The following is a 115,343-nucleotide window of genomic DNA, read 5'->3' as shown; positions in this document are numbered from 1 at the left end:
AAAGTATGGGTGATGCAGACAACGTGGTTAACAAAATTTGGGAAACCGTTGATGCTGCTGATGTCTCAACGATCGATAAAACCAACTACTCAGGTATTTACAAAGATCCGTGGTTTGGAAAGATCAAAATTTATGAGCAGGATGGTGATCTGTGGTTCAAGGCCATGCGCTCGCCTAAATTATCCGGGCAAATGTATTACTATGATGCAAATACCTTTGTTGTGAAATGGACCGCATCAGGTCTCACTGATGCAGATGCCTTCGTGATGTTCCAGTTGGATGAACACGGTAAGGCCAATGCCTTTAAAATGAAAGGAATTTCCCCTGTAATCGATTTTAGTTTTGATTTTCAGGATCTCAATCCGGTTAGGGTTCAGGAAGATTAATAATCGAACTTTCTGGTGTTGCAGCCATTTCTTAAAGGCATGCCTTTTTCTTATCTTCGTGGTTTACCCCATTATGGTGTTAAAAAAACATCATCAAAAAGAAACATATGATTGAGAATATAGAAAACATAGAACTTGAGTATCTAACCCTGGATGATTATAAAGAGTTAAAAGCTCTGATGATCGAAGCCTATCCCAATATGCCTGATGCTTATTGGGAACAGCGACAAATTGAGTCATTAATTGATAAATTCCCGGAAGGCCAGGTTGGTATTAAAATAAACAACGAACTAGCCGGGTGTGCCTTAGCCATAATTGTTGATTCCGGTTCCCTGGACGACAAACATACCTACTTAGAAATTACCGGGAAAGAAACGTTTAATACCCATGTAGATGATGGCGATCTCCTCTACGGGGTTGATATTTTTATTAAGAAGGAATATCGCGGCTTACGCCTGGGTAGACGACTCTATGATTACCGCAAAGAATTATGTGAAAAATTAAACCTGAGAGGTATCGCCTTTGGCGGAAGAATCCCCAATTACCACAGGTATGCCGATACACTGAGCCCGAAGGAATATATTGAAAAAGTAAAACGCAAGGAAATCAACGATCCCGTTTTGAATTTTCAAATATCCAATGATTTTCACCCTTCAAAAATCCTACATAATTATTTGGAAGGCGATGAGGCTTCCAACGAGTTTGCTGTGCTCATGGAATGGGATAATATCTACTATGAAAAGCAAACCAAAAAAGCGACTTCCAATAAAAAAGTGGTGCGTTTGGGATTGATACAGTGGCAAATGCGCCTTTATAAAGATCTGGAGGAACTGATGCAGCAAGCCGAGTTTTTCCTCGATACGGTTTCAGGATATCGTTCCGATTTCGCGCTTTTCCCGGAGTTTTTCAATGCCCCGCTAATGGCCGAAAACAACCATCTCCCGGTTTCTGAGGCGATTCGGGAACTCGCTAAACACACCCCTGAAATCGTGCAGAAATTTTCAGAATTATCAATTTCGTATAACATCAACATCATTACGGGTAGCATGCCTGAAATTAAAGATGAATTGCTTTACAATGTTGGCTATTTATGCAAAAGAGATGGTAGTGTGGAGCGTTACGAAAAACTACACGTAACTCCGGATGAGGCCAAGGTTTGGGGTATGCAAGGTGGTCATGAATTACGAACCTATGATACCGATTGTGGTAAGATTGGCATTCTTATTTGTTACGATTGCGAATTTCCTGAATTGAGCAGACTCCTGGCCGACGAAGGCATGGATATTCTATTTGTACCCTTCTTAACTGATACGCAAAATGGTTATTCCCGCGTACGACACTGTGCACAAGCCAGAGCGATAGAAAACGAATGTTACGTGGCTATTGCAGGAACCGTAGGGAATTTACCTAAGGTAGAAAATATGGATATTCAGTTTGCACAATCCATGGTTTTTACACCCTGTGATTTTGCCTTTCCAACCAATGGGGTTAAGGCGGAAGCCACAGCCAACACAGAAATGATATTGATTGCGGATTGCGATATCGATCTGTTACGCGAATTAAATAAATTTGGTAGTGTACGAAATCTTAAAGACCGAAGAAAAGATATTTTTGAGTTGAAGAAAACAGGTAAGAAAAGGAATTGATAATACTGATATTTTCTCTTGTTTAAAGGCATTTATTCAATTATTTGCAGTGGTAAATTTATGACTTCAAAACAAGAAAATTTTTGAAGTTTGTGGTATCTTTAATAGAAAAAATCCCATATCTGTTTTAAATCCTTTTGGGTTTTGCTAGACTTATAAGATCGTCCAAAAAATGAATTCACTTGTAGACATACAATCTCTTTTTCCGCAACCTTTTTATTTATTTATTATGGTTGCAGTATTCTCCTTTTTGATTGGTCTGGAGCAACGTACTAAATTTTCTACCGACCCTAAACCAGCTATCTTCGGTACCGATCGAACTTTTACCTTCATCGGGATATTAGGTTTTGTACTCTACATTATTCAGCCTAAAACATTAATTCCGTTTTTACTCGGGGCGGTACTTTTGGGCGCCTTACTCCTGGCCTTCTATATCAAAAAAATAGCGATTGAAAATGATTACGGTCTAACCACTGTGGCTCTGGCTCTAATCACCTATTGCCTGGCACCTTTGGTTGCTACACAACCCATTTGGTTGGTCATTATCGTAGTAGTTCTTTTACTTATCATGGAAGAAATCAAAAAACCTTTGTTGGAATTCTCAGAAAAAGTTCACAAAGATGAATTTATTACGCTGGCGAAGTTTTTACTTATGTCCGGCGTTATACTTCCGCTCGTTCCTAATAAACCGATCTCAGAGCATTTGGATTTTTCCCTGTATAATTTTTGGCTTGCCATAGTTGCGATCTCTGCAATCTCTTATGGTAGTTATCTTTTAAAAAAATATGTATTTCCAAAATCAGGAATTATATTAACCGGTATTCTTGGTGGCATGTACAGTAGCACGGCAACGACTTTCATTTTAGCTAAAAAAAGTAAGGAGATCAACGACGATTATAAACTTTCAGCAGCAATCGTTTTGTCCACCTCCATGATGTTCGTACGTATTTTTATACTGGCGCTTATATTTAATATGACCATTGCAAAAAGCATCGCTCCCGCTTTTGGAATTTTATTTCTATTATCACTTATTGCTTCCGCTATTTTACTTAGGCTTGCTAAAAACAATAAAACCTCGGAAGAGCAGCCCATACAAATGACAAATACCTTCGAGAATCCACTGGAACTAAAAACCGCTTTCATTTTTGGTTTTTTATTCGTTTTCTTTTCCATCCTCACGCAATACGTTACCGAACACTATAGTGTGCATGGAATAAAAATTCTATCTTACCTCGTAGGTGTTACCGATATTGATCCTTTCATAATTAATATTTTTCAAGGGCATTTTAATGTCACCCAAAATGTACTGGCAATTGCTATTATTAACGCAGTAACCAGTAATAACCTTCTTAAAATGATCTATGCCCTGACGCTTTCCAAAAGATCAATTCATAAATACATCATTTTCAGCTTCGCTATCCTTATAATTTTTGGAATTATTCTAGCCTACTGGATTTAAGCTCAACCCTATCATAAATTCGGTTAATTAATTCATCTTTAGTGAAGTTATAAACACTTTACCTCAAATATCTTACTCAAAGAATGCTCAAATTTTACTTTTCCATATCTTAGCACTAAGAAGTAGAATTTTTAAATTACACCTACTTTTAAACTCATAAATATGCCTTTAAAATTCACTAGCCTCTCCAAAAGAGGAAACAACCTGGCCGACAGTCCTGCCCGTATCGATTTTGAATTGTTCATGGAAGCCAGTGAAAATATTTATCATCCGGAAACTAATCCAAAGGGTGCTTTTCCTTTAAATGTTGCTGAAAACCAATTATCAGCTTTGGATATAAAAAATAAGCTCATCTCAATCTTTAGGGAAGAAACAATTCCTGATTGGGTTATGGGCTACACAAGTGCTTTAGGACACCCGGAAGTTCGTGCCTCTATTGCAAAATTCATGGAACAGCATCTCTGCTACTGTCCCATTGATCCGGAAAGTTTAGGACTATCCGCCGGTGCCTCAGCAGTAATTGAAACAAGCACATTTATGTTGGCTAATCCCGGTGATGTTGTGGTTATCCCGGCACCTGCCTACCCCATGTACACCAATGATACCGGTGTAAAAAGCCTTATGGAACGTTACAATCTACAAACGCACTTCGATATAGAAGCATTGGGAAACCAGGGTCCCGTAACTACAAGTCATTTGGATCAAGCCTTGAAAGATTTAGAATCTCAATCCAGGGTTTTTAAACTTTTATTGATCACCGCTCCGGATAATCCAACCGGTTGTTTGTATACCGAACCGCAACTAAAAACACTTGCGAATTGGTGTATGGAACGCAACATTCATATGGTTGTTAATGAAATTTATGGTTTATCAAGAATCGAATCTCATGGATCAGAAGAGCAAAACTATTGTTCTTTCGCTAAAATAATGCATGAAGCAAAAAGTGATTATCTTCATATGTGGTATGGATTTTCAAAAGATTTCGCCATGTCGGGTATCCGTATTGGGGTGGCCCACTCTTTAAATGAAGCCTTTATCAAAGGTTTGGATAATGTGAATGTGCCACATATGGTATCTAACCTGGCACAATGGGGTATCAGTGAACTTTTAAATGATGCTGATTTTGTGAGCCAATATATCATTCTAAATAAGAAACGTTTAAGTCAAAGCTATAGACTCATGACAAAAGCTCTGGACGAGCTGAATATTCCTTATGTTCCCGCCAAAGGAAGTTTTTTCATCTGGGCTGATTTTTCAAATTATTTATCCGAACAAAGTACCGAGGCCGAAGACCAGTTATGGTTGGATATTTATACGAATACTAAAGTGCTCCTAACGCCCGGCAAGGGCTTCGGACATGAGAAAAAAGGGCTTTTCAGGATCGTGTTTACGGCAGTACCTTTCGAACATTTGAAGGTTGCTGTGGAACGATTAAAAGGATATCTTTCGAGATCATATTAGTCCTTCATTCCACCTAATTTCTTGATAACTTTTAATTTTCAAATGAATAATGAAATACAACACTTACATTCCTCAAACTACTAAAATCTCAGAGATTGGCTTAGGAGCCTGGCAGTTAGGCGCTGATTCAGGTTGGAAAAGCCTAACTGAAAAAGAGGCCATAAACATGGTACATCTGGCTTTAGATCTGGGTATTAATTTTTTTGATACTGCTCCTAATTATGGATTCGGAACTAGTGAAGAACGCCTGGGAAAAGCATTGAAAGATTACGACAGGAGTAAATTTGTAATCAACACCAAATTTGGACATGGTGTTAAAGGTGAAACTAATTTTAATGCCACTGAAATTCGAAATTCTTTGGAAGGAAGTTTAAAGCGTCTGCAGCTAGATCATGTGGATTCTCTCATTATTCACAATCCGCCAATGGAATTACTTGATGGTCAACAGAACGATCACTATAACATTCTTGAAAAATTAAAAGACGAAGGAAAAATAAAGGCCTACGGTGCTTCTTTGGATACTTATGACGAAATGAAATTATTTATGGAAACGACACAGGCCAGTGTTATTGAAGCCTTTTTTAACATCTTGCATCAAGATGTAGCACGAGCCTTCGCGCTAGCCAAAGAGAAAGAGGTGGCTATTATTGCTAAAATTCCTTTAGATTCCGGTTGGCTTTCAGGTAAATACAATGAAAACTCAAAGTTTAATGATGTGCGCGATCGTTGGTCACGAAAAGATATTAAAACAAGAGCCCATCTGGTAGATCAAGTTATAGAGATCATTGGAAACGAGCGTTCCCTGCCTGAAACCGCTATTTCGTATTGCTTGGCCTACGATGCTGTTCGCACGGTGATACCCGGAAATACAAATGCTTCACAACTCATTTCAAATGTGAAAGCAGCTGAAAATAGAATGCCTACAGACCTGGTAAAATCATTAGAAGAATTTTTTATTGCCCAGGTGGCACCCCTCAATCTCCCATGGTAAATATGAAAAAATTTCAGGAAATTTTGTAAAATCCCTGAACCTACCAATGCTTTTGTTAATTTAGCAGCCTATTCAAGAGACCATCAAATTAAAAATAAATAATATTGCAGCTGCACTTCATCTAAATGACTGATTCTTTACTCATTATAATTCCTTGTTTTAACGAATACAATAAATTGGATGTTGATGCTTATTTGAACTTTTTAAGTGAAAATAAAACCTGTAACCTCCTGTTTTCTAATGACGGCTCAACAGATGCTACCCTAACTCTTTTAGAAAAGATACAGGAGCCGTTTCCTGAACGTGTTACCATTTTTTCCTCAGAGGTCAATCAAGGTAAGGCTGAGGCTGTTCGAGCTGCAGTTCATTTCAGTTTCGAAACGAAAATAACCTTTGAAAAGATCGCTTATTTAGACGCTGATCTTTCTGTTTCCCTAGAAGAGTGTATGGCAATTGCCGGATATGTTAAAGATCCGATCCTATTAGCATTTGGATCGCGAATTAAAAAGATCGATACCAATATTGAACGCAAAAAGTACCGCCATTACATTGGAAGGATCATTGCCACTGCGATTTCCTATATTATAAAAATTCCGATCTACGATACGCAATGTGGTTGTAAAGTATTTGAGGCAAATTTGGCTAAATCTATTTTTGAAGAAAAATTTATTTCGAAATGGCTATTTGATGTGGAATTGTTTTGCCGAATTATTGAAACGTATTCAAGAGAAAAAACCATAAAAATATCAAGAGAGATCCCGCTTCAGCGTTGGAAAGACACGAACGAATCTAAGGTAAAACTCACCTATTTCTTTAAGATTTGGATAGATTTACTGAAAATAAATAAACGCTATAATGAAAAGAATTGATGAAAAACTAATTTTCGTTGTTAGTATCGTCGTACTCCTGATTATTAGGCTGTTTCTAAACGCCTACATTCCGCTTATGGATAAAACCGAAGCGCGATATGGCGAGATTGCTCGTATTATGGCTGAAACCGGAAATTGGATTACCCCACAAATTGATTACGGTGTACCGTTTTGGGCAAAACCACCACTTTCCACATGGCTTTCTGCGCTTTCCATTAAACTTTTAGGAGTTAGTGAATTTGCCTTACGTTTACCCGCTTTTTTATTAAGCGTTGGATTAGTTGCCGTATTAAAAGGATTTGTAAAAAATAAATTCCATTTTTTACTGGTTGCCTTCATTATACTCACAATACCTGAATTTTTATTACACGCCGGGGTGGTTTCAACCGATACTGCACTGGCATTTTGTGTAACCATGATTTTCCTCAGTTTTTGGAAATTTATTCAGGAAGGTCAAAAGGCATATTGGAAATACCTCATTTTTGTGTTCGTTGGTATTGGAATATTAGCAAAGGGGCCAATTGTTATCATTTTAACCGCGCCTCCTATTTTTATTTGGGCTCTATATTATCGCAAATTAATTGAGGTTTTAAAAAAAATGCCCTGGGTTTTAGGCATTATTATTGTTCTCATAATTGCCGGTCCGTGGTTCTTATTAGCTGAAGAAAAAACACCAGGATTTCTTGAATATTTCTTCGTGGGAGAGCATTACAAACGTTTCTTTGATTCCAGTTGGAAAGGCGATAAATACGGCTTTCCAAAACAACAACCAATAGGTATTGTTTGGGCCTTTTTACTAGCGTTTGCATTCCCCTGGATTGAAATATTGATCGCTAAACTTTGGAAACGCAAAAGGCAACTATTCCCAGATAAATGGGTGATATTTTTGTTATTATGGTTGTTGTGGACCCCCTTCTTTTTTACCTTTTCAAAAAGTTTGATCCACACTTATATTTTACCTGTTATGGTACCCATAGCACTTTTAATTGTGCATTATTGGGATAGTTATTCTAATAAAAAAATATTGATTATCCTCGGACTTATTTTTCCCGTTTTGATTATTGGTGCAACCGGCTACGCTTTGATCGGATCAAATATTGAAACCATCAGCAAAACAGATAAATACATTTTGCAACAACGCGATAAATCAATAGCCGATCTGTATTTCTTAGACGGCAAAACCTATTCAAGTCAGTTTTATTCCGCAGGAAAAATAAAAGAAATTTCAGAGGAAAAAGCCTTAGATCAAATGGCGCTTAAACAGCCTTTTGAGATAATTATGGAGAAAAAATACTTGAAAGACCGAGACAAAAATCTACTTGATAATTTGAGACCTGTAGCTGAGAATAGAGATAATATTCTTTATCGCTTCAACCCCAATGAATCTCAAAACTAATTGTTTCCCTATTTTTTTTATTTTAGTTAGCAACAAATCAAGATTTTGAAAATATCTTTTAAGTTAATTGAAAAGCGTTTACCGTATTTATTCGGACTCGTTTCGGGCTTTTGTGTATTTTATTTTTTGTACGTATTCAGGGCCTATGGAATCCAGAAAGGCTATTCCTATTCCGGACATTCCCTCCTTTTCAGAAGTTTGAGCTTTGGACTTTTGACCTTCGGTTACATAACCATTTTGGAGCGTTGGTTAAAACCAAAATGGCACATTAATAACTTACCTCGTAAATTTTTTTGGAATGTATTCTTGATCCTTCTTGGGGCTCAATTGATATTTATTCTGTTCAATTATTTTTGGAATTGGCAGGAATGGAATCTGGTTGCTTACGGACTCATTTTAAATGAATTTCCCCTAATGATGGCCCTTTCTTTAATTCTCTATTCTGCTATTGCTTCACTTATAAAACAAAGTATACCTTCCCATAATTTAATGACTTTTTCATCAGAAAACGGCAAAGATGTTTTAAAAATTAAACCCGATGATTTTTTATTTGCCGAAGCGATGGAAAATTACGTTGCTATTTTTTTTGATTCTAAAGGAAAGACCAAGCGACATCTTATCAGAAAACCGCTCAAAATACTGGCTAAAGAATTAGAGAACTACTCCGGTATATTAAGAATCCACAGAAGCTATTTGGTGAATACTTATCAGATCCATTCGGTAAAGCAAACAAAAGGCAAAGTTTTAATAAATATTGGTGACAAAGAACTTAGTGTTTCAAAAAAGCATCAAAAGAATTTTTTAACGGGCACTGTCATTCATCCCTAATCCATATTTTTAATCCCAAACAAGAACCATTCTTGCCAGGATATATTCATAAAAACCATTTTTGCCAAAATTAAAAACGACTGAAATTAGTATGCATCAAAATTCTAAATTCTACGCAATAAAAAATCGATTCAGGTTACTTGTGCTTATTTTCATATTCCTCTTGGTCTCTATGTTTACTTTCGGACAAGAAGAGCGTCTTTGCGGATTCTGGGAAATTACCTCTGTTTCCATGGGAACGGAAAGTATGACCCCAATTGCCAGATGGATCAAATTAAAAGAAGACCATAGTTACACCTCCGGTAATGGTTGGCTACAAAATGCTGCTGGAAGTTGGAAATTGGATAAGGAAACTCATATTTTAACTTCAATAGATTCATTGGGTATCTCGGAAGATTTCGCGGGTTTCAAAGTGTCTTTCGAAGGAAAGAACATGCTCTGGGAACGAGAAGAGAATGGCATGACGGTTCAGGTTACCCTTAAACCAATTACCAAAAAACCCATGGCTCCTGCAGATTATTTGGTAGGACTTTGGAAATTGCATGAAGCAGATGCGGAAGATTACACCAGAATATTTATGCGCTGGGATCGCATTTATAATGAATATGTAAATAATGAAAAAAAATCCTCAGGATACTGGCACATCAATGCTCATAGACCTGAGGTTACATTCTTACCTCATCAGGAAGATAAAATGCCCGAATCCTGGCGTGTAAATGCAAACAAAACCGAACTCATTTTAACGGGTATTAGCGATTCTAATAGAGGAAAGCAATTACATTTCAGCAGACTCCATGCATTTTAAGTCTGGCTGACGTCATCCGGTTAGAATTTCCAATGAGTACAAAATTTTGGTAGGTTAAGTTTACAAGTTTATCACTATATTTAAACAACTTAAAACCAACCACCTATGAAATCAACAAACCTGGGCCAAAATAAAGATGTCTCCAAGTCCTACACGTATATCTACAATGCTCTGGTCGTTTTTACTTTACTTCTTATAATCTATTACGTTGTAACCAGAGCGTTTCCAAAATTGATACCTACGGAAGCAAATTACGGGGAATACTACTTTCCACGTGCTATATGGTTATTTCCTCATGTCGTGTTGGGAATTGTGGCGACGCTTATCGGACCATTTCAATTTGTTACTAAATTCAGGAATAAATATCTTAAACTCCATAGAAGAATGGGACGTTTTTATGTTGTTTCAGTTACGCTTGCCGGCTTTGCAGGAATGTATCTCGCAGCAACGTCTGATATTAGTTTACCTTATACTGTTGGATTATTTTTACTTGGAGTCGTTTGGGCTACTACAGCCATCATGGCTTTTATTTCAATAAAAAATAAAAAAATAGAACTACACAAAGAGTGGATGATCCGTAGTTATGTGGTTACTTTTTCTTTTGTGACCTTTCGTGTTGTTGAAGATATTTTAATGAGTTTTCAAGTCGGAACATACTTTGAAGTTCTCACATTAATGAGTTGGGCTTGCTGGGCTGTTCCACTATTTATTGCAGAAGTTTTTATTCAAGGTCGTAAGATCAAAAGTTAAGTTTAATTAGAATTATAAGTTCGATTTTTTTTTTGAACTTAACTATTTCTTTGAAGCTCCTATTTGTTAAAAATTCTTAAAATAATTATAAAGTACACATACAAAATATAGGAAATCCGTATTTTCAGGGCGACTAACTCTAAAAAATAATTGTTTTGAAAAAGATTTCCCTAAGATCTTTGATCTTGGCTTCTCTTTTTTTGGCCCTGTCGTGTGCGACAACCAAAAAAACGGATAGCTCAAAAGCGGCTAATGCCTCAAAGGCAACGCCAACAGCCGGAATGAAAAAACCCGGAAAAGACGGTATTAAACCTTACAATCAGGTAATCACCAAAAATGCGAAGACCGATTCCGGTCTCTTCACTATTCACAAAATTGATGACGACTATTTCTATGAAATACCCGATTCTCTTTTCGATCGCGAAATGCTCATGGTAACCCGAATTGCCAAAACGGCCAATGGTATTGGTTTTGGTGGTGGAAAGCAGGATGAAAAAGTATTACGCTGGCAAAAAAAGGACAAAATGGTATTACTCCGTGTAGTGTCGTACAACGTGGTAGCTTCAGATTCTTTACCGATTCACGAAGCCGTAGTGAATTCTAATTTTGAACCGGTGCTTTTCACTTTCCCGATAAAAGCTATTGGAAAAGATTCAACAAGCACTGTTATAGATGCTACACCTTTATTTACAAAGGATGTTAAACCTTTTGGATTCCCTGTAAGACAAAGAAAAAACTACAAAGTAACACGCTTAGACAACGACCTATCTTACATTGAAAGCATAAAAAGCTATCCTCTTAATATTGAATCCCGCCATGTAAAAACCTATGCGGCAGGAGACCCTCCATCGAATTCTGATACCGGAAATATTTCCTTAATGATGAGTAATTCGATGATCTTATTGCCAAAGACTCCTATGAAACGCCGTATGTTCGATCAACGTGTTGGCTGGTTTACAACCTCTCAAACCGATTATGGATTAGAGGCTCAGGAAAGTAAAACCATTCGATTTTTAGATCGTTGGCGCCTGGAAGTTAAGGACGAGGATATAGAAAAATTTAAGCGTGGTGAATTGGTTGAGCCTAAGAAACCAATAGTATATTACATTGACAGAGCAACGCCTAAGAAATGGCGTAAATACATTAAAGAAGGTATTGAGGACTGGCAAGTGGCTTTTGAGGCTGCCGGTTTTAAAAATGCAATAATTGCTAAAGATCCACCAAGTAAAGATGAAGATCCTGATTGGTCGCCTGAAGATATTCGATATTCTGTTGTTCGCTACCTGGCCTCTCCTATTCCAAATGCTAATGGGCCTCATGTAAGTGACCCCAGAAGTGGAGAAATCCTGGAAAGTGATATTAACTGGTATCACAACGTTATGTCACTTCTTCGGAATTGGTTCTTCGTGCAAACAGCGGCCATCAATCCGGAAGCCCAGCATGTTGCGTTTAAAGATGAAATAATGGGTAGATTGATACGCTTCGTTTCGTCACATGAGGTAGGCCATACTCTGGGATTACCGCATAATATGGGAAGTTCTGTTGCTTATCCCGTGGATAGTTTACGAAGTGCCTCCTTTACCAAAAAATTTGGTACGGCGCCTTCTATCATGGATTATGCACGATTTAATTACGTGGCGCAACCAGGCGATAAAGATGTGGCTCTTATGCCGAATATTGGTATTTATGATAAATATGCCATTGCCTGGGGTTATCGCCCAATCTTAGAGGCAAAGACCGCTGATGATGAAAAGGAAACACTGGATCAGTGGATCTTAAAACATGATGGCGATCCATTATATCGTTTTGGAAAACAGCAAAGCGGTGGTGTTATCGACCCGAGTTCTCAAACTGAAGATTTAGGTGATGATGCCATGAAAGCCAGCATGTATGGTATTGCAAACCTGAAGCGCATTGTACCAAACTTAATTTCCTGGACAGCCGAAGATGGTAAGAATTATGATGACCTAAAAACCATGTATGAGCAAGTACTTGGACAATTTAATCGCTACATGGGTCATGTAACGGCCAATATTGGTGGTGTTTACGAAAATTATAAAACCTATGATCAGGATGGCGCCGTTTATACGCATGTTGATAAAGCAAAACAGAAAGAAGCCATGGCGTTTTTGCAAAAGCAATTATTTGAAACTCCGAATTGGCTTATTGATGAAAACATATTCAACAAAATAGAGAGTGCCGGAAATGTAGAGCGTATTAGAGGATACCAGGTGAGAACCTTAAACAATTTACTCGATTTTGGAAGAATGGCCCGTATGAGTGAAAATGAAACCATCAACGGAAAAAATGCTTACAGCATGTTAAATATGATGGAAGACCTTCGCAAAGGTATTTGGAGTGAATTGAATTCCAGGAGAACAATTGATTTGTACCGCAGAAATTTACAACGAGCCTACCTCGATAGAATGGCTTATTTAATGACTGAAAAACAAAGAGAACTTCCGGCACGGTTCAGAAGATTCGTATCAAGAACCAACGTTGATGTTAATCAGTCGGATATCAGAGCGATCACCAGAGCCGAATTAAATACCCTGCAGCGCTCTATCAGATCAGGTATAACCAGAACTGCCGATACGATGACGCGGATTCATTTGCAAGATGCACTGGAGCGCATTGATGCGATATTAAACCCGGAATCTTAAAAAAAAGATCTCACACAAAAAAGCCTCTTTAAAGAGGCTTTTTTTATGCCATTTCGAGTGTTTTTAAGAGGGGAACTACAAGTTAATTCTCATATAATATTATGACTTTCAGGTTTTTAACTTAAATTAAAATTCAGGTTTTTCTGGTTTGATCTGTTTTTAATCGTTATCTTATAGGATATAAAACCAAGTAATTATGATATTTTCAACCAACCAACTAACGAGTAAAATCATAATATTTATGATTTTACTTGCACTTTCACCTTTGGGATTTGCCCAAAGCGATGATAATTCTACAACAGAAGACTCATTTACCACTTCTTATGACAATCCTGATTTAGAATGGTCAGCCGCACCGGATTTTTTTCCGAATTGTTCTTTTACCGTACTCCATGGTAGCCTTACGGAACCACGACTAGATTTCTTTTTTAAGATGGAACCTAATACTGTTGCCGTTAGACACACTCATAATTCCGCCGAACGTATGATTCTTATTTCAGGTGAATTAGAAGTTCAATACGATAATGAAGAACCGGTGGTATTAAAAGCCGGTCATTATGCTTACGGACCAGCCAAAAAACCGCACAAAGCAAAATGTTTGGAGAAAGAACCTTGTGTGCTTTTTGTTGCAATGAATGAACCTTTTAGCGCAGAACCATTAACCAAAATGGATTAATGACGCTTTTCAAATTCAATCTAAAACTAAATCAATAAAAAAATAATTCACAATCGAGATTTAGTTAATCGAAGTAACACACTGTTGTCTGCGCTAGATGATGGTGTTTTTTTTAAATTCAATAATAACAACACAACCATGAAAAAATCAATAATATTAGGCGTGGTGATTTCCCTTTTTTTGTGTTTTGAAACTTCCACAGCTCAAAATGAAGGAACAAATACCGGTAAAGAATCCCATACCAATAACTATAATTTAACTCTACAGCATACCACCGTGGTGGTTAGTAATTTTGAGGAAAGCAGAAAGTTTTACATTGATATCCTCGGTTTAAAACAAATAAAAGTAGATTGGTTACCGCAGAATCAAATGTTTGTAGCGCTTGGAAATAATTTGGAATTACATGTAGGCGAAGTTCCCGGGGTAACAATCAATCCCAGTAATTTTAACCATTTCGCTATATCCTCCAATGATCTGGATGGTTACCTCGAACACCTCAACAATAACGGTATTTTTCATTTTAATTTAGGAGGAGACGACAAAGGTTTTATTCAAACCAGACCGGATGGCGTACGGCAGACTTTTATTCAGGATCCCGACGGATATTGGATAGAGATCAATGATAAAAACTAGGGTAGCCAGCGATTTTTATTTAATATTCAACTGATGGATATCATTTAGTTCTATCTCATTAATAGATACTTTCAGAAGTATAACTCATACTTTAAAAATCAATACTTTTTAGAGCATGATTAAATCTGTTAGTGATGAAAAAAATAATATACCTCCTTCCCCTTATCCTGATCTCATTTACCTGTAGTAATAACGACTCTGTTGACATTCCTGAATCGGAAACATTTTTGGAACGTTATGACAGTACCGTGTGGGTTTCCAATACTGATGACAAAAATAACTATATCAGATTCCTAAACGATCTAGATCATCCCATTGAATACTGGTTAGATGGAGGTGCCTGCTTTTATTACATGCGTGAAGATTTCACAATGCAAGGTTCCATAATTGAAAATCTAAACAATAGGCTCGCATTTCAATATTTTGAAAACGATGGTGACACCACTTATCTGGATAAAGTAACAATTACAATTTCAGGATCCATCATGATAGCCTCTTATGAATTTTATGAAAATGAAACACTCTATGAATCCGGTTCTATTTACTTTACGAAGTCTAACAAAAGTGTGGATGATTTTGAATGCGTGGTAACCTCTCTTTTAACTCCGGGACTAAAGGATTTTATTGCTTTTGAGGACAAGTCACATTAAATTCAAGAATAACAGCACAACACGGTGGTGGTTGGTAATTTTGAAGAAACCAGAAAGTTTTACTTTGATACCCTCAATTTAAAACAAATAAATGTCGATGGGTTACCGGGTTTTTTTTAACACACGACTGATCGATATCATTTGGTGGTATATTATTAATAGATACATTCAGACATATAATCCATGCTTTAAAAGCAAATACTTTAAAGCATGATTAATCCTGTTACTGATGAAAAAATTAATTTACCTCCTCCCCATATTTCTAATCTTATTTACCTGTAACAACAAGGACAACGTTAACGATACGAACCCTGAAACTTTTCTGGAACAATTTGAAAATACGGTTTGGCTTTCGAACGTTGATGAAGTTAACACCTATATTCGTTTCATAAATGATCTAAATCATCCCATTGAATTTTGGGTTGATGAAGGTGATTGCTTTTATTATGATCAGGAAGATTTTTCTGAAGGCGGATCTGTATCTGAAAATCTTAATAATATTTTGGAATTCACCTATTCTGAAACCTATGGAGACATTGAGTATGTTGAAATAGTTACGGTTACCGTCTCAGGAAACACCATGGTTGTTAAATATGTTGACTATGAAAATGGTGAAATTATTGAATCCGGTTCTGTTTACTTCTCGAAGTCGACAGAAAACGTTGATGATTTTACCCTCTGCACCTTTTAAGAATGTCTGTGTATTTCAAAAAATAATTAGTTCTAATTTAATAAAAAACACTACCTTTTATTTCCATTTAAAACCCTGATAAGCAATTATCAGGGTTACTAACAATTCTAACCAACCAAAATATGACTTACAGTAGAATGCCTAAGTCCGTATCGCACGATTCTCTTATTTTTAAATTTCATTTTAATTGGCTTGTTATTTTTTTGATATTTATTTTAATTGAATCCTGTGCGAAAAACACATCGGAACAGATTAAGCCAGAAACACCTAATATTCTCTTGATTTTAGCAGATGATCTGGGTTACGCTGATCTGGGTTGCTTTGGGGGCATGGTAGAAACACCTCATATCGACAGCCTGGCTGCTCGAGGTATCAGATTTAGCAGGTTTCACACCTCTCCATTATGCGCTCCAACCCGCTCCATGTTACTTTCCGGAAACGACAATCATATTGCCGGTATGGGGTTAATGGGTTACCGAAGTGATATTGAAGGTTATGAAGGTTGCCTCACGAATCGAATAGCCACTATTCCTGAGGTTTTAAAAATGGCCGGGTATCACACCTATATGGCCGGAAAATGGCATTTGGGCACGGACTCGCTTTCCAACCCTTCCAAAAAAGGTTTTGAACACTCATTTGTAAACCTTTTGGGAGCCGGCAACCATTATGATGATAAAGGTTTGTTCTCCGATTTTCCTGTAACACCATATACCGAAGATGGTAAACCGGCGCCATGGAAAAACGGGAATTATTCTACCGACTTTTTCACGGATAAAATCATCGAGTATATCGATTTAAATAAGGCTAATAACAAACCATTTTTTGCTTTTGCTGCATATACCTCGCCGCACTGGCCTTTACAGGTAGACGAGAAATATTGGAAAAAATATAAAGGTAAATTCGACGCTGGATATGACGCTTTAAAAAAAGCAAATCTAGAAACCTTGAAGCAAGCCGGTATGATTCCGGAAAATGCTGTTTTGCCTCCAAACAGTAAGCGCGTTAAACCATGGAATACCTTATCCGAAGAACAAAAGAAAATAGAACGTCGGAAAATGGAGCTGTATGCCGGTATGGTGGATAATCTCGATTTTAATATCGGTCGTTTGATCGATCATTTAAGAACCATTGGAAAGTTAGAAAACACCTTAATCGTTGTTATGTCTGACAATGGCGCTGCCGCAGAAGATTTTTATTACAGCGATTATTTTGGCCCTTTTTTGAAACAACAGCAATTCAATGATGAATATGAGGATATGGGAAAACCAAATTCCTTTATTTCCTATGGCCCACAATGGGCCGAGGCCGGTTCCTCTCCATTTAAATTCTATAAGGGTTTGGTAACCGAGGGAGGAATTAATACGCCTATTATTATGGCCGGACCCGGGGTTCAACTTAAAAATAAAATTGAAGATGCCTTTGTTACCGTTATGGATCTCGCTCCTACATTTTACGATTTGGCAAAAACCAGTTATCCCGACAGTCTAAGGGGTAAAGCCATTTTTCCATTAAAAGGAAATTCTTTGGTACCGCTGATTTCAGGAAAATCTAAGGAAGTTCATAATGAGGATTATGTTTTTGGCCTTGAGCACGATAATATTGCGATGATCCGGAAGGGGTCCTGGAAAATCACAAACTTAAGCAGACCCTTTGTTCAGGATAGCTTTAAACTTTATAATCTACAGAATGATCTGGCTGAAATTCATGATCTAAAACAAATCAATCCGGAAAAATATCAGGAACTCATTGCGGAATGGTTAAATTTTAAAGAAGTAAATAAAGTGCGCATTCCCTTTGAAACAGATGAGCAATTTTGAAAGCATTATCTTCTAAAAACAGCAAACAAATATCTCTTAATAGCGGTCGTAAGTCATTGATTATTTTAAATAATTGAAATACATTGTTATACATTTATAATTTCTGGCCGTAATAAGCCACGATAGTTATGTAATTCATAGGGTTATGAAAACAATAATGTATTTATTATTACTGTGTCTTTTGAATTATAATTGTAAAAATAACAAGGATAATAACCCGGTAGACACTTCTTTTTTAAGCTCAAATGAAAGCTTAGTTTGGGCTAATGAGTTTGAAAATGCGGTTATCTATTATAGGTTTATAAATGATGTAAACCACCCGATAGAGTACTGGGTAAAAGACAAAGATTGTTATCAACATTTCTTGGATTCTTTGGAAAAAAATAATGCTATTACAATAAATTCCAAAGATACTTTAGAGGTAACCATCCATGACAAAGCAGGAGATATTGATTATGTTGAAAAGATAACACTTACCGGGATGGGCGATTATATCGAAGCCTTATTTCGATATTATGAAAACGGTAAGATGTATGACCATGGAAATTTTAGATTTTCAAAATCAGATTTAGAAGTCGATGGTCTCAAATTGTGCGAAAATTAAAAGTATTGGACAAAATTCATTTAACTAAAAAAGGGAAACCAAAATTTCATTTTGGTTTCCCTTTTTAACGCGCTTCTTAATACGAACTCTATATGAACGTCATATGAAAGCCAATTTTAAATGGGAACGAATAGTATTCAAAATTGGAGTAATGGCCTTGATCATAGGTGCTTTGGATCCCCTTGAAGGCTCCATTATAATTATGATAGGAAGTGCCCTGATTGCATTATCATTACATCTACGAAAGGACGATTATCGTAAATTTTTTCTTTTTGCTTTTTTAACGATTACCTTCGGAGTGTTCTTTTTATTTTACCTTTCTTCTTTAGGCGGCTTCGGTGGTACCTCAACCCTTTCCTGGTGGTGGGCTTTATTGATCGTTCCCTACCCAATGGGATGGATTACAAGTATTATTTTGTTAATTATTAGAACTATTAGAAACGCTAAAAATAAAAACACCTGAACAGGATTTTCCTAACATTCTGTTTTTGAATGTTATGTTGATATCACAAGAGCCACCAGAAACTGCTGTAATTTTACCAAGTATAATGAAATAAAAATTTCAGGAGCTGAATTTGATTTTGATCCTCCAACCGGAATTTATACCATTTATCTTCTCTAATCTTATATTTTAAAATTTACCTTATCTTTAACTTTTACCACAAAAACTAAAAAAGATAAGATGAGATCTATTTTAATTTACCTATTTGGGTTTCTGATTCTATCAGGTTGTCAAAATAATTCAAAAAAAGTAGCACAACCTGCTATAAAAGAGGCTACAGAAAAAATCTTTCCTGATAAATTGGTCGACGCTACGATATATGAGGTGAATATTCGGCAATACACGCCTGAGGGTACCTTCAAAGCTTTTGAAGAACATTTACCCAGACTTCAAAAATTAGGGGTAAAAGTACTATGGCTGATGCCTATAAATCCAATTAGTGAAAAAAACAGAAAAGGCGAATTAGGTAGTTATTATGCGCCATCTGATTACACTGCGGTAAATCCTGAATTTGGAACCTTAGATGATTTCAAACATCTGTTGAAAAAAGCCCATGAGATGGGTTTTTACCTGATTATTGACTGGGTTCCAAATCATACGGGAAGAGATCACAAATGGATCAAAGAGCATCCTGAATACTACATTCATGATAAAAACGGCGACATCACTTACGAAGCCATGAGCCCAACAGATATATGGTGGGACACGGCCTTATTGAACCATAAAAATCCGGCAACACGAAAAGCCATGATAAACGCTATGCGATTTTGGGTAGATCTTGGAATTGATGGTTTTAGACTCGACCATGGTTGTGGAGATAAAATACCTTTATACCTATGGGAAGAAGCTCGCGCTGCTTTAGACCCCATTAGAGATTTATTCTGGCTTGCCGAATGTGGTCACGAAACTTTTATTTTAGATGGTAGTTACGCCGATGAATATGAATCCGAAATGCGCCAGGTTGCAAGTGGTGAAGAACCCGCTGATGTTTTATCAAATTGGATCGATGAAGACATGTTCAAATACGGTCGTACCCATTTTCGAATGACCTACACCTCTAACCATGATTTAAACTCTTGGAATGGCACGGTATTCGAACGTTTTGGTTCTAAAAACAAGGCCTTTGCAGCATTGGTTTTCACAGCATACGGTTTCCCGCTTATTCTTGGCGGACAGGAAGTAGGTATGGATAAACGACTCGAGTTTTTCCAAAAAGACACAATTAACTGGACCGATCCTAAAGGCATGGAACCATTCTACCAATCCCTTGTGAAATTAAGAAAAGACAATCCTGCACTTTGGGCGGGCGATGCCGGAGGCTTTCCTATAAGCATTGAAAACAATGAAAATGTAATTGGCTTCATACGGGAAGTAGAAGGAAATAAAGTCATTGGACTTTTCAATTTTTCAGACGAGAATCAAACCATCGAAATTACCAAAAGGGACGCTTATGGAACCTACTCCGATTATTTCACAGGTGAATCTTACACCCTGAATGACGAAGGATTTGAATTGAAACCCGAACAGTATTTAGTGTTTAAGGAATAAGAATTTTATGTCAATTCCACCGAATGAATAAAAAGAAATCTATTTCAGCCTCACCTCCTAAAGGAAAAAGTTTTAAAAAGTACCTTCTCGAAGGGCTAATGATATTTATTGCCATTGTACTCGGTTTTATTTCAGAAAACATTCGCTCTGATTTGGCTGAAAAAAAAATGACACGAGAGTTTGCGCTGTCTATGATTAGTGATCTACAATCAGATACCACAAATTTAAAGTATACCATGAGCTATTTCCGCCAGGCAAATAAAAATATTGATTCATTGAATACCCTGCTTTTAAAAAACAATTTTAATAACATTCCTAGTGGTAAATTGTATTTTTATGGGCTTTGGGGTGGTGCAAATGAGCACTATGTATCAAACGATGCCACTTTTCAACAAATGCGGAATTCGGGATTGCTCCGGGATGTCAAAAATAAATCACTCCTCAAAAAAATACTCAATTACGATCGATTAAATCGGGAGTACCAACAAGAAATGGCACTGGATAATTTGTTTCAAATTGAAGTTCGGAAATTGCGCGGACAAATTTTTGATTATAAATATAACAGGGTTTCGAATACTATATTACAACACAGCAAGCGGAGCAATAATCAACAGGAAATTGATGCATTCCTGCAGTCTGACCCACCTTTACTAACTTACGACCCTGTGGTATTCAACCAATATATGGAAATGGTACGTTCACGAAAATTCGAGATTACTGTAATTGATCTTGAAAGATTACTAAAAAATGCCGAGGAGCTTATTTCAGCATTAAAAAAAGAATATGAATAAATGATTCCAGAAAATCAAATCCATATGAAAATATTTAAATAAGTTCTAAGAATAATTTCACTATATTACGATTCCTAAGAATTTCATTAATAGTTAAGTAAATCACAAAATTTCCATTTAATTAACACTTACATTTAATGAAAAAACCAACCAACCAACGCCTTTCTCAAATCCTTGTTATTGCATTATTTCTTTTATCGTTCAGCTTACAAAGCTGCAAGGAAAAAGAACAAACCCAGGAAACCACCGAGATGCAGGAAACCGTTATGCCTGCTGAAACACCGGAATATTTTTTGTTACGTCCGGATGTGGAAAAAGCTTATGGCTACTCGCATGCCGTTAAGATCGGGAACGACATTAAAGTGTCCGGTGCTGTAAGTATGGATGATGAAGGAAACCCAACAGCTATAGGCGATTTGGAACAGCAAATGAAAAATTGTTACGCCGATCTCGAAAAGGTCTTAACTCATTTTGGCTGTACTTTTGATGATGTTGTTGTTGAAAATGTTTTCACCACCAATATGCCATTATTCCTTGAAAAGTCTGTTTACCGAAATGAAATTTACAAAAATCATTTTCCTACAGGTTCCTGGTTGGGCGTTAAAGAATTAGCACTTCCGGAATTTATGATAGAGATTGAATTGGAGGTTCACAAAGCGGATTAATTATAAAGCGGCTTTTAATCCTCCTATTAATTGATTGATATCAGCCATACTGGTATAATGTAAAAAAGATATTCTCAGCACTCCGGGTTGAGTGGCTACTTCCATATCGTTCAGTGGGCGCACCGCATAAAAATGCCCTTTTCCTAGCATTAATTTATGTTCGGTCAAGGCGCCATAAAAGTCATCCAACGATTTATTTTTTGGAATGATGGAAATAATCGGTGAGCGTCCTTTAGCCTGATCCGGACCAATAATTTTAAGGTCATCCCGAGACCTTAGGAATGCCATTAAATGTTCCAGAAGCTCCTGCTCATGGGCATGGAAAAGTGCATTTACTTTTCTATTGCGTTCGGCAGGTTCTGCGTCCTCATCAAAATGATGCTCATAAACAGCATCCAAATAATCGATAACTCCACTAGCGGCTGCGATCTGAGCGTGATCCGGGCCTGCAGGCGTCAACATACTTCGGGTTATCCCTGCTTTAAAGAAGTGCGATTGGTTTTCCATCTTACCAATCAAATCCTTGTCCACATACATTAAACCTAAATGCGGACCGAAGGTTTTATATAATGAAAATAGATAAATATCCACACCAAGTTCCTTTATATCCGGAAAACCATGAGGCGCAAAACCTACGCCGTCAACTACAGAAAGTGCTCCGAACTCATGGGCAAGTTCCGTAATTTCCTTTACCGGATTATTATGACCAATGACATTCGAACAATGAGGAAATGCCACCATTTTGGTGCCTTTAGAGATCAAGGATCTTAGAACATCAACCTCTAAAATTCCCGTATCATGATTCACGTGCCATTCAGTCACTTTTATACCGCGATCAGCTAATCGGCGCCAGGCTCCTGCGTTGGCTTCGTGGTCCTGACAAGAAACAATAATTTCATCGCCCTCTTTCCACATGGGACGCATGGCATTAGCCAGAACATAAATATTCTGCGTTGTTGAGGGACCAAAATGAATTTCAGAGGCATCTACATTTAGATAATCTGCAAATCGTTTATAAGAATCTTCCATAAGCTTTCCCGCTTTCATCGATGCCGGATACGGATAATTCACCTGCACCTTATTCTTCATATAAAAATCTGTGAGCCGTTTTATGGTTTGCTTGCAAGGATACGAACCGCCGGCATTTTCAAAAAAGGCCCAACCCTCAAGAGAAGGTTCAGTAAATGCGGGAAATTGAGAGCGAACAAAGGGAATATCTAAGGTCATAGTGTTTTCGTGTTTGTGAGTTTTACAGCAAGATACCAATTCATTTAGTGAATTCAAAAGTGGTTTTTTATTCTTAATTAATGAAAATTGCAATACCTTGCAGTAACTAAAATAACATGAATTATTTCCAAAAACGGTATCGTATTGTTAGTCAGCTTCTTCTGCTGATTTTAATAGGTTGTCAATCTCCAGATTCTATTTCAGGCCGTATTGAAAATGCCCCAAAAGATTCCAAAATATATCTCATAAAACCTGGAAATTTAAGATCGGTTGCTGCGCCTTATTTCGGAACTGTAGTTGATTCAGCAAGCATTTTCTCAAATGGCGATTTTAATTTTTCAGATATGCCGGAGATCAAAACCTCTGAACTCTTTGAGCTCGCTGTTCAACCTCAGGGAAAAGCTCCAAATTATTTAAAAACAGAAAATCCGCTGGAAGCTAATTTTATGCCGATTGTTTTGGAACCTGGAAGCCATGTAAGCATTTACTCTGATTGGTTTCAATTTCAAAAGCGTTATTCAATAAAAATGCCTTCTAAAAATAATAAGGCGCTGCTAAAACTTCGAGACATTAATGTTCAAGCTTTCAAAACCTATTTAAACAATAAAAACTGGCATGTAGAGGATGGTTCTGAACTTTTGGCTAAAGAAAAAGCCCTTTTGAACTATCAAAAGGCCTTGATGAATTTCGCTAATGAAACTAAAGAACTTTTACCCGCTCTCGTTGCCTTAAGATGGGTGAGTCCTGAAAACGATTATGAACGTGTCCCCGAATTTTTAGTGGAGCAGTGTAAATCCAGGAAAAAAAATTATCCGGAACATCCCTGGGTAAAGGAATTATGCGAAATGGCCAGTCCTGAAAATTTACCGGTTTTAGTAGGTAGTACCTTTCCTAACCTTAAACTGCCATTAATATCAGGGGATACTCTGGATATTAAAACCATGATGGGTAAAAAACTGACTATTGTCGACCTCTGGGCTTCCTGGTGTGCGCCCTGCCGAAAAGAGAATCGGGAAATTCTGGTTCCGCTCTGGGACAAGTATCATGATCAGGGACTAAACATTATCGCCTACGGTTTGGAAAGTGATCTTTCATACTGGAAAACAGCAGCCGAGCGCGATGGTGCCGATCGTTGGTTTCAAGCTTCAGATCTTCAAGGTGATGATGCTGATTTCTTAAAAAAGATTCGGGTACAAACCATTCCAGCTAATTTTATTTTGGATGCTGAAGGCATGGTTATCGCAAAAAATTTGCATGGCAAAGCACTTGAACACTTAGTGAATACTTATTTTGAATAGTATTTACTATATTGTTTTCAAATAGTTTCCCAGGAAAAATTGATTTTTTAAAAACATTAAGTTGTTCCTTCTTTATGTCCTCAAAAGAATACGATTATATTATTATTGGTAGTGGTTTTGGCGGTTCGGTAAGCGCTTTACGACTTTCTGAAAAAGGTTATAATGTTTTGGTCGTTGAAAAAGGCAAATGGTATCACGGAGAAGATTTCCCTAAAACAAACTGGAATTTTAAAAAATGGTTGTGGATGCCATGGTTGCGGTGGTTTGGCATTATGAAGATCACAATTTTTAAGCATGCTGCGGTTCTATCGGGAACTGGCGTTGGCGGCGGTTCATTGGTTTACGGAAACACCCTTCCTATTCCAAAATCTTCTTTTTACAAAACTGGTAGCTGGAAGGGCCTCAACGACTGGGAAACGGAACTTAAACCCTATTATAAAAAAGCCTTGACGGTGCTTGGCGCCAATAAGAACCCCTATTTGGCCGCAGGAGATCTCGCCTTAAAAGCATTGAGTAAAGAATTAAACATCGAAGATCAATTTGAGCCCACGAACGTCGCTGTTTATTTTGGTGAACCGCGTGTTACTAAACCCGATCCCTATTTTAACGGTGAAGGTCCCGAGCGTACGGGATGTCACTTTTGTGGCGCTTGCATGACGGGCTGCAGGCATAATGCCAAAAATACGCTGGACAAAAATTATTTATATCTGGCACAGAAACAAGGCGCCGAAATTCTTGCTGAACATGAGGTTTTTGATGTTATTCCGAAGCAAAAAGAAGATGGTGACTCCTTTTATGAAGTTTCCGTAAAATCGAGCACCGGATGGTTCAAAAGAACAAAAAAAATACAGACTAAAGGAGTGATATTTTCTGGAGGTGTTCTGGGGACTGTAAAATTACTTCTCAAATTAAAACAAAAAAGTTTACCCAAAATATCTGCCACTTTGGGAGATTTTATTCGAACCAATAATGAAACCCTGATCAGTGTTTCGAGTTTAGATAATAAAAAGAATTATTCAAAAGGTGTTGCCATTGGTAGTATTTTGCATTCCGATGAAAATAGCCATTTGGAAATTTGCAGGTATGGTGAAGGCTCCAATGCCTGGAAACTTTTGCATTATCCCTATGTTACCGGAAATAACCTGTTTGTTCGCCTAACCCGAATGTTTAGATCTCTTTTCTCCTCCCCTCAGGAATTTTTCAGGATCTATGTTAAAAACAGCTGGGCAAAATCTACAGTAGTTCTGCTATTCATGCAAACTCTGGATAGTACTTTAAAATTAAAGCGCAATTGGTTTGGTGGACTGAGCTCTACTATAAGTTCCGGTAAAAAACCAACACCCTTTATCCCGGAATCCATAAAACTAACGAAGGCCTATAGTAAGATCGTTAAAGGTAAAAGTACATCCTTTGCTTTGGAAACTATAGCAGGTATTCCTTCCACAGCACATATTTTAGGTGGCGCTGTAATGGGAATTGATGAGACCAAAGGCGTTATTGATAAGGACAATAAAATTTTTAACTATGACAATATGTATGTGATCGACGGTTCCATGATTTCTGCAAATCCGGGCGTAAATCCATCTTTATCTATCACCGCGATCGCAGAACGCGCCATGGATCAAATGCCTTCAAAAATGAAAAATTAAGGTGTCATTCCGATTTATTCCCTAAATTAGAAAGCGGTATGCCAGATCGGGTATCCAATTTATTCAGATTTCAACCAAACATGTCAGATCAAAAAAAATTCAAAAAAGTACTATTTGCTGTAACCTTAGCATTATTATCCTTAGCCTGTAATCAGGCAGAAAAACCCAAAAAGAAACCCAACATCCTATTTATTTCTATTGACGATCTACGTCCGAATATTGGCGCTTATGGGGATACCATTGCAATAACACCAAATATGGACCAGTTGGCCGGTGAAGGTATTTTGTTCAAGCAAGCCTTTTGCCAGGTTGCTGTTTGTGCGCCTTCCAGAGCGAGTTTAATGCTTGGGGTTAGACCGGATTCTACAAGGGTTTGGCATTTGGGTGATAAGTTTCGGGAAATAAATCCTCAAGCGGTAACCATGCCTCAATATTTTGAAAAATTTGGTTATTACACCGTTAATATTGGAAAAATATTTCACAACTATATGCCTGATTCCATCTCCTGGGATGAACCTGATCTGCGTCCTGAGCGCTATAAGCGAAAAGACTGGTTGAAACGTGATGGTGAAACTTTTTATATCAGTGAAGAGATCAATAAAATGCAAGTACGCAAACGCGATTCCTTGTTAAAAATTCGTCCGGTGCGCTACGCGGATGGATGGAACACCGGTCCGGCCTATGAAGCTGCCGATGTTGCGGACTCCATGTATTATGATGGTGCACAAACCGAATTAGCCAAGAAAACCCTGACGCGTCTTTCAAAAATGGATAAGCCTTTTTACTTCGGATTAGGGTATTTCAGACCACATTTACCTTTCGCCGCTCCCAAGAAATACTGGGATCTGTATGATCCTGAAAAAATTCCCTTATCACCAAACCCAAATATTCCGGGGGGCGCACCTATTTACAGCATGAACTCCATGTATGAATTACGGAGTTATGATGGCTTCCATGATATTGGTCACCCAACTTCATCCTTTCGAATGGATGAAGATCGTACCAGAAAATTACGGCACGGGTATTACGCCAGTGTGAGTTATGTTGATGCGCTTTTAGGTGATCTTATGGCGCATCTCAAAAAATTAGGAATCTACGATAACACCATCATCATCCTTTGGGGTGATCATGGGTGGAAACTAGGGGATCTGAATAGTTGGGGAAAAATGACGAATTATGATATTGACCTTAAAGTTCCAATTATTCTGCGTTACCCGGAACAGGAAAAACGCGGGGTAAAAACAGATGCTATGGTTGAATTGGTAGATCTTTTTCCATCCTTATGTGAATTGGCCGGTATTAAAGTTCCGGACTACATGCAAGGCACTAGTTTTGTACCCTTAACTAAAAATCCCGAAAAGCCCTGGAAAAAGGCCGTTTTTAGTCAGTTTCACAGACGACCCAAAGTGTCTGCAGACGGCCATCGCTACATGGGGTATTCGATGAACACTGAAAAGTATCATTACGTTGAATGGTACGGTTGGGATCCTGAAACAGGAACTCGAGGGGATTTCAAGGGTCGGGAGTTATACGATAGAATCTCCGATCCTTATGAAACTGTAAACATAGCTGAGGATCCTGAGGAACAAGGCATCATACAAAACTTATCAAAAGAACTTGCCGCTGGTTGGCAGGAAGCAAAACCAAAGCTTTAAAATCCATTTAAAAACCGAAAAAACATGAAACGGATTATTAGTATGAGTATTTTATTTTGTCTAAGTATCGGACTGAACGCTCAGGAAAGTACGCAAAATAAAACTGCCATAGCCTCAACATTAATTGGTGAATGGATCATTGACCTACGACCTACTCCTGATGCTGAAGCCTACCTAAAATCGTTTGTGATCGATAGTTTAGTTGGCAAATCATTTTCAGGAACGTTTTATGGAAGTCCTATTGAAAATGGTCTGCTCAACTCTGACTGGGAATCCATTTTTTTCGCCTTTACAACCCAAGATAATACCTACCCCTATTATCACTCCGGCTATGTTAAAGATGGGCGGATTTATGGTATCTCCTATTGTCCCGGTCGAGGTTTTACGATTCCCTGGAATGGTGATAAAAATGATAATACCAAGGAACCGTGACAAAGACCATAACTATTGAATTGGGAGGATTGACATTTGATTGCCTCGCAGCCGGCAATGAAAAAGATCCATTGATCCTTTTTTTACACGGATTTCCGGAAACGGCTTTCATGTGGAAAAATTTAATAGAAGACTTTTCGAAAAAAGGATTTTATGGTGTAGCTCCAAACCAAAGAGGATACAGTAAAGGGGCTTGCCCAAATGGCAAAAAAAATTATCGTTTAAATCTTTTAGTTGAAGATATTATAGGAATTTCCAAAGCCTTGAACAAACATAAATTCCATTTGGTTGGACATGATTGGGGTGCAGTAGTTGGCTGGAAAGTAACACATGATCATCCTGATAAAGTGTTAAGTTGGAGTGCCCTTTCAGTGCCTCACATACAGGCTTTTGGAAATGCCATGATGACCAATCCGGAGCAGAAGAAAATGAGTCAGTATGTCAAAAATTTTCAAATACCTTTTCTACCTGAGATGCGCATCATGAAAAAGGATCTTGCCCTTTTTAAACGTTTATGGAAATATAGTTCCGAAGAGGAGGTTGCTGATTATTTGAGCGTTTTTAGAAATCGAAAACAACTTACCGCAGCACTCAATTATTACCGTGCTAATTACCGAATGCTTAAACAAGCCGCCAAACAACAAATTTTAGGCCCTATTAAAGTGCCTACTTTATTCATTTGGGGAAATAAGGATATTGCCATTGGAAGAGCCGGTGTAGAGGCTTCTCACAAATTTATGAAAGGCCCTTATGAATTTTTGGAGTTAGATGCCGGCCACTGGTTGATTCAAACGAATTATAAAGATCTTAAAAATGTCCTTTTTTCATTAATTAAGCATGAAGAAGAAAAGAGCTCTTGAATCTTCAATTATAATTTTTTATTACCTTAACTCCGCATTATGTTAATCGTGATTTGAATTTTTTTCTTTTGACCTAACCAAACCAACTAAACATGTCTATTACCAGATTTGGAGAATACATTACCCAGCTTTTTAAAAAGTTTATGCCGGATGCGTTTGTATTCGCCTTGGTTTTAACCATCATTACTTTTTTCAGTGCCTGGTATTTTACAGACACCTCATTTATAGCTATCATTTCGTCCTGGTACAAAGGGTTTTGGTTGTTATTAGAGTTTGGGATGCAAATGGTACTCATGCTGGTAACCGGGTATTCCATAGCGTTAACGCCACAGGTAAAAAAAATATTTTCTAAACTCAGCAAATTTATATCTACCCCACGCCAGGTCTATATATTCATCATTGTAGTCGGTATGATCCTGAGTTTAGTAAGTTGGGGATGGATGGTAATCACAGCTGTTCTGGCTCGTGAACTTGCACCACGAGTAAAAAACGTAAACTATCCCTTTTTGATCGCCTGTGTGTATTTTTCAGGAGTAATCTGGGTTTGTGGTTTATCAAGTACGATTCCTTTATTATTAAATACCCAAAACAACTATCTCATTGAAGCTGGTATTTTATCAAATACTATTTCAACAGGATTCACTTTAGGATCAATTTTGAATGTGATAGTCTTAATTGTTATGGTCATGGGTTCAGTAATAATTTTTCCCTTTTTCGCGCCTAACGGTCCTGAACTTGCTGATCTGCTCATCAATAAAGATGAAAAACAAGAACTAAGCATTAAAGAAGAAGCGGAACGTATGAACCTTGAAGTTAAAGCGCTTTCTGACCGTATGAATAATAGTTTTTGGCTTCAATTCGCCATTGTGTTGATCGGACTCATTTATATTGTCTACTATTTTAGTACGCAGGGATTTGACCTCAACCTGAATATTATGATCTTCATTTTTATCATTTTAGGTCTTTTGCTTCATAAAACGCCCATGCGCTATGGTATTGCTATGAAACGCTCCAGTTCGAACATTTCCGGGATTCTATTTCAATATCCGTTCTATGCAGGTATAATGGGTATCATGATCTATACCGGTTTGGGTGAATCTATCGGATCCTGGATGGCGTCTGTGGCTACGGTTCAAACCTATCCGATATTTGCTTATTTAAGTGGAGCAGTTATCAATTTTGCAATTCCTTCTGCAGGTGGAGAATTTGCTGTTATTGGTCCAAGTATTATTAACGCGGTTACAGAAATAGGCGCAGGACTACCACAACAGGAAATCACCGAAATGGTTTCAAGAGCATCACTTGCCGTAGCTTATGGTGAATCGCTCACTAACTTGCTACAACCCTTTTTCTTACTTATTGTGCTTCCGGTTATGGGTATCGGTATCAGAATTCAGGCTCGCGATGTTTTGGGGTATTTGCTCATACCTTTTACCTTATTTTTTATTTTGATCGGATTATTGGTAACCTTTGCTCCGCTCTAATTATTTATCAGAAATTATTAAATATTAAGAACCAATAACATACATGAACTTATCAAATTTCAGATGAATTCATAGTAAATTCGTATCTTGAGACTCATATTTTACTGAATTCAGTATTAAAATTTTGTAACCTCCCTTCTATGAAAAAAATAGCTCCTGTTCTTGCTTCACTCCTTTTAATTGTAGCATGCAGTAAAACGTCTGAAAAACAAGATAAACTCATTTCCGGTATAGACACTTCTTTAAATCCCGGCGATAATTTTTTCAGATATGTGAATCACGAGTGGTATGATACCGTTCAAATCCCTAAAACCCAAACAGGTGTTGGCGCCTACAGGTTTATGAATTACCAGCAGCGCTTAAAACTCCAAGGTTTATTGGATAGTATTTCACAGATCAATCATCCTTTAGGAAGTATTGAACAAAAGGTTTCCGATTTTTATATTTCCGGATTGGATACCGCCACCATAAATGAGTTGGGGTATAAACCGGTGAAACCTTTACTTACCAAAATAGGTTATATTAATAACGTGCATTATCTTTTAAAGTACGTAATAGATAATTTAAAAGTAAATAGTACATCATTAATTAGTTTTAACATTGGTCCTGATCAGCAAAACAGCAATATGAATATCGCTCACGTTTCGCAGTCCGGTATTGGGTTACCCGATCGTGATTATTATTTCAAAACGGACTCTGCTACCGTTCGAATTCAGAAAGCCTATAAACATTATTTAGCCACCTTATTCGAATTAACAGACCATGACGCGGATAGTTCAAACTATTTTGCTAACGTGGTTTACGATATAGAAAAGCAACTTGCCGAGTCCCACAAAACCCGTGTAGAACGCAGAAATGTAAAGACCAATTATCATAAAATGGCAGTTACAGATCTGGAAAAGCGTCAACCAAATTTAGAATGGTCTCAGGTGCTTCGTGATCTGGGAGCCAAAACAGATTCCCTGGATATGCGTCAAATGGAATATTACGACAAGCTGAATACGCTTCTTCCGGAGATCAATATTAGTGATTGGAGAATTTATTTGAAAGCCGCTTCATTGCGGCATTTCGCAAGCAAACTAAGTGAACCTTTTACCGATGCTAACTTTGAATATTCCAAAGTATTGACCGGTCAGAATGAAAAGAATTTGCGTAAAGAAACTATTGCCAGTGCTGTAGATAATTATTTGGGTGAGGCTTTAGGTCAGGTCTATGTAAAAGCATACTTTCCGGAATCGACAAAAGTTAGAATGGAGGAACTCGTAAATAATTTGCAGGAAGCTTATGCAAAGCGTATTGATAATTTAGAGTGGATGACTGATAGCACGAAACAAAAAGCTAAGGAAAAACTCTTCGCTATTACAAAAAAGATCGGCTATCCGGATACCTGGAAAGATTACGGCTATGTACATGTTTTTAAAGACACTTATTTTGAAAATGTGATCTCTGCTGATGCGGCCAGATATCTGAGACAACTTAAAAAATTAGGGCAACCTGTAGATAAGACTGAGTGGTTCGTAACCCCTTCAACCGTAACAGCCTATAATAATCCTTCAGCAAATGAAATTGTGTTTCCGGCGGGTATTTTACAACCCCCGTATTTTGATAATACCGCTGATGACGCTCTAAATTATGGCGGTATAGGAATGGTTATCGGTCACGAGATCACCCATACTTTTGATGATCAAGGAGCACAATATGACAAGGATGGTAATGTAAAAAACTGGTGGACCGATACGGATTATGATAATTTTAAAGAACGCATTCAACAGGTTATTGACCAGTACAGCGGGTTTACAGTTTTGGATAGTATCCATGTGAACGGCGCCATGTGTGTTGGCGAGAATACTGCAGATATTGCGGGAGTAGCCGTTGCTTATGATGCCTTTAAAATGACAAAAGAAGGACAGGACTCCACCAAAATTGATGGTTACACACCAGACCAGCGTTTTTTCTTATCCATTGCTAATATCTGGCGTGTAAAAATGACAGATGATTACCTGCGTTACTGGATTAACACCAATCCTCACTCCCCGCCTAAATGGCGTGTTAATGGTCCCCTTATGAATACAACACCATTTTATGAGGCTTTCCATCTTAAACCTCAAGATAGTATGTTTCTGGCAAAAAAAGATCGAATTACGATTTGGTAGGTCAGAAATTCAGAGAAGTTTAGTAACTTAGACTGAGTTCGTGGATAAGGTTAAAAAATATATTCCTATGGCTGAAAAAAGTGACGGTTTAGATGATTATTTAGATAGCCATTACATTCATCGTAGTAATTGGTTACGCGCTGCCGTTCTAGGCGCAAACGATGGTATTTTATCAACTGCCAGTATTGCTATTGGTGTGGCTGCGGCAAGTAGTACACGAGAGCCTGTAGTTTTAGCAACACTTGCCGGTTTGGTAGCCGGTGCCCTTTCTATGGCCGCCGGTGAATATGTTTCGGTAAGTTCTCAAACGGATGTTGAAAAAGCTGATATTGCGCGAGAAAAAGAAGAACTGGAGGAAATGCCGGAATTAGAATTACAACGCCTTGCCGAAATCTATGAAGAACGCGGATTAAAAAAGGAAACGGCTCTGATCGTGGCTAAAGAATTAACAGAACATGACGCGCTTGGGGCCCATGTTCGCGATGAGTTAGGCATTAACGACATTAGTAAGGCAAAACCGCTACAAGCAGCCCTGGCATCCGGTGCAGCTTTCACCGTTGGAGGTTTACTTCCTTTCGTGGCCGCACTACTGGTGCCTTTAAAGACCATGGAGTATTATCTGTATGGCTTTGCGCTTTTATTTTTGATAATTCTGGGTACAGTTTCAGCCAAAACAGGGGGCTCAAGTATAGGTAAAGCCATAATTAGAATAACATTCTGGGGTACTGCAGCTATGGGTCTTACAGCTTTGGTGGGCTATATGTTTAATGTGAACGTTGCTTAGTTATCTATCTTGACTTTAGAAAAATAAAAAAGCCTTGAGATTTTAATTTACCTCAAAGCCTTTTTCTGGTTTGTATTTTTAATATTAACGAAGTAAACGTCGCATTAAAATATATACGCCATATTTTTGAACCACTTTGTAAACGGTTACCATCCATTGCTTAGGTTGTAATTCGTCGCCAATTTTATTCTTTTGCAACTTCATGTTCTCCCAGGCAATGTGACGTTCCAGGTCCAGACGTTTTAGATCGCGTTGTACCTCTTCATATGTTCTATATTGTTTCATTATTTAAACATCAAAAAAATTAGTAGACATTCGTCGGATTACGATATTATCGATCTTACGACGACTGATATAAAAGATTATGGCTATTACAATGATCAGCCCCGCTGTAATGACATAACCTAATGACTGGCTCCCCAATAAATCACCAAGATAAATAGCGAGGGCAAAGGCCAGAAAAATAAGTGCCGTGAATAGCAAACCCCCAATGATCACAATTTTTGTGATCATACTAATGGAGTCGCTAACTTGCTGAAAAACCTTAAGCTTATAATACTCTTGTGATTTTTCAACATAGGTTTTCCCGGCATCACCTAATTTATCGGAAGCCTCATTTAAATTTTCAAAAAATTCCATTATTAGGCTTTTTGAAATTTCTTGTTTTTAGCTTTTAAATCTTTCAACTTTTTTTCCAAAGCACTAATAGCCTCATCGCCTTTCATACTCATATCGGAAACCACACGGTCTATCTCTTCTTCCAGAGTTTCTTCTTTCTTAGGAATAGTATGTAGGACCTTATCTTTCAAATACTCTGCTTCTTCTAAAGCTTTATCTTTGGCATTAAGAGCTTCATCCAAAATTCTTTCTCGCGTTTTAGAACCTTTATCAGGGGCAAACAAAACACCTAAGGTGGCGCCAATTGCTGTTCCTGCTAACATTCCTAAAACTACACTACTTTCTTTACTCATAATATCTTAAATTTTTAAATTATTAATTCGTTTGAAGCACTAAAACAGATTCTTAATCTGCAGTAGTACTGGTCTTTCTTCAAAGACTTAATATAAACTACCATAAATATTCCGGAAATTCAAGAGGTTTAAAAAAACTTTAACACTTGTAAAATAAGGACTTTCGAAAGCATGAGCCGAAAAGTATTATTTTTTGAGAGGTTTTTTATTTTGAAAAACAGCTTAAAAAATAAATTCATGTTTTTTATTACCTTGTTGAAAGCTTAATTTAAATTTTCTGACTATTAATTCTTGTTTATACCAAATCATTCCTAAAATATGAAAGCTCCAAAAAGAACGCGTGAATGGTGGGGACCACCAAAAAAGTTTACTGTAAACCCTGAAACCAGAAAGGTAAGTTGGTTAGAATTATTTTTTGATCTGGTTTATGTGATTGCTATCGCAAAGATTACGCATCATTTGTCTGAAGGTATGCATTCTGAAAATATTCTTGAGTTTATTTTCTTTTTCATACTGATCTTTTGGGGTTGGCTAAATGGTAGTATGTATCATGATCTTCACGGAGCTGAAGGTTGGCGCACCCGATTTATGACACTCTGGCAAATGCTCATCGTTTCGGCACTGGTGATTACTTTAGATAGTCCTGCCGAATCCTTTGTTTTTAACGTAACCACGGCCTTAATTCTGTTACAGATTTTTATAATTTACCTATGGTGGAGCGTTGGACTTTATGATAAAGAACATCGAAAACTAAATCGTCCTTACAGCATCATTTATTTAGCGGCTCTTGCATTGATGGTTACAACACTCTTTTTGAAAGATCCTTTTATTATCCAGGTTATTCTTTTCAGTTCCTTATTTTTAAATTACTTACCTCCTTTTGTACTCTATGCGTTATCAAAGGTTCGTACGAATCGTTTTGTACTTTCTGAGAGCATGACGGAACGTTTAGGTTTGTTTACTATTATCATTTTCGGAGAGGTTATTGCCGGCGTTATATCCGGTGTAACCGCTTTACACCAACTTAATTTAAAAATTTGGATCAACTTTAGCCTTGCTGTCATTTTGGTATTTGCTTTGTGGTGGCTTTTCTTCACCCTGATCTCAGATAGGCGGTGTAAAAAAGGTATGCTTAATTCCAGCATCCTTCAAATACTTTATATACCCACGCTATTGGGTTTAGATCTTTTGGCCATGGCTTTTAGTAAGTTGTTTACAGATTCTGGCCTTTATATTTTTGACATCATTAATTTGAAACAATTATCCGGTTTTTCGATGAGTCTTTTCTTATTCGGAATGTTTCTTATGACCTTTGTGTTGAAATATGCTGAACAATATTACATCTTGCGAAAACGTATTCAATGGATTATTTTTTCCTCAGCCTTTATTTTGATGATTTTCTCATTAGTGAATATCGAACTTTCACTTGGTACATTTCTTTTCACCTTGCTACTTTTTGTCCTTTCAATAATAATACTGTTGAATTATCAATGGTATGGCATCCAGGTTAAAAAAAATAAAGCCATACAAGATCAGAATTGATCATTTCTTTTTATAAAACATTTAACACGCATAAATATGCATTAAAGTCAACATCGTGTAAATTTGAATGAGTAAATATTTAAAAAATTAAAAAATGTTATGAGCGATTCCTGGTTAAATATGTGGAATGAGCGTTATGCCGAACCTGATTATGCTTACGGCATTGAGCCTAATGTATTTTTTAAAGAACAGCTGGACAAATTAGCTCCGGCTAAACTTTTGATGGGTGCTGAAGGTGAAGGTCGAAATGCGGTTTATGCAGCAAACCAAGGTTGGGAAGTTACCGCTTTTGATATAAGTGTTGAAGCCAGGAAAAAAGCTTTAAAATTAGCCGCCGATAAAGGCGTTTCCCTTGATTATAAAGTTGGTTTTTTACCCGAATTAGATATACCTGATAATTCCTTTGATGCACTCGGACTTATTTTTGCGCATTTTCCAAGTGATATTCGTCCTGAATTTCATAACATCTTAAGCAGAAAACTAAAAACTGGTGGGATCGTTATCGTGGAAGCTTTTAATAAAGATCATCTTCAATACCGACAAAAAAATCCAAAAGTTGGCGGTCCTCGCGACTTGCAAACCTTAATGTCTAAAGAGGAACTTACAGAGGCTTTTGCCGACTTCGACATTCTGGAACTCGAAGAAACTGAGGCAGAATTCAATGAAGGTCTATATCACATAGGAACCGGTTCTGTAGTTCGTTTTGTAGCTCGAAGAAAATAATTTTCTAAATTCAAAATACCGGAGCCTTTTATTAATATTATCTTAATATTTCCGCTTTAACTTCTAAAGTTAGGTTAAATCTGAGCCTCCAGACACAATTGACTTTCCCCTAATTATTTAGTTTCCTTAGTTTTTACTAACTTTAAGAGAATGCCAATTGTTTTGGTTCTTTCTACAGGAATTTTATTTCAAAAATTCTAATAATACTTAATTCAAAAAAAACATTTATGTCAAAGAATATTTCAGATCACCTGGTGGAGATGCTAGTGAATGCCGGAGTAAAGCGCGTATATGGCGTAACCGGAGATAGTTTAAATCCTGTTAACGATGCCGTAAGACGCGATGGTCGTCTAGAATGGATCCATGTGCGTCACGAGGAAGCCGGCGCCTATGCGGCATCCATGGAAGCCGAATTAAACGGCATCGGGTGCTGCATGGGAAGCAGCGGTCCCGGGCATGTACACCTGGTAAACGGACTTTATGATGCCAACCGCTCCGGGAATCCTGTTATCGCTATTGCATCCACTATTCACACGGATAAACTAGGTCTGGATAATTTTCAGGAAACCAAGCCGGAACTTTTATTCAAGGATTGTTCAAAATATGTATTTATGGCGAATACTCCGAAACAGGCTATGAATGGCTTACAAACAGCTATTCAACATGCGATAAGTCAAAAAGGGGTCGCTGTACTCGGGTTACCTGGCGATGTAGCCAAAGCCGATATGGATGACACCGAAACCGCTTTTAAAAACTTTACCGTAAAACCACGCGTGATCCCTAGCCAGGAGCATATGGAAACCCTGGCAGAAATATTAAATACCAATAAAAAGATCATGCTTTTTGCAGGACATGGCTGCCGGGAAGCCAAAGACGAGGTTATGGAACTGGCAAAAACACTCCAATCTCCTTTAGGCTACACGTTCAGAGCGAAGATATTTTTTGAATTTGAAGATAACCCTTATGCTGTAGGCCTGAATGGCTTATTAGGCAATAAATCTGGATTTGAAGCCATGCATGAAGCGGATGTGCTTTTAATGCTAGGAACAGATTTTCCATACAGTGAATTTTTACCAAAGCATTGTAAGATTGTCCAGATCGATATGAAACCTGAGCGTATTGGCAGAAGAGCAAAAGTTGATCACGGTTTTTGTGGCGATATAAAATCGACCCTTAAAGAACTTCTGCCTTCACTTAAAGCTAAAGACGATAGTTCATTTTTAAATAGCATGCGTTCAAAACATGAGGAGGTTGAAAAAAAATATGCCAGTTATATTAAATCGAAAAGTGAAGAAAAAAATATTCATCCGGAATATGTCGCTCATTTGGTTGATAAATATGCCGATGATGATGCTGTATTTACCGTGGATACCGGCATGAGTGCCGTTTGGGCAGCGCGTTATTTAAAAGCAAAGAAAAATAGATATTTAACCGGATCCTTCAATCACGGATCTATGGCCAATGCCATGCCTATGGCCATGGGAGCCGGTCTTGCGGATCGGGATCGTCAGGTTATTGCATTTTCCGGTGATGGTGGTATTAGCATGCTTTTAGGTGATTTGATGACCATAAGTCAATACGAGGTTCCTGTAAAGATTATTATTTTCAACAACCGCTCACTTGGTATGGTAAAACTGGAAATGCGGGTTGAAGGTTATGTGGATTGGCAAACCGATATGAAAAACCCTGATTTTGTTAAAGTTGCCGAAGCCATGGGAATTCAAGCCTGGGAAGCCGATGAGTCTTCAGAAGTGGAAGGCGTTTTAAAAGAGGCTTTAAGTCATAAAGGCCCGGCCTTGATCAACATTTATACAGATCCTGAGGCTTTAGCAATGCCACCAAATGTTAAGTTCGATCAAATAAAGGGTTTTGCAAATTCTATGGGTAAAATGATGCTGAATGGTCAGTTCGCCGAGGTGATAAACACCACAAAATCAGATATGAAATACCTTAAAGAATTGATTTAAATAGCCGGTAATTATCCATGACATTTAATCAACTTTTGAATCCATTATAAATGAAAAAAGCTTTAAGTTTCTCCGCCATTGTTTTGGCCATAATTTTAGTGATCACAGCAGTTTATTTTTGGCCAATTCATGGTCTGATTGTACTCGCCGCCCTGATATTTTTTATTGGTCTTTACGATCTTGTTCAAAAAAAACACACCATACTAAGAAATTTTCCTGTGGTGGGCCATATGCGCTATCTTTTGGAGATGATCGCTCCTGAAATTCATCAATATTTCATTGAATCGGATACGGATGGAAAACCTATCAACAGAAATCAGCGTTCTTACATTTATTCCAGGGCAAAAAAACAACACGGCACCCATCCGTTCGGAACAGAATTAGACGTAAACGACGCAGAATACCAGTGGATGCAACACAGTATTTATCCCGCTAAAAAAATGGAAGAGCCACCTCGAATTACCATAGGGGGTGAGTTCTGTAAAAAACCCTACAGTGCGAGCATCTTCAATATATCAGCCATGAGTTTCGGAGCTTTGAGTAGCAACGCCATTACCGCTTTAAATTTAGGTGCAAAAGCCGGAAATTTTTTCCATGATACCGGTGAAGGTGGCATTTCAAAATACCATAGAAATGGTGGAGATCTCGTTTGGGAAATTGGTACAGGATATTTTGGATGCCGTACCAAAGATGGCGGTTTTGATCCCGACAAGTTTAAGGAAAAAGCTACCTGGGAAGAAGTAAAAATGATAGAGATTAAAATTTCTCAAGGCGCAAAACCAGGTCATGGAGGTGTTTTACCAGCCGCTAAAAATGATGAAGAGATCGCAGAAATTCGCGGCGTTGAACCTCATACAGACGTGATCTCTCCTCCCGGTCATAAAACATTCGATAGTCCAGAAACTCTTCTGGATTGGATCGAGGAATTAAGAGAATTATCAGGTGGGAAACCCGTTGGTTTTAAATTGTGTATTGGTAGTAGAGAGGAATTCATTAATATCTGCAAGGCTATGGTAAAAACAGGAAAACGCCCGGATTTTATTACGGTTGATGGTGCCGAAGGCGGAACCGGTGCCGCGCCTATTGATTTTTCAAATTTCGTAGGAATGCCCTGGGAATCTGGTCTGATCTTCGTTGTAGACACTTTAAAAGGTTATGGATTAAAAGACGATATTAAAGTGATCACAGCAACAAAAATATTTACTGCATTCGATATATTTAAAGCCTTATGTTTAGGTGCCGATGTCTGTAATTCGGCTCGAGGTATGATGCTTGCCTTAGGCTGTATTCAAGCCTTAAAATGTAATACCAACGAATGTCCTTCGGGAGTAGCTACAAATAACAAACGCCTGGTTAAAGGTTTAGCAGTTTCAGACAAATGGGTTCGTGTAAAGAATTATCATGAGAGTGTCATAAATGATTTCATGGAATTAGTAGCTGCATCGGGATGCGATAATCTTGATCAATTAAACAGAGGGCTTATTTACAAACACCGTGATAAGGAATGGCTGACATACGAAAACGTTAACAAAACAATTGCCGACGGGGCTTACGTTAACAATTAAATGTATTCTCATTAAAATTACGACTTTTTACGCTTTGCGAATACTACCTAAGTAGCACAACTATTCGCCATGTTAAAGTACTTTCATGGTCACCTTTAAAACTTAAGGGTAATGACCAAACTTTTTCAAATAATATCCTTCGTATTCTGTTTATTATCAGGCACATTGGTGTTTTCTCAGGACGCTTCCTGGGTAGCACCTGAATCTGCTAATTCCCTAAAAAATCCTTTTGCAAACGACGCCGGAGCGGCTGCCAAAGGGCAACGCATGTTTAATCAAATGTGTGCCATATGTCACGGTCGTAAAGGTGATGGAACAGGCGGTGGTGGTATAAGTTTAAATCCAAAACCTGCCGATTTTTTATCTCAAAAAGTAAAGAACGAATCCGATGGTGCCTTATTCTGGAAAATGACTCATGGCAATCCCCCAATGGCCTCTTATAAAGATATGCTTTCCGACGACCAACGCTGGGAGTTGGTTACTTATATCAGATCACTAGAAAAAAACAATTCTTAAAGCCTTTACATTATGAAAACACTGCCAACAAAAATCAGAACTGGATTTTTGGGGTGTCTTCTCTTGCTCTTTTTTATTCCAATGAATAGTTATGCAAGACGCATCCCAAGTTATGCACGTCAAACAGGTCTGGCCTGTTCGGCCTGCCATACCGTATTTCCGCAGTTAACGGCGCTGGGTAGAGAATTCAAACTAAACGGTTACACCCTAACCAACACCAAAACTATCACAGATAACATAAAGTTATCCAAAAAAGGACAAGAGGATGTGAAACAGTTTTTACGCGTTCTGGGAATTTCCCCTATGTCGGGCATGTTCCAAACGGGGTATACCAGTATCAATTCAAAAATACCGGACACTCAAAACAATAATTTGGAATTCCCACAGCAATTAAGTTTGTTTTATGCCGGACAGATTTCACCAAATTTGGGAACCTTTATACAAATTACCTTAGATAATGAATCCGGAACCGTGGGTTTAGACAATACTGATATTCGTTATGCCAATCAGACCAATGGAAATATTCCTATTACTTATGGGCTCACCTTGAATAATAACCCAACCGTTCAGGACCTCTGGAACACGACTCCTGCCTGGGGCTTTCCTTACACGTCCTCTGGAATTGCTCCCACGCCTAGTTCGGGACTGGCCATTGAGGATTTAGGCGGTATGGTAGCCGGTTTAGGAGCTTATGTCATGATCGATAATTTGCTTTACCTGGAATTGTCAGGTTACAGAACGGCTCAACTGGGTGCTGCCCTACCCCCAGACAGCTCTTTTGAAGGCGCTGTTAATGGTACCGCTCCCTATTGGCGAGCCGCGTTGCAAAAGCAATTTGGCAAGAATTATGTCTCCGTGGGTACTTTCGGTATGGCTACAAAACTTTATCCGGTAGGCGTTACAGGAAATACGGATAACTTTACCGATACCGGTTTTGACTTGCAGTTTGAACGGATAATTCCTGTTGGACAATTAACACTTCACACTGATTATATTAATGAAAAGCAGACTTTAAACGCTACTTATGCTGCTGGTGACAGTGAAAATTTAGGCAACAAATTGAAAAAGTTCAATATCGATGGAAGCCTGTTTTTAAAACAACAAGGTCTTAATTTTACCGCCGGTTATTTCAATATCAACGGATCATCAGATACCGGTTTATATGCTCCGGAAGAAGTATTCGGTAGTATTAACGGTTCGCCAAATAGCAGTGGAATTCGCACACAAATTGATTTTCTTCCCTGGGAAAACACACAATTGTCACTACAATATTTCGCCTATAATAAATTTAATGGCTCCAGTTCAAATTACGACGGATTTGGTAGAGACGCTTCCAATAATAATATGATTTATTTACAACTCTGGTTTGCATTTTAAACCTATCAAATTTCAATATTAAAACCTCAAAGCGACCTAAGTTTTATAACTTGGGTCGTTTTTATTATGATTTCTTTAAAACTTCTTCTAAAGAATTCCATGTATTTTTGTACTGTGAATTTTAAAACAAAACAACATCAGGTTAAGAACGGCTTTTCCATTTTTGGGTTGGCCCTGCTGTTTTTATTATCTCCCTGCCAGGTAAGGCATTTGGTTCAGGATGCTTTTGAAGTGCCACAAACCAAAGTGACTAACCTGAACAAAGCTGAGCTGAGTAACACGCAATGTCAGTTATTTAATGTTGTTCAGAGTGAAATTAAAAATCCGGAGCTTTCAAAATCATTTTGTTTTAATGATCCTTCAGAACAAGGCAACCAGATTCACAACTATTCAAATATCAAAACACCTTTTTACGATTTGTCGGTACGATCATTCGGAAGGATTCCACTTTATATACTTTACCGGCATTTAAAAGTTCATCTCTAAGTACAGCCATTTTTAAAAATAAATTTAAACACCCCTGTGAGAACAGGGCTAATTTGTTGTACTTAACAGATAAACATAATGAATCAAATCAATAAAAAATTAGAAGTAAACTACCGTTCATTGGTCATACTTCGAATCATGCTTAGCCTCATTTTTATTGTGGCAAGCTTAAGTCATTTATTAAAAACTGAAAAAACCGTAAGCCGTTTAGAACAGGCACATTTTGGATTTATTGGAAGTTTCTTCGGACCACCTCAAATATTGGTGATCCTATCCGGAGTGATCATGCTCATTGCCGGTTTGTTCTTGCTTTTTGGTTATAAGACCTCATGGGCTGCAATTGTATTGATAGCCGTATTGATACCTATAACGCTAACCGTTCAGGTAGGTCAGATGACCACCGTTGGACCACTTTTTAAAAATGTGGCCATCCTTGGCGGTTTACTGTTCTTTAGTCTTAATCCTAATTTAAAATTTAAAAAATAATGAAAACAACGTTTAAAATTCTTGCCACTTTAGGTCTTGTACTTCTAGGGCAAATGCCTTTACAGGCCCAAAACAAAACACAACAAAAAATGAATTATGTGGTGCTGTCTAAAAACATGCAACAACTAAACCCGATTTTAATCACGGCCGATGCCCTGGCTGAAGCCGATGGTATGAAATACGGGAAAATGGAGGTTGTTATTTGCGGTAAAACCGTTCAAGATATTAAGGATAGTCCTGAACTTTCAAAATTAATTTCTGAAGCTCAGGATCTTCATGTAAAAATTAATGTTTGCGGTCTATCACTTAAAAAATTCGGAGTAGACCCAAATAGTCTTCCTTCCGGTTTAAATGTCGTTGATAATGGTATTTTCTACAGTTTTCAACTTCAGAAGAAAGGTTATATGAGCCTTACCATCTAGGCTTGAAAACCAGTAACATTTAAATAGCCTTTGGTTACCCAAAGGCTATTTTTTTTTGAATTATTTTTTTTCTTGTTGGAAGAAAAAAGGGATTAACCCCCTGTCATTATGATAATTAAATGAAAAATAGTACATTTAAGTCAGCAAAAAGCTATACTCTCCCTAAAAAATAGCTGCTTATCTGAATCAGATGAGTAAACATAGTTATTTAACTAAATCAACAACCAAATATTAATTTTATGAGACGCTTTGATCATTCTAAAACAGGATCATTCCCTTTTGTTTTATTTTTTCTGACCCTAACAGTCTTCCTGAATTTACAATCCTGTAAATCGGATAAAAAGAAAGACGACCAATCAAGTATGGAAACCGTAAAGCCTGAAGCAGTAATTAAGGTAACAACAACGAATATGAACTTTGATATGCCTGATACCATTCCCTCGGGATGGAATACTTTCAAGTATATGAATGAATCGCCGCAAACCCATTTTTTCTCAATAGAAAAATATCCCGAAGGCAAAACTATGGATACTATTAAACAAAAAGTGATTCCATTTTTTGATAGTGGTATGGACTTTTTAAACAAAGGTAAAAATGATGAAGCTATGGCCGAATTCGGAAAACTTCCAAAATGGTTCAGTGATGTTGTTATTTTAGGTGGTGTAGGTTTACTATCACCTGGTCGTACCGCTGAAACTACCACCTATCTGGAACCCGGAGACTACATCGCAGAATGCTATGTAAAAATGAGTAATGGTGTTTTCCACAGTTCCATGGGTATGTTTATACCGTTTACAGTGTCAGAAGAAAACTCAGAAATGAAACCACCGGAAGCAGATTACAACATTACCATCTCTAGTGAAGATGGTATAAATATTTTAGATACTGTTAAGCCCGGGGAACATGTTTTTTCCGTGTTTTTTAAAACCCAAATGGTTCATGAAAATTTTGCCGGTCATGATGTAAATCTAGCCAAGGTAAATGATAGTACTGATATTGGAGCTTTGAATAATTGGATGAATTGGGTAGATCCTAAAGGTTTAATTGAGCCGGCTCCAAAAGACGTTACTTTTATGGGCGGGGTAAATAATATGCCGGCTGGAAGTAAGGCTTACTTTAAGGTCAATCTTACCCCCGGTAAATATGTATTAATTGCAGAAGTTCCAGATCCTATGGGTAAAAATATGCTCAAGGAATTTGAGGTGAAATAATCATTAAAAATGGAAAGTGCCCAATCGTAGTGCATTGGGCAACTTTCCGTCTAACAAACCTAACCAAAAAATAGTATTCAGGTTAAACTAAAAAACTAACTAATTCAAAATTTTAAGGAAACACGAGCTCTTAACGCGAATGGTGTTCCCGGTGTAAAATGTATTTCTTCGATTGGGTTATCCTCATTTTCCAGCTTGGATAAGGTTGCGAATTGCGTTTCATTCCATGCGGTATTAAAAATATTTTCTATAACAACTCCAAATGTCATATTGTTTACTGCATAATTTAGATTTAAATCGGAAATAAAATAACCCTTTGCTACGATGGAATAGGTCTCATTTGCAGGTCTGTCATCAATATAACGATAGTTTAAACTCCCGGAAAAACCGTGTAAATTTTTAACTGAAATGCCTCCTGTAAAAGTTGCATGGGGAGCCAGTGGTATATAATTCTCATTCTCAGGAGCATCCAAATTTCTAGCTCTGGTTACAGTTAGATCTGAATTGAAATACAACCAATCGGAAATCTGATAACGCAGCCCCAGATCAAGGCCGAAACGTTCTGAGCTTCCACTAGGCTCTACAATACCTGCATCACCTACATAAACAAACTCCTGTTCTGAAAACAAATACCATAAGGCAGCGTTGATAATTATTTTAGAAGACGGTTTCCAAATATTCCCAAAATCTACCCCATAAGCCCGAGGTAAACTGTTTTCTTGAAGATTGGTAACCACAACACGCGTATCGTTTGAATGAAACCCAATACCCGATTTTAAATACCATTGTAAATTATTTTTCGGGTTATAGTAGAAATTCAATTTTGGGTTAATCACAAAAGCTGTTTTTGATAAGGTCTCACCCGAATTTGACAGTTTATCATTGTAAAGGAAATTAAAATAATCTAACCGAATTCCAGAGGTCACCTTAAAATTTCCCAAACTTAAGTTAGCTTTAATAAAACTAAAACTATTGGACTGACCAATATCTCCAAGTTTTATGCGCTGATTTAATGTTGTTCTATTGATTGTTTTTGATAGTTCAGAATTGTTCGTTTTATCATACCTTAAACCCAATCCATATTTAAGTGTTAATGGGCTATCCTTCAAATAAGTATTGGTTTTAAATGTTGCATTAAAGCCATAGATATCACGCGTTTCCTTTTGCCTTATCTGATCGCCATTTAGCGGATCTTCCAGAAAAAAAGTGAAATTGGAATAAAGTATAAAATCGTAATTAATGTAGAACACATTCGCTTTTAACGAGGTGTTATTTTTTACTTGTTTAGCCCATTCTAAATTTAAATTCGTTCGAGCTGTTTCCCCTCCCTCTGTATCATCGATAGCTCCAAATCTGGAAATTTGACCTTGATCAACAGCACGCTGAGGTATTTGCCCCGAGGCATCCCAACGACTTGTAAACCTGGATACTGAAAAAGCAAGCTTGTCATTGTTGGGTGCATAGAAACTATATTTTCCAAAAATATTGAGGCGGTTAAAATTTTGAGGTGAATCGAATGGACCATCGGACTCTAAATATTCTATTGCAGCATAGGCATTATCACGCGCTTCATCATCCAACAATTGAAACATGCCCAGCGTTCGTAAACTATTGAACTGCCCCAATCCAAAAGAAATAATATTTTCATCTATACTATTCTTCGTTGCGAAATTTACATATCCGGCGGTATTAAAATCGCCTTCCTCAGCATCATATGGTCCTTTACCAAAATCTATTTTATTTATGGTTTCAGGAATTAAAAAATGCAAGTCACTATAACCCTGACCATGAGCATGCGATACCATATTTACCGGCATACCATCAACTTTAATAGATATGTCTGTTCCATGATCCAGATCGAAACCTCGTAAAAAAAGTTGTTCTGCCTTTCCACCACCGGCATGCTGACCAATGATTAATCCCGGCACTTTCCTTAAAATATCTTGAGATGAATTCACAGGGTTTATGTTCAATTCTAATTTTGTAATTGTATTGAGGGTATTGACCTCCTGAGCAATAACCAGTTCATCCAGTTGAAAAGCCTTCTCCCTTAAAACTATAGTTATGGGATCCTGACTCGTTTCCAGACGAATGATCTTGGATTCATAGCCCAATAATCCAACTTTTATAGAATCTTTTAACTCTGTTTCCCTTAAACTAAACTGACCGTTTTCTAAGGAGTGCGTGTGAGTTTTTGAGTTAATATTATAAATGTAAGCATATTCCAAAGGTTTATTTTGCTCATTGAAAACCACACCTTTTAACTCTTGACCGAAGGTAAAAAACCCCAGAAAGTACAAGAGAAAAACCAGGAATTGCTTTATAATTGATTTCATCGAAAAGCGATTTGGGTGAAAGAAATATTACATGTTTTGGATTTCTTTGGCTACAAGAGGCCCTAGTTCAAATGCGCTGGATTCTAATTCTTTCTTGAGGGCCTTAGCCTTCTCTAATCTACCATTAGCTTTATAAACCTCGGCCAAATGAAACAATACATGAGGTTCAAATGTTTGTCCTGCAACATATTTTTCCATAATATCCAAGGCTTCTTTAATATCACCACGATTAAACTGACTCCAGGCCAATAGATCGTATGACTCCGGTGTTGGACGATTATTAATTTCAATATGAGCAATTTCTAAGGCCTTTTCAGATTCCATTTTATTATCGGCATATAACAACACATTATATTTGTTGTACATATTTCCGTAATTCGTGTCCTGAACCGCTTTTTTATACTTTTTAGTGTAATATTCCTTTAACTTAGAATCTGATTTGTAATCGGCTATTTCAGCTTTCAACAAATAATAACTTGGTGTTTGATTTTTTTCAGTGATATGGTCTAAAATTCTTAACGCTTCATCTGGGTCTTTTTCATAAGAATAAACGATCCATGCGATGCCTTTTTTTGCATAGGCGTCATTAGGATCAATTTCCAAAGCCTTTAAATAATGTTCGTACGACTGTTGGATTTTACCTGCATGCCCATAGAAATCTGCTAAATTTGTATAGATCCATTGTTCTATAGAAGGGATATTAGAAGCAACTCCAATAGCTTGAGCCTTTTCCATATACTTGATGGCAGCATCCAGATCACCACGATGGTCGGACCATTTGGCCAGACGGATCAAATAATCAAAATCGTTTGGATCGGTAACCTTATCAAGATAACGCTTGGCTTGGGTATAGTTTCCCAATTCCATATAAACATCGAACAACATTTTTTGGGTAGATTCCATTCCGGACCCAATCATTTCGGCCTTTTTCAAAAGAGATAAAGCTTCTTTGAACCGGTGTTGAGAAACATAATTGTGCGCCAAAGATTTTAAATAGCCCGGGTTTTTATATCCGGTAGCTTCGTTGGCTTTAAGCAAATTTTTCTCTGCTTTAATGAGATAATCAATCGTTCCTGTTTTGCTGAATAATTTGGATTGAGATGCTGCAACTTTAACTAAATAAGGAAATTGTTCTGGTTCTTTTTCTAGCTTTTTTTCCCAAAAGGAATAATCTTCCTTCGTTCGTTGCAACACCTCATCCTTTGGTAGTGTTAAATATGCCTCATAATCAGCTTTATGTGTAATCTGTTTTTTTTCATTGTTACTATTGCAGCTTGATAAAAGCAGTAGAACGAGGCTATAAAGGGTAATACAAATTGGTACTAATTCTTTTTTATTTAAAGCTTTCATAATAATGGTTTTTTGTTAGGTTGTAGGTTAAGATTAAAAAATACCAGGGCACAAATTATGCCCTGGTATAAGGGAGAATTACCATGGTGAGGCTAAGTAAGGAAATGAGGTCAAAAAGGCTTTATCATTCATATCTACATGATCATCGGATAAGCCTGGATTTTCGGTAAAGTCTTCACCTCCAAAAATCAGTAAAAGTTCAACAGTAATAACGTCATCGTTCAATGCCCGACCGGTTAATACATTCGTGCCATCGTAAAATGTTGTCGTTCCGTCAAGAGAAACATTTAACACATCTGTTGCAAGTACGCCTGTAAATGCAGCAGCGTCAAGACCTAATGCATTTTGATCTCCGGGTTGTGAATAAGCCGGACTCAAGGCTTCCAAATTTGTTTGGAACATGCTTTGAAATGCAGCATTTTGTTCTGAAGGAATTGTTACGTTAAAAAGATCTTTGTTTTCACCAGATGTAAATACTGTATTTACTGCCGGTCTTCCCATTTGATCCTCCTGAGAATAGGTTCCGGAAAAATCAATAGGCGTTGGATTATTTGTCATGTCATCACCCAGATTCGTACAGCTCAAGGCTGAAAGTGCTATGGCCGCAGTCAGGGTAAGTATTTTTATATTTTGAATAGATTTCATAAGTCGTTTTTTATTAATTAAATGTGTGTTGATTCTTATTTTCTTTTAGATTCTACCCAGGTATTGATGGTTCCAGAACCTCCAATCATGGCTTTTGGTACTTCTACCACTATAGACATCACGTTGGTTCCTGCGAACGTATCCGATCCGGGATTGTTAAAGCTTGAAGCCATACCACCAATGATTTCAGAATAGCGGGCAAAATCCATAAAGAAGGGATCATCCCTTGGTCCGGCAAAAAATTGCATTCCACCATAACTGCTTACTATGGCTTCAGAACCGTAAGGTGTAATAGCTACGACTCCGGCATTGGTAGCCGTATTTTCAATAACACTATTTAATCCCGTTTGTGAAGGAGCAACAGGTCCGAAGAAATACATTTTTCCATCTCTTGGAATGGCCTGGATTACCAGATCTTCAATATTATCACCAGTATTATCAATGTTGAATTCTACCATGACGTTTTCATCAAAAGCAGCATCGCCTGTTTTGGCCGGACTTAAAAGTCCCTGAACATTGGCTACAAATACCAAATTGCTGGTATTTTCTCCCTGGAAGGCATAAAAATCTGTAATATCACTACTACCACCTTGTACGGCAGGCGCATCAATATGATCGGCAGCGACCATAAAGAAACCTGCTACTGCAGTTATTCCAAGGCCAATTAAAATTTTAAATTTTTTCATTTGTTTGAAGTTTTTAATGGTTAATTTATTTTTGACTTTCATGCATACCTACGGAAAAAAGAAAATAGCGGTTTTGTTAAAGTTTTGTTAAAATGAAAATGAGCCCTTATTCAATAATAAGATTTATCTTTACCCCTAATTAGATTGTTTGCCTATGAATCCTTCAGCCCAAGGTTGGATAAAAAAACTACGAAACGACATTCCAGATAACGACAAGTTGTTTTTATACAGTCTTGAAGATTTCTATGACGCCTTGCGTGCCTGTGGCTTTATTTACGGAAGTAATTTGCATGTTGTAGCGCACCGAATCTCTAAACAGGACCTAACGGAAGAGGAATGCTGTAAGGTTAATTTGTGTCTTTCATTCTTGCATATTTATCATCATTACAAAACAGAAATTCCTTTTGTAGATAGTGTTATTGGGTTTTATAATGCTATCAATGCGCTAAAAACCTCCATTTTTGACAGTCTTTTATCGGAGAAGAAAACCAGTGAACAGCTCGAAAAAATAATTCATAAACGGGTTCAGATCGATGCCAATGTACTCACTAAGAATTTTAATTATTTTATTGTAAATGCACTTCTTTACATTGATGTATTGGCTTATAAATATTATTTGAAACACGGTACGGTTACAACAGATTATTTAAAGCATCTTGAAGCGGCTATAGCTGCTATTTCTTTGGATGTTCTCTTATCGAAAAAAGAAAAGAACGCCTACGATGAAAGTTTGATAAAATTATTTGAATCTTCTCTTCGGTATCAGGGTGAAGAACCCTTAAGCTTTGGCGAAGCTGTTAAATTTATTGATACCCCATTAAAAAAGTTTTACATCTTGGATCTTGCGTGTATGGCAAGTTGGGGTGATAACGTTATAGATGAAAAAGAACATCACTTTTTAAAATTATTGGGTCGTAGTTTGGAGCTACCCGAAACCAGAGTGGAGCTTTCTATTAAAATGATCAATGCATTTTACAAAGAACACAAGGATAATATTGCTCTTTTAAGTTCTAAGAACATCGTTCAGAGTTTTTATGATAACTCCAGCAAAATGGTGGTAAAACTCATTACCCGAAATAGTAAGCGTTTGTACCGTGAATTGAGAGACAGCAAAGAATTGATGGTATTGTTGACGCAATCTACAGTGCGCGATCTGAATCCTGAGGAACAAAAAAAGGTACAGGAGCAATTATTGGATATTTTCAAGTCGATACCAAGCTTGGCCATTTTTATGTTGCCCGGCGGTGCTTTGCTCCTACCCCTGGTTATTAAATTTATTCCAAAATTATTGCCCTCGGCCTTTGATGAGAACAGGATTAATGAGGAATAAGTATTTCTATTCCAGCCAATTTTTAAAATCCTTAACCCGTTCCCGAGCCACAATAATATCCTGATCCTTATAGCTATGCAATTTTACGAGCAAACGAGAATTGGAGTAATTTATAATATCTGAGATAGCATTGATACTGACGAAAAAACTGCGATTTACTCTAAAAAAAGTTTCCGGTTCTAAATCGTTCTCCAATTGATCCAGAGTGCCATCGAGCAAATAATTTCTACCAGATACCGTGTGTAAATAAGTTCCTTTATTTTCACTAAAGAAACATTCAACCTCGGCGGTAGAAATGAGTTTAAGATGTTGCCCAACTTGTACCGAAAAGCGTTTTTTGTAGGCTCTGTCTATCGGGTTTATTAGAAGTTTCTTTATTTCATTAAAATCTACCGTTACGGGTTGGTTTTTTGGTGTACGTTCTTTGTATTTCTGCACCGCTAAAACGAGTTCTTCTTCTTCAATTGGTTTTAACAAATAATCGATACTATTAAGTTTGAAGGCCTGCAGCGCATATTCATCGTATGCCGTCGTGAAAATAATTGCACTCTTGATCTCGATGGTTTCAAAGATTTCAAAAGAAAGTCCATCGCTTAACTGAATATCAAGGAAAATTAAGTCGGGATGTGTATTCGATTTAAACCAAGTTAAGGCGTCTTCAACGGAATGTAGCATGGTATGTACTTCCATACCTTGTTTTTCCAACATACGCTGTAAACGCCGTGCTGATGGTTTTTCGTCTTCAATGATGATCACTTTCATCGGTTGGTTTTTAGAGTTGCGTTAGGCCTGCCTGCCGATAAGCAGAGATTGAGGCAATATCTTTTTTTATAGTTTTCTATGTTTCCGGGTTTTTACTTTTATCAAACATAAAAAGATTTAGCGGAAAGCCCGACCTGCAGGGTAAGGCCCAAATTAATATTATTCCCAGTTTTTTCGTTCTTTTTCCATAAACTCTTTCATTTTTCGTTGTTCCCACGATTTACTAAAAAAGATGTTCTTCCCGAAAACACGAAGCCCGTGAAAACTGAGACCGATACCCCAGAAAAAGGCGGTGGTAAAGGTTGAAAAACTCCAGAAATCCTGGTTGCCCTCACGGGTAAATAAATAGATGAGAAAAACGTTCACAACCACGTACCAGAAGAGATGCCAGTAAAAGCCTTTGATCTCTTTAACGCGTTTTTGAGCCCTGAAATAGGCGTCTTCACTTTTGTGTTTTGAGGTGAATTTTGAATCTTGTATTTCCATGATGTGTCGTTTTTTTGACCTGCCTGTCGGAAGGTAGATTGATTATTTTATTATTCCCATTTGGTTTCTTCTTCCTCTTGCATAAATTGTTGAATTTTACGGTCTTCCCATGATTTACCAAACATAGATCGATCTATAAAAACGCGGTAAGCATTTATGGTTAGTCCTAAGCCCCAGCCAAATAAGGGAAACCAAAACCATTGATAATCCCAGGAGGTTCTATAGTTTATCCAGATCAAAAATGGGATAACCAGACAATAGGCCACCAGACTATAATAAAATCCTTTAAGTTCTTCGACGTACTCGCGAGCCCGCACGTAATTGGCTTCTTTTTGAAATTGTGAATAATTTTCCATGATCGTTATTTGTTTAGAAAGCATGGGTATTGCCACGGCAAACTCCTGCGATTCTTTAATAATTTTTACTTTTTTGTTGGTTAAAAGGTTGTAGCGTTGTTTAATATTACTTAATCCTACACCACTGCTCTTCTTTAAAATTTGTTTGGGCTGTAAATTATTTTGGACTACCAAATAGCCGTTTTCTTCATAAATTTTGATATGAAGTGGTTTTTTGGAAGTTACCATGTTGTGTTTTACAGCATTTTCCAGAAGCAATTGTAAAGCTAGTGGCACTACTTTGCTTTCAGGATTTTCGGCTTTTTCGGGCATTTCAAAAATGATGCTGTCTTCAAACCGCATCTTAACCAGAGACATGTAGGTTTTGGCAAAATCGAGTTCTTCATCTACGGTTACAAGTTCTTTGTTTTTCTGTTCCAGGACGTAGCGATAAACCTTGGATAATGCGGTTGTAAACTTTTGAGCGCTCTCTGTATTTTCTTCGATTAAACTGCTCAGAACATTAAGACTATTGAATAAGAAATGCGGATCTAATTGATTTTTTAAAGCATCGAACTTGGCACTAGCTGTGCCGGCGATAACTTTTTGTTCTTTAATTTTATTCTGTTGGTAACGATTATAAAAATAAACGAGATGAAAAATAGCTACTATAATAAGCGTTACCACCAGTCCGAATTTATAGTACACTAATTTTTCACCACTTAAAAACTCTCTAAAAGACTCTCCGTAAAAAATGTAATTTGTGGTTGCACGAAGAACAAACAAGTCCAGAAGGGTGATGATAGTAGATCCAAAAACGCCAATAACTATACGCCATATGATTTGGTTACTTTTCCATCGGAACCGTTTTAATAATTCAAAAAAATACCCGTTCGAGTAACCAATAACAAAAGAATACAGTTGATAAACTAAAAAACTAATTAAGGCTTCATTAAAATTTTGATATTGAAATCCCCCACGGTAAATATTGGCAACCACAAAAATAGCGCATCCTATGAGGAATGAGATGACAATATTTTTAATGAATTTAGGCATGATTAATTAGGATTATTATATTATTTTTTACAGGTTCCAAGGAGTTGTTTAGCTCTATTTTCTCCCCAATTAGGATAAAAAGCAGACTCAGGTTTAAATTTAGCAAAAAGTTCTAAAGCATGTTCTACATCCTTACAATATGCTTGCATATCTTCCCCAAAATATTGGGCTTTACCTATATTCCATTCTGCTTTGCAGAACACTACTCTGGGGTTATCCGGTGCCAACAATTCTGCTTTATTATAAAGCTCTGCTACTTTCCCGGATAGTAATCCACCGTAAGTTGCACCGTCATAAGCTATCCAGGCGGTGTGTAACATGGCTTGTAACACCATAAGTTCAGGATTATTTTTTGATATTGCTGTTGCGTCATTGAGATAATCCTGAGCTTTATTTAACTGCAAGGTCATCTTTTTTACATCGGTTTCTCCGAAACTATTAATAATATTAATTTGTGAAGCATAATAGTACGGTAACCAATTATTTTTTTCAGCTTGTGCTATACGCTCAAAAATATTTATTGCTTGAGCACTATCACTTCCCCACAATTCGAAAGCTTTTTGCATACCTTTTTCATAATTAGATTGAGCATTCACATTTCCAATACAAAGTAATGCAGCGATGATAATAACAGATTTTTTCATTGTTTTAAATATTAGTTTGATTCTACATTTATTTGAAACAAAGATGCATCGCCGATATCTAATATTAAAAACAGACTTTCTGAACTGTATTTTTTTAAGGATGAATTGTTGTTTTCTAAAATATTCATATTACGATCTTGTTCTTTTTAAAACAAAAAAAGACCCAAAATACAGCACGTTATTTTGGGTCTTGTATACAAGTGACTAACTCTACTCAAAAATTTATTGTGTGGCAATTCTAAACATTACAGGCAACGCATAAGCTACATTCACCGGTTTTCCGCGTTGGGTTCCGGGTTTCATTTGTGGTAACAAACTTATGATGCGTTCGGCTTCTGCTTCTAGAACTTTATCCGGTCCGCGAGATTTTATTTTAACCGCTTTGCCGGAAGAATCGATAGTGAATATTACCGATACGCGACCTTGAATTTGCAACTCCAGAGCAGCTTCAGGATATCTGAAATTTTTGGCCACGTGTGCCATCATTTTTTCCTGAAAACAATCTTTAGCCTTGGCGTTACTCAAGCCCTCACAACCGGGAAATATAGGTACTCGCTCGATTACGGAGAAGGGAACATTTACTTCTTCTTCTATTTTTTCAACTTGAACTTCATCAACATTAGGCACATATTCAGCAATGGCATCCTCTTGTCCAACTTCAGTACTTTCAATAATGGTTTCTTCAATATCTTTTGTGTCTTCAACAATGGTTACATTCTCCTGAATAGCAGCAGGAGGTGGTGGTGGCGGCGGTGTGCTGGCATTTACAATAGGAATATCTTCCTCAATTTCATTATCCATGTTGATAACATCGACAACAACATCATCTTTATCGTAAGTTTTAAACTCAAGTAAACGCCAGGATAGAAATAACATAATGTTTAATCCTATAGCGAAATAGATACCGCTATTTCGGGCAACATCTAATTCTGGATTTTTTTTAGCTCTCATGATTCTGAAATTTTCTTTTAGCATTATAAAATTATCAGATATAGTGCTTATTAACTATGACAAATATCATGTTATCCATTTCACGAGATGTACCAAAAAATTATCTGATGGCTCGTTTTTATCCTGTTAAATAAGTTATGCTGATGTATTTTTTGAAAAATCAAGTTAACAAATAACGCAGTTATAGATTATCCAGTTGATTTGATTTCTTATCGTCGCTAATGGTCCAGAAAAATCCAACAAAAAAGAATTGATCTGCTGAAGGTCGAAGAGCACGACGATTAAAATTCCCTTGGCTATCCGGAGAATTGCTATATTGATAACCATTAATGTTTTTAGAACCCAAAACATTATTGATAGAAGCGTAAAGAATTTTTTGAGAACTTACTAAATACGCCCAGTTTATACTTAAATTCGAATATCCTTTGGTCTTATCATTCAAAATTCCCGGAAGATTGGGGTTTGTAAAAGTTCTTCCGCTCGCCAGAGCAAAGGTAAATCCAACCTGACTCCGCCAATCGTTTATCCAATACTTACCTACTATAGAAAGGTTATGCGTATTGGCATATGGTGGTATTTCCGGTTGTAAATAATTTTTATAATTGCGCTCTGTATCCAAAAAGGAATAACTCAACCAATAATCAAGATTTTTTACACTTTTGTTATCTCTCCAAAACAGATCAACACCCCTGGCAAAACCATACCCTCCATTGGTATAATGACTATTATAAACAGCCAGATCTGAGTCATACTTTATAAGATTATTATAAGATTTATAATATCCTTCGACCCTAAAAATCTTACCTTGAGCATTATACTGATAATTTAAAATATAATGGTTCGTGTTTTCCGGTTTTAAATCTTGATCATATTTTAAAATTATACTTGCAGGATTTTGATAAAATTTTCCAAAAGCCAGGGATAGTTGCCCGTTTTTAGATGTTTTATAAGCCATCGATACCCTGGGAGCCAGGTTTAACCTATCGAAAATAGCGCTGTAATCGGCACGGATCCCAGTCTTAAATGCCAAATTTTCAGATATAAAATAATCGGCTTCGGCGAATGTCGCTGCAATATTATTTTCAAACCCATAGTTTGCATTATTTATTGATTCATCCGCATAATTCTCTTTAAAGTCAGTCAAAAAATATTCACCACCAAAATTAAGTTTGAATCTGTTATTGAACCGCTTTTTGAATTTTAGTTTAGCATGAACTGAGTTTTCATGATCTCGAATACTGCTTTTAATAATGTTTAAACGGTTTATGGCATTAGTATAGCTTAAACCCGTTTGAAAGGACCAACTTTCATTTATAAGGCCTTTATATGAAGCATTAAAATATAAGTTTTTATTATTTAGTTTGAAGTAAGCGGGTTCCTCTAAATTGATATCTTCCTGGGTTAACTCAAATTGAGTCGTATCAAAAGCGCCATATATTTTCAATAAACCAGTGTTCGTTTTTTTTCTGTAAACAGATTCTCCTGAAGCTGTTTCAAAAGGTTTGATCCAGTTATTTCTACTGGTAAAAATGGCGTTGTATGGCGCCAAATTGATATATGAGACATTAAAACTTAAGGAACTTCGGTCTCTTTTTTGGGTGTTTCCTAAAGACGCCCCTACACTCATGATCCCGATATCCGTTTTTTCCTGATCAGGTTCGTCTATGGTATTTAAAAGTAAAACACTGGAAAGTGCCTGACCATATTCCGCTGAATATCCGCCTGTTGAAAATGTTATCCCATCAAATAAAAATGGAGAGTACCTTCCCCTGGTAGGTGCATTATTTGTAGTTGGCGCATAGGGTGTAAATACTCGGATGCCATCTATAAAAATTTGAGTTTCATTGGCATCACCACCGCGAACAAATAATCTGCCATCTTCAGCAACGGTTGTTGTGCCCGGTAAGGTTTGTAAAGCCCCAACAAAATCGCCCAAAGCACTGGCTGTAGTAACAACATCTAAAGGTTTTAGAACACTTACTTTACTATTATCGCCTGCTGAAAATGTCCCTGCTGATAATACAACAGCATCCAGATTATTAACATCCTCCCGAAGGAGGATAACTAAATTCTGCATTTTATTTATTTCAGTTACAAGTCTGTAGGTTTCGAAAGACAAATAGGAAATAACAAGAGTTTGGATGCCTTCATCTGAAGCATTAAACTCAAAAAAACCGTTAGCGTCTGAAGTCGTGCCACTGTAAGTACCTTCTAAATACACATTGGCGCCCTCAACAGGTGTATGGTCACCGCTCAAAACTTTGCCACTAATAGTGGTTTGGGCTAAACTTTGTAATGCTGAAAAAATGAGAAAAATCAGGCTTAACTTTTTCATGATTATGAAATTTTCTGTTCGCTTTAGGGTTGTTTTAAAAAACCTAAACTTTGATTGATTGATAGCACAAAACTGGCTCCTAAGTCTGATTTAGAAAATTTTAATGAACCGAATTGTAAAATTTAGATGATGAATTGTTTTATTTGAAGTACTCCCTTGATTTTTTTGGTTGCATTATAATTGCATGTTTAAAAAAGGGGATTTCCAAAGAGACTTATAGCTATGTGCTAATCTTTTAACATTTTCTCATTATGGGGATAATCATTAAATAAGGAATAACATTGAAACACGTTATAATCAAATTATCTAGATATTTTGGAACCATTCCAATAAAATGGTGTTTAATCCTAAAACAAAGAACATCAAAACGTTGTATTTAGAAATTGAGCTTGTTAATTGTTATTCCACTTTGGGATACCATCATAAAAAAACCGCCTAAGTGGCGGCTTTCAGGGTTTTAAATTATTTTTAAATTATGAAATCTTAATGGTTCGTGCAGGTTTGCGTTTGGCTTCTTCACGCTTTGGAAGATGAATGACCAAAATACCTTCATCATATTTCGCATTAATTTTGCTATCATCTACCGATTCCGGTAAGGTAAAGGTTCTTTTAAAAGAAGAATAACCAAACTCTCTTCGGGTGTAGCCCTCATCATCGTCTTCATGTTGACTTTCAACTTCGGCAGAAATTGATAACAAATGATCATCTAAATTAATGTCAAAATCTGATTTTTTCATACCGGGAACTGCCATCTCTACAATAAAAGCATCAGCAACTTCCTTGATATTTACTTTAGGAAGCGATATACCCGTATTGAAGTTAGACGAAAATAACGAAGGAAAATCATTCATTGCAAAGTCGTCAAACCATGATAATGACGGGAAGCTAGAACCTGTAGTTTTGTTTGCTAAACTTCCGTTTTTCTTAATTGTTGCTAAACTAGTCATTGCAAAAAATTTTTAGGTTAAACTTAATTTTAAATTTAATTACTTTACTAGTAATCAGTTCTTTATATACAAAAAAAATACCAAAATAAAAGTGTAGATAAAACTGAAAAAAATTTAATAATTATTAACAAAAACCTGACATTTTTACTTCCTTTTTAAGAAATTTTCAAATATCAACGCTTGTAATTTTGACAGTTTACTGCCAAGTTTATAAACCAAATTTTATATTTATTTTTATAAAAATAATTTGAGTTGTGTAACAATTTTAATTCAAAGACTACCTATCTGGTAGCTAACTATCATCCTTGAAAAAAGAAGAAGAACAACGTTTCGTAGCATTACTGGAGGAGCACCAAAATATAGTTCATAAGGTGTGCCGATTATATACCAATAACTACGAGGCTCATAACGATTTGTTTCAAGAAATTACCATTCAACTTTGGAAGGCCTATCCTAAGTTTCGTGGTGATTCAAAATTTAGTACCTGGATGTATCGTGTTGGCTTAAATACATCTATTACCTTATACCGAAAGTCGAAACGTCGTATTTCCACTCAGGATTTCGATAATGTAGCTTTCAAAATAAAAACAGAAACCTACGACGACACGGAAGAACAACAACTTAAAGCACTCTATGCGGCCGTTAGAAATAATCTGAATGACATTGAAAAAGCATTGGTTTTCTTGTATTTAGAAGACAAAGATTACAAAGAAATCAGTGATACTCTGGGGATTAGTGAAGTAAATGCCCGAGTTAAAATGAATAGAATTAAAACAAAGCTTAGGACGCTTTTAAATCCGTAATGCTATGGATGAATTAGAATTATTGAAAAAAGACTGGAATAAGTCTGATGACCATCACAAAAAACTGTCGGGTAAAGAAATCTACCCCATGTTACACAAAAAATCGTCATCCACGGTAAAAATGCTGTTTTACATCAGTATTGCCGAATTATTTTTATGGATTATCATTAACACGATTCCATATATCATTTCAACGGAGTACAGGGAAAAATTAAATGAAGTTTACGCCAATGAGACCTTAATGACCTGGCTTACCATAGTAAGTTACGGTATAATTTTGCTCTTTATTTATTTACTTTTCAAATCCTATAAATCCATTTCGGTTACAGACAATGCTAAGAAACTTATGGAAAGTATTTTACGTACCCGAAAAATAGTAAAATACTATGTACTCTATAATTTGGTAGTTGCCGGAATCTCTTTGATTTTCGGGTTTTATCATACAATACACTACGATCCTGCTATTGCTGCAGAAATAAAGGATTTTTCAGACAAACAAATGTTTATGGCTTATGTAATCATGACTGTTTTCAGCATTCTGTTTATCGTAGTGATCTGGCTTTTCTATAAACTCATTTATGGCCTGCTTTTAAAACGCCTGAATCGAAATTATAAGGAATTGGGAAAATTAGAAGTGTAGATCCTCAAGTGATTTTACCTCACCAATTTTCATAGCTCCAATTTTATAATTACCAATCCTGACCCGCACTAAACGCAAGGTTGGAAAGTCAACAGCCGAAGTCATTTTTCGAACCTGACGAAATTTACCTTCCTTTAAAGTTATCGATACCCAGGAGGTTGGGCCATGACGATCATCTCGAATTTTTTGTTCTGCCGGAGGAATTTCAGGCTTATTCGTTAATTTAAAAACCTCGCAAGGCTGAGTTTGATATTTTTTACCATTGAAGCCAATAATAACCCCTGTTCTTAATTGCTTAATGGCATCATTTGTAATCTCGCCGTCTACCAAAGCATAATACTCTTTTTCAATACGCTGGCTGTTCACATAATTGCTCATTTTTCCCGAAGTGGTCAAGAGCAATAATCCTTCAGATTTTTCGTCTAACCGACCAATAGGCATCAGACCTTCCGGAAAGTCATATAATTCACCCAAAAAACGTTTTCTACGCTGCTGTTTAGAATTGCTGTAAAACTGGCTCAGCATCCCGTAAGGTTTGTATATTAAAAAGTGTTGATCTGATGCCGTTTGAAATGTCATACCTGATTTTTATCGCGTTTCCGGGCCTTGAATTATTTCTCAGATAGAATTTGGTAAACCAATTCTTTGGTTGGTTTTTGCCCGTTTATTTTCTGACGCACGGTTTCGAAACTCATTTTAAAATCGCAACCTGCTCTGTAATTACTACAGCCATAGGCCGTTTTTCCTTTTATAATGGTTCCTTTTTGGCATTTCGGACAGCTCAATGAGCCTGAGATTTTATTATTAGATTTAGAGACCGCAATACCTTTAGGCTCTAATTTTAATTTAAAATCAGTATCAAATCGCAGTAAGCCTTCAACACTTTTCTCGTTAACTTTAAACCCTTTTAAATTGACGGTATTCCCTTTTTTTAGTAAACGTATGTATTGCTTTTCGGATATTTTTTTTCCTGAAAACTTAAAAGGAAGTTTAAAATCGCAACCCGATTTGAATGCAGAACAACCATAGGCACTCGTACCTTTTAAAAGTGTCCCTTTTTTACATTTAGGACAAGTTTCCGATAAAATGCCTTTTTCTTTTTTTAATTGAACTTTTTGTTTTCGGGCTTTTACGACCTGAGCTTGCGATAAATTAGCCCGATTGGTTTCACTACGCACTTCGTAAACCAAAGCATCTACCATGCGCTTCATGTTTTTAATGAAGGCTGCCGCACTGAAGGTCCCTTTTTCAATATCCTTAAGTTGCTTTTCCCAGGTTCCCGTGAGTTCAGCAGATTTTAAGAGGTCATTTTGAATGATCTCTATCAATTGAATTCCCGTAACCGTTGGAAGCACCTGCTTTTTATTTCGCTTAATATATTGCCGCTTGAACAGGGTTTCGATAATATTGGCCCTGGTGGAAGGACGACCAATACCGTTCTCCTTCATCAGATCTCGCAGCTCATCATCATCCACTTGTTTTCCGGCAGTTTCCATCGCACGAAGCAAGGAAGCTTCTGTAAATTGATTCGGTGGTTTGGTTTCCTTTTCTAAAAAAGACGGTTCGTGTGGGCCCTTTTCACCCTCAGAAAACGCAGGTAAAATATTTTCGTTGCCGGCAGTTTTATCGGTATCGGGATCCTCGAATACCACACGCCAGCCTTTTTTCAGGATCTGTTTTCCCGTAGTTTTAAATGGTACTTCAGCGGCTTCTCCAAGAACCGTGGTATTAGCCACTTTACAATCGTCATAAAACACGGCAATAAATCGTTTGGTAATAATATCATAAACCTGCTGTTGATTGTACTGCAGATTTATCTGAACACCTGTTGGAATGATCGCATGGTGATCAGTTACTTTTTTATCGTTGAATACTTTAGACGATTTTTTAATTTTTTTGCCCAAAAGCGGCGCCGTTAATTTAGAATAGTTTGTGAGTTTCTTTAATATTCCCGGGACTTTAGGATAAATATCATCCGGTAAAAATGTGGTATCTACCCTGGGGTAGGTCACAACTTTAAGTTCGTATAATTTTTGAACGATCTTTAAGGTATCCTCGGCAGTAAACCCAAACTTTTTGTTACAATACACCTGAAGCCCGGTAAGATCGAAAAGTTTTGGAGCATATTCTTTACCATCCTTTTTGGTTATAGATTTGATCTCGAATGCCGCTGCCTTTACTTTTTCTGCTAAAGTTTCGCCATCTTCTTTTTTCAGGAAACGGCCTTCCTCGTAACTAAATAAGGTATCGCGATACAAGGTTTGTAATTCCCAATACGGTTGCGGTTTAAAATTTTCAATGTCTTTGAACCTATTTACCACCATGGCTAAGGTTGGCGTTTGCACACGACCAATCGATAATACTTGTTTATAGCCGCCGTGTTTTACGGTGTATAATCGGGTGGCGTTAATTCCTAAGAGCCAATCACCAATGGCTCTGGAAAATCCGGCGTAAAAAAGATTATCGTATTGGGTAGACGGTTTTAAATTCTCGAAACCTTCTTTTATGGCTTCCGTAGTTAAAGAGGAAATCCAAAGGCGCTTTACCGGACCTGTATAACCGGCAGCCGTCATGACCCAACGCTGGATAAGCTCTCCCTCCTGTCCGGCATCGCCGCAGTTGATAACCTCATCGGCTTTATCAAACAGGGATTTTATGATCTTGAATTGTTTTTCTATCCCGGCATTGGAAACGACTTTGGTTTCAAATTTATCCGGGAGCATAGGGAGATTGTTCAGATCCCAACTTTTCCAATAGGGTTTGTAATCGGCAGGTTCCTTTAGGGTACAAAGATGCCCAAAGGTGTATGTTACGGCATAGCCATTGCCTTCAAAATAGCCATCATGCTTTGTTTTAGCTCCTAAAACGGCAGCTATTTCCCGGGCAACACTTGGTTTTTCTGCAATACAAACTTTCATTCATCCGATCTTAAATCGAGGCAAAATAACCAATTCAATACATTTTTTAAAAGGGATTTATTACTAGTTATCAACTATCCTTTTAGTGACATTTCTACTTTTTAAAAGTAAAACAAAACTTAGAGCCTTGTCCCAACTCAGAATCAACAGTTAAATCGCCCCCAAATTTGTCTACTATTTTTTTAACTGTCGCCAAACCAATTCCATGTCCGGTTTCCCCGTATCTATCCGTTTGGGTCGTCACCTCAAAAATCCTGAATATTTTTTCACGATTCTCTTGAGGTATTCCGGGGCCATTATCGCTGACATAGAAATAATAATTTTTGGTATCTCCACTTATTCCTAATTCAATATTGATATGGTCTTTATCATTGTACTTTATACCATTGGCTATCAAATTAAGGAGCACTTGTTTTAAGGCTACCGGATTTGTTGTGATTTCTTCAAGTTGAGAATTGACGGTAAAATTTAATTTAGTTTCTGAACTAAAAAGCTCTAACATATCCTTCTCAAGTTCAGAGATCTTAATAGTCGATTTTTCATCCTGAAGAATATTATCTCCTTTTGAATACATTAGTATTCCCTCAATTAAGCTTTGCAATTGTTCGGATGAATTTTGAATTAAACTCAACATCTCATTAGCATGCTCGTCTAAAACTGATCTGTATTGCTCTGTAAAAAGCATTATCATACCTTGAATTCCAGCTAAGGGCGATTTTATGTCATGTGCTGCGATTGAAGCAAATCGATCAAGTTCCTGATTTTTTGCAAGTAATTCCTTTAAGGCTTTCTCCAATTCCAACTTACTTTTTCTCAAATTTAGAACATTCATTGTTTGCCTGGAAAGGGCTTTAAGACTCTGAATTTGTTTATTAGTTAAAGTTTTGGGTTCATTTCCAACAACACACAATGTACCCAAAGGCAATCCGTTATCACTCATTAAAGATACGCCGGCATAAAACTGGATATAAGGAGGTCCTGTAACCAAAGGATTGTCAAAAAAACGCTCATCTTTAGTAGCATCCTCTACAATAAAAATATCTGAAGGTTGATTTATGGCATGTCCACAAAATGAAATATTTCTGGGTGTTTCCTGTAGATCAAGGCCGTGGTGAGATTTAAACCATTGGCAATCGGCTTCCAACAAAGAAACCAATGAAATTGGAGTATCGCAAATTTGAGCTGCAATAGCGGTGAGATCATCATAATCTAATTCAGGAATTGTTCTTAAGATCGAGAATGATTCTAATTCCTTTAATCGTTCTTGTTCCTTTTCGTGGGGTTGCGCTAATATCATGTTCTTAAGGGATTAATTTTCACCTCAAGAGAATTTTGTTCAATACATAAAATTTTGAACGATTTTTTAGTTTGATTCTTGGGAGAAATTAATTTAAAATTAAGAAATATAATTAAGAAAAAATTCAAATTTTTATTTGAATCGAACTAAATTTTTTAAACCCTTGATACACAATAAAATTTAAATCAAAATCATAATTACCATTCCCGAAGCTTATTCAATGCTTCTTGCTCTTCTAAGGCTTCTTTAGAAAGTACTTTTAAGAAGGAAGGATGCTGCTCTATGGCATACTCGATCCTTTTAACAATATCTTCTGTGCTTTCGTTATCGTAATCGATGTCCAGAGGCGCTTTGATCTCCATGGTTTGAAGAATATTTTTCTTTTTAACGCGCAGGCCTTTTTTGTCAAAAGAGCGACGGAAACCATCAATAACAATAGGAACGACTACCGGTTTATACCGCTTTATGATGTGCGCCGTACCTTTACGAATGGGTTTAAATGGCGTGGTTGTACCCTGTGGAAAAGTTACTACCCAACCATCGTCGAGGGCCTTTCCTATATTAGAAATATCACTCATTTTAACCTGTCGATTTACGGCTTTTCCTTCGGCACGCCAGGTGCGTTCGATACTCACCGAACCTACGTAAGCCAAAATTTTAGGTAATAATCCAGCACGCATGGTTTCTTTGGCCGCTACGTAATAGATGTTGAGTTTGGGATTCCAGAGATAACCCACATTTTTTATGGAATCTACACGACCACTTAAACTGGCATTGAATACGTGGAACATGGCCACTACATCGGCAAAATATGTTTGATGGTTTGAAATAAATAATACGTTCTTGTCCGGCAGATCCTTAATGATCTCAGAGCCTTCGATCTGAAGCTCATTGAAGCCTCTAAAACGCCTGTGTGTCATGAGACCCAAAATGCGGATGAGCCACTTTTTTATAAAAAGAATATGTCCGAATGGATTTTTTTTAAATAATCCCATAAATCAAACGACAGAAAATTGGTTAGCTTACAAAGGTAAGAAATCTTAAAATTACCTAAGCGTTTTTAATTGGTCTTTAATTTCACTTAAAATCATAGCTGTGGCGCCCCATACAACGTGACCGTTTAGTATAAAAACCGGAGTCTCTATTTCCATTTGATAGGATGTCTGTACACGTCTGCTTGTGAAGTATTTATCATCCATAAAATCGCTTAAGCGCACTTCAATAATGGCCTCTACTTCTTCCTCTTGAGGTGTAAAACCTGGCGTATTTTCAGTAAAACCCATAAAGGGATGGACATTAAAATTACTGGGAGGAATGTACAGTTCAGATAGTGATTTAATGAGTTCTATATTTTTTTTGGGTACACCAACCTCCTCTTCTGTTTCCCGCAGAGCGGCTTCATGCTCAGATTCATTTTTTTCAAGTTTACCACCGGGAAATGCAATTTGATCTGAATGGACGCCTTTATAAGATTTTCGTAAAATCAATACAAAGGAGGTTTCGCTTTTCGAATTTGGATAAAACAAAGCTAAAACCCCCGCTTTTTTCGCACTTTTAATTTTATGTTTGGTCTGCTCCAACAGCTGCTGACGAAAGGGAGGCATCATTTTAAGATGAGATGCTTCGGCTGTAAGCGGTAGATTTTTTATTTTTGAAATCGATTTTAAAAATTCATCAAAATTCATTAACAATGCGCATTGTATGCCTTTTATGGCTTTCTGTTCTCGTTTTAGGTTGTGAAGATAAAGAATCTAAACAGAAAACGGTAACAGAAACACCCACGGAACACGTAGAAAAACAAGTTAAGGAAAAAGAACCGGAAATTGACAAATCGGATTGGATCAACGATACCCTGCAAAGTTTTGATAATTTAAGTGCTTTGGCCTTTTATAAAGCGTACGATCAAATACATAAAGAAAACAAGGTACGCATTGAAACTCGTTTTGGGAACATCGATATTTTGCTTTACCCTGAAACGCGGTATCATCGCTCTAACTTTATCTTTTTAACCAAAAGACATTATTTTGATGGCACACAGTTTTACAGAGTGATTGATAATTTTATCATCCAGGGCGGTAACAGTGATGATAAAGAAACCTTACGTAAGCGTGAAGAAATTGGGAAATACTTACTTCCAAAAGATGTTAAACATGGTTACACCCATGAACGTGGTGCCGTTTCCATGCCAAGCAGTGAAATAGATAATCCCTATAAACTTGCTTCGCCTTTTGAATTCTTTATTGTTTGTCAGAAAGGTGGTTCTCACTTTTTAGATGGTGATTATACTGTTTTTGGAAAGGTAATCAACGGTATGGATGTTGTTGATAAAATTGCAGCTGTAAAAACAGATGAGGCCGATTGGCCGTTAACCAATGTTTACATTAAAAAAGCGGAGATCATCGACTAATTTTCGTTGGGATAAATACTTGGTAAGGCGATTTTTAGTTTCACCGCCAATAGGCGTACCAAAATTACCACTGCTCCGGCAACCATGAAAATATAATCGTTTTTTACGCCTAAATAGATAAGTATAAAATAAGTTATGCCACCCAAAATACAGGCTGTAGCATAAATTTCCCTTCTAAAAATCACCGGAATTTCATTACATAAGGTGTCCCTAAGTACACCACCAAAACTTGCCGTAATCATTCCCAGAGCAATACAAATAATAGGGTGTAAACCTGCGTGAATGCCCTTTTCTACACCCACAACGGTATACAAACCAATGCCGATCGTATCAAATAGAAATAAAGAAGTACGGAGGTAGTAAATTTTATCTTTAAAAAGTATGGCCAATAACGCCGAACCGATAATGACATAGGTATACGTTATATCGCCCATCCAGCTTACCGGAGTTACTCCAATTAATAAATCGCGTAAAGTTCCGCCACCAATGGCGGTTACAAAAGCAATAATTAGGATGCCAAAAAGGTCCATGCGCTTTTCCATAGCGATTAAAACGCCGGAAATAGCAAAGGCCATAGTTCCTAAAATATCAATGGTATAAAACATGGGCGGGCTTTACATATTTTGTGTGTAATAATTATAATCTTTTAAGATCACATCTATAAATTCGACATCCGTATTTTGCTTGCGTTCTTTTATTTCAGCCACTTCCATGATCTTACTTCGCAGTTTGATCAAGGTGTTGTAATCTCTTGATTTTTTGGCTACCTTAAAAGTATCTTTAATGATCCGGGCATCGTTATCAGATAGGCGAATTACAGAAGGGTAGCAAGGAACATAATCCTCCTTCAGATCTTCTAAAATAGTATGACTGATATGGACTTTATTTTTTAAACTTATTACGGCTGTTCCTGCGGAAATATCACCAAGACGCTGATTTTTATTACTGCTGATTATAGAAATTAAAGCGACTACACCGCTCATCATATTAATATCTACGATTCTGAAAAACCAACGGATCACATAATCGGCCAAAGACGCTTGATAGCCATCGATCTTTACAACCTGTATTTTCAAAATACGCTTCCCTGGTGTTTGCCCGTCAAGTAAGGTTTCAAAGCTCAGGGTATAGAATAAAACGGGCAATAAAAATAAAATGATAATTGCAACCTGAGACCAGGTATCGAGTGTTGAAATTTGGTCTCCAATATTAAAAATATCGAATACCACGTAAAAAATTACAATCATATAAGCGAACTTGATAATCCAATCGATACCATACGCAAGAATGCGCTCGCCAACACTTGCAGCAGTGAAATTGATATTCACATTTTGCGTAGTATTTATTTGTAACTCTAACATGAAATGTGTTAATTTGATTACAGATGAGAGAAGTTGCCTTTATTAAACAAAACAAAGAAAAATGGCTGAATTTTGAAAAGGCTATTTTTGGTAAGACCCTAAAGAACCCTGACGAATTAGCCTCGCTTTACATTCATTTGGTGAACGACCTCTCTTATGCGCAAACCTTTTATCCCAAAAGTAAAACAATTCTTTATTTAAACAACTTAGCCGCAAAAGCTTTTCAAAAAATTTACAAAACCAAACGTGAGGATACCAATCGTTTTGTGCATTTCTGGAAAATTGAAGCCCCGCTAATCGTTTATCAATACCGGCGTTATGTGCTTTATGCCTTTATTATTTTTTTAAGTTTTGTAGCTATTGGTGCTGTTTCTGCTGCCTACGACGATAGTTTTGTGCGCCTTATTCTAGGGGATCATTATGTGAATATGACTTTGGAGAATATTGAAAATGGCGATCCTGTTGCCGTTTATAAAAGCGGTAGTAACTGGGGCAGTTTTATAGGTATAACTCTGAATAATTTATACATTGGTATCCAATCCTTTATCTATGGAATATTTCTGGGAATAGGCACCGGTTATGTTCTTCTTCAGAATGGTATTATGCTTGGCGCCTTTCAATTTATGTTTCAAAAATATGATGTGTTTTGGGAAAGTGTGCGCGGTGTCTGGATCCATGGTGCCATGGAGATCTTCGCGATTGTAATCGAAGGAGCGGCCGGTCTGGTTTTGGGAGCAAGTATATTATTTCCTAAAACATATTCGCGGATGACCTCCTTTAAAATGGGTTTAAAAGATGGTGTAAAGATCCTTATTAGCACATTCCCGTTTACCATTTCTGCCGGATTTCTGGAGGGTTTTGTAACCCGATTTTCTAACACAATGCCACATTGGTTATCTGTCGGCATTATTTTGATTACGCTAGGCGCAATCTCATTTTATTATTTGATTTACCCCAAAATCGTTCATAAAAAACTACAAAAAACTTATGGAATTATATAAGAACCGAAGTTTCGGTGCCATGTTTCAAGGTACGTTCTCATTTTTGAAACAGGAAGGAAAGCATTTTTTCAAGCAATATTTTATCATTAACGGCATATTTTTACTCATCCTTTCTGTAATGGGCTATTTCTTTAGCCAATTTTATACCGAATTTTTTAAAAGCAGTATCGGTATAAACGGTTCGGGATCTTCTAGTTTTGAAAATTACATTAACGACAATCTAGGTTCTTTTTTCATATTTTTATTTCTCTTTATTATACTGGCACTTATATCGGGTATTGTAGCTTACGCTTTCCCTCCTATTTACTTTCAAAATTATCTGGAAAAAGGATCAGGTAATTTTGATACCAAAGATTTAATAAATAGTTACAAAAAGAATTTTGGTAAACTTCTCATATTCATAATTACCGGAATTTTAGTTGCCATTCTATTAGCTTTACCTGTTATGGCCCTGGTTTTTGTTTTATTTATTACTATTATCGGAATCATCTTATCACCTCTGGTTTTAGGTGGAATAATGCTTTTTTATACCATGGCTCTTATGGAATATCTTCAAGGTAAAAGAGGTGTTTGGGACAGTTTTGGATATTCATGGACCTTATTGAAATCTAATTTTTTTGCTGCCGTTGCCTGTGTAGGCCTCTTTTATTTGATCAGTTATACCATCCAACAGGTACTCACATTAATACCCTATTTTTTAGGTTTATTCAGTATTTTCACCTCAACTGAACAGGGCCAATTAGATCCCGGTGAAACCGCAAGCACAATGATGTTTATGATTATGGCTGTGTTTTTTGTATCATTTATTGTGGGCAGTATTTTGGGTACGGTGGTTCAGGTGAATCAAGGTATCATTTTTTACAGTCTGAAAGAGAAAAATGAAAATATTCAAACCAAAAGTGTTATCGATCAAATTGGTGTAAGTGAGTAAAAAGTTTTTGATATATAGTATTTTTTTGATCTTTTCCTGGTGGGGTTTTTCACAGGAATATCAGCTACCAAAACTCGATATTCCTACTACTTTTCAACCAAATACGGATACCTTGAAAATTGATCGTAGTTCTGTAACGCCTCGTAAATTTGATGATTTTTATGAAAAGTACAAAGGCGATGATTTTCGTTACGAATCAGAAACTGCTCAAGGTTCGGGATGGTGGTCACGTTTTAAGGCGTGGATAAAGCAATTGATAAAATCGATTTTCAATTTAGAAGGCCAAGATCAGATTTTAAAAGCTCAGAATTTGATCAAGCAAATTGGAGGTATAACCATTTTTCTACTGGTTGTTTTCTTCATCTTTAAAGCCGTAATGAATAAGGAAGGTCGGTGGATCTTTGGAAAATCTTCAGACAAAAATATTATACCGGTTAGAAACATTGAAGCGGATATACATAGTACAGATTTCAAAGCCCTTATCGCTTCCGCGGAAGCGGAAAACAATTACCGTTTAGCTATTCGGTATTATTATTTATGGCTTTTGAAAGGCCTTTCCGAAAACGGTATTATTCACTACGACGTGGAAAAAACCAATAGCGATTATCAAAATGAAATTAGCTCGGATTCATTAAAGAAGTCCTTCAGCTATTCCTCATATTTATACAACTATATCTGGTACGGTGAATTCCCTGTGAATCAAATCGAGTTTGATCATGCGAAAACAACTTTTAGCAACCTGTTAAACCAGTTGAAGGCATGAACAAGACACTGAAAATATATCTGGTTTTACTCATGCTGATCATTATTGGAAGTGTGGCTCTGGAATTTTCCAAACCCAAACCTATAGTTTGGACGCCTACATACAACGAATCACATAAAATCCCCTACGGTACATTTGTATTGTTTAACGAGTTGCCGAACCTCTTCCCAAAAAGCACCATAGAAAAAGTAAGGGTAAGTCCCTATGAATATTTTAGAGATCATTATAATTGGATGGATGAGGAATACAATATTTCCGGGAGTTATTTGAATATTGAAGACAGCTATACCAAAGATCCGGAATCGACAAAGGAACTTCTCAATTTTGCTAGAGAAGGAAACAACGTATTCTTATCTTCAAGAACTTTTGAAACGACATTACTAGATTCCCTGGACATGGGTATTAAGTATCAATACAATTTCTCAGGAAAGGCAACCTTAAGTTTGGCTAATCCTATACTTAGTGCGGATTCGATAACCATAGAAAAAGGGCTTGATAATTTTTATTTCAATAAATTAGATTCCACTAGAACAACCGTTTTGGGCTATCAAACCTTTGATTCAGAACGCCATATTAATTTTGTGAAAGTAGCTTATGGTAGCGGTAACGTATACTTACATTTACAACCTGTAAGTTTTACTAATTATCATTTATTGAAAGCCGATCATAAAAAATACCCTGCTGCCGTATTATCCTATTTGCCGGACGAAACCTTGTATTTCGATTCAAAAAACAAGGTTGATAACATGGCCGGAGCTTCACCGCTACGTTTTATATTGAGCAAACCTCCCTTGCGCTGGGCCTGGTATTTAGCTTTAACAACATTGGTGTTTTTTATGATCTTTAACGCAAAAAGGCGTCAACGCATTATCAGGGTGATAAAACCATTGCAAAATACCACGGTGGCATTTACTAAAACCATTGGAAATCTATACTACGAAACTCAAGATCACAATACAATCATAGAGAAAAAAATAACTTATTTTTTCGAACACATTAGGCGCGTCTATTTTCTGGAAACCCAAAATTTAGATGATAAGTTCGTGAAGAATTTAAGTCTTAAATCTAATGTAAAACAGGAAACAGTACAGTATCTTGTGAACGTGATCAGGCAATTACGTTCTAAAAGAATCTGTACAGAAGCTGATGTATTGCGACTAAACAAAGCCATTGAAAATTTTTATACCAAATAACTTATGGACGAAATAAATTCCGAAAACAACGAGGAAAATCAAAACAAGCAAAACCCGGAACAGGAAACTCCAACCGAAAATACCTCTGATATTAAAGCGGATATCAATTTTAAAAACCGTATTGACCTAAGTGAATTAGAAGCGGGAATTTCTTTAATCCGTGATGAAATTAGTAAGGTTATTGTTGGCCAAAAACACATGATAGATATGCTCATTGCATCGATTTTGGCCAATGGACACTCCCTTATTGAAGGTGTTCCCGGAGTGGCTAAAACCATTTCTGCAAAACTACTTGCCAAATCTCTGAATGTGGGTTTTAGTAGAATACAATTTACGCCGGATCTGATGCCCAGTGATATTTTGGGTACTTCGGTTTTTGATATGAAAACCTCTGAATTCGAATTTAAGGCCGGACCCGTTTTCTCGAACATGATCTTGATCGATGAGATTAACCGAGCGCCGGCAAAAACACAAGCTGCCTTATTCGAGGTTATGGAAGAACGACAAATTACTATCGATGGTCAGGAATATAAAATGGATCTGCCTTTTATTGTATTAGCCACGCAAAACCCGGTAGAACAAGAAGGAACATACCGTTTACCGGAAGCACAATTAGACCGTTTTCTTTTCAAAATAGATATTGATTATCCTAATTTGGAAGAAGAAATAGAAATTATTAATAGAGAGCAAGACTTAAAAGGGAATAAAAAAATTGATAAGATTACCGCCCATTTGAGTAAGGAGCAAATTGCAAAATTCCAGGAACTAACAAATCAGATCATCATAGAATCGCACTTGGTAAAATACATTGCCGATATCATTACAAATACCAGAAGTAATCCCTTTTTGTATTTGGGTGCCTCGCCACGAGCCTCCATCGCCTTATTAAAAGCAAGTAAAGCTTTTGCCGGAATGAGTGGACGCGATTTTGTAACACCTGAAGATATTAAACAAGCAGCAATACCCGTATTGCAACATCGTGTTATTGTAACTCCGGAACGCGAAATGGAAGGCGTTACCACAAAACAGATCATTAAAAATATTATCGAAGCTGTAGAAATTCCTCGTTAATACATCAAGATCTTGAAACGTTTAAAACCATTCTACATACAAAACCGATTTTTTTATGCCTGTATAGGTATAATGATCTTGTTTGTGGTAAGTTTTGTTTTTCCAAGACTGTTTTTCACGATTAAGCTGTTGTTGTTCGGACTTATTCTTTTAACACTACTGGACAGTATCATATTATTTGGAGCGAAAAAAGGTCTTTTCGGACGTAGAGATTTGCCTGAAAAATTATCGAATGGTGATGATAATCCGATTAAGATTTTTATTGAAAATTTTTACACCTTTCCAATATTCGTTCGGATAATCGATGAATTACCAGAACAATTCCAACTTCGCGATTTTAGTATTGATAGGAAAATAGCCCCTAGTAGTGAACTGGCCGTTGAGTATCAGGTACGACCAACTTCCAGAGGTGAATATCATTTCGGAAAACTTAATATTTATGTTTGTTCGCCTTTCGGGCTGGTAGCTCGAAGGTTTTGGTTTGGAGAAAACGCCATGGTTCCTTGTTATCCCAGTTTTATTCAATTGCGTAAATACAACCTTATGGCTATCAGCAATAACTTGAGTATGTACGGCATTAAAAAAATTCGCAAACTGGGCCATACCATGGAATTTGAACAGATCAAAGAGTATGTTTCTGGTGATGACCTGCGCACCATAAACTGGAAGGCTACCGCCAAGAAGAGCCAACTGATGGTTAATCAATTCCAGGACGAAAAATCACAACCGGTATATGCTGTTATTGATAAAGGTCGGGTTATGAAAATGCCTTTTAATGGGTTAACATTATTGGATTACGCGATAAATTCAACTTTAGTGATCTCAAATGTCGCTCTCAAAAAGCAGGATAAAGCAGGGATGTTCGCGTTTTCAAAAAACGTAGAGAACCGTGTGGTTGCCGAACGACGAACTTCACAAATGAACCTCATATTGGAAGCATTATACAATATTAAAACCGATTTTTATGAAAGTGATTTCGGGCGATTGTATAGCAGTATCAAACAAAATATCACACAGCGAAGTTTGATCTTACTCTACACAAATTTTGAAACCATGGATGGTTTGAACCGTCAGTTGCCTTACTTAAAAGGCATTACTAAGAATCATTTATTGGTGGTTATTTTCTTTAAAAATACGGAGCTGAATACCCTTATCGAAAAGAAAGCTGAAACCGTTCAACAAGCCTATGATAAAGTAATTGCTGAGAAATTTGCATTTGAAAAACGCCTTATTGTTAATGAGTTGAAAAAATTCGGCATTCACGCTATTCTTACCAGTCCGGAAAATCTCACCATCGACACCATCAATAAATATCTTGAAATAAAAGCACGCGGATTATTGTAGCATCTATTTCAAAAATTATTACAAAAAACAAAGAGCATCAGGGAGATGATGCTCTTTACTATTAACCAACTTAACTTTTTTCAAATAGTTATAACCAAAACTATGAGAATTCATGTATGAATCATACAAAGGTATTTCATAATTTCTTTTACTTTAGATAAGTTTTATTGATAGTTTTTATATTTTTATAATCTAAATTGATATAAATGACTATTACTCAATTATATTATGTTTTGGCGGTTGCCGAAAATCAAAATTTTACAAAAGCGGCAGAGAAATGTTTTGTAACCCAGCCTACTTTGAGTATGCAAATACAAAAGCTGGAAGAACAATTGGATGTACAGATATTCGATCGGAGTAAAAAACCCATCGAACTAACTGACGTTGGTAAAAAGATTGTTAAGCAAGCCCGAAACATTGTAAATGAATCATATCGCATACAGGATATTGTAGACCAACAAAAGGGTTTTATTGGTGGAGAATTCAAATTAGGCATTATTCCAACCATCATGCCTACACTTTTACCGATGTTCCTAAAAACCTTTATTAAACGACACCCTAAGGTAAAACTAAAAATTGAAGAGCTAAATACCGAAGAGATCATCACGCGAATTAAAGACGGGCACCTTGATGCAGCCATTGCCTCCACACCATTAGAGGATGACAGTATTAAAGAACGTGTATTATATTTTGAACCCTTTGTAGCCTATATTCCTCAAAATCACCGTTTAAAAGACAGAAAAACTATTGAACCCGGTGACCTGGACATTAACGATATGCTTTTATTAGAAGACGGCCACTGTTTTAGAGATGGTGTTATTAATTTATGTAAAGCATTTAAAAATCATTTAGATGATGAATTTCAGCTGGAAAGCGGAAGTATAGAAACATTGGTAAAATTATCGAATGAAGGTTTGGGGATGACGCTTCTACCCTATCTTCATACTTTAGATCTTAGTGAAAAAGAACAGGAAAATCTTCGGTTTTTCCATGAACCGTCTCCGGCGCGGGAAGTGAGTATCATATACCACAAGAGCGAGCTAAAAATGCAAATTATAGAAGCCCTTCAGGATGTAATCGCGGGAATTATTCGGGGTGCGATCACCTTCCAGAATGTAAAAATCATAAGTCCGATTAAAAATAAAATCTAAAAATAAAAGAGCGACTTAAAGCCGCTCTTTCTATTATGATTTTAAATAAATTAGACATTGATTTAGTTCGGGGTTTTGCATCACAAGGTTTTGTATAAAAACCTTGAGCTCTTCAATTTCATAAGGCAATAAACGCTGTAAAGCCTTTTGAACTTCTTTGCAAAACAAATTAGCATCAAAACTTACTTTTTTAAGTATGGTCTTGGTGTACTCTAACATTGCTCTCGCCATATTTAATTCTGGTTTAGTTTGTAATTAAAAGTAGATTTGTTGAATACGCTTAAACAATTTATTTATTTAACTAAAATAATAAATTTTTAAACAGGTTGGCATTATTTATTCAAAATTTTAACACTTAAAATCGATTATCGCCATCGAGCAGATCGCCAAGTCCACCAAGAACACTTCCCTCTCCACGATCTTTACCACCTCTACGTGGCGCGGATGCTATGATGCGGTCTGCCAGTCGACTAAATGGTAGTGATTGGATGTATACTGTTCCCGGACCTTGCAGTTTAGCGAAAAAGAGTCCTTCGCCTCCAAAAATGGTATTTTTTATACCACCTACAAACTCGATATCGTAATCTACAGTATGATCAAAACCAACAATGCAACCGGTATCCACTTTTAAGATTTCTCCTGGTTTAAGTTCCTTTTTAGCCATGGTGCCGCCAGCATGAACGAAGGCCATACCATCACCCTCAAGTTTTTGCATGATAAATCCTTCGCCACCAAATAACCCACGACCTAAACGTTTTGAGAATTCGATACCGATGCTTACACCTTTGGCAGCGCAAAGGAACGCATCCTTCTGACAAATAAATTTACCACCAAATTGTGTGAGGTCAATAGGAATAATTTTCCCTGGATAAGGTGATGCAAACGATGCTTTTTTCTTTCCTGAACCGGTATTGTAAAAGGCTGTCATGAATAAACTCTCACCGGTTAGGATACGTTTACCCGCACCCAGAATTTTACCAAGAAACCCATCATTTTGTTTGGAGCCGTCGCCAAAAATGGTTTCCATTTGAATCCCTGTATCCATCATCATAAAACTGCCGGCTTCAGCTACAACAGCTTCCTGCGGATCCAGTTCTATTTCTACATATTGCATTTCCTCTCCGTAAATGGTATAATCGATTTCGTGTGCTTGCATGATTTTTAGTTTTGAAGTTTGTGATACCTATAAGTGGTATGGCGTTTTATTTTGTTACAACACTTTTGAATTTTAGGATTTTAACTTCACGCTCCATTCAAAACTAAAGGAGGATACCTGCACACCATCTTCGTTAACGCCTGTGGATGTCATCCAAATGGTTTGACCTTCGCCTGTTTTTATAGTTCGTTGTAAAGCCTCGCTTATCAGGTTTCCATCGTTGCAGGTAAAGGTGATCTTTCCGGTGGCTTTTTTAGTAAATGAAGCTTTATTAGTGGTTACTAACATCGATATATTCTTTCCGGTTTCCTGAATTTTCCCAATCACCAAAGCACCGGTTGCGAACTCGGCTGCCATGCCCTGCACGGCCCAAAACATGGATTTAAAGGGGTTCTGATTGATCCAGCGATGGGTTACGGTGACGATACATTTTTCGTCGTCGATGTAGCGACAACGCACGCCACAAAGGTATGCTGCCGGTAGTTTTATAATGTTAAAGGTGTTTAATTTCCTGGGCGTAAGCTTCATAGATGTCTATTTATTTTTTACTAAGATAATGAAATATGCATAGCTTAAATATGTTAAAATTTTGTTAATTTTAGTACTATGTGATACATAATACCTTCTTTTAGATATATATTTGCATAAGATATTATTATATACTTTTAGAATCATGCTAGATAATCATCAAAAAAACATCGCTACGTTTATACATTTATCGACTTTTAGTCGCTTTATTATTCCGTTTGGGAATTTTTTGGGACCTATTATATTATGGGTTACCAATAAGGATAAATCGGAATTTATTGATGCGCACGGGAAACAGGCTATTAATTTTCAAATTAGCATTTTATTGTATGCCGTTATTTTGGGAACCTTAAGTATTCCGTTTTTTGTATTCAAGATCTTTAATGGTATTGACTTTATTGATTTTAACGGTTTTAGTGATTTCCATATTAATATAGGTAAGCCTTCTCCCCTGCTTTATATAGGTGGTGCTTTAGGCGTTTTGGCAGTTATTGGATTTATTCTGGAGTTGATATTTATTGTGATCGCGAGTTTAAAAGCACGCGATGGCGAATTGTATCATTATCCATTAACGATAGATTTTTTAAAGTAGCAATGAAAAAATTACAGGGAGATTGCTTTGCATTGCTCGCAATGACGGAACATAGCAAGGAAACCCGCGTTAGGGATTGTAGCAAGCTACCGTGTAGCGCGGAAAGCCCGACCCGCAGGGTAACGCCCAAAAAAAAATATACTAATCATCAATCAATCAAAAAATGAACAGTTTCACAACATTAAAATGCTTTAGAACATGAAGATAGAAAACACCAAAGCACAAATGCGTAAAGGCGTACTGGAATTCTGCATCTTGTCTGTATTAAAAGATAACGACGCGTATGTGGCAGAGATCCTGGACACGCTGAAGGACGCGAAGTTGCTGGTGGTAGAGGGTACGATTTATCCTTTGCTGACGCGACTTAAAAACGCGGGACTTTTGAATTACCGCTGGGAGGAATCGACTTCCGGACCACCGCGTAAATACTACGGTTTAACCGAGACAGGAAAACTATTTTTAAAAGAATTAGATACGACGTGGAATGAATTACAACACGCCGTGACTTTAGTAACAAGCCAAAAATCAAAAACGAAATGAATAAGACAGTCAACATAAATTTAGCAGGTATATTTTTTCACGTAGATGAAGATGCATACTTAAAATTACAGCGCTATCTTGAGGCTATAAAACGTTCATTTACAGACTCACAAGGACGAAATGAAATTGTTTCGGATATCGAAGCGCGTATTGCGGAGCTTTTTAGTGAACGCATAAAATCTGAAAAACAAGTTATTGGCATGAAGGAAGTCGACGAGGTGATCGCCATTATGGGGCAACCTGAAGACTACCTGGTGGATGACGAAATTTTTGAGGATGAGCCTAAGGCAGGATCTAAAAGTTCAACTTCCAGAAAGTTGTTCCGCGACACAGATAACTCTTATATCGGCGGTGTTTCTGCAGGATTAGCGCATTACTTTGGTATTGACGCCATTTGGATACGCCTGATTTGGATCTTACTTGTTGTTGGTGGCGGCACCGGAATCTTACTCTATATTTTACTTTGGATCCTGGTTCCTGAAGCCAAAACAACAGCTGAAAAGATTATGATGACCGGAGAACCGGTGAACATCAGTAACATTGAAAAAAAAATCAAGGACGGCTTTGATAATGTATCGGATGCTGTAAGCGGTGCGGCCAAAAATGTAAAAGATGCGGCCAAAAATGTGGATATTAAAGGGAAGAGCAGTAAGATAAAATCGTCGTCTCAAACTTTTTTTGACGCGATAGGCGATGTGATCCTGTTTTTCTTCAAGATCTTCGCTAAATTCATAGGTGTATTACTTATTATCATAGGTGCATCTACCTTGATCGGACTTATAATTGGAACATTTTCTGTGGGTATTGTAGACATTGTTCATATACCGGGAATGGATTTGGTTCGTATGGCAAATGCAGGTAACACACCCATTTGGTTGGCCTCAATTTTAGTTCTATTCGCCGTAGGAATTCCGTTTTTCTTCCTCTTTTATTTGGGATTGAAAATATTAGTAAATAATCTAAAATCGATAGGAAATATTGCCAAATTCACCCTTTTAGGTGTATGGTTTATCTCCGTGATTAGTCTCATAATAATTGGTGTTAGGGAAGCTAGTGAACATGCCTTAAATGAAGGTTATGTGGAGCGCACGCAACTACCGGTTAAAGCTCATGACACCCTGGAGATAAAAATGGTTAATTATGACAATTTTAAATCTGAATTCTACAGAAATCACAATGGATTTAAAATCATTCACGATACTGATGGTAATAAGGTATTATATTCCACGGATATCGACATTATAGTGAAGTCCACAAAGGATTCCTTGGCTAGTATTGCTGTTGAAAAAAGTGCCGATGGTCGTAATTACGAAACGGCAATAGAGCGAGCCAAGAACATCGATTACAAATTTGAATTACAAGGCAATACCTTATTATTGAATAACTATTTAACCACGAATCCTGAAAATAAATTCAGCGATCAGGAAGTAGATCTGGTACTTTATTTACCCGAACAACTTGTGGCAAAATTCAATGACAATACAAGTTCATATCTGTATTACAAGCGTTATGAAGGCAACCTGGTTTCGCGAAGCGACACAAACCATTACTTAACTATCTTAGAAGATGCCATACAATGTGATGACTGCCCTGCAGATGACGATAGCGAAATCCGCATCAAGATTAAAACACCGCATATTGATATTGACGAAGATGGTGTAGAGATCAACGCTGAAGGTGGTTCTTTAAAAATCAACAAATCTGGTGTTAAAGCGGAGGGAGAAAAAACCAGAGTTCAAATTGACTCTAACGGTGTTGATATTAGCACTGATAACAATTAAAAACAAAACAAACCAAACAATCATTAATCAAAAATCAATTAATCATGACAACACTAGCAAGAATTACAATCACTACGGTCTTAAGTTTCTTACTATTTTCCTGTAATTTCGATGTGCATTTTAACAGTGGCGTTAAAGGAAACGGAAATGTAACTGTTGAAGATCGAAGCGTAAATGCGCCTTTTTCGAGCATTAAAGCTGCTGAAGGTCTAAGCGTTTATTTAACTCAGGGTAACGATACTAAAATAAGCGTTGAGGCCGATGAAAATTTACAGGAACTTATCCTGGTAGAAGTTGAAGACGATGTTTTAAAGATTCATACCAAGAAAAATATTGGACGCTCTAAGGCTAAAAATGTGATAGTACATTTTAGAGATATTTCAGGTATTTCCGGAAGCAGCGGAAGTAGTATAAAGAGCACAAACACAATCGCCACAAAACATTTGGATGTTAATGGATCCAGTGGCAGTAGCATTAAACTAGATGTTGCTACTGAAGTTTTGGATTGCCATAGTTCCAGTGGTAGTAATGTGAAACTTGCCGGAGAAACCGATCGCCTTATAGCTGATGCCAGTAGTGGAAGCCAAATTAAGGCTCAGGACCTCATCGCACAGGTTTCAAATGCTGATGCTTCAAGCGGTGCTAATATTTCGGTTAACACGAAGGAATCTTTGGTAGCCAAGGCCTCAAGCGGTGGAAATGTATCTTATTATGGGAATCCAAAAACCATTGAGAAAAACAATGGTGTTTCCGGAAGTATCAGCCAACGCTAATCAATCAAAAAACAAACTTTAACCAACCAAAAAGAAACCCATTCTGAAAAATCGGAATGGGTTTCTTAATCTATTTGGATGACAGGATTTAAATAATCCCAAGAAACCCTTATTGCAAATAAAGCTTTGCTTTATTAAAAATAAAGGCTTTAAATTTCCTTAAGAAAGCGAGCTATATAAAAGGATTTGGATAATCCTAATAAACCCTTATTGCAAATAAAGCTTTGCTTTATTAAAAATAAAGGCTTTAAATTTCCTTAAGAAAGCGAGCTTTCTACGAAAATTTAAAGCCTTTATTTAGTCGGGATGACAGGATTTGAACCTGCGACCACACGGCCCCCAGCCGTGTACGCTAACCGGACTGCGCCACATCCCGTTTTTAAAATGCGTTCAAAGAAAACATTTTTTACCAAAAACTACAAACCAAAAACCATAAAGTATGATCTTTGGTTTATATAGTAGTTGTTATTAGTTATAGGTAGAGGTTGATACCTCGAATGAAGCATCTTTTGCTGCCAGATAACGCTCGGCATCCAATGCGGCCATACAGCCGGTACCGGCTGCTGTAACAGCTTGCCTGTATACGTGGTCTGCGGCATCACCGGAAACAAAAACGCCTTCAACATTCGTTTTTGAGGTTCCGGGAACATTGATAATATATCCGGTTTCATCCAGATCTAAATAATCCTTAAAAATATCGGTATTTGGTTTATGCCCAATGGCTACAAAAAATCCTGTAGCGGGAATCTCTTTCTTTTCATTAGTCTGGTTATTATAAACCTTAACAGAGGTTACAACCTGACCATCGCCAACAACTTCTTCAGTCTCCGTATTGAATAAAATTTCAATATTTGGTGTATTCTTAACACGATCTGCCATGATTTTTGAAGCTCTGAATTCGTCACGACGCACGAGCATGGTAACTTTTTTACAAAGTTTTGATAAATAGTGTGCTTCTTCACAAGCTGAATCTCCTGCACCAACAATTACGACCTCCTGATTTCTATAGAAAAATCCGTCGCAAACGGCACAGGCGGAAACGCCACCTCCTAGTTTTAGATATTTCTGTTCAGAATCCAGTCCTAAATATTTCGCAGAAGCTCCTGTAGAAATAATCACAGTATCGCAGTGGATCTCTTTTTCATCATTCACCCAAACCTTATGAACATCGCCCGAAAAATCAACTTTGGTAATCCAGCCATGACGCACATCAGTTTCAAAGCGCTCTGCTTGTTTTTGTAATTCTATCATCATCTCAGGTCCTGTTATCCCATCTGGATATCCCGGAAAATTTTCAACTTCATTGGTTGTTGTCAATTGTCCACCGGGTTGTGTTCCCTGATACAAAACCGGACGCATATTGGCTCTCGCTGCGTAAATAGCTGCCGTGTATCCGGCAGGTCCCGACCCAATAATCAAACATTTTACTTTTTCTATTTCTTCTGCCATAATCTTAATATCGTTTATAATGACAAAAGTAGAATTTTTGGTAGAAAACTTACACTTAAGTTATTAACAGTTTCCTATGATTATATACCAAAAATCTATTCCTCACCAGATTGTATTATAATTTTTTGTAAATTTAAGTATACCAATTAAACCAAACATTATGAGTAAGTATACTTTCCTTTTTGTCTTGCTAGCTCTATTTTCAAGCTGTAAAGACATGGACAAAAACACTGAAGCCGAAGATCAAATGAAAGATGAACCAACCCTTGAAGGCGCCTGGGAGCTGGTAAGTTTTTTAAATTATGATTCAGACGGTGTGGCCGACACCATTAATTCTACCAATGATTATAAACAAATGAAAATGTACTCCAAAAGTAAAATTATGTGGAGTCGTTTACGAACCGGAGATTCTTTAGATTGGTTCGGTGTGGGTGATTACACCTTTAAAGATGGTGTTCTTACAGAGGTTCTAGACTACGGGTCAAAAGCCATGAATAATCGTATTAAAGACAACAGCCGTTTTCAATTCGAAATTGAAATAACCGACAGCACGTTTACGCAAATTGAAGTGGATAGTCTCGGAAATCGTATTTATGCTGAAAATTACAAACGCATCGAGTAATCTTAATCTTAATATCAATTAAGGCGCCGATGCTTTGTAAAGAATACTTTCAGCCTCCGACGTTCTGATGGCATAAGGACTGTTTGCCAAAACAAGCACGGTATCCCCTTTTTTACAAAATATTGATGTTTCGCCTTGCGTTATTGTAGCAGAGCCGCTAATCACAATGATAATTTCAGCGGTTTTAGAGTTGGCTTGATAATTTTGTGAAGGCATTAATTTAATCTGACTGAGTTCAAAATCAGGAGCCGGGCTTTTATAAATACGCTCTAAACCATCATTTTGCATCTCCCCTTTCATGATATTGGGATGTGTTTCTTCAAAAGCAACATGTTTCAATAATTCTGGAACATCAACATGTTTTGGAGTCAGGCCACCGCGTAACACATTATCTGAATTCGCCATAAGCTCCATATTTTGCCCTTCTAAATAAGCATGTGGTATACCGGCATCCTGGAATATGGCTTCGCCCTTTTCTGCCTTCACAATATTGAAAAAATAGATGGAATAAATACCTTTATCCAAATGGGTACCATCTTCAGCAGAATCTACTGCTTTCGCCGCCCAATAATCCGGGGTACTTTTCGATAATTTACCTGCCTTGTATAAAGGAAGAATTCTATCAACTAAAGGTTGAAGCACGGTATTCGTTTTTTCCTGAGGTTCTTCCATCACGGCTTTGTATAGGGCATGATAACCTCCTTCTTCAAAAACAGAAACCAAATTTTTAAATTCGGGAATACTTATTAACATGTGCATGAGTTCATCCTGAGGTAAAAATCCATGAAGCAACCAAAATTCACTTAATGCCACCATAATTTCCGGCTTATGATTGTCATCCTTATAGTTTCTGTATGGCGCAGATAGCGGAATTCCTAATTCATTCTCTCTCTTAAAACCTTTTTCAGCTTCTTCCTTCGTGGGATGCACCTGAATAGACAACATATCATTTACATCCAAAACCTTGAATAAATACGGCAAACGGCCGAATTTCTCAAAAACCCTGGTTCCTACTGTTTCTTCTAAATCAGTATTCAAAAATGAATTTAAAGGAATTTTCTCATTTCCCGTAACTACCTCTGCCGGAGCTTTATCGTGGGCCCCAAGCCAGTATTCGGCGCACTTTTTATCGGTAACAGGTTGGCCAAGTAATTCAGGAATAAAGGTATAACCTCCCCAGGCGTAATTTTGAATTTGTCCTTTTAATGAAAATAATTTTGTCATTTTTAAATACGTTTTGTGAGCGCCAATTAACAGTATATGAATATCTGTTGGAAAAATCAAAAATATGGCATTTTTTGAATAAAGACGTTTTAATATCTGGTCATTTTGTTCGAATAAAATGTATTTGATTTATTTTTTGACTACCACACGAAAACACAAAATTCATTTTACAAAACCACTTTCTGATAAATATCATTGTTGGATTTAACTCCATAAAATACCTTTAAGAAAATGTCATTTACTCATGAAAGTTCTGGTTTACAGTACAAAAAAATTTGAGATTCCTTATTTGAAGGCCGCAAATAACGGAAAACATAACCTTACGTTCCTGGAAGAATCCTTGTCTTCTGAAACCGCTATGAAGGCTATTGGTTTTAAAGCAGTATCCTTGTTCACATCGGATAACGCTTCAAATATCGTGATCGAAAAATTAAAAGACTTTGGTGTAAAATACATCACCTTACGTTCGGTTGGCCATGATAACGTCAATTTATTCGCGGCTCAAAAAAATAATATTCAGGTAGCCTTTGTACCCGCTTACTCACCACATGCCGTGGCCGAGCATGCTGCTGCCATTTTACTGGCTCTAAACCGAAAATTGATCCAGGCCAATAAACGTGTAAAAGCCTTTAATTTCGATTTAGATGATCTTATTGGGACTGACCTTAACAACAAAACCTGTGGCATCATAGGAACCGGAAAGATTGGATCAGTAATGGCTAAAATTATGCATGGTTTTGGTTGTAAACTACTAGGTCATGATACTCACCCCAACAAACATCTTTCCGTTCAATACCAAATGAAATACGTGCCTCTGAAAACCCTATGCGAGCACGCCGATATTATTTCAATTCACGTCCCTTTGAATACAGAAACCCATCATTTAATTGATGCCTCGTTGCTAAACATCATGAAACCTCATTGTTTGTTGGTGAACACCGCTCGGGGTGCCATTTTAAATACCAAAGATGTAGTAGAAGCTCTTATAAAAAAGCAGATCCAGGGCTTGGCCATGGACGTTTATGAATTTGAAAGAGGTGTATTCTTCAAGGATTGTTCTAAGGCCATTCCAAATGACGATTTACTTATTAAGTTAAATGCCATGCCGAATGTGATTATTACAGGACACCAGGCGTTTTTGACTGATGAAGCTCTAAAACGAATCGCCGAAACAACTATTGAAAATCTGGATAGCTGGGACAAAGGAAAGAAACCTAAGAACGAACTTCATTTTAAACTGCCCCAAACGCAAAAGGTGTAAATTACTTTTTTGAATCTAGACTACGATATCCATAAATATCATTTAGGTGGCGCTGATTACCTTGTTCATCAACGACATCGAGATCGTACCTTATATTTATTTTAGTTTTTAACGGAGCATAATAATAAATTACCCAGGCATCAGCTTCGCGAGTTCCAATACATCCGTTAGAATACGCTTTTCCCAGGGTTATCGGATTGGTTGTTGGATGAATGAGTTGGCCATAACGACGGCCATTAATTTCAGTTTCTAAAAATGGTATTTGAGGCAATTTTGTAACCAGCCCGTCATCCCGTTTTGTCACAAAATATTCCTCGTTATTTACCGGATTAATATATCGGGGGCTCTTAATTTCATTAACTATGATACCCGAGCCGGTGCGGGTTCTGAGATCTTCAATCCTACCGGACATTTCAAGGTATTTCTTTTCATGTCGCCCAACGCGAATATCAAATTCAAAAAGTTTCAAAGTATCTTGGTAAATACGCAATTTAAATTCCGGGATATTGATATCAATTTTTAATTTTTTAAAGGAATTTTGAAGTGTGGTTGCTTCATTTAAATCCGGAATTCGTATTCTGGCTCCTTTGGGAATTACGATCATTTTTCGTTGGTCGTAAACAAATGAATTTCGTGCTTTCAATTTGTAATAATCTGTGTTTTGAAGCGTATCCAGGATCCATGGATTATAACGAACAATGAGATGTTCCGATAATTTATAAGGCGTTATGGAATCATATTTTTTTACAATGGAATCCATAAATTCAAAATAATGCTCCACCCGAATGTTACTATTGGGTTCAATGTTCAATACCGCGATATTAGAAATTTTTTGGTAAGTGTCTGTATTAGAATTTAGAGCCAAAAAGCGATCCTCTGATTCCTGATTTCCAACAAAAAAAAGAACGAAAAGGACCAGGTAGTATGATATGATTCTGAATAGATTCATAAAGGATGATCTCGTCTTATTTTCGGGAAAAGTGGTGAATAAAAGCAGTCATGATCAAACCCACTCCTAAACCTAAAATGATGGAGCCTGTAAACATGAGGGCAGATTCTTTTAAGAAGAAAAATCCAAGACCTAATCCACCTAAAAGACCACCACCAATGGCCCAATCACTTTTATCTTTATCAGTTTTCATAATATTACATTTTGATTATTTCATTTTAACCGGCTTCACTGAGCTTTTTACCTTTCTTGTGGGCTGCCTTTTTTCTTCGAAGAAGATTTTTTTCGCCAAAAGGCGGAAAACCAATTTCAGAAAGTGCATGCTTTACCATGTCGATGTCATCTTTGGTAACATATTCAAAATTTATCGTTCCAAATTGCTCTTTGAAACTGATGTTTTTAATATGATTAAATTCAGAAAGTCGTTTCAAAATAAGCGCTTCAGACGCTTTATTCTTTAAATTTTGTAGGTACAAAGTTGTTTTCATTTTAAAAAGAATTCAGAACATAGTTATTATCGCCTTATCGGCTTAAATTGTTATTTAATTAGCTTGTAATCCCAAAATGCTAGACCACCGTTTTACTCAAATAATAATTAATAATATCAGCAGTCGACACTATACCAACCAGTTTTCCATCCTCTAAAATCGGTACCGCATGATAATAATGGGTAGCCAAAACCTTAGCCACATCTTCAACAGTAGCTTTCGTAGTGAGATAAAAGGGTTTTTGGGTCATAATATCTTTTACCGTTAAGGTTTTGTAAACCTCGTGATCATCACTAATGCCCGCTCCAACAATGTGATACATAAAATCTACAAGACTCACCATACCTACCAATTTATCATTTTCGACAACGGGAATATGATGGTGCCATTTTTTATGCTCATAAATATGCTTAACATCCAACAAGGTTTGATCGGGCCTTACCGAAATAACGTCTGATGTCATAACAGGAATAATAGACTCTGACTTCATGGCATTCTATTTAAGTTTACATGCTTTTTCACTCTATAAAATTACATGATTAGCCTGGCTCCCAACATGATTTAAATCATGTTAAATATGGGTATTTGTTAATACATTTATTAGTCCAATAGCAGTAAAATAAGGCTATGACATGTTCCTTTACCATTACAGCAATGAATACACAGATTTTATAGATCGATCTAACAGAAAAACTAAAACCAATGAAAACTAAAACACTCTTAGAATACCTCACATTAAGCTCGAGTATTTATGTTTTAGCGCGAGATACCAGGCTTCTTGAGAAACTTCAGGAATATTCCGAAAAAAGTAAGGAGAATATCAATAAAGTTATGGCCGATACACCACTTGATGAAAATGGTAATGAGCTAGAGTTTCTGGATAAAGTTGCTTTAAAAACCCGGGAACTCAAAGAGGAACTTGATGAAAAAATAGAGGAACTCGTTATTAAATTCTACAAAAAAATTAAGGTGGCACATTTGGACGAAATTAAAGCTTTGAATGAAAAAATTGAAAAGCTGGAACGCACCACCGCCCTTTTGGAAGCCAGACTGAACAATATAAAAGTCTAAATACCCAGTTGTTATGGGATTAGTATTGGACATCAAAAAACGTTTTAAATCGATTTCCAGATATAACCAAATTCTGAGAGTCCTGATGAAGTATGGCTTTGAAGATCTGGTTCATTATCTGGAAGAAAATAAACGCTATAGATACCTTCAAAAAGTCATTCCCCGATCTTACAAAGCGCGCGTGGCAGAATTCAGTAAATGGGCCAAAATGCGTCTGGTTTGCGAGGAATTAGGACCAACCTTTGTAAAGTTTGGACAAATACTAAGTAATCGCCCAGATCTGGTGCCTTTGGAATTAACCCTTGAGTTAGAGAAACTTCAGGATAACGTACCACCAATGTCGGAAAACGAAGCTAAAGATGTTGTTGAAGCCGAACTGAAAGACAAGGTTGAAGCCCTTTTTGCCTGGTTCGAACCAACACCTTTTGCATCAGCATCCATGGCTCAGGTTCATAAGGTAACACTACATTCCGGAGATCGTATAGCCCTAAAAATACAACGTGCAGGGATTTATGAGGTCATCATCGAAGATATTAAAGTGATGTATCGCATTGCGAGGATTCTTGAACATCGCATTCCATCACTAAAAAGCTTTGATCCCATTGGATTGGTTCGCAATTTCGAGGTTTCTATTTTGAAAGAACTCGATTTTATTCACGAATCTATTAATGTGCAGCGGTTTTACAATAATTTGAAACGCGATCGTTCACAGGAGCAATTTGCTGAAGCGCCCAAAGTGTATCGTGAATTTACAACCACAAAAGTACTCGCCCTTGAATTCGTATCTGGAACTAAAATCGATAGGATCGAAAAACTAAAAGAAGACCGGGTTGACACCAAGGTTATTGCCCGTAGATTAGCCATAAGCTTTTTTAAGCAGATCTTTGAATACGGCTTTTTCCATGCCGATCCGCATCCGGGTAATTTATTAGTGCTTCCCAATAATCATATTTGCTATCTCGATTTTGGTATGATGGGTAGCATGTTACCGCGCGACATCAATATTTTCAGTAGTTTATTCATAGCCATAAAAAACAAGAACGTTAAAAAGATCATTCGTGTGCTTCAACATCTTTCTAACAATGCTCCCATAGCAGACAGACGAGCTTTAGAGTTTGACATCTATGAATTTGTAGAAAAATATTATGTTCGGGAGATTCATGAAAATGAAATGAGCACCATATTGCTGGAACTAAAAGATATCATTATCGTTCACGGCTTAAAGGTGCCTACTTACTTCTTTCTGTTTGCACGGTCTTTGGTTACCATTGAAGGTGTTATAGAGAAATTGGATCCAAACCTTGAACAATTCGAACTGGTAAAACCCTATTTAAATAAAAGCGCTACTAAAAAATATAACCCGATAAAAATAGGATCAAAAGTGATTAATTCTCTGATGGAACTTGTTGATTATATGGATGAGTTTCCCTTCGATCTTAAAAATGCTATGAGAAGAATAAATTCAGGCCAAATTAATGTAGATCTTACTCATAAAGGCATCGATCCCATGGTTCATACTCTGCAGCGTATTACAAAACAACTGATCAAGGCTTTCATTATGATGACCTTTATCATCGGGGCCGCTTTGTTCATCATTTTTAAAATTAGTCCATTATGGAATGGTATTTCAGTATTAGGAATGAGCAGTTTTACATTAGCCATAATACTCGGAATTTCTATGGTTTCGAATTTAAGGAAAGGCGATTATGATTATTAAACCATCCTAAAGAGAATACTAGTTTATAGCAATAAAAAGCACCATGTAACATGGTGCTTTTCGTGTTAAAAGAAAAACTAATTCAGGACTTAGAGAAGGCTTTTTTAAAATGATCAAATGCCTCAGAAATTTCACTCTGGAAGTGCTCAAGTCGGGTTTCTTCTTTTTCTTCAACATATTTACCTCTCAATTTATTGATAAAGGTGTTGAAGTCCTTTTTTCCTTTTTCAAACGTACTTTTTGCCTCTGCTTTATCTTTTTTATTGAACTTTTGTTCTAAAATTTCTAGTTGAATTTTAAACTGTTCCATTTCAATAAGCGTAAACGCATACATGCGTTGCAAGGTTTCATTGGTTTTAATTCTCACCTCGATATCATGAATGATGGAAAGCAACTGTTTTTTTTGTTTTTTGAAAACCTCTTTGGTCTCTGCCCTACCCAAAGCTAATTGAACCCGTAATTCATCAAACTTCGTGTGTAATTCTTCAATGTTTTCTCGAACATCTTTCACTTTAAACTCACTGTCGTGAATAAATTGGTTGAACTTCTTTTTAACCTCTTCATATTTATCTTTAGCTTCAGCTTTACCCAAAGCTGCCTGAACCTGAAATTCTTCCAACTCTGTGACCGATTTTTTCAACGCGGCAATAACGTTGTCTACAAAATGAATGTCCTTATTTTTCATGACGCTTAGTTTTTATGGTACGCTTAAAGGTCTCAACAAATGAGAATTTTTACAATGATGCACGTCAGTTTTAAAATGATTTTTGCTGTATTGAATAACCGAATTTCATTACGATGTCATTCTTCTATAGGGTCAAGAACTATGGTACGCGGTATATCAACATGATCAAATATTAAGGTTTGAAAACCATCAGCCTTTACCTCAAGGTAAAACAAGTTGAATTCATCAAAACATGCCTTTCCATTCTCGTCGGTATAGCGTATTTCGCTAACCTCCAAATCATTTTCATTTAAATATTTTACTAATATTTCAGCGTTTTCTATGGGATCTGTGTTGTAATTGTTCATTACAACAGTATAGCAGTTCGTTACGGGCCAGGTTGGATGAAAAATGGGAATTAGAGCATCTCCAATATCGATACTCGGGCTACAATAATTTAGAACAAAACCTCCCGCAATTATTAAAAAATAAGTATATAGTTTAAGTTTCATGGCAAAATTCTACTTTCATAAATTTAGCCCTTATTAGGTTTTTGTAACATGAGCGTCGTCAGTTAAGGACGAGTTTCTTAAGCCCAAAAAATAGTCCTGAATTTTCAGACTTCATTAGTATTCAACGGTTTTTTAGCGAGGTAAACACATGATTTTTATCATTTAATATCTACCCCCATTATCCTAACTTTAAATACTATAAATACTAGTATTTTGCTGAATACCATTCACATAGAAACCTTTTTTATCGAAATTGGAGAGCTCACTTATTTCAGTCGGCGATTCTTTAAGGAATTATTGAGGAAACCTTTTGAGTTCAATGAATTTTTAAAGCAGTGTTTTTACATTGGCAACCGGTCTTTGTTACTTGTTGGAGTTACAGCTTTTATTATTGGTTTGGTTATCACACTTCAAACCAGGCCAACACTAGAGGAATTCGGAGCCGAATCCTGGATGCCGTCCATGGTGAGTATTTCTATTATCAGAGAAATAGGACCCGTTATCATTGCCTTAACCTTCGCCGGAAGGATTGCTTCAGGTATTGGTGCTGAGTTAGGATCCATGAGGGTTACAGAGCAAATTGATGCTATGGAGGTTTCCGGTACAAATCCGTTTAAATTTCTGGTTGTTACCCGAGTTTTAGCAACCACATTGATGCTTCCGCTTTTGGTTATTCTTGGTGACGCTATTGCTCTTTACGGCTCTTTTATAATCGAACATTTAAAAGGTGATGTATCCTTTCAACTATATTTTAATAAGGTGTTTAATGCTCTTGAATTTGGCGATATTATACCAGCTACCATAAAAACCTTCTTTTTCGGATTTGCCATTGGCCTGGTTGGTACCTTTAAAGGTTATTATTGCAGCAAAGGTACTGTTGGCGTAGGTTCTGCCGCTAATTCTGCTGTGGTATTCTCCTCGATGCTTCTGTTTATTATCGACTTTATAGCCGTATTTGTAACCGATATTTTCTTTGAAATTTAATTATGGAAACCAAAGCAAACATATCACCCTTAGCGAAAGAAGCGCCTCCAAGAAAAGTGGTTCTCGAAATAACCGACTTGAAAAAATCCTTTGGAAATAATAATGTTCTAAATGGTTTCAATTTAAAATTATATGAAGGTGAGAATCTGGTGATCATGGGAAAATCGGGATCCGGAAAAACCGTGATGATCAAATGTTTGGTTGGACTCATGCAACCCGATTCCGGCAGTATTAAAGTGATGGGTAAGGATATCTCAACACTGAATCGCGCGGATATGGACGAACTGCGCACCGAAATTGGATTTTTGTTCCAGGGAAGTGCCTTATATGACTCCATGACCGTTCGTGAAAATTTGGAATTTCCTTTGCGCCGACATGAGCATAAATTTGGCAACATATCCGATCCTACACCACTCGTTATTGAGGCTTTGGAAAGTGTTGGTTTGGTAAACGCCATCGATCTCATGCCCTCTGAACTTTCAGGTGGTATGCAACGCCGGGTGGCTTTGGCCAGAACACTCATTTTAAAACCAAAAATTATTCTTTATGACGAACCTACAAGTGGATTAGACCCGATTACTGCGAAGGAAATAATTGAACTCATGCGCCGCGTTCAACAACAATACCACACCTCATCACTTATTATAACACATGATGTGGATTGTGCCCGTGTGGTTTCGGAGCGTATGATACTATTAGTAGATAACATCAATTACGCTGAAGGAACTTTTGAACAATTAAAGGCTTCAAAAGATGAAAAAATAAAAGCATTCTTTAAATAAAAACTTGTAGTCATGAGAAAAACATATCAACAAAAACTTAGGTTAGGCCTTCTGGTAATTTTCAGTTTGTTGCTTTTTGTAGTGGCTGTATATTTCATCGGCAACCGCCAGAACATGTTTGTAAAAACATTCAGTATTTCTGCCAATTTTAATAATGTAAACGGTCTCATGAAGGGTAATAATGTACGCTATTCCGGAATTAATATTGGAACCGTAAAAGATATTGTTATGATTAACGATTCTACGATAAACGTTCTTATGGTTATTGAAGATAAAATGGTTACCCATATTCGAAAAGACGCCATAGCAACTATAGGCACGGATGGTCTGGTAGGTAACATGATCGTAAACATAGTACCCGGAAAAGGTGATGCTGAACTTATAGCCTCCGGTGACACCATTGAATCTTACACTAAAATTGGAACCGGAGAAATGTTAAGTACCCTGAATGTTACGAACGAGAATGCCGCATTATTAACAGCGAAATTACTTAATATTGCCGATGCTATGGCCGACAGCAAAGGCACTTTTGGAATGCTTATAAACGATACGCTTGTAGCTCAAAACCTGAAACAAACCGTAAATCAGCTTCGGATTATGAGTATTGAGGCTAATAAATCGATGAAGTCTCTAAACGCTATTATTAATGAGATTAACTTCAATGAAAGCGTTGCCGGTGTGTTATTGAATGATTCGTTGGAAGGTCAGAAAGTACGGGGCATGCTGGCTAATTTAGAAGACTCTTCAATAGAAATTAAATCGGTGATCAACAATTTGAATGAAACCATTACGCAATTTAAAAATGGCAAAGGTGCCGTTGATTATCTCTTCAACGATGAAGATTTCGTTAAGGATCTGGAACAATCTATGAAGAACATTAATGAAGGTACTGATAAATTCAACCAGAATATGGAAGCGCTAAAACACAATTTTTTAACGCGTCATTATTTCAAAAAATTAGAACGGGAAGAAAAAAAGAAGGCACAAAAAAACGACTAAAAACACAAGAAGAATTTAACCAACCAACAACCGTGAATTTAGCCGTTTTCCACAAAAACACTTATGCATATTCAGGATAGTAATCAACTTTTAAATTGTTAACCACTTTAGTAACACCAGGAGCAAAGAAGGCAGCTCTTTGAGCCTCGTCTTTTTCACTGATAGAGTACACTTTACCGGATAAGGTAACCACAGTACCATTAACATCCACGTGGATGTTTTTAGCTTCAAGATCGGCAGATCTTTCGAAGGCTTTGGTAATTCTGTTTTTAACCTCAACAGGTTGTACTTTTTGTTTTAGTGTAATGTTATTAATAACTCCTTTTACACCATATAAATTCTCTACAGCGTGTTTGGCAGCATTTCTTTGATAGGCCCACTCAACCTCACCGGTTAAATAAACAAATGAATTATCCACCTTTATTTGTAATTTATCTTCCGGTACAGATGAGTTCCATTTTAAAGCATTTACCACAGATTTGGCGATATCAGTATCAGATTTGCCTTTACCCATTTTAAAATTAACTTCAATATCATCTGCCACGGCTTTTACACCATACACACTTTTTGCAGCACGTTCAGCAGCCATTTTTTTAGCATAAGATTCTACTTCACCTGTAAGCGTCACTACACCGTCTTTTACAATAACACCAATTTCGGTCTCATCAATACTTGGTTGCCATTCTAGTTCGTCAAGTACATCTTCTTTAATTTGAACATCAGTTTTCATTTTTTTAAAATTTTGAATAGATTAAATGATTAGCCTAAAAATACTCGAGCGTTATACTTTTTGAAATGATTTCAATCAGTTACCGAGACTTTTAGGCTAAATTTTTTTAAATAAAATCTCCGTTTTCGTCTAGCTTAACACGAATACGTTGCTTATCATTATCAAGTGTAATCTTGTATAATTTTCTAATATCACTTGGTTCGTAATAATGAACCAAATAAATATTTTTTGAAATGTTCCAGTTTGGAAAACGTCTGGCAATCGCTTGTCTCACTTTTACAGGCAACTTGATATCAGTATAGCGTTCAGCTGTTTTTAAAAGATTACTGTTGTTGTCATAAGTTGCTAAAACTTTTCCTTCAGGAATAATAAAATACACCTCGTAATAATCGTTTTCCTCAGTATAGATATCCAAGGTCTTAACATTGAAATCGCTAACTGTGAATTGCATATTTTGGACAGGAATAGCCAATTCAGAATTATCTGTAGCGTCCAAATATTTGTAATTATGTACGATCACAACTTCAGGTAATTCGGTTGGATCCTGAGCGAACAAAGGGGTGGTTAATCCCAAAATAAATAAACCAAGAATTAATTTTTTCATCACTTCAATCTTTAAAGATTAATATGTTTAAATCTATCCATATTCTAAACGATTTAAAATGATTAACATCAGTTATCTAAAATTCTAAAAATGAGCATGTTAAATATGTGAGACTTAGTGATATTTATCACTCAAGAACTTGCTAAATATTCCTTTAAAGGCAGTTTTTCTTTCCCTGTTATTTCCTGAATTTTTATATGATAAACAATAGGCTGTGCCTCAGGATGGGTTTTTCCCGAAAATTCGGGTATAAAATGAACCTCCTTTTTATCTTTTCTAGCAATCAGGTCTTTAACTCCTATCGTGAATTTATGCAATTCGTATTTGGCGTCCAGGCCCTCAAGTTCTTCAAAAATGCCATGAACTAAAATAGTTCGATAATGATCGATAGAAGTAATTTCTGCAACTTCTAGCGCTACAGAACCGTTGGCTCGAAGCGCCGTAGTTTTATGTCCTTCGCCCGTATAGCAAATCACTCTGAGGTAGTCTTTATCATAATAATAGGTTATGGGAATTACATAGGGCAAATTATTGAAAACATAGGCTAAATGCCCAATATAATTATTCTCAAGTATCTCGAAACAGGCGTCTTTTTTTAAATCGGTAATCATGGCTCAGAATTTTAGAAATTTGATTTTTTTGTTAATAGTGACGTTCCTTTCCTGTAAGTTCTTCAACTGCTATTTGAAAGACCACCGGTAATCCTTCTTTAAAAATTTTGCTAGAAAACTCACTAATGTGATCCATTTTTTTATTTTCCCGGGTTTGAATGATTTTTTTCACACCTTCAGAAAATTTGTGAAGATTAATTTTCGCTGCGCTACCATCAAACTCTCTGTAGGTTCCGTGTGCCAGAACAGACTCCCAGTTACTCACTGATTCAATTTCAGCAACCTCCAAAGAAACCGCCGTATTATTGCGCAATGCCTTGGTTTTATGACCATTTCCGGAATACCCGATAACAGCATTTTCAAGTTCATCATAATAATATGTTATGGGCACCACATAAGGCCTATGGTTATAAATATAGGCCAGATAACCTATATAGTTATTTCGTAAGATTCGTTGGCATTCGGCAGTGTCCAGTGTTTTGATCATGACCATGATTTTTTAATTTGTAATTGAATTTATTTGAAAGCAAATTCCGGGAAAATACCAAAACAAGATATCTTTTCCACAGGATTTTTTCAATGATATAAATCAGTTCGAATACAACTTAAGAACAGAAATTTCCGGACGCATGCCTAACCTTCCGGGAAAACCAATCCATCCTAAACCACGATTTACATAAAGATATTGTTCCTTATGATGATACAAACCGGCCCAACGTTTGTATTTGTACTTTATAGGACTCCACGTTTTATTTTTATAAGTAAAACCTAGTTGCATACCATGCGTATGACCGGAAAGCGTGAGAGCTATATCGGTTTTTTCAATCACTTCTTCATCCCAATGTGAAGGATCATGGGATAACAGAATTTTAAAAGGAATATTAACCACATAATCCATTGCAACATCTAAATGACCGTATTGTTTAAACGGCGGATTTCCCCAGTTTTCCACACCAACAATGGCTATTTTTTCATTGAGATAGCTTAAAGTATCTGAAGTATTCAGTAACAAATTAAAACCAATAGTATCATAAAAGACTTTGATTTTTTGGAGATTATTGCGCTTTTCTTCCTTTGAATCCCATTCAGAATAATCGCCGTAATCATGGTTTCCCAGTACAGCATATTTTCCCAATTTCGCCTTTAGTTTTTTAAATGTATTCTCCCAACCTTCAAGTTCCCAGGCGTAATTATTCACCAGATCACCCGTAAATAAAATGAGGTCAGGATGTTGATGGTTTATAAGATTAACGGCTTTGTCTAAAACTTGATATCGTTTGTTAAAACTACCCAAATGAATATCGGAAATATGGATAATTTTCAGGTTATTAAATGCCTTAGGCAAGGTTTTAAAATGAATTTTATGATGGTATATTTTAAAATTATAAACCGCTCTAAAAATACCATAAGCGATAACTCCGAATGGTAAAAATCCGGATAACAAGCCCACCAGAGGAATAATTAGCAGCGAATGTTTCTCTGAAAAGATCACATTTCCGAAATACAGTATTGAAATGGTAATTACAAAAATGATCTTTGGAATGAATGAAGACATGGTTAATCCGTAAAGAGATGACACCAGGCGGTGTTTGCGCTGTGGACTGATGTCATCCAGGGTGATCTTCAGAACCATAATTGCGGTAATAAGTCCGATAGTAAAACACCAAAACAAAATATGAATGGTATGTTTCAGCCAATTTGCTTGGATTAATTGGGTAATGTCTCGCAACCAGTAAAATGATAATACATCAACGATGAGAATGGCCACACACAATAATACAATCGTAAAAAAGGAATAGCTTCTCATGACAAAATTTTTTTAGCGCATACGTTCTCTCTGGATAATACTGTCGATAAAGGTTTGATTTTTTATCCAGTTCCCGGTATCCAACTTATGCTTCATTATAAAAACATAAGGAAGGGAATCCTTCTCCGGCTTATACACATCGGATCCCTGGATAAAACCTTCCCAATCCTCAGGCGCGAGTATTCTTAGATCTTTTCTATTATTCATGGTGGCATCTAGATGGATCACGTTCTTTTCCCAGACAAGTTCTTTACCAAAAACACCTTTATCAGCGAATCTTGTAATCGAGTTCTCCTCGGCATCAAAAAGCACTAAAACATAATCAGCTTTGGTTTCGAATTGTAAATCGACAGTCTTATTTTGGAACAGAAAAAGTAAGAAGACACCAACAAAAATAAGGCCCTCTCCGATCATAATTTTAATGTAAGTTATTTTATTGATCAACCAACGATCGATAAGGTAAAGGCCAATAAAAAAGCCCATTATAGGAATGGTAACCGCTGGATAAATGGCAGTTTCTCCACCCTTGCTAATCCAAATATAAAGGGCATTTCCCGCTACAAAAATACTTCCAACAACAAGAAAGGTTAACAGTGTTACAGGGAAAAAAATTCGCTTCAATATCGCACTCAACTTCTTCATCAGTTCGCATTTTTTAAGCGCCGCTTATCACGTAAAGCCCAGTAAATTCCTTTAACATCCGAGGCCCAATCTTTATACATAAAGATCAATGTAATCTCCTCAATAGTTTCAAGGATACCCACAGCGATCATGGTATAAAATAAAATGTATTCCGGACTAAAAAATAAGGACCACAAGATGAATATACTCTGAAGTATGGCAGAAAGTTTAGCCAAATACGTGTGAAACGCCGTTGCTTTACCATATCTGAGATAGGCCAACAGCATCTGAATAATGTAAGGCACAAAGGCTACAAGAATTAAAACCAAATTGGCTTTAATAAATCGCGTTTCAAAATAAAATAGCCCCAGAAGCCCAACGATTAAGGTAACCTGATCACCAAATGAATCAAGTTGTGAGCCCCTGGGACTTGCTATTTTTAATTTTCGAGCTAAATAACCATCAATAGCATCGGTTAAATAGCTTAGTAATAACAACCAGGTAAAGAGGTTCCGATTGTCTGAAAACAACAAAACTATTAAAATAGGTGCAGCAGCGATCCTGTAAAATGAGAACCAATCAGCAATATTATAGTTTCTGAATGTAAGCATAGCGTATTTTCATGTTTACATAAAAATACAACACCCACTATTCAATAAAAATGAGAATTGTCAGTTAAACCCTCGCTACACCAATTAAATATGGTTTTTAAAAACCTAAGACTTTACTTTAAAAACCTTCTCTAAAATGGTATCCATCAAACACCATTTTGTTAGTGAGGATTGTAGCAAATTAGCGCCTACAAAGGCTGTAAACCACAACCAATTGATATTTACATAAATTGCTAATAATAAGCTCACTAAAATAAAAGTTCCTGCAATGCCTCTTACTATTCTGTTTTTCATAAGTATGTAATTTTAAATGTATTTTTCTATCGGTACCACAATAGCCCGGATGGGGTTTTGCGTTACTAAATTCTTATTAAATGCTTTAATTAATTTGAAGGCTTCTTCGATCTTTTCGTCATCTGTGAAGGAAAAGAACATTCTGGAATCTGTAGCGCCTTTATGCATCGGAAACCAGCTTTCAGTCACCAATAATTCAGGTGAATTCTTATAACCTTCAATATCGGACTCACTAAAATTATTTATCTTAGCTTCTTTGAATAGCTGTAAAATATCCTTGTGATATTCTTCAACAACTGTTACGATAATTAGTTTCATGTTGTTTGCTGTTAAATTATTTGAAATGCTTCTTTTCTATCATGTAATACACCAATGGCACGACCAACAGTGTTAACACGGTAGACACAATAGTTCCTCCCATTAATGATATTGCCAAGCCCTGGAAAATAGGATCGAAAAGAATTACGAATGCTCCAATAACTACAGTTCCTGCAGTTAACAAAATTGGTGTAGTTCGCACCGCTCCGGCTTCAATCACGGCTTGTTTTAATGGTAAACCTTCATCGGTTCTCAGGTTGATAAAGTCGATAAGCAATACCGAATTTCGAACCATGATTCCCGCTAAGGCGATCATACCAATAAATGAGGTTGCTGTAAAGTAAGCCCCCATCAACCAGTGTCCGAGGATGATCCCTATTAACGATAACGGAATGGCCACCATCATCACTATCGGAGCTTTAAAGTTCTGGAACCAACCAACGATCAGGATGTAAATCAAGATAATAGCACCCAAAAATGCAATACCTAAATCCCGGAATACCTCAAGTGTAATTTGCCATTCGCCATCCCATTTTACAGTATAATTATCTTCGAATTCAGGTTGTCCCAGATACATTTCCTTCATTTTGTAACCCTTAGGCAAGGGAATGTCCTGCAACTTCTCAGTCATACCTAAAATAGCATAAGCAGGACTCTCCAATTTTCCGGCCATATCGGCCAAAACATAAACCACAGGCTTCTGATTCTTGTGATAAATACTTTTTGGCGCGATGGTTTTTTTGATATCCACCAGATCAGCAATAGGAACCAAATTCCCTTGTTTCGATTTTACTTTTAGTTGAGAAATATCGTTCACTGTAGATTTCTCTTTTTCATCTAAAGTCAATACAATACCTACCTGATTTATAGCATGTTCATCATACAGATTCGTTACCGGCCTGTTAGACAAGGCCATGTTCATCGTGGCCGTTATTTGCTGCGGCGCTACACCGTAAAGCATCGCTTTCTCCTTATTGATCTCAAACTTATATTCCGTTTGATTTGCTTCAACCATCCAATCTACATCCACAACATCCTGAGTGTGTTCTAGAATGCTTTTAAGACTATCAGCAACCTTTATTTGTTCTTGATAATCAGGACCATAAACTTCGCCAACAATAGTTGATAATACAGGGGGTCCCGGTGGCACTTCAACCAATTTCACATTGGCATTGTATTTTTTAGCGATCTTTTGAATATCCTGTCTTAATCGACGTACGATATCGTGACTTTGATCACTTCGTTCTTCCTTATCTAATAAATTTACCTGGATATCGGCCATGTTACTACCACCACGCAGATCGTAGTGACGCACCAAACCGTTAAAGGTAATAGGTGCCGAAGTTCCAACATAATTCTGGTAATTAATCACCTCTGGACGCGTTGCTAAATATTGAGAGATTTCCTTAGCCACGACGCCTGTTCTTTCCAGTGTTGTGCCCTCCGGCATGTCTATTACCACCTGAAATTCGTTCTTGTTATCAAATGGAAGCATTTTTACAGCAACCGATTTGGTAAAGAACATCAACATAGTAAGTAATAATAACAGGAACGTACCTCCCAGGAACAACCAGCGTTTTGCTTTGTTTTCTAATAACGGACGCTCAAACTTGTTATAAATTTTATATATATAAGTATCTTCCAAAGGCTTTTTGGTTTCCTCTTCTTCCTCCTGTTTCTTATCTTTTTCTCTAAGGAAAATAAATCCGAGATATGGTGTGATCGTTAAGGCTACAAATAGCGACAAGATCATGGCGATGGAAGCCCCGATAGGCATTGGTGCCATATATGGCCCCATTAATCCAGATACGAATGCCATAGGTAAAACCGAAGCAATTACTGTAAACGTAGCCAGGATGGTTGGATTACCAACCTCGTTGATCGCATATAATGCTGCCTGTTTAAAGGGCAAACGTTTCATCTTGAAATGCCTATGCATATTCTCAGCGATGATGATCGAGTCGTCGACGACAATACCGGTTACAAATACCAAAGCGAATAAGGTAATTCTATTCAGCGTGTAATCCAGCATGTAATAGCTCAGCAGTGTTAAAGCGAAGGTAATTGGAACGGATAAAAATACGACCAGTCCGCCACGCCAGCCCATAGCCAGCATCACCACAATGGTTACGGCAAAAATAGATCCGATAAGGTGCCATAGTAATTCAGACACTTTATTCGAAGCCGTTTCACCATAATTTCTGGTAATTTCAACATGAACGTCATCAGGGATCAGGGTTTTTCGCAAATGCTGAACTTTATCAAGAACTACATCAGCGATCTGCATCGCATCAGCTCCCTTGCGTTTCGCAACGGAAATTGTTACAGCCGGATATTCCGATTTGTATTCCGAAGCTTTTTCACTGCCCTTTCCAAATCCTAAACTCACATATTTTTGAGGTACTTGCGGCCCATCAATAATATCAGCAACTTGCTTCAAATAAATAGGCTGATTCTGTTGTACCCCAACAACCAAATTTTCAACATCTTCTGCCGAGGTTAAGAACTTCCCGGTATTTACCAAAAACTCGGTATCATTGTTATCAAAGCTACCGGAATTCAATTGGCTGTTATTCGCTTTTATCATTTGCGAAACGGTAAGGAAATCCAAACCACTAGCTGCCAATTTATCCTTATCTAAAACCACACGGATCTGACGATCTCTTCCTCCAATTTTATGGGTAACAGCAACGTCGTTCACCTTTTTAACCTCGACTTCGAGTTTATCGGCGAGTTGACCTAACTGATAATCGTCGTAATTTTTACTCCATAAAGTCAATCCTAAAACAGGGACATCATCAATAGCCCGTGTTTTCACCAATGGAAACGTAACACCCTCAGGCATTTCATCCATATGCTTATTGATCTCGTTGTAAAGTTTTACAAACGAACGCTCAATATCTTCACCAACATAAAACTGCACGATCACCATGCCTTGTTGGTCTGAGGAGGTAGAATATACGTATTCAACTCCTGTAATATTCGAAATTAACTGCTCTAAAGGCTTTACAACGCGCGACTCTACCTCTGTAGGATTTGCACCGGGATATCCCACAAAAATATCAGCGATAGGGACATCGATTTGCGGTTCTTCTTCCCGCGGAATCAAATACGAGCTGTACACGCCAACAACCATGAATACGATCATTAATAACACCGTAAGCTTTGATTGTAAAAAGACCTTGGCAATTTTTCCTGCTATACCTTCTTTCATATCTTAAGACCCATTAACTCCTTTCGGATTGTTATTTCGGGTTGTTTTTTTAGTTAGTATTTTATTTTTACACCATTATAAAGTTTCCCGTCTGCAGAAACAATGTAGGTTTCATCAGCACTAAGTCCGGACAAAACCTCAACCTGATCACCCATAGTTCTACCTAATCGCAACCAACGCAAAATGGCTGTATTGCTCTGACTTACGGTATAAATTCCGGTTAATTGACCATCGTGAATAATGGCATCAGCCGGAACTACCACCATTTGAGAATCTGAAGTTCTGGTTACAGGAAATTGCACTGTAGTGAACATACCCGATAAAATCGGGGCATCGGTTTTATCCAAAGCAATTTTTACCAAATACTGTCCGCCGGTATTTTTTGCAGAAGTACTCACCTCTTCCACTTTACCTTTCACCGCCTTGTTAATGGATTTTACCAATACATCAACAGGAGTCCCTTTTTCAATTTGAGATATCTCGGTTTCCGGCACCATGGCGATAACTTCATAATCGTTTGGAACTTCAATACTAATCAGGGGCATTCCCGGATTAGCCATGTCGCCCGCTTCAATATATTTGTTCGTAATGGTTCCAGAGAAAGGTGCCGTAATATTAGTGTATGCTAACTGGGCATTAACTTCATTTTTCTTTTGCTTAGCAGCTTCTAATTGTGCTTTGGCAATTTCATAATGCGCCGTCATGTCATCCATTTCTTTTTGCGAGGCACTGTTATCAGCAAATAAATTCTGAAAACGTTTATAATCTTTTTCAGCATTATTAAAAGCAACCGTTGCCTGCGAAATAGCAGCATCAACCTGTGCTTTTTGGGCCATCAGATCAGCACTGTTGATGGATATCAACATCTGACCTTTTTTTACAGAATCTCCAACATTCACATAAACTTTGTTCACATAACCCATCATTCTTGTGCTAAGGTCTGCACTGTTGGTGGATTGAATCTTTCCACTTACACTTAATAAAGGTGTGGTTTGGTTCTCTGTAACCTGATTCACTTTAACCGCTACAGCAGCCTCATCACTGGTAGTTTCGTTGTTCTTACTCCCACAACTTGCTAATAAAAGGGCTACTGAAAAAGTCAGGGGGATATATATTTTTTTCATCTTGTTCATTATTCTTTAGTTAAAAATTGTAAGTATGATTGTGCGTAATTGTATTCAAAAATGGTTTGGTAATACTCTAATTGTTTTTGAGCGTACTGTGTTTCAGCCTGCAAAAGGTCTGAGGTTTTTTCAAGGCCTTCTTCGAACCGATTTTTTCTGATACGAAGTGATTCTTCCGATTGTTGCATGGCCAAAGCACTTAAACCTAGCTTGTTCTTGGCATCCAAAAAGGCGCGCTTCGCTTTGTTTAGTTCCAGATTGCTTTTAGACAAATATTGCTGATATTCCAGCTTGGATTTTTCGTATTCTGCATGACTTTTTTGAGCTTTCCCAAAGCGTTTTGATCCTTTGAAAATATCCCAACTCAATTTGGCTCCAATCAGGTAACCATTAGCATCGCCTTGAAATATTTGATCATCGTACAACTGGTAATTCCCAAAAGCATTCAAGGTTGGTAGAAAGTCCATTTTATCAGCTTTGTTCATGGCCTTATAAGCTTCTGAAGCCAAAGCCATAGCTTTAATATCGGCTCTGTTTACCGGAACAGCATCAAATACTACATCTGCCTGATTCAAATCCAGGTCATCAGAAGGTTTATAGATCACAAAACGGTCGTCATTCATTAAAAATGACACATAATTGGAAGCGTTCTGGACGTTACTCTTGGCATTTTGCAATTGGTTCTCAACTTCGGTTACACGTACCTCCATATTAAGGACATCGGCACGTTGTAAATACCCTTGTTTGAAATTATCCTCAACCATTTTTTTATTGGCCTGAGCTGTTTTTAAAGCTTGTTCCCAAACTTTCACAGCTTTGTAAGCTAATTGCAGTTGCATGTAAGCCTTTTCAACCTCAAAAGCTAAATAATCTTGAGTACGCTGCGTTTTCAAAGACATAGCCTCCATTTTGGAATGCGCAGCCTTGCGCTGATAAACCCCATCCAAATTGATAAGAGGTTGCTGGATTTCCAACATAGTTGCATAATTCTCGATCTGACCCGGGTCATTCAATAAAGCCGGATTAAAATCGTTTTGCGTAACAATTTCCTGGTTTAATTTAGATCCGAAGGCCATCAAAGGATTATTGGTAGCGATTGCTGTATGACTCAAAGTAATATTGGGTAAAAACACAGCATTCGTTTGCCGGTAATCTGCACGGGCCTGTTTAAATTCTTCTTCTGAAATCTTAATGCTTGTATTGTTTTCAGATACCTTTGCTAGCACATCCGATTTTGAAATTGGAACAACCTCTTGCGCCTGTAGCATGAGGTTTAGTGTTAAAAAGCTAATTGTTATAAAGATTTTGATTTTCATAGATTTATCTTATTATGGCGCAAAAATAAATAGACTGAATCGTCTTCTTTGTAACTAATATTACTTAAGGTTTTCAGGACCTTGCCTAATATTAGTACACTGCACTCTTAAGGAAAACCAGAAATTTATTTTCTAGTGGCTGTCTAGGAAGTTACTTTTACCTCTATTTCGGGTAATCGCATAAGCTCCAACGTTGCAGAAGCTAGTTTTACTTTGCCCTTGGTTTTTAAAATTTCATTATAAATTTCACTCTGTAAGGCATTCTTGGTGGAACGTCTTTTCTTATAATCTACGATATATCGCAGATTAAATTGAATCCAATTGTCTGTTAAAGTAACAGCAATGGTAGGGTCGAGCATGGCATCTTCGATGTAGTATTTATTGACCACATCGCGCCATTGCTTTTTTGAGTTTGTAGTGAATTGTGAAAGTGTTTGTGAAGAAATTTTGGTCAGGATCGCCTCGGTCAAAGCAATATCTGAGCCGTATTTTATTGGTAAGTTAAATTCGTCCCAAATAAAGGGAAAGTCTTTGGAGTAATTATATACAGGTCCTTTAAAAACAAAGGCGTTACTAAGCTTAACGATGCGTCCGGTGTAATTATCGCTGCTTACCCACTGCCCAATTTCCATCATGGTGGTGTAAATAGTATCGACATCAATCACATCTCCTTTGATATTATTAATTTCGATACGGTCGCCGGGTGTATAAACCTTAACAGTAAAAATGTACAAGGAGCCTGCAACACTAAGTATGAGCTCCTGAAGCGTAAAAGCAACTCCTGCAGTGAACAGCCCCAAAACTAAGGTTAGATCTTTAATGGTTCCGGTAAAATAAGAGAAAGAAAGCAGGATCAGAATTATATAACCCACAACTTCAATACCTTTTTGAGATTTGTATCGCGCTGTAGTATCGGTGACTTGTTTTCGCAAAAACCTACGAAGAAGCTGGATGATACTTAAAACGAAAACAACGAGCAAAGCAAATTTCACCACACTTGCCAGTGTAGGATTATCTGCTACCCATTGTTTGATATGTTCCATAACCGGGGTTTATAAATCCTCATATAACCGAAGTCTGTTATGCAGATCTGTAATCTCTTTTTTTAATTCATTCACCTGATCTAATAAATTGTAAATGACATCAATGCCTTCAAAATTTATGTCCAGATCGTAATGCATGCGCGCCATTTTTTCCACACGTTTCAATTGCGTTTTATGAATGAATATATCATCATTCTCACTTGTAATTTCTATTAGTTCAAAGGCTTCCAAATTATTTATGAAAGCAACAGGGATTTTATAGTGTTTACAAACCATTTGAACCGGTATAAGATCTGTTGTTTCCATTATTTACGAAGTTTTTGTAACTGTTTTACTAAATCTTTCTCGGCTTTCGATAAGTTTGTCGGTAATTTAATTTGATAGGTAATATATAAATCACCAAACTGCCCGTCCTTTTTATATTTCGGAAATCCTTTACCTTTAAGTTTTACTTTAGTTCCGTTCTGGGTTTCCGGTTTTATATTCAATTTCACCTGGCCATCAAACGTATCTACCAGAAGATCTCCGCCCAAAATTGCGGTATAGAGATCGAGATCTACGGTAGCATAAAGATTGTCTTTGTCTCTTTTGAATTTTGAATGGTTAATAATAGAAAATTCAATGTAAAGATCGCCATTAGGACCACCATTAACGCCTTTTCCGCCATGGCCTTTAATTTTGATGATCTGACCATGCTCTACACCCGCAGGAATGGTGATCCGGATATTCTTGCCATTAACGGTTAAGGTACGTTTGTGTTTTGTGTAGACATCTTTGAGGTCGAGCTGAAGCTGAGCATTATAATCCTGACCACGAAATTTTACGTGCCCACCACCTCGAGCACCGGAAAAACCTCCGCCACCTCCGAACATATCGCGGAAAAAATCTGAAAAATCCTCTTCGGAATAGCCTCCTGAAGCCCCTTGATATTGCCGTTGATATTGTTGCTGACTTCGTTGTTGTTGTTGAGCCTTTTCATATTCGTCAGCATGTTGCCAATGCTCGCCATACTGATCGTATTTTTTCCGATTCTCGGGATGACTCAATACCTCATTAGCTTCGTTGATCTCTTTAAACTTTTTCTCCGCCACAGGATCGTTCGGATTGAGATCCGGATGATATTTACGAGCCAGTTTTCTATAGGCTTTTTTTATATCATTTTCAGAAGCATCCTTGGGTAAACCTAGAATCTTATAATAATCAATAAAAGCCATGAATTATTTTTTATGGGTTTCTATATGGTGTTTTAAAATTTGTTGTAAGCTTTTAAGGTAATCCTCCATGACTGCTACCGTAATATTGGGATGGTCCAAAGATGGCATGGTTACCGGATTTTCATCCAAATAAGCATACAGTTCGGGATAGTCATTTTCAATAGTATCGGTGAGTTTTAAAATCTTGTCCTCAATGCTTTGTATCGTTTTCATGATCTCAATTAATTAAGAGTCAGATTTTCTGAGGCTTCACTGCCAAGAACTTCCTGGATCATGCTGAAAATAGCCTTTTCCAACTCATTTTCCTCAGTAACAAATTTATAAATTTCGTGTTCAAGTTCTTCATTTTCATCCTTAAAAACCGGTGGATTTTGAAGAAAAGCCTCTTTTCCATCCATATCAACGCGCAAGCGCTGTTTTAAATAATCACATTGCGTTTTGAGGTTAAAAACTTCCTGTTGTAATTCGCGTAATTCATCCAAATTCTCCTGAGCCACAAGTTTCGAAAAATAATATTCTATCAGGTTTTCCAAAGAACTCAAATCCAGATAATAAAAATCCAGATTACTCTTAAGTTGTTCCATAAGATGCTGTAAATTTTTCCAACTTATTTGCTTATTAATTTGTGAAGGCGGTGTTTCGGAATAATTTTTCATGGGTTTAAATTTTGATCATGAAATAAAAATACCCTTTTGTTGGGGGATTTTAAATGACTTAAGTCATAAACCAAGAAAAAAATATTGCAAGCGAAGTAATCCTTTTCTAATACGCCAATTTAGCCTGCAGTAATAAAAATTCGTTGAGATTTGTGGCATCAATGACGCCCGCTAGTTTATCATCCTTCATAACGGGAATGAAAGCATTCTTTTTATTTACGATAAGATTATAGGCATCCACTAAATTATCGGAATACTTTAATAATTGAAACTTTGTTTTCATGACCTCCTTCACTGAAAGGTTTTTGTTGGAATTATCAATGATATCTTTATGATACAAAATACCCTTTACTTGATGATCTTCAACAACAATGAAATTTTTTTCTGTTCCGAAAATAATGTGGTTTACGGCTATATCTATGGGATCATCCGGTAGTAATGTGGTCATGTTTATCATCATTGCTTCTTCTACAGCATGACCTTTTAGCAGGGCCTTTTGCTGTACCATTTGATTTTCCGCGAAAGCGCTAAAAAATATAAAAATGGCTATAATCACCAAAAACGGATTGTATAAGAGCCCTGAAAATAAGAACAATACAGCTATAATATGGGCTACACTCGTAGCTATTCTAGTGGCTTTGATACGACTCATTTTCATGGCAAGAAGCGCTCTCAGCATACGCCCGCCATCCATTGGAAACGCCGGTATGAGATTAAAAATGAAAAGTACCGCATTGGCCGCAAAAAGATAAAAAAGGAAACTACTTAAAGAAAAGTTCATTAAAAACTCAAAAGCTTCGGTAAAATTCATTTGAAAATAAACCTTTACAGGTATACTGTAATATAAGAATATAGCGATGATAAGGTTTACCAGAGGACCTGCCATACTTACCAAAAATTCTTTTTTTGGCGATTTTGGCATGCGTTTAAAACTGGCCATACCACCAATGGGTAATAAAGTGATTTTTTCCGTTTGAATATGGAAGCGTTTGGCAACCAAAGCATGTCCCAACTCATGAAGGATAATAGAGGCGAAAATTCCAATAAGCACAATGATGTTAAATAAAATACTGGTGGCATCACCACCACGATACAATTCACTAACAACAATCCAAATAATCAAAAAAATGAATGTCCAGTGAACCAGGATGTTGATACCACCAATGTGCCCTATTTGAAGATTCGCTCTCATTTAAAATGCTGTTTCCTGATCAACAAGAACAAGTTTCCATTTATTATTTTCGGTACGTACGGCGTATATCTGATCTGATATTTGTCTCGAGGTTATTACGGGTGGTGTTTTTAGGTATTTTTTGTCCAGAGCCATATTCGTTCCTTTGGGATTTAAATAGGTTCCAATGTTTCCGTAGGGATCGATAACAACTTCAAAGTAGCGATAGCCTACCACATGCTTTCCTAAAATACCATTATCGCCCAGGTCCTGTTTCAAGATATTTAAGGCTATGGCAGCATTATTTTCAAAATTTGTAGCATTTAAAAATTGAGGGGCAATCACCGTTTTTCCTGTGGTATCAATAAAACCGAAATAAGTGATCCCATCTTTAATCGTTGATATTAAACAACGATCATTTTGAAAAACAGGGTATAGTAAACCGTTTGTTCTGGAGACTACCAAATCATTACGAAAAGGAATAACCAAAGCACCTGACTGATCTATAAATCCCCAGGATTTTCCCTTTTGAACAGCAGCCAGACCGTCATTAAAAGGCGCAATAAAATCGAGATCTTCCGTAATTTGCGAAAAGGCAAATACGGGTATTATTAACCAAATAAGGAGTAAATTTTTCATGACATGACATTTTAAATAGCCATCTAAATTAAGGTCATTCGAGCTATTAGAAAATGATATTTATCATGATAAATAAATCGTATTAAGCGTACTGTTTAATAACCCCTATAATGTCGTTTTTTTGAAGCACTCCGGACTGCCGCCAAAGTAATTTGCCATTTTTAAAAAGTGCCATGGTAGGGACACCACGAACCTGGTATTTTGCCGCTAAAGCGGGATTTTTATCCACATCAATTTTAATGATCTTTACGCCGTCGTTAAGTTCGTGTTTTACCTCTTTTAAAATAGGTGCCTGCACTTTGCACGGACCACACCAAACGGCATGAAAATCGATCAAAACGGGAATATCTGAATTTATGATGCTAATAAAGTTACTCATGAATTTACTTTTTTAATTCCATATCTAATTTAGCCAATAAAATTAATTCTGACTTATTGATACCGGAAAATGAAGCCGCAATGGCATTGGCTGTTTTTAAAATGAGTTGTTTTACCTCAGGGGTGAACAAATGGGGTTGTTCGTTTTTATAATCTACAAAATCTTTATAGTATGAATAAATATTCATACGCTCTTCACTTTTAAGAAAATCAAAAACAATTTCAATTTCATAAGCGGCATCTGTATCAAATTCGTCGGTGATGGGATCAACATCTAACCACTGATTTTTTACCAGTGTTTTCAACTTGTCAAACTCCGCATCGCGCACCTGCCTATCTGCTGCAGCCACAGCATAAAACAGTTTACCAAGGTTTTGGTAAAACTTATGTGTTAACTTCTTTTTCGTTTCCATAATAATACATTTTAACAAACTTAAATATAAGTCAATACTACACTTCAAACCATGATAAAAGTCAGTTTTAAAGCTGGGTATTTCACTTAATTTTACATCATTCCACCAAACTTGTAAGTTGTTATGTATCAACATGATCAACAAATTTTCAAAATTCTTTTAGAAACCATTTCTGAAGGCGTGATTATTGTTGATTTTGAACAAAATATTGTAGACCTGAATGCGGCTTCGGAGGCTATTTTCGGCTATTCAAAAAAGGAACTTTTAGGAAAATCGTTAAATATCCTTACTCCATCTAACTTTCATAAGGTTTACACCAGTCAGTTTAAAACCATCATTAAAAATGGTAAGCGGATCAAAATGAGTGAAACCAAAGATATTTATGGCGTAAAAAAGGATGGAACGATTATCAGTGTGGATGCTGAATTGAATCCTTTCACGGTGTATGACAAAACCTATGTTATGGCCGTATTTCGAGATATTTCGGAAAAAAAGGAAATTGAGAGAAATCTCATGTTGCGCACTAAAGCTTTGCAATCGGCTCAGAACGGGATCGTGATCACGGATGCCTTAAAACACGATAATCCTATTATTTTTTACAATTCGGCCTTTCAAAAACTTACCGGTTATTCTGACAAAGAAATCCTTAATCATAACTGTCGTTTTTTACAAAAAGACGATCGCGACCAACCCCCTTTGAAAAAACTTCGGGATTGCATTAGCAAAGGCCAAAGTTGCCAAGCCACATTACGTAATTACAAAAAAGACGGTACTTTATTCTGGAACGATTTATATGTGTTCCCCATAACAGATTCAGAGGGTATAGTTACCAATTTTATTGGTATCCAGAATGACGTAACCCATAAAATCCAGCAGGAAGAAGAACGGCATCATTTAGGTTCCATATTAAACGAATCGCTAAATGAGATTTATGTTTTGGATGCTGAAACCTTGAAGTTTTTGAATGTTAATTTTGGTGCGCAACAAAACCTGGGCTACACTTTTGAAGAATTGAAGCACATGACCATTTTGGATATTAAACCGCCTGAGAACAGAAAGCGGCTTCAGGAAACCATAAATGTGTTGCAAAAAAAGAACGTTGAAAAAGTAAAATACGAAAACGAACACATTCGAAAAGACGGTACAACCTATCCTGTTGAAGTGCATTTTCAACGTTCAAAATTATACAACAAAAATGTTTTTATAGCGATTGCTTTAGATATTACCGAGCGAAAAAACTACACTAAAAAGCTGGAAAAACAAGTTGAAGAACGCACCCACCAGCTAGAAAAAGCGCTAAGCAAGGAAAAGGAACTAAATGAGATCAAAACGAATTTCTTATCCATGGTTTCACATGAGTTTAAAACGCCGTTAAGTGCTATTTTAACCTCGAGCGAGCTCCTTAGAAAATATGTTGTTAAAGAACATGCAGACAAACGTCAGAAACACATCAAGACCATCATCGACAAGGTGTATTACCTCAACAATATTATAAATGACTTTTTATCCCTGGAAAAATTAGAAACCGGAAAAGTAAATTATCGATTAAACCAGTTCAATTTAAGTAAGGTCATCGATCAGGCGGTATATGATGCTAATATGCTTCTTAAAAAAGGACAACAAATTCAGTATCCTGAAGACATTGATGGTCTTTCCGTGTATCAAGACGAAAAAATAATTCATCTCATTTTATCAAATCTATTGCACAATGCTATAAAATATTCAGATGAAGGAACAACCATAGATTTAAAGGTGAAACAGGAACCAAAGAACACCATAATAACGGTAAGGGACCAAGGTTACGGTATCCCTGAAAAAGATCAGAAACACATCTTTGAACGTTACTTCAGAGCGCAGAATGTTATTAATACGCAAGGAAATGGAATTGGTCTCAATATTGTGAAAACCCATCTCGAAAACCTTGGAGGCAGTATATTTTTTGAAAGTGAAGAAGGTAAAGGCACCACCTTTGAAATTACATTTCCTAATACAGAAAAGCTATGAAAACAGTATTATTAGTTGAGGACGATTCCGTTTTACGAGAAAACACCGCCGAGCTTTTGGAACTATCCAAATACAAGATTCTAACCGCCGCAAACGGAAAAATTGGTGTAGAAATGGCAAAGAAACATATTCCCGATATTATTGTTTGCGATATTATGATGCCGGAGTTAGACGGTTATGGTACCTTGGAAATTCTTTCAAAAGACAAAAAAACAAATAGGATCCCTTTTGTATTTCTCTCCGCTAAAACCGAAAGACAAGACGTGAGAAAAGGAATGAATCTAGGGGCCGATGATTACATTACGAAGCCCTTCACAGAAGATGATATTATAAGCGCTATTGAAAGCAGACTTGCAAAGGCCGCGATTTTAGAGGAATTGAATCAAGCCCATAAAAATGGCTTTGCGCTAACTCAGGAAAAAGATGAGATAAAAACCCTGAATGATCTCAAGAACTTTTTTGACGACTACGGAACCGAGTTCAATTATAAAAAGGACGACATCATTTATTATGAGAGAGACCACTCCAATTACATCTATCTTATAAGCAAAGGAGCTGTAAAATGCCATCGTATGGACGAGCAGGGAAAAGAACTGGTAACCGCCTTATACAAAGAAGACGATCTGTTCGATTACACCTCGTTTACCACAAATATCCCGCATCAGGAAACCGCCACGGCTATTGCCGACACGACCCTTCTGGGCGTTTCCATTCTAGAATTTACAGAATTGCTCAACAAAAATCACAAGGTAGTTTTAGAACTTATTGAATTGCTTGCCGACAATCTATCTGATGTTAAAGAACAATTATTACAAATTGCTTACGGCACAGTGAACAAAAAAACAGCTGCTACGATATTAAAGTTTGCTGAAAAAATAAATAGAAAACCCGACGACCCCATTAAAATTTCAAGAAACGATCTGGCAAGTGTAGCCGGAATTGCAACGGAAACCTTGATCAGAGCCCTAACAGAATTTAAAAAGTTAGGTATTATTAAGGCTGAAGGAAGAAATATAAAAGTCGTTGATCTGGAGCGGTTAAAAACTATTACCTAGGAAAAAATCAAAGTCATTTATTACATGATTAATATCATTTTATCTCCCTGCAGTTCCCTGTAATTTAGAGGTATAAAAAATTTAAAGAAATGAAAAACATACTATTACCAACAGATTTTTCAGAAAATTCATGGAATGCCATTGATTATGCCATTCGATTGTTTGAAAACGAGGCTTGCAACTTTTACGTACTGCACGTCAATAAGGTCACTGATAATTTTATGGATGGAGCTCCCTTTCTGGCCGATGAAGAATTATTATTGAAGATCTACACCAAACCTACCAAGCGTAAATTGCGTCAAGTTATGAAGCGTATTGCGGTGCACTATCCCGACAATAAGAATCACAGATTTTACACCCTTTCAGATTATAATTTTTTTATCGATGCTATACGCAAACAGGTTGAAGAAAATCGTATCGATCTCATTGTCATGGGAACCAAAGGTACATCAGGTTTGAAGGAGATTATTGTTGGTAGCAACACCGGTGATGTTATTACGAAGGTTAAATGCAACACTTTGGTTGTTCCTGAACAAGCCAAATTTACACCCTTAAAGGAAATAGCTTTCCCAACAGATTTTTCAATGAATTATAACTTAGAGATCCTGGAACCTATTTCAGACCTTGTTGAAGAGCAAAAAGCGGCATTACGAATTGTTCATGTAAGTAAAAAGAAAATTGAACTTAACAGCGAACAAAAATTAAATCGGGAATTGGTAGATGATTATTTCAGTGATGTTGAACACAGCTTCCATTATTTAACCAATAAAAGAATTGAAGATGCTATTGAATGTTTTGTTCAAAGCCGGCATGTTGATTTGATCAGTATGGTAGCAAAAAACCTCAATTATTTTCAACAAATTCTATTTCATTCCCGTGTAGAAGAAATAAGTTATCACACTGAAACACCATTTTTAGTATTACACGAAAAATAAACTTTGAAGATGAATACATCCGATTTTTTAGGCCTGTTTTGGGGTTGGTATCTTATTATTTTCTTTTTGATATTAAGCTTAAACCCATCGAGGATCCGACAAATTTTTTCAGATCTTAACGATGAAAAGTTTTTGATCCTGGCGTCCTTGTTTGCCATAGTTATCGGGTTATTGAACATCCTATTTCATAATATTTGGGAAGCAAATTGGAGAATAATCATTACACTTATGGGTTGGTTGGCATTATATATAGGTTTATCCTTGTTTATTTTTCCAAAACAAACCGTATCGTTCTTAAAATTCATTAACGTAAAATTGGTGCAAGTTATTTACATCCTGTTGTTCTTAACCGGAGTATACCTACTTAATGCCGTTTACGAAGTGGTACCCATATAATTTTCCAAAACATGATAAATATCATTTTTTGAGTGGATGCAGTGCTGTAAATTAGCATCATAATTAAAAGTTCTTATCCATATTAACTTCAAACTGGTCTTCATCATGAAAATTGATAAGACCGATGAACAAAGTGTTTAGAGCTATTTTTTAGCAGGAAAACCCAATGATGTCGACTTTAGAAATAAAGAACACATTGAAGCAAAACCGAATGCCAAATAATAACACTAAAGACTTTGGAAAAACAGGAGATTGCGATCTCCTGTTTTTTAAAATATTTAGGGGTAATGCATTAACGGTAATGATTGGCCCGAGATTTTGAAACGTTTGATACTTATTAGTTTTCTGAAGTTTTAATATTACTTTTGAGAGATGTTAATGAAGGAAAAGTTACCTAATAATTTCAAATAGTTTCAATAAAAGAAACAGGAAGTTCCGGCTTCCTGTTTCTTATCAAAACACTAGCTATTAATCAATTCACAGGTGTAAGTATGTGATTGAAAAAAGGGGATGTTCGGTAAAACGGCGTTCCCTTTTTTGCGTTTAAAACACGCCGCTACAAAACCCTTTCCAATTATGATAAATATCATTGTATCAAGCAGGTGTAGGCTTTAATTTTAAAGAAACTCCTGATGTGATGCGAAAGATATTAATACCCACGGATTTCTCTGAAAATGCATTCAATGCATTAAAATATGCTGTAGATCTTTTGAAA

General features: G+C 36.8%; 120 protein-coding genes and 1 tRNA gene (2 of these 121 running past the window's edge). 66 read left to right on the top strand and 55 right to left on the bottom strand.

What is annotated here, in order from left to right:
• From ABD682_RS07575 to ABD682_RS07475, 21 genes are all read left to right on the top strand, one after another.
• A protein-coding gene (locus ABD682_RS07575; RefSeq protein ID WP_344740511.1) for a serine hydrolase crosses the window boundary here: on the top strand, positions 1-386 show its 3' portion. The gene continues 1,201 nt to the left of window position 1, outside the view; 386 of the gene's 1,587 nt are visible here — the last part of the coding sequence; its start codon lies off the left edge, out of view; it ends in the stop codon at positions 384-386.
• A 107-nt stretch (positions 387-493) separates the two neighbouring features.
• Positions 494-2,032, top strand: a complete 1,539-nt coding sequence (locus ABD682_RS07570; protein WP_344740510.1) for a carbon-nitrogen hydrolase family protein — start codon at positions 494-496, stop codon at positions 2,030-2,032.
• A gap of 172 nt (positions 2,033-2,204) precedes the next feature.
• Positions 2,205-3,491, top strand: a complete 1,287-nt coding sequence (locus ABD682_RS07565; RefSeq protein ID WP_344740509.1) for an MgtC/SapB family protein — start codon at positions 2,205-2,207, stop codon at positions 3,489-3,491.
• Between the two features lie 162 nt (positions 3,492-3,653).
• Positions 3,654-4,952, top strand: coding sequence for an aminotransferase class I/II-fold pyridoxal phosphate-dependent enzyme (locus tag ABD682_RS07560; protein ID WP_344740508.1), 1,299 nt, complete (start codon positions 3,654-3,656; stop codon positions 4,950-4,952).
• 49 nt (positions 4,953-5,001) lie between these two features.
• Complete coding sequence (locus ABD682_RS07555; RefSeq protein WP_344740507.1) at positions 5,002-5,943, top strand: aldo/keto reductase; 942 nt, start codon at positions 5,002-5,004, stop codon at positions 5,941-5,943.
• Between the two features lie 125 nt (positions 5,944-6,068).
• On the top strand, positions 6,069-6,812 hold the full coding sequence (locus ABD682_RS07550; protein WP_344740506.1) for a glycosyltransferase: 744 nt from the start codon (positions 6,069-6,071) through the stop codon (positions 6,810-6,812).
• Positions 6,799-8,208 (top strand): ArnT family glycosyltransferase, encoded by a 1,410-nt coding sequence (locus ABD682_RS07545; protein WP_344740505.1) that lies wholly within the window; start codon positions 6,799-6,801, stop codon positions 8,206-8,208. The genes ABD682_RS07550 and ABD682_RS07545 overlap by 14 nt, the downstream gene beginning before the upstream one ends.
• 45 nt (positions 8,209-8,253) lie before the next feature.
• Positions 8,254-9,036, top strand: a complete 783-nt coding sequence (locus ABD682_RS07540) for a LytR/AlgR family response regulator transcription factor (RefSeq protein WP_344740504.1) — start codon at positions 8,254-8,256, stop codon at positions 9,034-9,036.
• A gap of 172 nt (positions 9,037-9,208) precedes the next feature.
• Positions 9,209-9,841: a hypothetical protein gene (locus ABD682_RS07535; protein WP_344740503.1), complete on the top strand. Its 633-nt coding sequence runs from the start codon at positions 9,209-9,211 to the stop codon at positions 9,839-9,841.
• Between the two features lie 105 nt (positions 9,842-9,946).
• The gene (locus ABD682_RS07530) at positions 9,947-10,591 is read left to right on the top strand and encodes a DUF2306 domain-containing protein (protein WP_344740501.1); all 645 of its coding nucleotides are present in this window, start codon (positions 9,947-9,949) and stop codon (positions 10,589-10,591) included.
• 281 nt (positions 10,592-10,872) lie between these two features.
• Complete coding sequence (locus tag ABD682_RS07525; protein WP_344740814.1) at positions 10,873-13,254, top strand: zinc-dependent metalloprotease; 2,382 nt, start codon at positions 10,873-10,875, stop codon at positions 13,252-13,254.
• Positions 13,255-13,495: 241 nt separating this feature from the next.
• Positions 13,496-13,930, top strand: a complete 435-nt coding sequence (locus ABD682_RS07520; protein WP_344740500.1) for a cupin domain-containing protein — start codon at positions 13,496-13,498, stop codon at positions 13,928-13,930.
• Positions 13,931-14,068: 138 nt separating this feature from the next.
• Positions 14,069-14,563, top strand: coding sequence for a VOC family protein (locus ABD682_RS07515; RefSeq protein ID WP_344740499.1), 495 nt, complete (start codon positions 14,069-14,071; stop codon positions 14,561-14,563).
• 134 nt (positions 14,564-14,697) lie between these two features.
• A complete protein-coding gene (locus ABD682_RS07510; RefSeq protein ID WP_344740498.1) occupies positions 14,698-15,213 on the top strand; it encodes a hypothetical protein in 516 nt (171 codons plus the stop codon).
• Positions 15,214-15,442: 229 nt separating this feature from the next.
• Positions 15,443-15,904: a hypothetical protein gene (locus tag ABD682_RS07505; protein ID WP_344740497.1), complete on the top strand. Its 462-nt coding sequence runs from the start codon at positions 15,443-15,445 to the stop codon at positions 15,902-15,904.
• Between the two features lie 122 nt (positions 15,905-16,026).
• Positions 16,027-17,721: an arylsulfatase gene (locus tag ABD682_RS07500; RefSeq protein WP_344740495.1), complete on the top strand. Its 1,695-nt coding sequence runs from the start codon at positions 16,027-16,029 to the stop codon at positions 17,719-17,721.
• Positions 17,722-17,866: 145 nt separating this feature from the next.
• Entirely contained in the window at positions 17,867-18,325 is a 459-nt protein-coding gene (locus ABD682_RS07495; protein ID WP_344740494.1) for a hypothetical protein, read from the top strand.
• Between the two features lie 103 nt (positions 18,326-18,428).
• Positions 18,429-18,788, top strand: a complete 360-nt coding sequence (locus ABD682_RS07490; RefSeq protein ID WP_344740493.1) for a hypothetical protein — start codon at positions 18,429-18,431, stop codon at positions 18,786-18,788.
• A 219-nt stretch (positions 18,789-19,007) separates the two neighbouring features.
• Positions 19,008-20,375 carry an alpha-amylase family glycosyl hydrolase gene (locus ABD682_RS07485; RefSeq protein ID WP_344740492.1) on the top strand — a complete coding sequence of 456 codons (1,368 nt, stop codon included), beginning with the start codon at positions 19,008-19,010 and terminating at the stop codon, positions 20,373-20,375.
• A gap of 23 nt (positions 20,376-20,398) precedes the next feature.
• The gene (locus ABD682_RS07480) at positions 20,399-21,166 is read left to right on the top strand and encodes a hypothetical protein (RefSeq protein WP_344740491.1); all 768 of its coding nucleotides are present in this window, start codon (positions 20,399-20,401) and stop codon (positions 21,164-21,166) included.
• Between the two features lie 137 nt (positions 21,167-21,303).
• Positions 21,304-21,831, top strand: a complete 528-nt coding sequence (locus ABD682_RS07475; protein ID WP_344740490.1) for a RidA family protein — start codon at positions 21,304-21,306, stop codon at positions 21,829-21,831.
• Here the strand turns inward: ABD682_RS07475 and ABD682_RS07470 are convergent, their stop codons facing one another.
• Positions 21,832-23,058, bottom strand: a complete 1,227-nt coding sequence (locus ABD682_RS07470; RefSeq protein ID WP_344740488.1) for an aminotransferase class V-fold PLP-dependent enzyme — start codon at positions 23,056-23,058, stop codon at positions 21,832-21,834. It lies immediately after the preceding gene.
• A 116-nt stretch (positions 23,059-23,174) separates the two neighbouring features.
• Between ABD682_RS07470 and ABD682_RS07465 the strand changes: the two genes are divergently transcribed.
• The 8 genes from ABD682_RS07465 (at position 23,175) to ABD682_RS07430 (ending at position 33,373) form a co-directional block, all read left to right on the top strand.
• Entirely contained in the window at positions 23,175-24,356 is a 1,182-nt protein-coding gene (locus ABD682_RS07465) for a TlpA family protein disulfide reductase (protein ID WP_344740487.1), read from the top strand.
• A gap of 74 nt (positions 24,357-24,430) precedes the next feature.
• Complete coding sequence (locus ABD682_RS07460; protein ID WP_344740486.1) at positions 24,431-26,005, top strand: GMC oxidoreductase; 1,575 nt, start codon at positions 24,431-24,433, stop codon at positions 26,003-26,005.
• Between the two features lie 80 nt (positions 26,006-26,085).
• A complete protein-coding gene (locus ABD682_RS07455) occupies positions 26,086-27,660 on the top strand; it encodes a sulfatase (RefSeq protein ID WP_344740485.1) in 1,575 nt (524 codons plus the stop codon).
• A gap of 24 nt (positions 27,661-27,684) precedes the next feature.
• On the top strand, positions 27,685-28,092 hold the full coding sequence (locus ABD682_RS07450) for a hypothetical protein (protein ID WP_344740484.1): 408 nt from the start codon (positions 27,685-27,687) through the stop codon (positions 28,090-28,092).
• Positions 28,089-28,952, top strand: a complete 864-nt coding sequence (locus ABD682_RS07445) for an alpha/beta fold hydrolase (RefSeq protein ID WP_344740483.1) — start codon at positions 28,089-28,091, stop codon at positions 28,950-28,952. Before ABD682_RS07450 ends, ABD682_RS07445 begins: the two co-directional genes overlap by 4 nt.
• Positions 28,953-29,044: 92 nt before the next feature.
• Positions 29,045-30,436 carry a short-chain fatty acid transporter gene (locus tag ABD682_RS07440; protein ID WP_344740482.1) on the top strand — a complete coding sequence of 464 codons (1,392 nt, stop codon included), beginning with the start codon at positions 29,045-29,047 and terminating at the stop codon, positions 30,434-30,436.
• A 140-nt stretch (positions 30,437-30,576) separates the two neighbouring features.
• The gene (locus tag ABD682_RS07435; protein ID WP_344740481.1) at positions 30,577-32,589 is read left to right on the top strand and encodes a M13 family metallopeptidase; all 2,013 of its coding nucleotides are present in this window, start codon (positions 30,577-30,579) and stop codon (positions 32,587-32,589) included.
• A 67-nt stretch (positions 32,590-32,656) separates the two neighbouring features.
• On the top strand, positions 32,657-33,373 hold the full coding sequence (locus tag ABD682_RS07430) for a VIT1/CCC1 transporter family protein (RefSeq protein ID WP_344740480.1): 717 nt from the start codon (positions 32,657-32,659) through the stop codon (positions 33,371-33,373).
• 84 nt (positions 33,374-33,457) lie between these two features.
• Here ABD682_RS07430 and ABD682_RS07425 read toward each other — a convergent pair whose 3' ends face one another.
• The 3 genes from ABD682_RS07425 to ABD682_RS07415 are packed head-to-tail and all read right to left on the bottom strand — an operon-like array spanning position 33,458 to position 34,344.
• Positions 33,458-33,658, bottom strand: coding sequence for a DUF6327 family protein (locus ABD682_RS07425; RefSeq protein WP_344740479.1), 201 nt, complete (start codon positions 33,656-33,658; stop codon positions 33,458-33,460).
• A gap of 3 nt (positions 33,659-33,661) precedes the next feature.
• Positions 33,662-34,012, bottom strand: coding sequence for a hypothetical protein (locus ABD682_RS07420; RefSeq protein ID WP_344740478.1), 351 nt, complete (start codon positions 34,010-34,012; stop codon positions 33,662-33,664).
• Between the two features lie 2 nt (positions 34,013-34,014).
• Positions 34,015-34,344 (bottom strand): YtxH domain-containing protein, encoded by a 330-nt coding sequence (locus ABD682_RS07415; RefSeq protein WP_344740477.1) that lies wholly within the window; start codon positions 34,342-34,344, stop codon positions 34,015-34,017.
• 318 nt (positions 34,345-34,662) lie between these two features.
• On the opposite strand from ABD682_RS07415, the gene ABD682_RS07410 reads away from it, so the two are divergent.
• The 10 genes from ABD682_RS07410 (at position 34,663) to ABD682_RS07365 (ending at position 44,639) form a co-directional block, all read left to right on the top strand.
• Positions 34,663-35,886 (top strand): low temperature requirement protein A, encoded by a 1,224-nt coding sequence (locus tag ABD682_RS07410; RefSeq protein WP_344740476.1) that lies wholly within the window; start codon positions 34,663-34,665, stop codon positions 35,884-35,886.
• A gap of 99 nt (positions 35,887-35,985) precedes the next feature.
• Entirely contained in the window at positions 35,986-36,609 is a 624-nt protein-coding gene (locus ABD682_RS07405; protein WP_344740475.1) for a class I SAM-dependent methyltransferase, read from the top strand.
• A gap of 227 nt (positions 36,610-36,836) precedes the next feature.
• On the top strand, positions 36,837-38,576 hold the full coding sequence (locus ABD682_RS07400) for a thiamine pyrophosphate-dependent enzyme (RefSeq protein ID WP_344740474.1): 1,740 nt from the start codon (positions 36,837-36,839) through the stop codon (positions 38,574-38,576).
• A gap of 50 nt (positions 38,577-38,626) precedes the next feature.
• Entirely contained in the window at positions 38,627-40,141 is a 1,515-nt protein-coding gene (locus ABD682_RS07395) for an FMN-binding glutamate synthase family protein (RefSeq protein WP_344740473.1), read from the top strand.
• Positions 40,142-40,252: 111 nt separating this feature from the next.
• Entirely contained in the window at positions 40,253-40,657 is a 405-nt protein-coding gene (locus ABD682_RS07390) for a c-type cytochrome (protein WP_344740472.1), read from the top strand.
• 12 nt (positions 40,658-40,669) lie between these two features.
• Complete coding sequence (locus ABD682_RS07385; RefSeq protein WP_344740471.1) at positions 40,670-42,034, top strand: hypothetical protein; 1,365 nt, start codon at positions 40,670-40,672, stop codon at positions 42,032-42,034.
• 99 nt (positions 42,035-42,133) lie between these two features.
• A complete protein-coding gene (locus tag ABD682_RS07380; protein WP_344740470.1) occupies positions 42,134-42,520 on the top strand; it encodes a hypothetical protein in 387 nt (128 codons plus the stop codon).
• Between the two features lie 78 nt (positions 42,521-42,598).
• On the top strand, positions 42,599-43,006 hold the full coding sequence (locus ABD682_RS07375) for a DoxX family protein (protein WP_344740469.1): 408 nt from the start codon (positions 42,599-42,601) through the stop codon (positions 43,004-43,006).
• Positions 43,006-43,428 carry a DsrE family protein gene (locus ABD682_RS07370; RefSeq protein ID WP_344740468.1) on the top strand — a complete coding sequence of 141 codons (423 nt, stop codon included), beginning with the start codon at positions 43,006-43,008 and terminating at the stop codon, positions 43,426-43,428. The genes ABD682_RS07375 and ABD682_RS07370 overlap by 1 nt, the downstream gene beginning before the upstream one ends.
• A 239-nt stretch (positions 43,429-43,667) precedes the next feature.
• Entirely contained in the window at positions 43,668-44,639 is a 972-nt protein-coding gene (locus ABD682_RS07365; RefSeq protein ID WP_344740467.1) for a hypothetical protein, read from the top strand.
• A 104-nt stretch (positions 44,640-44,743) separates the two neighbouring features.
• On the opposite strand, the gene ABD682_RS07360 is transcribed toward ABD682_RS07365, so the two are convergent.
• The 4 genes from ABD682_RS07360 to ABD682_RS07345 all read right to left on the bottom strand — a co-directional run bounded on the left by ABD682_RS07360 (position 44,744) and on the right by ABD682_RS07345 (position 49,656).
• On the bottom strand, positions 44,744-46,975 hold the full coding sequence (locus ABD682_RS07360; protein WP_344740466.1) for a TonB-dependent receptor: 2,232 nt from the start codon (positions 46,973-46,975) through the stop codon (positions 44,744-44,746).
• A gap of 27 nt (positions 46,976-47,002) precedes the next feature.
• On the bottom strand, positions 47,003-48,325 hold the full coding sequence (locus ABD682_RS07355) for a tetratricopeptide repeat protein (RefSeq protein WP_344740465.1): 1,323 nt from the start codon (positions 48,323-48,325) through the stop codon (positions 47,003-47,005).
• A gap of 78 nt (positions 48,326-48,403) precedes the next feature.
• Positions 48,404-48,883, bottom strand: a complete 480-nt coding sequence (locus ABD682_RS07350) for a DUF4331 family protein (protein ID WP_395360588.1) — start codon at positions 48,881-48,883, stop codon at positions 48,404-48,406.
• Positions 48,884-49,005: 122 nt separating this feature from the next.
• The gene (locus tag ABD682_RS07345; RefSeq protein ID WP_344740463.1) at positions 49,006-49,656 is read right to left on the bottom strand and encodes a DUF4331 family protein; all 651 of its coding nucleotides are present in this window, start codon (positions 49,654-49,656) and stop codon (positions 49,006-49,008) included.
• A 154-nt stretch (positions 49,657-49,810) separates the two neighbouring features.
• Here ABD682_RS07345 and ABD682_RS07340 point away from each other — a divergent pair, with 154 nt between their 5' ends.
• Positions 49,811-50,986 carry an LETM1-related biofilm-associated protein gene (locus tag ABD682_RS07340; protein WP_344740462.1) on the top strand — a complete coding sequence of 392 codons (1,176 nt, stop codon included), beginning with the start codon at positions 49,811-49,813 and terminating at the stop codon, positions 50,984-50,986.
• 6 nt (positions 50,987-50,992) lie between these two features.
• Here the strand turns inward: ABD682_RS07340 and ABD682_RS07335 are convergent, their stop codons facing one another.
• From ABD682_RS07335 to ABD682_RS07305, 7 genes are all read right to left on the bottom strand, one after another.
• A complete protein-coding gene (locus tag ABD682_RS07335) occupies positions 50,993-51,748 on the bottom strand; it encodes a LytR/AlgR family response regulator transcription factor (RefSeq protein ID WP_344740461.1) in 756 nt (251 codons plus the stop codon).
• Positions 51,749-51,907: 159 nt separating this feature from the next.
• Positions 51,908-52,234, bottom strand: a complete 327-nt coding sequence (locus ABD682_RS07330; RefSeq protein WP_344740460.1) for a 2TM domain-containing protein — start codon at positions 52,232-52,234, stop codon at positions 51,908-51,910.
• 50 nt (positions 52,235-52,284) lie between these two features.
• Positions 52,285-53,625, bottom strand: a complete 1,341-nt coding sequence (locus tag ABD682_RS07325; RefSeq protein ID WP_344740459.1) for a 2TM domain-containing protein — start codon at positions 53,623-53,625, stop codon at positions 52,285-52,287.
• 20 nt (positions 53,626-53,645) lie between these two features.
• Complete coding sequence (locus ABD682_RS07320; RefSeq protein ID WP_344740457.1) at positions 53,646-54,269, bottom strand: hypothetical protein; 624 nt, start codon at positions 54,267-54,269, stop codon at positions 53,646-53,648.
• 222 nt (positions 54,270-54,491) lie between these two features.
• A complete protein-coding gene (locus ABD682_RS07315; protein ID WP_344740456.1) occupies positions 54,492-55,220 on the bottom strand; it encodes an energy transducer TonB in 729 nt (242 codons plus the stop codon).
• Positions 55,221-55,401: 181 nt separating this feature from the next.
• Complete coding sequence (locus ABD682_RS07310) at positions 55,402-57,555, bottom strand: TonB-dependent receptor (RefSeq protein ID WP_344740455.1); 2,154 nt, start codon at positions 57,553-57,555, stop codon at positions 55,402-55,404.
• A 473-nt stretch (positions 57,556-58,028) separates the two neighbouring features.
• Positions 58,029-58,502 (bottom strand): Hsp20/alpha crystallin family protein, encoded by a 474-nt coding sequence (locus ABD682_RS07305; protein ID WP_344740453.1) that lies wholly within the window; start codon positions 58,500-58,502, stop codon positions 58,029-58,031.
• A 305-nt stretch (positions 58,503-58,807) separates the two neighbouring features.
• Between ABD682_RS07305 and ABD682_RS07300 the strand changes: the two genes are divergently transcribed.
• Together ABD682_RS07300 and ABD682_RS07295 are read left to right on the top strand one after the other, a co-directional pair.
• On the top strand, positions 58,808-59,305 hold the full coding sequence (locus ABD682_RS07300; protein ID WP_344740452.1) for an RNA polymerase sigma factor: 498 nt from the start codon (positions 58,808-58,810) through the stop codon (positions 59,303-59,305).
• 4 nt (positions 59,306-59,309) lie between these two features.
• Positions 59,310-59,945 (top strand): hypothetical protein, encoded by a 636-nt coding sequence (locus tag ABD682_RS07295; protein ID WP_344740451.1) that lies wholly within the window; start codon positions 59,310-59,312, stop codon positions 59,943-59,945.
• Here ABD682_RS07295 and ABD682_RS07290 read toward each other — a convergent pair.
• From ABD682_RS07290 to ABD682_RS07270, 5 genes are all read right to left on the bottom strand, one after another.
• Positions 59,934-60,524: a pseudouridine synthase gene (locus ABD682_RS07290; protein WP_344740450.1), complete on the bottom strand. Its 591-nt coding sequence runs from the start codon at positions 60,522-60,524 to the stop codon at positions 59,934-59,936. The genes ABD682_RS07295 and ABD682_RS07290 overlap by 12 nt on opposite strands.
• Before the next feature lie 32 nt (positions 60,525-60,556).
• Positions 60,557-62,863, bottom strand: coding sequence for a type IA DNA topoisomerase (locus ABD682_RS07285; protein ID WP_344740449.1), 2,307 nt, complete (start codon positions 62,861-62,863; stop codon positions 60,557-60,559).
• Positions 62,864-62,957: 94 nt separating this feature from the next.
• Complete coding sequence (locus ABD682_RS07280; protein WP_344740448.1) at positions 62,958-64,160, bottom strand: sensor histidine kinase; 1,203 nt, start codon at positions 64,158-64,160, stop codon at positions 62,958-62,960.
• Positions 64,161-64,357: 197 nt separating this feature from the next.
• Entirely contained in the window at positions 64,358-65,155 is a 798-nt protein-coding gene (locus ABD682_RS07275; protein WP_344740446.1) for a lysophospholipid acyltransferase family protein, read from the bottom strand.
• 51 nt (positions 65,156-65,206) lie between these two features.
• Positions 65,207-65,845, bottom strand: a complete 639-nt coding sequence (locus ABD682_RS07270; RefSeq protein WP_344740444.1) for an NUDIX hydrolase — start codon at positions 65,843-65,845, stop codon at positions 65,207-65,209.
• A 5-nt stretch (positions 65,846-65,850) separates the two neighbouring features.
• Between ABD682_RS07270 and ABD682_RS07265 the strand changes: the two genes are divergently transcribed.
• Entirely contained in the window at positions 65,851-66,567 is a 717-nt protein-coding gene (locus ABD682_RS07265) for a peptidylprolyl isomerase (protein WP_344740442.1), read from the top strand.
• Here the strand turns inward: ABD682_RS07265 and ABD682_RS07260 are convergent.
• Positions 66,564-67,172 (bottom strand): trimeric intracellular cation channel family protein, encoded by a 609-nt coding sequence (locus ABD682_RS07260; protein WP_344740441.1) that lies wholly within the window; start codon positions 67,170-67,172, stop codon positions 66,564-66,566. The two genes, ABD682_RS07265 and ABD682_RS07260, sit on opposite strands and share 4 nt — an antisense overlap.
• A 9-nt stretch (positions 67,173-67,181) precedes the next feature.
• On the bottom strand, positions 67,182-67,928 hold the full coding sequence (locus tag ABD682_RS07255; RefSeq protein ID WP_344740440.1) for an RDD family protein: 747 nt from the start codon (positions 67,926-67,928) through the stop codon (positions 67,182-67,184).
• 23 nt (positions 67,929-67,951) lie between these two features.
• Here ABD682_RS07255 and ABD682_RS07250 point away from each other — a divergent pair, with 23 nt between their 5' ends.
• From ABD682_RS07250 to ABD682_RS07220, 7 genes are all read left to right on the top strand, one after another.
• Positions 67,952-68,929 carry a stage II sporulation protein M gene (locus ABD682_RS07250; protein WP_344740438.1) on the top strand — a complete coding sequence of 326 codons (978 nt, stop codon included), beginning with the start codon at positions 67,952-67,954 and terminating at the stop codon, positions 68,927-68,929.
• Entirely contained in the window at positions 68,916-69,860 is a 945-nt protein-coding gene (locus ABD682_RS07245; RefSeq protein WP_344740437.1) for a hypothetical protein, read from the top strand. The genes ABD682_RS07250 and ABD682_RS07245 overlap by 14 nt, the downstream gene beginning before the upstream one ends.
• The gene (locus ABD682_RS07240; RefSeq protein ID WP_344740436.1) at positions 69,853-70,623 is read left to right on the top strand and encodes a DUF4129 domain-containing protein; all 771 of its coding nucleotides are present in this window, start codon (positions 69,853-69,855) and stop codon (positions 70,621-70,623) included. The genes ABD682_RS07245 and ABD682_RS07240 overlap by 8 nt, the downstream gene beginning before the upstream one ends.
• Positions 70,620-71,816, top strand: a complete 1,197-nt coding sequence (locus ABD682_RS07235; RefSeq protein WP_344740435.1) for a DUF4350 domain-containing protein — start codon at positions 70,620-70,622, stop codon at positions 71,814-71,816. Before ABD682_RS07240 ends, ABD682_RS07235 begins: the two co-directional genes overlap by 4 nt.
• Positions 71,817-71,819: 3 nt before the next feature.
• The gene (locus tag ABD682_RS07230; protein WP_344740434.1) at positions 71,820-72,887 is read left to right on the top strand and encodes an AAA family ATPase; all 1,068 of its coding nucleotides are present in this window, start codon (positions 71,820-71,822) and stop codon (positions 72,885-72,887) included.
• Between the two features lie 12 nt (positions 72,888-72,899).
• The gene (locus ABD682_RS07225) at positions 72,900-74,231 is read left to right on the top strand and encodes a DUF58 domain-containing protein (protein ID WP_344740432.1); all 1,332 of its coding nucleotides are present in this window, start codon (positions 72,900-72,902) and stop codon (positions 74,229-74,231) included.
• A 206-nt stretch (positions 74,232-74,437) separates the two neighbouring features.
• Positions 74,438-75,382, top strand: coding sequence for a hydrogen peroxide-inducible genes activator (locus ABD682_RS07220; RefSeq protein ID WP_344740430.1), 945 nt, complete (start codon positions 74,438-74,440; stop codon positions 75,380-75,382).
• Between the two features lie 33 nt (positions 75,383-75,415).
• Here the strand turns inward: ABD682_RS07220 and ABD682_RS07215 are convergent, their stop codons facing one another.
• The 3 genes from ABD682_RS07215 to ABD682_RS07205 form a co-directional block, all read right to left on the bottom strand.
• The gene (locus ABD682_RS07215; RefSeq protein ID WP_344740429.1) at positions 75,416-75,613 is read right to left on the bottom strand and encodes a hypothetical protein; all 198 of its coding nucleotides are present in this window, start codon (positions 75,611-75,613) and stop codon (positions 75,416-75,418) included.
• 124 nt (positions 75,614-75,737) lie between these two features.
• A complete protein-coding gene (locus ABD682_RS07210) occupies positions 75,738-76,538 on the bottom strand; it encodes a TIGR00266 family protein (protein WP_344740428.1) in 801 nt (266 codons plus the stop codon).
• Between the two features lie 72 nt (positions 76,539-76,610).
• Positions 76,611-77,066, bottom strand: a complete 456-nt coding sequence (locus ABD682_RS07205) for a DUF4442 domain-containing protein (RefSeq protein WP_344740427.1) — start codon at positions 77,064-77,066, stop codon at positions 76,611-76,613.
• A gap of 145 nt (positions 77,067-77,211) precedes the next feature.
• Between ABD682_RS07205 and ABD682_RS07200 the strand changes: the two genes are divergently transcribed.
• From ABD682_RS07200 to ABD682_RS07185, 4 genes are all read left to right on the top strand, one after another.
• Positions 77,212-77,658 carry a DUF4870 domain-containing protein gene (locus ABD682_RS07200; protein ID WP_344740426.1) on the top strand — a complete coding sequence of 149 codons (447 nt, stop codon included), beginning with the start codon at positions 77,212-77,214 and terminating at the stop codon, positions 77,656-77,658.
• Between the two features lie 198 nt (positions 77,659-77,856).
• Positions 77,857-78,198, top strand: a complete 342-nt coding sequence (locus tag ABD682_RS07195) for a PadR family transcriptional regulator (protein ID WP_344740425.1) — start codon at positions 77,857-77,859, stop codon at positions 78,196-78,198.
• A complete protein-coding gene (locus tag ABD682_RS07190) occupies positions 78,195-79,979 on the top strand; it encodes a PspC domain-containing protein (RefSeq protein WP_344740424.1) in 1,785 nt (594 codons plus the stop codon). The genes ABD682_RS07195 and ABD682_RS07190 overlap by 4 nt, the downstream gene beginning before the upstream one ends.
• Before the next feature lie 44 nt (positions 79,980-80,023).
• Positions 80,024-80,752 carry a head GIN domain-containing protein gene (locus tag ABD682_RS07185; RefSeq protein WP_344740423.1) on the top strand — a complete coding sequence of 243 codons (729 nt, stop codon included), beginning with the start codon at positions 80,024-80,026 and terminating at the stop codon, positions 80,750-80,752.
• Positions 80,753-81,053: 301 nt separating this feature from the next.
• On the opposite strand, the gene ABD682_RS07180 is transcribed toward ABD682_RS07185, so the two are convergent.
• Both ABD682_RS07180 and trxB read right to left on the bottom strand, forming a co-directional pair.
• Positions 81,054-81,128 (bottom strand) — tRNA-Pro (locus ABD682_RS07180).
• A gap of 92 nt (positions 81,129-81,220) precedes the next feature.
• A complete protein-coding gene (trxB, locus tag ABD682_RS07175; RefSeq protein WP_344740422.1) occupies positions 81,221-82,201 on the bottom strand; it encodes a thioredoxin-disulfide reductase in 981 nt (326 codons plus the stop codon).
• 160 nt (positions 82,202-82,361) lie between these two features.
• On the opposite strand from trxB, the gene ABD682_RS07170 reads away from it, so the two are divergent.
• Positions 82,362-82,823 (top strand): hypothetical protein, encoded by a 462-nt coding sequence (locus ABD682_RS07170; protein WP_344740421.1) that lies wholly within the window; start codon positions 82,362-82,364, stop codon positions 82,821-82,823.
• 18 nt (positions 82,824-82,841) lie between these two features.
• On the opposite strand, the gene manA is transcribed toward ABD682_RS07170, so the two are convergent.
• Positions 82,842-84,047: a mannose-6-phosphate isomerase, class I gene (gene manA / locus ABD682_RS07165; RefSeq protein WP_344740420.1), complete on the bottom strand. Its 1,206-nt coding sequence runs from the start codon at positions 84,045-84,047 to the stop codon at positions 82,842-82,844.
• A gap of 244 nt (positions 84,048-84,291) precedes the next feature.
• Here manA and ABD682_RS07160 point away from each other — a divergent pair, with 244 nt between their 5' ends.
• Positions 84,292-85,308, top strand: a complete 1,017-nt coding sequence (locus ABD682_RS07160) for a 2-hydroxyacid dehydrogenase (protein WP_344740419.1) — start codon at positions 84,292-84,294, stop codon at positions 85,306-85,308.
• A 1-nt stretch (position 85,309) separates the two neighbouring features.
• On the opposite strand, the gene ABD682_RS07155 is transcribed toward ABD682_RS07160, so the two are convergent.
• From ABD682_RS07155 to ABD682_RS07140, 4 genes are all read right to left on the bottom strand, one after another.
• Complete coding sequence (locus ABD682_RS07155) at positions 85,310-86,257, bottom strand: L,D-transpeptidase (protein ID WP_344740418.1); 948 nt, start codon at positions 86,255-86,257, stop codon at positions 85,310-85,312.
• Between the two features lie 16 nt (positions 86,258-86,273).
• Positions 86,274-86,450: a hypothetical protein gene (locus ABD682_RS07150; protein ID WP_344740417.1), complete on the bottom strand. Its 177-nt coding sequence runs from the start codon at positions 86,448-86,450 to the stop codon at positions 86,274-86,276.
• Between the two features lie 25 nt (positions 86,451-86,475).
• Positions 86,476-86,745: a hypothetical protein gene (locus ABD682_RS07145; RefSeq protein WP_344740416.1), complete on the bottom strand. Its 270-nt coding sequence runs from the start codon at positions 86,743-86,745 to the stop codon at positions 86,476-86,478.
• Positions 86,746-86,824: 79 nt separating this feature from the next.
• Complete coding sequence (locus tag ABD682_RS07140; RefSeq protein ID WP_344740415.1) at positions 86,825-87,235, bottom strand: CBS domain-containing protein; 411 nt, start codon at positions 87,233-87,235, stop codon at positions 86,825-86,827.
• Positions 87,236-87,447: 212 nt separating this feature from the next.
• Here ABD682_RS07140 and ABD682_RS07135 point away from each other — a divergent pair, with 212 nt between their 5' ends.
• Together ABD682_RS07135 and ABD682_RS07130 are read left to right on the top strand one after the other, a co-directional pair.
• On the top strand, positions 87,448-87,816 hold the full coding sequence (locus ABD682_RS07135; RefSeq protein ID WP_344740414.1) for a Clp protease/crotonase-like domain-containing protein: 369 nt from the start codon (positions 87,448-87,450) through the stop codon (positions 87,814-87,816).
• Positions 87,817-87,829: 13 nt separating this feature from the next.
• On the top strand, positions 87,830-89,533 hold the full coding sequence (locus ABD682_RS07130) for an ABC1 kinase family protein (RefSeq protein ID WP_344740413.1): 1,704 nt from the start codon (positions 87,830-87,832) through the stop codon (positions 89,531-89,533).
• An 82-nt stretch (positions 89,534-89,615) separates the two neighbouring features.
• On the opposite strand, the gene ABD682_RS07125 is transcribed toward ABD682_RS07130, so the two are convergent.
• Positions 89,616-90,218 carry a hypothetical protein gene (locus ABD682_RS07125; protein WP_344740412.1) on the bottom strand — a complete coding sequence of 201 codons (603 nt, stop codon included), beginning with the start codon at positions 90,216-90,218 and terminating at the stop codon, positions 89,616-89,618.
• Between the two features lie 116 nt (positions 90,219-90,334).
• The gene (locus ABD682_RS07120) at positions 90,335-90,709 is read right to left on the bottom strand and encodes a hypothetical protein (RefSeq protein ID WP_344740411.1); all 375 of its coding nucleotides are present in this window, start codon (positions 90,707-90,709) and stop codon (positions 90,335-90,337) included.
• A gap of 213 nt (positions 90,710-90,922) precedes the next feature.
• Between ABD682_RS07120 and ABD682_RS07115 the strand changes: the two genes are divergently transcribed.
• Genes ABD682_RS07115 through ABD682_RS07105 form a run of 3 tightly spaced genes read left to right on the top strand, consistent with a single transcriptional unit; the run spans position 90,923 to position 93,474 of the window.
• Complete coding sequence (locus ABD682_RS07115) at positions 90,923-91,693, top strand: MlaE family ABC transporter permease (RefSeq protein ID WP_344740410.1); 771 nt, start codon at positions 90,923-90,925, stop codon at positions 91,691-91,693.
• A 2-nt stretch (positions 91,694-91,695) separates the two neighbouring features.
• Positions 91,696-92,475, top strand: coding sequence for an ABC transporter ATP-binding protein (locus ABD682_RS07110; protein WP_344740409.1), 780 nt, complete (start codon positions 91,696-91,698; stop codon positions 92,473-92,475).
• A 12-nt stretch (positions 92,476-92,487) separates the two neighbouring features.
• Positions 92,488-93,474, top strand: a complete 987-nt coding sequence (locus ABD682_RS07105) for an MlaD family protein (protein ID WP_344740408.1) — start codon at positions 92,488-92,490, stop codon at positions 93,472-93,474.
• A 61-nt stretch (positions 93,475-93,535) separates the two neighbouring features.
• On the opposite strand, the gene ABD682_RS07100 is transcribed toward ABD682_RS07105, so the two are convergent.
• The 21 genes from ABD682_RS07100 to ABD682_RS07000 form a co-directional block, all read right to left on the bottom strand.
• Positions 93,536-94,204 carry a BON domain-containing protein gene (locus tag ABD682_RS07100; RefSeq protein WP_344740407.1) on the bottom strand — a complete coding sequence of 223 codons (669 nt, stop codon included), beginning with the start codon at positions 94,202-94,204 and terminating at the stop codon, positions 93,536-93,538.
• A 106-nt stretch (positions 94,205-94,310) separates the two neighbouring features.
• Positions 94,311-94,808: a nicotinate-nucleotide adenylyltransferase gene (locus tag ABD682_RS07095; RefSeq protein WP_344740406.1), complete on the bottom strand. Its 498-nt coding sequence runs from the start codon at positions 94,806-94,808 to the stop codon at positions 94,311-94,313.
• Positions 94,809-94,939: 131 nt separating this feature from the next.
• On the bottom strand, positions 94,940-95,419 hold the full coding sequence (locus ABD682_RS07090; RefSeq protein ID WP_344740405.1) for a pyridoxamine 5'-phosphate oxidase family protein: 480 nt from the start codon (positions 95,417-95,419) through the stop codon (positions 94,940-94,942).
• 31 nt (positions 95,420-95,450) lie between these two features.
• Positions 95,451-95,906 (bottom strand): pyridoxamine 5'-phosphate oxidase family protein, encoded by a 456-nt coding sequence (locus ABD682_RS07085; RefSeq protein ID WP_344740404.1) that lies wholly within the window; start codon positions 95,904-95,906, stop codon positions 95,451-95,453.
• Positions 95,907-96,008: 102 nt separating this feature from the next.
• Complete coding sequence (locus ABD682_RS07080) at positions 96,009-97,226, bottom strand: metallophosphoesterase (protein WP_344740403.1); 1,218 nt, start codon at positions 97,224-97,226, stop codon at positions 96,009-96,011.
• A 12-nt stretch (positions 97,227-97,238) separates the two neighbouring features.
• Positions 97,239-97,868: a hypothetical protein gene (locus ABD682_RS07075; protein WP_344740402.1), complete on the bottom strand. Its 630-nt coding sequence runs from the start codon at positions 97,866-97,868 to the stop codon at positions 97,239-97,241.
• Positions 97,868-98,458 (bottom strand): CDP-alcohol phosphatidyltransferase family protein, encoded by a 591-nt coding sequence (locus ABD682_RS07070; protein WP_344740401.1) that lies wholly within the window; start codon positions 98,456-98,458, stop codon positions 97,868-97,870. The genes ABD682_RS07075 and ABD682_RS07070 overlap by 1 nt, the downstream gene beginning before the upstream one ends.
• A gap of 105 nt (positions 98,459-98,563) precedes the next feature.
• A complete protein-coding gene (locus tag ABD682_RS07065) occupies positions 98,564-98,752 on the bottom strand; it encodes a YgaP family membrane protein (protein ID WP_344740399.1) in 189 nt (62 codons plus the stop codon).
• A gap of 12 nt (positions 98,753-98,764) precedes the next feature.
• Positions 98,765-99,070 carry a hypothetical protein gene (locus tag ABD682_RS07060; protein WP_344740398.1) on the bottom strand — a complete coding sequence of 102 codons (306 nt, stop codon included), beginning with the start codon at positions 99,068-99,070 and terminating at the stop codon, positions 98,765-98,767.
• A 16-nt stretch (positions 99,071-99,086) separates the two neighbouring features.
• Positions 99,087-102,284 carry an efflux RND transporter permease subunit gene (locus ABD682_RS07055; RefSeq protein WP_344740397.1) on the bottom strand — a complete coding sequence of 1,066 codons (3,198 nt, stop codon included), beginning with the start codon at positions 102,282-102,284 and terminating at the stop codon, positions 99,087-99,089.
• A 53-nt stretch (positions 102,285-102,337) separates the two neighbouring features.
• On the bottom strand, positions 102,338-103,408 hold the full coding sequence (locus tag ABD682_RS07050) for an efflux RND transporter periplasmic adaptor subunit (protein WP_344740396.1): 1,071 nt from the start codon (positions 103,406-103,408) through the stop codon (positions 102,338-102,340).
• A gap of 8 nt (positions 103,409-103,416) precedes the next feature.
• On the bottom strand, positions 103,417-104,724 hold the full coding sequence (locus ABD682_RS07045) for a TolC family protein (protein WP_344740395.1): 1,308 nt from the start codon (positions 104,722-104,724) through the stop codon (positions 103,417-103,419).
• A 143-nt stretch (positions 104,725-104,867) separates the two neighbouring features.
• The gene (locus ABD682_RS07040; RefSeq protein WP_344740394.1) at positions 104,868-105,767 is read right to left on the bottom strand and encodes a mechanosensitive ion channel family protein; all 900 of its coding nucleotides are present in this window, start codon (positions 105,765-105,767) and stop codon (positions 104,868-104,870) included.
• Between the two features lie 9 nt (positions 105,768-105,776).
• A complete protein-coding gene (locus ABD682_RS07035) occupies positions 105,777-106,073 on the bottom strand; it encodes a chaperone modulator CbpM (protein WP_344740393.1) in 297 nt (98 codons plus the stop codon).
• Positions 106,073-106,981 (bottom strand): DnaJ C-terminal domain-containing protein, encoded by a 909-nt coding sequence (locus tag ABD682_RS07030; protein ID WP_344740392.1) that lies wholly within the window; start codon positions 106,979-106,981, stop codon positions 106,073-106,075. Before ABD682_RS07030 ends, ABD682_RS07035 begins: the two co-directional genes overlap by 1 nt.
• Positions 106,982-106,984: 3 nt before the next feature.
• Positions 106,985-107,194 carry a hypothetical protein gene (locus ABD682_RS07025; RefSeq protein WP_344740391.1) on the bottom strand — a complete coding sequence of 70 codons (210 nt, stop codon included), beginning with the start codon at positions 107,192-107,194 and terminating at the stop codon, positions 106,985-106,987.
• Positions 107,195-107,202: 8 nt separating this feature from the next.
• A complete protein-coding gene (locus ABD682_RS07020) occupies positions 107,203-107,637 on the bottom strand; it encodes a hypothetical protein (protein ID WP_344740390.1) in 435 nt (144 codons plus the stop codon).
• 106 nt (positions 107,638-107,743) lie between these two features.
• Positions 107,744-108,829 carry a site-2 protease family protein gene (locus tag ABD682_RS07015; RefSeq protein WP_344740389.1) on the bottom strand — a complete coding sequence of 362 codons (1,086 nt, stop codon included), beginning with the start codon at positions 108,827-108,829 and terminating at the stop codon, positions 107,744-107,746.
• Entirely contained in the window at positions 108,830-109,447 is a 618-nt protein-coding gene (locus ABD682_RS07010) for a WG repeat-containing protein (protein ID WP_344740388.1), read from the bottom strand.
• 82 nt (positions 109,448-109,529) lie between these two features.
• Positions 109,530-109,826, bottom strand: a complete 297-nt coding sequence (gene trxA / locus ABD682_RS07005) for a thioredoxin (protein ID WP_344740387.1) — start codon at positions 109,824-109,826, stop codon at positions 109,530-109,532.
• Positions 109,827-109,830: 4 nt separating this feature from the next.
• Positions 109,831-110,238, bottom strand: coding sequence for a hypothetical protein (locus tag ABD682_RS07000; RefSeq protein ID WP_344740386.1), 408 nt, complete (start codon positions 110,236-110,238; stop codon positions 109,831-109,833).
• Between the two features lie 123 nt (positions 110,239-110,361).
• Here ABD682_RS07000 and ABD682_RS06995 point away from each other — a divergent pair, with 123 nt between their 5' ends.
• The 5 genes from ABD682_RS06995 to ABD682_RS06975 all read left to right on the top strand — a co-directional run.
• On the top strand, positions 110,362-112,242 hold the full coding sequence (locus ABD682_RS06995) for a PAS domain-containing sensor histidine kinase (RefSeq protein ID WP_344740385.1): 1,881 nt from the start codon (positions 110,362-110,364) through the stop codon (positions 112,240-112,242).
• The gene (locus ABD682_RS06990) at positions 112,239-113,297 is read left to right on the top strand and encodes a response regulator (protein ID WP_344740384.1); all 1,059 of its coding nucleotides are present in this window, start codon (positions 112,239-112,241) and stop codon (positions 113,295-113,297) included. Before ABD682_RS06995 ends, ABD682_RS06990 begins: the two co-directional genes overlap by 4 nt.
• A gap of 89 nt (positions 113,298-113,386) precedes the next feature.
• Positions 113,387-114,232, top strand: a complete 846-nt coding sequence (locus ABD682_RS06985) for a universal stress protein (protein WP_344740383.1) — start codon at positions 113,387-113,389, stop codon at positions 114,230-114,232.
• Positions 114,233-114,241: 9 nt separating this feature from the next.
• Positions 114,242-114,628 (top strand): hypothetical protein, encoded by a 387-nt coding sequence (locus ABD682_RS06980; RefSeq protein ID WP_344740382.1) that lies wholly within the window; start codon positions 114,242-114,244, stop codon positions 114,626-114,628.
• Positions 114,629-115,265: 637 nt separating this feature from the next.
• A protein-coding gene (locus tag ABD682_RS06975; protein WP_344740381.1) for a universal stress protein crosses the window boundary here: on the top strand, positions 115,266-115,343 show its start. The gene runs 771 nt beyond the window's last position; the window shows 78 of its 849 coding nt (coding positions 1-78); the start codon lies at positions 115,266-115,268; its stop codon lies off the right edge, out of view.

The sequence above is a fragment of the Gaetbulibacter aestuarii genome (assembly GCF_039537665.1).
GTDB lineage: Bacteria > Bacteroidota > Bacteroidia > Flavobacteriales > Flavobacteriaceae > Gaetbulibacter_A > Gaetbulibacter_A aestuarii.
This window is presented reverse-complemented; position numbering and strand designations above follow the sequence as displayed.

What these genes read in the sequence shown, in the direction of transcription:
- ABD682_RS07570 (WP_344740510.1), top strand. Translation starts at nt 494, where the DNA reads ATGATTGAGAATATAGAAAACATAGAACTTGAGTATCTAACCCTGGAT.
- ABD682_RS07565 (WP_344740509.1), top strand. Translation starts at nt 2,205, where the DNA reads ATGAATTCACTTGTAGACATACAATCTCTTTTTCCGCAACCTTTTTAT.
- ABD682_RS07560 (WP_344740508.1), top strand. Translation starts at nt 3,654, where the DNA reads ATGCCTTTAAAATTCACTAGCCTCTCCAAAAGAGGAAACAACCTGGCC.
- ABD682_RS07555 (WP_344740507.1), top strand. Translation starts at nt 5,002, where the DNA reads ATGAAATACAACACTTACATTCCTCAAACTACTAAAATCTCAGAGATT.
- ABD682_RS07550 (WP_344740506.1), top strand. Translation starts at nt 6,069, where the DNA reads ATGACTGATTCTTTACTCATTATAATTCCTTGTTTTAACGAATACAAT.
- ABD682_RS07545 (WP_344740505.1), top strand. Translation starts at nt 6,799, where the DNA reads ATGAAAAGAATTGATGAAAAACTAATTTTCGTTGTTAGTATCGTCGTA.
- ABD682_RS07535 (WP_344740503.1), top strand. Translation starts at nt 9,209, where the DNA reads ATGTTTACTTTCGGACAAGAAGAGCGTCTTTGCGGATTCTGGGAAATT.
- ABD682_RS07530 (WP_344740501.1), top strand. Translation starts at nt 9,947, where the DNA reads ATGAAATCAACAAACCTGGGCCAAAATAAAGATGTCTCCAAGTCCTAC.
- ABD682_RS07525 (WP_344740814.1), top strand. Translation starts at nt 10,873, where the DNA reads ATGAAAAAACCCGGAAAAGACGGTATTAAACCTTACAATCAGGTAATC.
- ABD682_RS07520 (WP_344740500.1), top strand. Translation starts at nt 13,496, where the DNA reads ATGATTTTACTTGCACTTTCACCTTTGGGATTTGCCCAAAGCGATGAT.
- ABD682_RS07515 (WP_344740499.1), top strand. Translation starts at nt 14,069, where the DNA reads ATGAAAAAATCAATAATATTAGGCGTGGTGATTTCCCTTTTTTTGTGT.
- ABD682_RS07510 (WP_344740498.1), top strand. Translation starts at nt 14,698, where the DNA reads ATGAAAAAAATAATATACCTCCTTCCCCTTATCCTGATCTCATTTACC.
- ABD682_RS07505 (WP_344740497.1), top strand. Translation starts at nt 15,443, where the DNA reads ATGAAAAAATTAATTTACCTCCTCCCCATATTTCTAATCTTATTTACC.
- ABD682_RS07500 (WP_344740495.1), top strand. Translation starts at nt 16,027, where the DNA reads ATGACTTACAGTAGAATGCCTAAGTCCGTATCGCACGATTCTCTTATT.
- ABD682_RS07495 (WP_344740494.1), top strand. Translation starts at nt 17,867, where the DNA reads ATGAAAACAATAATGTATTTATTATTACTGTGTCTTTTGAATTATAAT.
- ABD682_RS07490 (WP_344740493.1), top strand. Translation starts at nt 18,429, where the DNA reads ATGAAAGCCAATTTTAAATGGGAACGAATAGTATTCAAAATTGGAGTA.
- ABD682_RS07485 (WP_344740492.1), top strand. Translation starts at nt 19,008, where the DNA reads ATGAGATCTATTTTAATTTACCTATTTGGGTTTCTGATTCTATCAGGT.
- ABD682_RS07480 (WP_344740491.1), top strand. Translation starts at nt 20,399, where the DNA reads ATGAATAAAAAGAAATCTATTTCAGCCTCACCTCCTAAAGGAAAAAGT.
- ABD682_RS07475 (WP_344740490.1), top strand. Translation starts at nt 21,304, where the DNA reads ATGAAAAAACCAACCAACCAACGCCTTTCTCAAATCCTTGTTATTGCA.
- ABD682_RS07470 (WP_344740488.1), bottom strand. Translation starts at nt 23,058, where the DNA reads ATGACCTTAGATATTCCCTTTGTTCGCTCTCAATTTCCCGCATTTACT.
- ABD682_RS07465 (WP_344740487.1), top strand. Translation starts at nt 23,175, where the DNA reads ATGAATTATTTCCAAAAACGGTATCGTATTGTTAGTCAGCTTCTTCTG.
- ABD682_RS07460 (WP_344740486.1), top strand. Translation starts at nt 24,431, where the DNA reads ATGTCCTCAAAAGAATACGATTATATTATTATTGGTAGTGGTTTTGGC.
- ABD682_RS07455 (WP_344740485.1), top strand. Translation starts at nt 26,086, where the DNA reads ATGTCAGATCAAAAAAAATTCAAAAAAGTACTATTTGCTGTAACCTTA.
- ABD682_RS07450 (WP_344740484.1), top strand. Translation starts at nt 27,685, where the DNA reads ATGAAACGGATTATTAGTATGAGTATTTTATTTTGTCTAAGTATCGGA.
- ABD682_RS07440 (WP_344740482.1), top strand. Translation starts at nt 29,045, where the DNA reads ATGTCTATTACCAGATTTGGAGAATACATTACCCAGCTTTTTAAAAAG.
- ABD682_RS07435 (WP_344740481.1), top strand. Translation starts at nt 30,577, where the DNA reads ATGAAAAAAATAGCTCCTGTTCTTGCTTCACTCCTTTTAATTGTAGCA.
- ABD682_RS07430 (WP_344740480.1), top strand. Translation starts at nt 32,657, where the DNA reads ATGGCTGAAAAAAGTGACGGTTTAGATGATTATTTAGATAGCCATTAC.
- ABD682_RS07425 (WP_344740479.1), bottom strand. Translation starts at nt 33,658, where the DNA reads ATGAAACAATATAGAACATATGAAGAGGTACAACGCGATCTAAAACGT.
- ABD682_RS07420 (WP_344740478.1), bottom strand. Translation starts at nt 34,012, where the DNA reads ATGGAATTTTTTGAAAATTTAAATGAGGCTTCCGATAAATTAGGTGAT.
- ABD682_RS07415 (WP_344740477.1), bottom strand. Translation starts at nt 34,344, where the DNA reads ATGAGTAAAGAAAGTAGTGTAGTTTTAGGAATGTTAGCAGGAACAGCA.
- ABD682_RS07410 (WP_344740476.1), top strand. Translation starts at nt 34,663, where the DNA reads ATGAAAGCTCCAAAAAGAACGCGTGAATGGTGGGGACCACCAAAAAAG.
- ABD682_RS07405 (WP_344740475.1), top strand. Translation starts at nt 35,986, where the DNA reads ATGAGCGATTCCTGGTTAAATATGTGGAATGAGCGTTATGCCGAACCT.
- ABD682_RS07400 (WP_344740474.1), top strand. Translation starts at nt 36,837, where the DNA reads ATGTCAAAGAATATTTCAGATCACCTGGTGGAGATGCTAGTGAATGCC.
- ABD682_RS07395 (WP_344740473.1), top strand. Translation starts at nt 38,627, where the DNA reads ATGAAAAAAGCTTTAAGTTTCTCCGCCATTGTTTTGGCCATAATTTTA.
- ABD682_RS07390 (WP_344740472.1), top strand. Translation starts at nt 40,253, where the DNA reads ATGACCAAACTTTTTCAAATAATATCCTTCGTATTCTGTTTATTATCA.
- ABD682_RS07385 (WP_344740471.1), top strand. Translation starts at nt 40,670, where the DNA reads ATGAAAACACTGCCAACAAAAATCAGAACTGGATTTTTGGGGTGTCTT.
- ABD682_RS07380 (WP_344740470.1), top strand. Translation starts at nt 42,134, where the DNA reads ATGTATTTTTGTACTGTGAATTTTAAAACAAAACAACATCAGGTTAAG.
- ABD682_RS07375 (WP_344740469.1), top strand. Translation starts at nt 42,599, where the DNA reads ATGAATCAAATCAATAAAAAATTAGAAGTAAACTACCGTTCATTGGTC.
- ABD682_RS07370 (WP_344740468.1), top strand. Translation starts at nt 43,006, where the DNA reads ATGAAAACAACGTTTAAAATTCTTGCCACTTTAGGTCTTGTACTTCTA.
- ABD682_RS07365 (WP_344740467.1), top strand. Translation starts at nt 43,668, where the DNA reads ATGAGACGCTTTGATCATTCTAAAACAGGATCATTCCCTTTTGTTTTA.
- ABD682_RS07360 (WP_344740466.1), bottom strand. Translation starts at nt 46,975, where the DNA reads ATGAAATCAATTATAAAGCAATTCCTGGTTTTTCTCTTGTACTTTCTG.
- ABD682_RS07355 (WP_344740465.1), bottom strand. Translation starts at nt 48,325, where the DNA reads ATGAAAGCTTTAAATAAAAAAGAATTAGTACCAATTTGTATTACCCTT.
- ABD682_RS07350 (WP_395360588.1), bottom strand. Translation starts at nt 48,883, where the DNA reads ATGACAAATAATCCAACGCCTATTGATTTTTCCGGAACCTATTCTCAG.
- ABD682_RS07345 (WP_344740463.1), bottom strand. Translation starts at nt 49,656, where the DNA reads ATGAAAAAATTTAAAATTTTAATTGGCCTTGGAATAACTGCAGTAGCA.
- ABD682_RS07340 (WP_344740462.1), top strand. Translation starts at nt 49,811, where the DNA reads ATGAATCCTTCAGCCCAAGGTTGGATAAAAAAACTACGAAACGACATT.
- ABD682_RS07335 (WP_344740461.1), bottom strand. Translation starts at nt 51,748, where the DNA reads ATGAAAGTGATCATCATTGAAGACGAAAAACCATCAGCACGGCGTTTA.
- ABD682_RS07330 (WP_344740460.1), bottom strand. Translation starts at nt 52,234, where the DNA reads ATGGAAATACAAGATTCAAAATTCACCTCAAAACACAAAAGTGAAGAC.
- ABD682_RS07325 (WP_344740459.1), bottom strand. Translation starts at nt 53,625, where the DNA reads ATGCCTAAATTCATTAAAAATATTGTCATCTCATTCCTCATAGGATGC.
- ABD682_RS07320 (WP_344740457.1), bottom strand. Translation starts at nt 54,269, where the DNA reads ATGAAAAAATCTGTTATTATCATCGCTGCATTACTTTGTATTGGAAAT.
- ABD682_RS07315 (WP_344740456.1), bottom strand. Translation starts at nt 55,220, where the DNA reads ATGAGAGCTAAAAAAAATCCAGAATTAGATGTTGCCCGAAATAGCGGT.
- ABD682_RS07310 (WP_344740455.1), bottom strand. Translation starts at nt 57,555, where the DNA reads ATGAAAAAGTTAAGCCTGATTTTTCTCATTTTTTCAGCATTACAAAGT.
- ABD682_RS07305 (WP_344740453.1), bottom strand. Translation starts at nt 58,502, where the DNA reads ATGACTAGTTTAGCAACAATTAAGAAAAACGGAAGTTTAGCAAACAAA.
- ABD682_RS07295 (WP_344740451.1), top strand. Translation starts at nt 59,310, where the DNA reads ATGGATGAATTAGAATTATTGAAAAAAGACTGGAATAAGTCTGATGAC.
- ABD682_RS07290 (WP_344740450.1), bottom strand. Translation starts at nt 60,524, where the DNA reads ATGACATTTCAAACGGCATCAGATCAACACTTTTTAATATACAAACCT.
- ABD682_RS07285 (WP_344740449.1), bottom strand. Translation starts at nt 62,863, where the DNA reads ATGAAAGTTTGTATTGCAGAAAAACCAAGTGTTGCCCGGGAAATAGCT.
- ABD682_RS07280 (WP_344740448.1), bottom strand. Translation starts at nt 64,160, where the DNA reads ATGATATTAGCGCAACCCCACGAAAAGGAACAAGAACGATTAAAGGAA.
- ABD682_RS07275 (WP_344740446.1), bottom strand. Translation starts at nt 65,155, where the DNA reads ATGGGATTATTTAAAAAAAATCCATTCGGACATATTCTTTTTATAAAA.
- ABD682_RS07270 (WP_344740444.1), bottom strand. Translation starts at nt 65,845, where the DNA reads ATGAATTTTGATGAATTTTTAAAATCGATTTCAAAAATAAAAAATCTA.
- ABD682_RS07265 (WP_344740442.1), top strand. Translation starts at nt 65,851, where the DNA reads ATGCGCATTGTATGCCTTTTATGGCTTTCTGTTCTCGTTTTAGGTTGT.
- ABD682_RS07260 (WP_344740441.1), bottom strand. Translation starts at nt 67,172, where the DNA reads ATGTTTTATACCATTGATATTTTAGGAACTATGGCCTTTGCTATTTCC.
- ABD682_RS07255 (WP_344740440.1), bottom strand. Translation starts at nt 67,928, where the DNA reads ATGTTAGAGTTACAAATAAATACTACGCAAAATGTGAATATCAATTTC.
- ABD682_RS07250 (WP_344740438.1), top strand. Translation starts at nt 67,952, where the DNA reads ATGAGAGAAGTTGCCTTTATTAAACAAAACAAAGAAAAATGGCTGAAT.
- ABD682_RS07245 (WP_344740437.1), top strand. Translation starts at nt 68,916, where the DNA reads ATGGAATTATATAAGAACCGAAGTTTCGGTGCCATGTTTCAAGGTACG.
- ABD682_RS07235 (WP_344740435.1), top strand. Translation starts at nt 70,620, where the DNA reads ATGAACAAGACACTGAAAATATATCTGGTTTTACTCATGCTGATCATT.
- ABD682_RS07230 (WP_344740434.1), top strand. Translation starts at nt 71,820, where the DNA reads ATGGACGAAATAAATTCCGAAAACAACGAGGAAAATCAAAACAAGCAA.
- ABD682_RS07220 (WP_344740430.1), top strand. Translation starts at nt 74,438, where the DNA reads ATGACTATTACTCAATTATATTATGTTTTGGCGGTTGCCGAAAATCAA.
- ABD682_RS07215 (WP_344740429.1), bottom strand. Translation starts at nt 75,613, where the DNA reads ATGGCGAGAGCAATGTTAGAGTACACCAAGACCATACTTAAAAAAGTA.
- ABD682_RS07210 (WP_344740428.1), bottom strand. Translation starts at nt 76,538, where the DNA reads ATGCAAGCACACGAAATCGATTATACCATTTACGGAGAGGAAATGCAA.
- ABD682_RS07205 (WP_344740427.1), bottom strand. Translation starts at nt 77,066, where the DNA reads ATGAAGCTTACGCCCAGGAAATTAAACACCTTTAACATTATAAAACTA.
- ABD682_RS07200 (WP_344740426.1), top strand. Translation starts at nt 77,212, where the DNA reads ATGCTAGATAATCATCAAAAAAACATCGCTACGTTTATACATTTATCG.
- ABD682_RS07195 (WP_344740425.1), top strand. Translation starts at nt 77,857, where the DNA reads ATGAAGATAGAAAACACCAAAGCACAAATGCGTAAAGGCGTACTGGAA.
- ABD682_RS07190 (WP_344740424.1), top strand. Translation starts at nt 78,195, where the DNA reads ATGAATAAGACAGTCAACATAAATTTAGCAGGTATATTTTTTCACGTA.
- ABD682_RS07185 (WP_344740423.1), top strand. Translation starts at nt 80,024, where the DNA reads ATGACAACACTAGCAAGAATTACAATCACTACGGTCTTAAGTTTCTTA.
- trxB (WP_344740422.1), bottom strand. Translation starts at nt 82,201, where the DNA reads ATGGCAGAAGAAATAGAAAAAGTAAAATGTTTGATTATTGGGTCGGGA.
- ABD682_RS07170 (WP_344740421.1), top strand. Translation starts at nt 82,362, where the DNA reads ATGAGTAAGTATACTTTCCTTTTTGTCTTGCTAGCTCTATTTTCAAGC.
- manA (WP_344740420.1), bottom strand. Translation starts at nt 84,047, where the DNA reads ATGACAAAATTATTTTCATTAAAAGGACAAATTCAAAATTACGCCTGG.
- ABD682_RS07160 (WP_344740419.1), top strand. Translation starts at nt 84,292, where the DNA reads ATGAAAGTTCTGGTTTACAGTACAAAAAAATTTGAGATTCCTTATTTG.
- ABD682_RS07155 (WP_344740418.1), bottom strand. Translation starts at nt 86,257, where the DNA reads ATGAATCTATTCAGAATCATATCATACTACCTGGTCCTTTTCGTTCTT.
- ABD682_RS07150 (WP_344740417.1), bottom strand. Translation starts at nt 86,450, where the DNA reads ATGAAAACTGATAAAGATAAAAGTGATTGGGCCATTGGTGGTGGTCTT.
- ABD682_RS07145 (WP_344740416.1), bottom strand. Translation starts at nt 86,745, where the DNA reads ATGAAAACAACTTTGTACCTACAAAATTTAAAGAATAAAGCGTCTGAA.
- ABD682_RS07140 (WP_344740415.1), bottom strand. Translation starts at nt 87,235, where the DNA reads ATGAAGTCAGAGTCTATTATTCCTGTTATGACATCAGACGTTATTTCG.
- ABD682_RS07135 (WP_344740414.1), top strand. Translation starts at nt 87,448, where the DNA reads ATGAAAACTAAAACACTCTTAGAATACCTCACATTAAGCTCGAGTATT.
- ABD682_RS07130 (WP_344740413.1), top strand. Translation starts at nt 87,830, where the DNA reads ATGGGATTAGTATTGGACATCAAAAAACGTTTTAAATCGATTTCCAGA.
- ABD682_RS07125 (WP_344740412.1), bottom strand. Translation starts at nt 90,218, where the DNA reads ATGAAAAATAAGGACATTCATTTTGTAGACAACGTTATTGCCGCGTTG.
- ABD682_RS07120 (WP_344740411.1), bottom strand. Translation starts at nt 90,709, where the DNA reads ATGAAACTTAAACTATATACTTATTTTTTAATAATTGCGGGAGGTTTT.
- ABD682_RS07110 (WP_344740409.1), top strand. Translation starts at nt 91,696, where the DNA reads ATGGAAACCAAAGCAAACATATCACCCTTAGCGAAAGAAGCGCCTCCA.
- ABD682_RS07105 (WP_344740408.1), top strand. Translation starts at nt 92,488, where the DNA reads ATGAGAAAAACATATCAACAAAAACTTAGGTTAGGCCTTCTGGTAATT.
- ABD682_RS07100 (WP_344740407.1), bottom strand. Translation starts at nt 94,204, where the DNA reads ATGAAAACTGATGTTCAAATTAAAGAAGATGTACTTGACGAACTAGAA.
- ABD682_RS07095 (WP_344740406.1), bottom strand. Translation starts at nt 94,808, where the DNA reads ATGAAAAAATTAATTCTTGGTTTATTTATTTTGGGATTAACCACCCCT.
- ABD682_RS07090 (WP_344740405.1), bottom strand. Translation starts at nt 95,419, where the DNA reads ATGATTACCGATTTAAAAAAAGACGCCTGTTTCGAGATACTTGAGAAT.
- ABD682_RS07085 (WP_344740404.1), bottom strand. Translation starts at nt 95,906, where the DNA reads ATGATCAAAACACTGGACACTGCCGAATGCCAACGAATCTTACGAAAT.
- ABD682_RS07080 (WP_344740403.1), bottom strand. Translation starts at nt 97,226, where the DNA reads ATGAGAAGCTATTCCTTTTTTACGATTGTATTATTGTGTGTGGCCATT.
- ABD682_RS07075 (WP_344740402.1), bottom strand. Translation starts at nt 97,868, where the DNA reads ATGAAGAAGTTGAGTGCGATATTGAAGCGAATTTTTTTCCCTGTAACA.
- ABD682_RS07070 (WP_344740401.1), bottom strand. Translation starts at nt 98,458, where the DNA reads ATGCTTACATTCAGAAACTATAATATTGCTGATTGGTTCTCATTTTAC.
- ABD682_RS07065 (WP_344740399.1), bottom strand. Translation starts at nt 98,752, where the DNA reads ATGAAAAACAGAATAGTAAGAGGCATTGCAGGAACTTTTATTTTAGTG.
- ABD682_RS07060 (WP_344740398.1), bottom strand. Translation starts at nt 99,070, where the DNA reads ATGAAACTAATTATCGTAACAGTTGTTGAAGAATATCACAAGGATATT.
- ABD682_RS07055 (WP_344740397.1), bottom strand. Translation starts at nt 102,284, where the DNA reads ATGAAAGAAGGTATAGCAGGAAAAATTGCCAAGGTCTTTTTACAATCA.
- ABD682_RS07050 (WP_344740396.1), bottom strand. Translation starts at nt 103,408, where the DNA reads ATGAAAAAAATATATATCCCCCTGACTTTTTCAGTAGCCCTTTTATTA.
- ABD682_RS07045 (WP_344740395.1), bottom strand. Translation starts at nt 104,724, where the DNA reads ATGAAAATCAAAATCTTTATAACAATTAGCTTTTTAACACTAAACCTC.
- ABD682_RS07040 (WP_344740394.1), bottom strand. Translation starts at nt 105,767, where the DNA reads ATGGAACATATCAAACAATGGGTAGCAGATAATCCTACACTGGCAAGT.
- ABD682_RS07035 (WP_344740393.1), bottom strand. Translation starts at nt 106,073, where the DNA reads ATGGAAACAACAGATCTTATACCGGTTCAAATGGTTTGTAAACACTAT.
- ABD682_RS07030 (WP_344740392.1), bottom strand. Translation starts at nt 106,981, where the DNA reads ATGGCTTTTATTGATTATTATAAGATTCTAGGTTTACCCAAGGATGCT.
- ABD682_RS07025 (WP_344740391.1), bottom strand. Translation starts at nt 107,194, where the DNA reads ATGAAAACGATACAAAGCATTGAGGACAAGATTTTAAAACTCACCGAT.
- ABD682_RS07020 (WP_344740390.1), bottom strand. Translation starts at nt 107,637, where the DNA reads ATGAAAAATTATTCCGAAACACCGCCTTCACAAATTAATAAGCAAATA.
- ABD682_RS07015 (WP_344740389.1), bottom strand. Translation starts at nt 108,829, where the DNA reads ATGAGAGCGAATCTTCAAATAGGGCACATTGGTGGTATCAACATCCTG.
- ABD682_RS07010 (WP_344740388.1), bottom strand. Translation starts at nt 109,447, where the DNA reads ATGAAAAATTTACTCCTTATTTGGTTAATAATACCCGTATTTGCCTTT.
- trxA (WP_344740387.1), bottom strand. Translation starts at nt 109,826, where the DNA reads ATGAGTAACTTTATTAGCATCATAAATTCAGATATTCCCGTTTTGATC.
- ABD682_RS07000 (WP_344740386.1), bottom strand. Translation starts at nt 110,238, where the DNA reads ATGGAAACGAAAAAGAAGTTAACACATAAGTTTTACCAAAACCTTGGT.
- ABD682_RS06995 (WP_344740385.1), top strand. Translation starts at nt 110,362, where the DNA reads ATGTATCAACATGATCAACAAATTTTCAAAATTCTTTTAGAAACCATT.
- ABD682_RS06990 (WP_344740384.1), top strand. Translation starts at nt 112,239, where the DNA reads ATGAAAACAGTATTATTAGTTGAGGACGATTCCGTTTTACGAGAAAAC.
- ABD682_RS06985 (WP_344740383.1), top strand. Translation starts at nt 113,387, where the DNA reads ATGAAAAACATACTATTACCAACAGATTTTTCAGAAAATTCATGGAAT.
- ABD682_RS06980 (WP_344740382.1), top strand. Translation starts at nt 114,242, where the DNA reads ATGAATACATCCGATTTTTTAGGCCTGTTTTGGGGTTGGTATCTTATT.